We start from the raw sequence: 109757 nt of genomic DNA, 5'->3' as shown, positions 1-109757 counted from the left end.
TCAATCCCTCCCAGGAAGACGTGCGGCGCTTCTTCTGCGACGTTTTCGCGAAGCAGCGGCAGGGCCTGCCGATGGAAGCACTCGAGACGCTCGCGGCCGGCTGGATCGAGGCCCATCCCGAGTACCACGACGACCTGGCCGATGCCGATGCCGCGGTGGCGCGCGTGTACGACGGCGCGTCGGGCCGCGAGAACCCGTTCCTGCACCTGTCGATGCACCTGTCGATCAGCGAGCAATGCTCGATCGACCAGCCGCGCGGCATCCGCCAGGCGGTCGAACTGCTGGCCGCGCGCCGGGGCTCGCTGCTCGATGCGCACCACGAGGCGATGGAATGCCTGGGCCAGATGATGTGGGAGAGCCAGCGCGCCGCCCGCCCGCCCGACGGCAACGGCTACGTGGATTGCGTGCAGCGCCGCGCAACGCGCGACTAGACGCGAACGGAGGGCTTCTTCCGGGACCGGGCCAGCGGCGCACCCTGCTCCCGGGCCGCCTCGCGCAGCAGCGCGGCCATGGCGGCGCGGGGCAGCGAGGGCTCGGCATCGCTGCGCAGCAGCAGGCCCACGGGTTCGTCGGTGCCCGTGGTGTCGATGCGCAGGCGCACGAGGCGCTGGTCGGCCAGCTCGCCGCGGGCGGCGCCAAGCGGCGTGATCCAGACCGCGTCGGACACCGCGACGAGCCCGCGCGCCAGGGCCACGTCGAGCGTCTGCAGCGCATCGGGCGGCAGCGCCAGGCCGCGCGCCTGCAGGAAACTTTCGGTATGGTGGCGCGGGACCGTGCCCTCGCCGTACACCACCAGCGGATAGCCGAGCACCGCCTGCACCGACACCGCCCGCGCCGAGGAGCGCGCGAGCAGCGGATGGCCCGCACGCACCGCGAACACCAGCGGCTCGGTGTAGAGCAGCTCGAAGCTGAGTCCGCCGATGAGCCGCGGGTCGCTCATGCGGCCGACCACGAGGTCGAGCTCGCCGGCGCGCAGCTCGTCGAGCAGCACCGGATTTGCGGCGCTCTTCACCAGCATCTGCACCGCGGGCCAGCGCTCGCGAAAGCGCGCGATCGGCCCCGGCAGCAGTGCCGGCGCCACGCTCGGGAGCGCCCCGATGCGCAGCCGCTCGACGCGCTCACCCGAGGCCGGTGCCACCGCCTGCGCGCTGGCGTCGAGCGCCTCGAGCACGCGCAGCGCATGCGCGAGCAACTGCTCGCCGGCGGGCGTGAGGCCCTGCACGCCACGCCGACCCGCCCTGCTGCGCTCGACCAGTCGCGTGCCGACGATGGCTTCGAGCTCCGACAGCGTCTTCGACACCGCGGGCTGGCTCAGCGCGAGCCGCTCGGCCGCGCGCGCCAAGTGACGCTCCTGCGCCACCGCGACCAGGCAGCGCAAATGGCGCAACTGCACGTTGCGCAAAAAATCCTGGCGGAGATCGGCGGAGTCTTTCAATTACCTGTGGTTATTCAAATGAGACCAATCTTCAATTTACATCATCGGACCGGCCTTCTAGAGTTCGATGTTCGGACAAGACCCCCGCCCCACCCAGGAGACGACATCCCATGTTGACCAAAACCCAGGCCATCGAGGCCGCCCCCGCCGCCGTGCTCACGCCGCGCGACTGGCAGGCCCATCCCTCGTACATCTATCCCGGCTACAAGTCGACGATGAAGCGCGGCCCGCAGAAGCCGCTGGTGCCGCTGAAGGCGGCGCTCGGCGAGCTGCAGCAGCCGGTCTACGGGCACGACAGCATCGGCGCGCTCGACCACGACCTGACGCGCAACGCGTGCAAGAACGGCGAGCCGCTCGGCGAACGCATGATCCTCACCGGCCGTGTGCTCGACGAGCGCCGCCGCCCCGTCGCCAACACGCTGGTCGAGCTGTGGCAGGCCAATGCCTCGGGCCGCTACGTGCACAAGGTCGACCAGCACGATGCGCCGCTCGACCCCAACTTCCTCGGTGCGGGCCGCTGCCTCACCGACAGCGAAGGCCGCTACCGTTTCCTGACCATCAAGCCCGGCGCCTACCCCTGGGGCAACCATCCGAACGCCTGGCGCCCGCAGCACATCCACCTGTCGCTGTTCGGCCAGAGCTTTGCGAGCCGGCTGGTCACGCAGATGTACTTTCCCGGCGACCCGCTGCTGCAGTACGACCCGATGATCACCGGCACGCCCGAGCGCTACCGCAACCGGCTGATCGCCGACTTCAGCCTCGACATCACCGAGGAAGGCTACGCGCTCGGCTACCAGTTCGACATCGTGCTGCGCGGCGCCGACGAGACCCCCTTCGAGAACCGCTGAGCCAGGAGACGCACGACATGGACAAAAGCAACAACCAGCTCATGACCGCCCAGCAGGCCGACTTCGGCCAGACCCCGTCGCAGACGGTGGGCCCCTACTTCGCCTACGGCCTCACGGCCACGCAGTACGGCTACGACTTCGACCAGCCCTTCGATGCCGCCGTGGCGCTCGACGACGCCGCGGGCGAGCGCATCCGCCTCGAGGGCCGCGTGATCGACGGCGACGGCAACCCGATCAACGACGCGATGGTCGAGATCAGCCAGGCCGACGGCCAGGGCCGCTATCCGCAGACGCCGGCCGAGGCGCGCGAGATCGGCTTTCGCGCCTTCGGCCGCGTCGGCACCGGCACCGACGCGCAGAAACGCTTCGTGTTCCACACCGTGAAGCCGGGCGCCGAGTCGCCCGGCGAGGCACCGCACATCAACGTGATCGTGCTCATGCGCGGCCTGCTGCTGCACACGTTCACGCGCATCTACTTCAGCGACGAGGCCGAGGCCAATGCGCGCGACGCGGTGCTCGCGAGCGTGCCGGCGGAGCGGCGGCACACGCTGATTGCCGAGCGCTTCGAGCAAGGCGGCGCGGTCGGCTACCGCTTCGACATCCGCATGCAGGGCGCCGACGAGACGGTGTTCTTCGACGTCTGAGCCACGGCCACGGTGCCACGAAAAAAGCCCGCGAAAGCGGGCTTTTTACTTGGTTGCGTGGGCGGCAATGCGGGCTGCCGCCCCGGGGCTCACTGGCCGCCGCTGTGGTGCAGGCGCGAGTCCGGCACCGTCTTGAGTTCGCCGGGCAGCGAGGCGATGTAGTTCGAGAGCGTCTTGAGTTCGGCGTTGGTGAACTTCTTGGGCTCGACCTGCTGCGCCATCACCGCGTTCGAGCGGCCCAGGTGCAGGTTGTTCTTGACGCGGTACGACTTGAGCGCGACGAACAGGTAGTCGGCATGCTGGCCGGCCAGCTTGGGCACCGTGCCGTCGTTCGGCGTGTTGAAGTTGGCACCGTGGCACTTGGTGCAGCTGTTGTCCTTGTCACGCGAAACCAGCGCCTGGATGTTCTCGGGCATCGGCTTGGCCGGCGTGGCCGGGGGCGCATCGCCCTCCTTCAGGCCGAGCTGGCTGTAGTAGGCCGAGATGTCGGCGATGTCCTGCTCGGTCAGCGAGTCGGCGATCGCGCGCATGGTGGGGTGCTTGCGGTCGCCGCCCTTGTAGGCGGTGAGCGCGGCGCTGATGTAGCTGGCGCTCTGGCCAGCGATCATCGGCACCTTGTGGATCTCGGGAAAACTCGCCTGGTAGCCGATGATGCCGTGGCAACCCACGCACATGGCGACCTTCTTGGCGCCATCCTGGGCCTTGCCAGTGACTTGCTGGGCTTGCGCCGAGACCGTCACGCAAGCGACAGCGAAGGCAAACATCGTGGTCAACAACTTGTTCATTTTGCGCGCACAATCTCGTGGAAATACAGTTTTTCGAATCAACATTCGATTATATGCAAGGGTCTTCGAAGACCCCATGCAGGCCGCTCAAGAGCTTGCGTCAAGCGGATCGAGTGTGTTCTTTTCTCCACCCCGCCTTTCCTCCAACCTGCTCGCTCGCCTCCACTCATGAAATTCAAGGGCTCTGACAACTACGTCGCCACCCAGGACCTGATGCTGGCGGTCAACGCCGCCATCACGCTCAAGCGCCCGCTGCTCGTCAAGGGCGAGCCCGGCACCGGCAAGACCATGCTGGCCGAAGAGGTGGCCGAATCGCTCGGCCTGCCGCTCTTGCAGTGGCACATCAAGTCGACCACCAAGGCCCAGCAGGGCCTGTACGAATACGACGCCGTGAGCCGGCTGCGCGATTCGCAGCTGGCCGACGTCGACGGCGGCGAGCGCGTCAAGAACATCCACAACTACATCGTGAAGGGCGTGCTCTGGCAGGCCTTCACGGCCGACGAGCCGGTGGCACTTCTGATCGACGAGATCGACAAGGCCGACATCGAGTTTCCGAACGACCTGCTGCGCGAGATCGACCGCATGGAGTTCTACTGCTACGAGACGCGCGAGCTGATCCGCGCCAAGCACCGGCCGGTGGTGTTCATCACCTCGAACAACGAGAAGGAGCTGCCCGACGCCTTCCTGCGCCGCTGCTTCTTCCACTACATCAAGTTCCCCGACGCCGAGACCATGAAGCAGATCGTGGCGGTGCACTTCCCGGGCCTCAAGCAGGAGCTGCTCACGGCCGCGATGAAGACCTTCTACGACGTGCGCAACCTGCCCGGCCTGAAGAAGAAGCCCTCGACCTCCGAACTGCTCGACTGGCTCAAGTTGCTGATGGCCGAAGACATCCCGCTCGACGCGCTGCAGAGCAAGGACGACAAGGTCGCGGTGCCGCCGCTGGTGGGCGCGCTGCTCAAGAACGAGCAGGACGTCACGCTGTTCGAGAAGCTCGTCTTCATGCAGCGCAACAACCGATGACCCGGCCCACCGCGCCGCATCCCGTCGGGCAGTTGCTCAAGCTCGGCCTGGCGCAGGCCGTGCTGTTCGTGCTCGGTGCGCTGCTCGGGCGCTGGGTCGGGCTGCAGTTCGGGCTCGATGCGTTCGGCGCCGGCGGCTGGGGCAACAGCGAGATCTTCGGCATCCTGCTGATCGGCCTGGGCGGCGGCGCCGGCGTGCAGCTCGCACGGGCCTGGTACGACCGCAAGTACGGCAAGCCCCCGCGCTGAGCCCCTCCCCTTTCTCGAAAGTAGCTCGAACATGGCGTTCGTCGAACCTGTCACGCTGAAGGCCCGCGACCTCGCGCTGGTGCCGCTCTCGCTCGACCACGAAGAAGGCCTGCGCACGGCCGCGGCCGACGGCGAGCTCTGGAAGCTGCGCGTCACCTCGGTGCCCGAGCCCGATGAAACGCGTGCCTACATCGAGGCCGCGCTGCAGGGCCGCGAGGCCGGCCACCGCTTCGCTTTCGCCGTGACCGAGGCCGCAACCGGCGCCGTGCTCGGCAGCACCAGCTTTCACGATATCCTGCCCGCGGTAAAGCGCGTGGAGATCGGCTACACCTGGTATGCCAGGCGCTGCCAGCGCACGCACGTCAACACCACCTGCAAGCTGCTGATGCTGAGCCACGCCTTCGATGCCCTCGGCTGCAACGTGGTGGGCTGGCGTACCGACAATTTCAACTTCGCCTCGCAGGCCGCCATCGAGCGGCTCGGCGCAAAGAAGGACGGCGTGATCCGCGGCCATGCGATGCGCCGCGACGGCACCGTCCGCGACACCGTGATGTACAGCCTGCGCGCAGGCGAGTGGCCCGAGGTCAAGGCCCAGTTGCTCTACCTGCTCGACAAGCCGCGAAGCTGAAGGAGGCCCGCCGCCATGCTGATCGATTTCTTCTACACGCTGCGCTCGGCCAAGCTGCCGGTCTCGGTCAAGGAATACCTCACGCTGCTCGAAGCGCTGCAGGCCGACGTGGTCGGGCCCAATTCCGACGGCGCCTTCGGCATGGACGACTTCTACTATCTCTCGCGCACCGCGCTCGTGAAGGACGAGAAGCACTACGACAAGTTCGACCGCGCCTTCGCCGCCTACTTCAAGGGCGTCGAAATGCTGGCCGACTTCACCAAGGAAGTGCCGCTCGACTGGCTGCGCAAGACGCTGGAGCGCGAATTCACGGCCGAGGAAAAGGCCAAGATCGAGAAGATGGGCTGGGACGAGCTCATGGAAACGCTCAAGAAGCGCTTCGAGGAACAGAAAGAGCGCCACGAGGGCGGCAACAAGTGGATCGGCACCGGCGGCACCTCGCCGTTCGGCCATGGCGGCTACAACCCGCAGGGCATCCGCATCGGCGGTGCCGGCAAGAACAAGAGCGCGGTCAAGGTCTGGGACCAGCGCGCCTACAAGGACTACGACGACAGCCAGGAGCTCGGCACACGCAACATCAAGGTGGCGCTGCGCCGGCTGCGCAAGTTCGCGCGCGAAGGCCACGAGGACGAGCTCGACCTTGACGAGACCATCCACAAGACGGCCGCCAACGCCGGCCTGCTCGACATCAAGATGCGCCCGGAGCGCCACAACAACGTCAAGGTGCTGCTGCTGATGGACGTGGGCGGCACGATGGACGAGCACATCCAGCGCGTGGAAGAGCTGTTCTCGGCCGTGAAGACCGAGTTCAAGCACCTGGAGTTCTATTACTTCCACAACTGCGTCTACGACTTCATGTGGAAGAACAACAAGCGCCGCTTCTCCGAGAAGTTCGCGACCTGGGACATCCTGCGCAAGTACAACAAGGACTACAAGCTCATCTTCGTCGGCGACGCGACCATGAGCCCCTACGAGATCCTGCAGCCCGGCGGCAGTGTCGAATACAACAACGAAGAGGCCGGCGCCGAGTGGATCCAGCGGCTCACCCACGCCTTTCCGAAGTTCGCCTGGATCAACCCCGAACCGCAAGGTGTGTGGCAGTACCGCCAGAGCATCGCGGTGATGCAGCAGCTGATGTCCAACCGCATGTACCCGCTGACGCTGCGCGGCCTCGAGGAAGCGATGCGAATGCTTTCGAAGTAATACCGCACACTCAGGACACATGTGTGTACGTGCGTCCTACGGGAATTGCGTGCAGTTGCTGTCAAAATGGCCCGATGTTCAGGGTGGTTCCAGCTTTTTCGCCGGCGTGGCTGCCGGCTTTGCTTTTTGTGGGCGCCCTGCTTCTGCAGGGATGCAGCTTGCTGCCGAAGAAGGACGCTGCGAACGACAAGGGCGCATCCCCGCCGGTGCTGGTCCAGAACGGAGACACCGCAACCGGCAAGAAGAGCGACGACAAGGACGCCTTCACCGTCGAGGTTCGCGGCCCCGAGGCGGTGCGTGAGTACCTCACGCTGCACCTCGAGCTCCAGCGCTACCGCACGCTCGACGACCTCGGCGCGACCGAGATCTCGCGGCTCATGGTGGCGGCCGAAGCCAACGCACGCGAGCTGCTCGCCACACTCGGCTACTTCACGCCCACGCTGACGCTCGAACTCAACGAGACGCCCGCCAGCACGCGCGCCCCGCGCGAGATCATCATCACCGTGGTGCCGGGCGAGCCCACGCAGGTCAGCACGGTGCAGATCGACTACGAAGGCGCGATCGCCACCGACCCCACGGCCGAGGCGCAGCGCGACGCGATTCGCACCGCCTGGACCCTGCGCGCAGGCCAGCCTTTCACGCAGCAGGGCTGGGACGATGCCAAGGCCATAGCCCTGCGCCGCCTCACGGCCAGGCGCTTCCCCACCGGCAGCATCGGCATGAGCCGCGCCGAAGTCGACGCCGACCGCCAGGAGGCCCGGCTCAGCGTCACCTACCAGTCCGGGCCGGCCTACCGCTTCGGGCCGCTGGTGCTGCGCGGCGTCGAACGCTACGACGCCGACGGCGTGCGCCGCATCGCGCAGCTTCCCACCGGCACCGACTACGACCAGCAGAAGCTGCTCGACGCGCAGCAGCGCCTGGCGAGCAGCGGCTACTACGACTCGGTGTTCCTCACGCTCGACACCGAGAGCGGCACGCCACTGGCCGCACCCGTGATCGCGCAGCTGCGCGAGGCGCCGCTGCAGAAGGTGGTGCTCGGCGCCGGCTTCACGACCGACAGCGGACCCCGCCTGTCGGTCGACCACATCCACAACAAGCTGCCGCTGCTCGGCTGGCGCGCGGTGTCGCGCCTGTCGGTCGACCGCGAAACCAAGTCGCTGGGCACCAACTGGCAGGCGATCCCCGACGAACGCGGCTGGCGCTGGCTGGCCGGCGCCGAACTCAAGAGCGAAACCTCGGGCAGCTACGTGGTCGACAGCGGCCGGCTGCGCAGCGGGCGCAGCAAGTCGAGCGGCCACATCGACCGCACCTATTTCCTGCAGTACGACTACGCGCAGAACCGCGGCATCGACGCGCCGCCCTCGGCCTCGGCCCTCACCGCCAACTGGGGCTGGACGGGCCGCTACTTCGACGACAACGCCGCGCCGACGCGCGGCTTCGGCCTGGCGCTCGAACTCGGCGCCGGCTACACCCTCACCGGCGAGCGCCTGCCCTTCACACGCACCTATGCACGCTGGCTCGGCGTGCTGCCGCTGGGCTTTGCCAACGGCCGCGACGCCGCCACGCTGGCACGCCGCAGCCGGCTGCAACTGCGCGCCGAGGCTGGCGCGGTGGCCGCCAAGGAGAGCGCGCAGATCCCGTCCACGCTGATGTTCCTGACCGGCGGCGACACCACGGTGCGCGGCTACAGCTACCGCCAGATCGGCACCGAGCGCGCCGACGGCCAGATCGTCGCGGGCCGCTACCTCGGCGTGATGAGCCTCGAATGGCAGCGCCCGTTCGTCTACAAGGGCAAGCTCACCGAGTGGGAGAGCACGGTCTTCGTCGATGCGGGCGCAGTGGCCGACAAGCCGGGCGAGCTCAAGCCCAAGGTCGGCGTGGGCGTGGGCGCGCGCTGGCGCAGCCCCGTGGGGCCGGTGCAGGCCGACATCGCCTACGGCGTGGACACCAAGAAGTTCCGCCTTCACCTCCGCCTCGGCTTCACCTTCTGATCGATGCAGACAGACCCGTCCAATCCCACGCCCACGCCCGCCGCACCGCGACCGCCGCGCACGCGCGCGCGCCGCGTCCTGCGCGCGCTGGCATGGACCGTGGCGGGCCTGCTCGCGCTGGTGCTCGTGCTCGGCGCGGCTGCATGGTGGTGGGTCGGGTCGAACCAGTCGCTGGCCTTCGCACTGGCCCAGGCCGCGCGCTACATGCCCGCAGGCCAGACACTCGAAAGCCGCGAGGTCAGCGGCTCGCTGCGCACGGGCGGGCGCATCGGCTGGCTGCGCTGGCAGAGCGAGAGCCTCGCGGTCGAGGTGCACGAGGCCGACATCGGCTGGCAGCTCGCGCCGCTGTTCCAGCGCAAGCTGCAGCTCGGCGAAGTGCATGCGAAGGAACTGCTGATCGAGCGCCGCGGCCCACCGAGCGACACGCCCACCGAACCGCTCGAGCAGATCACGCTGCCGATCGAAGTCGACCTGCCGTTCCGCATCGACGCGCTGCGCTGGGCCGGCCCGCCCGCGCTCGAGGCGCTGCAGCTCGCAGGCCACTACCGCTACACGGGCGCGCAGCATGAACTGGAGATCGACGGCGTCGACATTGCCGACGGCCACTACAGTGCCCGCGTGAAGCTGCAGGGCGCCGCGCCGATGGCGATCGAGGCTGCGCTCGAAGGCCGCGTGAAAGCGCCACTCGCCGAGGACCGCAGCATCGAGGTGCTGGCCAAGGCCCGCATCGAGGGCACGCTGGCGGGCACCGATGCGCGCCTGCAGGTGGCCGCCGAGCTGAAGCCGGCCGAGCCCGACGCCGAGGCGCCGATGGAAGCCAAGCTGCAGGCCCGGATCGCGCCCTGGCTGCCGCAGCCGGTGATCGATGCCAACGCGGACTTGCGCAACGTCGATGCGGCCAGCCTCTGGCCCGGCGCGCCGCGCACGCGCCTGTCGGGCACCGTCGCGCTCGAGCCTGATGCGGCCACGGGCCCGGACGCCTGGCAGGCCACGGCCGACCTGCAGAACGCGCTGCCCGGGCCCTGGGACAAGGGCGCGCTGCCGCTCGAAAAGCTCGAGGCCCGCGTCGGCTTCGACGGCACCAACTGGAACATTCCTGCGGCCACGCTGCGCGCGGGCGGCGGCCGCATCGAGGCCGAGGGCCGCTGGAGCCCCGCGCCCGCGCCCTGGGAGGCGCGCGCCACCGTGCGCGGCGTGCGCCCGGGCCTGCTGCACAGTGAACTCTCCGGCGCGCCGGTCAACGGCACCGCGACGGCGCGGCAGCGCGACGATGCGATCGGTTTCGAGCTGGCGCTGCGCGCCGAGGGCGGTGCCGGCAGCGCGGCATTGCCCGGCTTCGGCCTGGAGCGCATCGCCGCCACGGGCCAATGGAAAGAACAGGTGCTCGACCTGCGCAGCCTGCGCGTCGAAGCCGAGCGTGCGAGTGTCGAGGGCCGCATGCAGGTGCGCGTGGCCGAGCAGGCCGCGAGCGGCAAGCTCGCGCTCGCATTGCCGGGCGGCAGCGCCCAGTTCGAAGGCCGTATCGCGCAGTCGGTGGGCAGCGGCGATGTGCAGGCACGCATCGACGATGCCGAAGCCGTGCAGCGCTGGATCGAAGGCCTGCCCGAGCTTTCGGGGCTGTTCGCAGGCAGCAGCGCGAAGGGCTCGGCGCGTCTCGATGCGAGCTGGCAGGGCGGTTGGCAGACGATCCAGCGCCGTATCGAAAATCCCGGCGCACCGCCCCAGCGCGGCGCGGCCGAGCCCAGCCTCAAGGCGTCGCTCGCCGTGCCACGGCTCGAGGTACGCATGCCCGCCGCGCAGGCGGCCAATGGCGGCAGTGGCACGACCGGTACGAATGGCGCCACCACCGTCCGGTTGAACGACGTGCAGGCAGACCTCGCCGGCACCCTGGCCGACGCCACGCTCGCGCTCAAGGGCGAAGCCACGTCCGGCACGCAGAAGCTCACACTCGATGCCCGCGCCAATGGCGGCCGCACGGGTGCCGACCAATGGCGCGCGGTGCTCGCAAGCCTGCGGCTGCAGGCGCGGGACAGCGCGCGCCCCGGCCCCGGCGGGCCATCGGCCGCACCCTGGACGCTGGAGCTCGGCCGCGAAGTCACCGCCTCGGTCAAGACCGGTGGCAGCGGCGCCACGCGCCGCCTCGAACTCGAAGCCTCGGCCGCCAACGCCACGCTGCGCGGGCCGGTGCCCGGCACGGTGCGCATCGAATGGGAGCCGCTGCGCTTCACGCGCAGCGGCGCGGCGCCCAACCAGGCCTTCCGCGTTCAGTCCAAAGGCAGGCTGCAAGGCCTGCCGATGGCGTGGGCCGAGGCCTTCGGTGCCAGCGCCACCTTCGACGAGATCGGCGTGACCGGCGACCTGCTGTTCGACGGCGAGTGGGACATCGATGCGGGCGACACGCTGCGCGCCCGCGCGCGGCTCGCGCGCCAGAGCGGCGACATCCGCGTGCAGGCCGGCGAAGCGGCGCTGGTCACGCGCATCCACAGTTACGGCACCGGCACCGCGAGCGAGCGCACGATGAATTCCGCGAGCGCCGACGGCACCACCGCGCCGAGCACGCCCGCGGGGCTCAGGCAGGCCGAGCTGCGGCTCGATGCCGACGGCGAGGCGGTGCGCGCCACGCTGGCCTGGGACAGCGAGCGCGCCGGCAAGATCGACGCCGAGCTGGCCACGCGCATGCAGCAGCGGGCCGACGGCTGGGTGTGGGCCCCCGATGCGCCGCTCGCGGGCAAGGTCAAGGCCACGCTGCCGAACCTCGGCGTCTGGTCGATGCTGGCACCGCCCGGCTGGCGCATCGCGGGCACGCTCGACGCCGACGCGGTGCTCGCAGGCAACCGCGCCGCACCGCGCTGGAACGGCACGCTGGGGGCCGACCGGCTCGCGCTGCGCGCGCCGGTCGAAGGGCTCGACCTGCGCGATGGCCGGCTGCGCGCCACGCTCACGGGCGATCGCCTCGAGATCAACGAGTTCACGCTTCAGGGCGGTGCGGGCACCTCGGCGCGCATCGCGGGCCAGAGCGGCAACCGCAGCACCACCGCCAGCGAGGCGGCCGCGGGCGGTGGCTCGCTCACTGCGCGCGGCGATATCTTTTGGGGTGCCGCCGGCGCCTCGGCCAGCGGCATCCGCATGGCGCTGAATGCCGAGCTGCGCGCGCTGCGCGTGCTGGTGCGCACCGACCGCCAGGTCACGCTGTCGGGCAACCTTCAGGCGCGGCTCGAGGGCGGGCAGTTCAGCGTGCGCGGCAGGCTGCGCACCGACCGCGCCGTGATCATCCTGCCCGACGAGACGGCACCGAGCCTCGGCACCGACGTGGTCGTGCGCTCCGCCGCCAAGGACCGCGAGGCGGCCGAGAAGGCCCGGCGCGAGGTGGCGCGCAGCGAGGCGCAGGCCGCAAAGCCGCAGACCGCGAAGCCGCCCGACATCGTCGTGACCTTCGACCTCGGCGACGACTTCGCGGTGCAGGGCCGCGGCATCACGACGCGGCTCGAAGGCGAACTCGAGATCCGCAGCAACCGGCTCGATGCGCCGCCGCGCATCGTCGGCGAAGTGCGCACCGTCAAGGGCCAGTACCGCGCCTACGGCCAGCAGCTCGACGTGGAGACGGGCCTTGCGCGCTTCAACGGGCCGTTCGACAACCCGTCGCTCGACATCCTCGCGATCCGGCCCAACATTGCGCAGCGCGCGGGCGTGCAGATCACCGGCACTGCGCAATCGCCGCGCGTCAAGCTCTATTCCGAGCCCGTGCTGTCCGACGCCGAAACGCTGTCGTGGGTGGTGCTCGGCCGCGCCTCGGCCACCAGCGGCGGCGAATCGGTGCTGCTGCAGCAGGCCGCGCTGGCGCTGCTCGGCCGCGTCAGCAAGGGCGCGAGCGGCGGCAGCCTCGCCAGCCGCTTCGGCCTCGACGAGCTCGGCTTCAAGGGCCCGGGCAACGGCGGCGACCTGCGCGAATCGGCCGTCACCTTCGGCAAGCGGCTCTCGAAGGATTTCTATCTCACCTACGAACGCAGCCTCGGTGGCACCTTCGGCACCATCTTCATCTTCTATGACCTGACCAAGCGCCTTACGCTGCGCGGCCAGGCCGGGCAGACCAGCGGCGTCGACCTGATCTACACCGTCAAATACGACTGACGCCCCCTCCGGGTCTGCCGCATTGACCGGCCTCGTTTGTCGAGCTAACAATGGTTAGCGCCCCGACAAAAGAGGAACGACGATGCACGATGATGGAGACAAGGGCGAGTGTTCAATGCTGGATCGTCAGAAGTACGACCCTCCTGGGTACTCGCGGACCACGTTCTTGCATCACGCACTGCTGTGCGTGATGGCCGTCATTGCCGCTGGCGCCGCAGTGGCGTCGATCCCCTACTGGGGCGGCGGCGACTTTCCGTTGATGAGCCTGATCATCTACGTGGCCGGCATGGTGTTCGTCGCCATGCCGCTGTGCCTGTACTACGAAGCGCGGCTGCAGTCGCACCAGGAACGCGTGGCGCACGCACGGCACATGATCGTCAACTGAGCGTTTCGCCGGCAGCCGGCCCGGTGGTGCCGACCACCACCTGCCGCAGCCCCTCGAGCGCCGGCTCGACGATCGCGCGATCGGCGCCCACGGCATACACGGCATAGGCCGGATACAGGAACTCGGGCGTGCCGGGCACGCGCCGCAGCCGGCCCGATTCGAGATGGCTGCGCACCACGTCGTGGCGGAAATAGCCCGTGCCGCCCGCGGCCAGCAGGTATTCGCGGCCCAGCGGGCCCAGCGCCGAACTCACCGCCGCATGCGACAGCTCGGGGAACGCGAGGCCGTGCTGCGCCGCGAACTCGGGGCCCCAGTCGACGTACACGTAGTCGGCCGGCTGCGGCACCTTCGGGCGCTTCGCGGTCGTCACCATCACGAGCTTTTCCTCGATCAGCAGTTCGACGCGCAGGCCCGGGCGCTGCTGCGGCGCATAGGCGATCGCGATGTCGAGCACGCCCGCGGCCACCTTGTCGAGCAGGTCGTGCGGAAAACCGACTTCGGTGCGCAGCGCGAGCTGCGGCGCCGCGGTGCGCATCCACAAGAGCCATTGCAGCAGCAGCGGGTCCCAGAGGCTGATCTCGCAGCCGATCGCGAGCACCGCGCGGCTGCCGGGCGGCACCGCCACCTGGTGGCGCGCGCGCTCCCACACCTGCACCAGCGTGGTGGCATGCGGCAAGAACTGCTCGCCGGCCGTCGTGAGCACCGCGCCGGCCTTGTTGCGCACGAAGAGCGGCCGGCCCAGCAGTTCCTCGAGCGAGCGCACGCGGGCGCTCACCGAGGTCTGCGTGACGTGCAGCCGCTCGGACGCGCGCTGGAAGCTGCGGGTCTCGACGATCGCGAGGAAGGTGCGGGCCAGGTTGATGTCCATCTGCGGACTCCAGCTATTTCAATGCATTATTTTTGCATTGAACTCCCAATTAATATCGTTTTACTTGCGATCAACATGGGCAGAAGATGAAGGCATCCCAAGCAACCAAGGAGCCACCCCATGACCACACTTCACCAGCCTCCTTTCCATGCCAGCGCCACCGAGACCTTTGCCGATGCGCTCAAGGCCATCGTCGACGAAGTCCTGATGCTGGCCGAGGCCTTGCTGAGCCCCAACCGGATCATCGGCGAGGTCGAGCAGATGCGCGCGCTGCAGGTGGCAGCCGACAACATCGAGGCCGAAGACCCGGCGCGCGCCCAGGCGCTGCGCACGCAGGCCTCGCGCATCGGCCTGCGCTGAAGCGCGGCGCGCGCCGCCCGCGCCCTCAGGCCGCCGCCTCGAACGGCACGATCTGCGAGATCAGCGCCGAGCCGTCGGCAAGCAGGAAGTCCTTGAAGGCCTGCGCAACCGGCGGCAGGCGCTTGGTGCGCCGATGCACCACGTACCAGTTGAGCATCAGTGGAAAGCCATCGACGTCGAGCACGCGCAGGCTGCCCGCGCGCACCTCCTGGCTCACGGTGTGGGCCGACATGAAGCTCACGCCCATGCCCGCGATCACCGCCTGCTTGATGGTCTCGGTGCTGCGGATCTCCATCGCGATGTTGATGCCGCGGAGGTCGCCACCGAAACCGTCCTGCATCGAATGCCAGGTGTCCGAGGCCTTCTCGCGCACCACGAAGGGCTCGCGCATCAGCCGCGCGAGCGGGATCTTCTGCACGCCCACGAGCGGATGGCCCGGCGCCGCGACGATCACGTAGGGGTGCGGCGCAAAGGCCTGGTTCTGCGTGTCGAGGTCGGTCGGCGGACGCACCATGATCGCGAGGTCGGTGAGGTTCTCGGCGATGTGCGTCATGAGCTCCGCCCGGTTGTGCACGGTGAAGTTCAGCGTCACGCCGCGGTGCCGGCTCGCAAACTCCACCAGCAGGCGCGGAAAGAAGTAGTCGCCCGCGCTGATGACGCCCACGTTGAGCTTGCCGCCCGAGACGCCGTTGAACTGCAGCATCGCGTTCTCGGCCGCCTCGAACTGCTGGATGATCGCGCGGCTGATCTGCAGCAGCTCGGTGCCTGCGGGCGTGAGGTAGATCTTCTTGCCGAACTGCTCGAACAGCGCATTGCCCGCATGCTCCTCGAGCTTGCGCACCTGGGTGGAAACGGCTGGCTGCGTGAGGTGCAGCTCCTCGGCGGCGCGCGAGAAGCTCAGAAGCCGCGCCACCGCCTCGAAGACCTTCAACTGGCGCAGGGTGGCGTGCTTCATTCGGCGTGGCGCGGGTGGTGGCTGCGGACCGGGCTATGGTATTCGTGCGACGTGCAGCAGGTTGGTGGTGCCCGAGAGCCCGAACGGCAGGCCCGCGACCACCACGATGTCGTCGCCCGAGGCCGCGAAGCCTTCGGCGCAGGCGGTGCGGCAGGCGCACTCGATCATCTCGGCCACGTCGTGCACGTCTTCCACGGGCACCGCATGCACGCCCCACACCATCGCCATGCGGCGCGCGGTGGCGATGTCGGGCGTGAGGCTCAGGATCGGCACCGCAGGCCGCTCGCGCGCGGCGCGCAGGCTGGTGAAGCCCGAGGAGGTGTAGGTCACGGTGGCGGCGGGCGCGAGCAGCCCGGCCACCTGGCGCATCGAGGCGCAGACCGCGTCGGCCGTGGTCGACAGCGCTGCATCGTGCGTGGCATCGATGCCCGTGCGGTAGGTGACGTCGGCTTCCACGCGCAAGATGATGCGCTCCATCATCGAGACCGCCTCCAGCGGGTACTTGCCCGAGGCCGATTCGGCCGAGAGCATCACCGCGTCGACGCCGTCGTACACCGCGGTGGCCACGTCGGACACTTCGGCGCGCGTGGGCACCGGCGCGGCGATCATCGATTCGAGCATCTGCGTGGCCACCACCACCGGCTTGCCGCCCTTGCGGCAGGCTCGCACGATGAGCCGCTGCAGCTCGGGCACGCGCTCGGGCGGCAGCTCGACGCCGAGGTCGCCGCGCGCCACCATCACGCCGTCGCACAGCGCGACGATGGCGTCGAGGTGCTCGATGGCTGCTGGCTTTTCGAGCTTGGCCATGATCCATGCGCGCGTGCCGATCAGCGCGCGCGCCTCCTCGATGTCTTCCGGGCGCTGCACGAACGACAGCGCCACCCAGTCCACACCCATCGCCAGGCCGCAGGCGAGGTCGTCGCGGTCCTTCGGCGTGAGCGGCGAAATCGGCAGCACCACGCTCGGCACGTTGACGCCCTTGCGGTCAGAGATCGGCCCGCCGACCAGCACCGTGGTCTCGGCAAAGTCGGCACCGTGGCTGTCGACGCGCAGCCTGAGCTTGCCGTCGTCGAGCAGCAGTTCGGTGCCCACCTGTAGCGCCGCGAAGATCTCGGGATGCAGCAGCGGCGCACGGCGCGCATCGCCGCTCGCGGGATTCATGTCGAGGCGAAAGCGCGCGCCGGCATCGAGCTGCGCGCGGCCGCCCTCGAAAGTGCCGAGTCGCAGCTTCGGGCCCTGCAGGTCGAGCAGCACGCCGATGGGCCGGCCGAACTCGGTCTCGAGCCGGCGGATGGTCTCGAGCCGGCGCGCATGGTCGTGCTGCGTGCCATGGCTGAAGTTGAGCCGGAACACGTCGACGCCGCGCTCGAACAGCGCCCGGATCGCGGGCTCGTCGGTGGTGGAGGGGCCCAGCGTGGCCACGATCTTCGCGCTGCGTGTACGTCGCATCATTCGGTTCCGTTCTTTCTTTCAGGCCGCCGCAAGGCAGACGCGGCCCCGCTCGGCTTCCATCGTACGCGCGAGCAGCTTGACCAGCGCATACACGGTGTCGATGTGTGGCGTGGGCGTGTCGGTGAGCCGCGCGAGTTCGACCACCGCGCCCACCAGCGCGTCGATCTCGGGCGCGCGGCCCGCCTCCACGTCCTGCAACATCGAGGTCTTGTGCTTGCCGACCTTTTCCGCGCCGGCAATGCGCTTGTCGAGCGTCACGCGGAAACCGATGTCGAGCTTGTGCGCCACGGCCTCGGCCTCGCGCATCATCGCGGCCGCGAGTTCGCGCGTCAGCGGGTACTGGCAGATGTCCACCAGGGTCGAGTGCGACAGGCTGCTGATCGGGTTGAAGGTGAGATTGCCCCAGAGCTTGAGCCAGATCTCGGCACGGATGTTGTCGAGCACCGGCGCCTTGAAGCCCGCTGCGCTCAGCGCCGCCGAGACACCGTTCACGCGCTCGCTCGAGGAGCCGTCGAGCTCGCCGACCGGAAAGCGGTCGCCTTCGATGTGCTTCACCACGCCCGGCGCGATGAGCTCCGACGCGGGATACACCACGCAGCCGATGACGCGCTCGGCCGGGATCTTGTCGGCGACGAGGCCGGTCGGGTCGACGCTGCGCACCGGTGTGCCCGCGAGCGCGCCGCCATGGTTGTGGAAGTACCAGAACGGGATGCCGTTCTGCATCGTCACCACCACCGTCTCGGGGCCGAAGAGCTTCGGCACGTCGTTCGCCACCGCCTCGACCTGGTGCGCCTTCATCGCGAGGATCACGACGTCTTGCGGGCCCGCCTGCTCGTAGCGGTCGGTGGCCTTGACGTCGAACGCCACCTGCTCCTCCCCGTCGGCACCGATGAGCTTGAATCCGTTGGTGGCAATGGCGTCGAGGTTCTTTCCTCGCACGATGAACGTGACGTCCTCGCCGGCCAGCGCGAGCTTTGCGCCCACGAGGCCGCCGATGGCGCCTGCGCCGATGACTGCAATCTTCATGTCGATCCCCAAGTTGTTGATTCTGTGTGGCCGCCGCGCGCGGGGCGCGAAGGCGCTAGCCGTAGCGGTTGCCGAGCGTGCCGATGCCGCCGATCTCGACCTCGACCTCGCTGCCGGGCTTCATCGAGCCGACGCCGATGGAGGTGCCGCAGAGGATCACGTCACCGGGGTACAGGGTCATGTCGAAGGAGATCAGGCTCACGAGCTGCTGCACCGAGAAGCGCATGTCGCTGATGGGATAGTTCTGCCGCACCTCGCCATTGAGCCGTGTGGTCACGCTGAGCGTGGCGGGGTCGAGACCGGTGGCCACGGAAGGGCCCATCGGGCAGAAGGTGTCGAAGCCCTTGGCGCGCACCCACTGCGCGAACGAGGCGTCGCGGTTCAGGATGTCGGCCACCGTCACGTCGTTGGCGCAGGTGTAGCCGAACACATGGCCGAGCGCCTCGGCCTCGGGCACGGCCGTGGCCGTCTTGCCGATGACGATGCCGAGCTCGCCCTCGAACACCACCTTGCCGTCGCACAGCGGCTGTCGGATCGGCGCGCCGGGCGCGAGGTAGCTGTTGGGCGCCTTCAGCAGGTAGAGCGGCTCGGCCGGCACCGGCAGGTTCAGCTTCGCGCCAAGCGCATGGAAGTTGTTCCACAGCGCGAGGACCTTGGTCGGCTCGGTCGGCGTGAGCAGCCGCACGCCCGACAGCACGAACACGCGGTCCGTCGGCTCGGGACGGTCGAACATGTTGCCGCTGTGCTCGCGCACCGTGCCGTCGCCCTCGAGCGTGCCGAAGCCGACCTCGCCACCGTGTTCGAAACGGACCCATTGCTGTTGTTGCATGCCTTGCTCCTTGGCGCGTCGTTTGTTGGAATGGTTTTGACCTGAGCCCGGTGCTCAGTCGAAAGGCAGGTAGTCGGGCACGACCAGCGAGGCGAGCAGCTTCCCGATCTCGGCGGGGTTCTCGGTCACGTGGATGCCGCACGCCTTCATCACCGCGAGCTTGCGCTGCGCGCTGCCCTGCCCGTTGGGCTCGCTGGCCCCGGCGATGAAGCCGACCACCGGCTTTCGCATGTGTTCGGCGATCCACTCGGCGCAGGCTTCCTCGTCGCTGCCGCCGATCTCGCCGACCATGATCACCGCGTCGGTGAGCGGGTCGTCGTTGAAGCGCTTCAGCACGTCGATGTAGCGCAGCCCGCAGACGGCATCGCTGCCGATGCCGACCACGGTCGATTGCCCGATGCCGAAGCGCCCGAGCTGGCTCGCGGCCTCGTAGCCGAGCGTGCCCGAGCGCGACACCACGCCGATGCGGCCCCGCTGGTGAATGTGGCCCGGCATGATGCCGATCTTGATTTCGTCGGGCGTGATCAGGCCCGGGCAGTTGGGGCCGAGCAGCAGCGTGCGGCTGCCTTCCATGCGGTGGCGCGTGCGGACCATGTCGCGCACCGGAATGCCTTCGGTGATGCACACCACGAGCTCGAGCCCCGCGTCCACGGCCTCGTCGATGGCCGCGGCCGCGAACGGCGGCGGCACGTAGATCACCGACACGGTGGCACCGGTCTCGGCCTTGGCTTCGGCCACGGTGCCGTACACGGGGATGCCGTCGAAGGACTTGCCGGCCTTGTGCGGGTTGACGCCCGCGACGAAGCACTTGCGTCCGTTGGCATAGTCGCGGCACATCGCGGTGTGGAACTGGCCGGCCTTGCCGGTGATGCCCTGCGTGATGACGCGCGTGTGCTTGTTGACGAGGATCGACATCTCAGTGGGCCCTCCGCGGCGTGGACAGTGCGGCCGCAACCGCGAAGCCGGCCGCTTCGTCGATGTCGTCCGCGTGGATGATCGAAAGGCCCGACTGCGCGAGCAGGGTCCGGCCCAGCGTTTCGTTGGTGCCCTTCAGGCGCACCACCAGCGGCACCGTGAGCTCGACCTCGCGCAGCGCCGCCAAGAGGCCGCGCGCGACCACGTCGCACTTCAACAGGCCGCCGAAGATGTTGACCAGCACGGCACGCAGCCGCGGCGTGCGCAGCATCAGCCGAAGGGCCTCGGCCACCTTCTCGGCGCTGGCGCCGCCGCCCACGTCGAGCACGTCGGCCGGCGCACCGCCGTGGAGGCGGATCGCGTCCATCGTCGCCATCGCGAGGCCTGCGCCATTCACCAGGCCGCCAATCTCGCCGTCGCGCGCCAGGCACGAGAAGCCGTGCCCCGAGGCCTGCGACTGGGCGGAGTCTTCCTCGTCGAGGTCGCGCATCGCCGCGATGGCCGGCTGGCGGAAGAGCGCATGCGGATCGAAGGCAAAGCGCGCACCGAGCGCGATGACGCGGCCGTCGGGCGTGAGCACCAGCGGATCGATCTCGGCCAGCGAGGCGTCGCAGGCATCGAAGGCCTGGTAAAGGTTCTGCACCAGCGTGCGCACCTGCGGCAGCAGCTTGCCCGAGAAGCCGATGTCGCGCGCAAGGCCGTCGGCCTCGGCGGCCCGCACGCCGGCGGCGGGATCGATCAGCAGCCTGCGGACCTTCTGCGGCGCACGCGCTGCCGGGTCGCCGGGCGCAGCACCGCCCTCACCTTCGCCCGCGGTGAGCACCACGCGGCGCGCCTCGCGGTCGAGCGCCAGGCGGAGATGGAAGGTCTGCGTGACCTCGAGGCTCTCCTCGACCAGCAACCGGCGCACGACGCGGCTGGCGCAACCCGGACGGGGCGCTTCGAGCGCCGTGCCCAGCAGCCCCGCCGCATGGCGCCGCACCTCGTCGGGCGACCACGCGCGCCGCGCGACGGCATCGTTGTTGCCGCGCGCGCCCCCATGCACCTGCGGCTTGACCAGCCAGGCCCGGCCGCCGACCCGCGCGGCGGCGTCCACCGCCTCGTCGGGCGAAAAGCATGCATGGCCACGCGGCACGGGCACGCCGTATTTGCGCAATACGTCCTTGCCTTGGTATTCGTGGATATGCATGGTCGAGGCTTTATTCAGGCGCCGAGTTCGGTGCCGCGGCTTTCGGCCCAGTTGAAATAGCGGCCGCGGATGGCGCCGACTTCCAATTCGCGTTTCTGGTGCTCTTCCTTCTTCTGCTCGATCACTTCCGCCAGAAATTTGGCATCGTAGGCACGCAGAAGATGCGGCTGGTGCGTATTCAGGTAGTAGCAGATGCGCTCGATGCCGTCCTGGGCCTGGCGCAGCAGCTGGCAATAGATTTCGCGGTCCCAATGCCAGCGGAATCCCAATTCATAGAACGCCGCGTTGTAGGCATTGCGTTCGGTTTCGCTGTTCCAGTATTGCTGAGGCAAATTGTCGATCATGGAATTTCTCCTAGAAATTGAATGCCGGGCGACAAGTGGATGACGGATCGGCATGATCAAAATGTAGGTTTTATGATCGATAAATAATAGTTAAACTATTTTATTGAATGTATTTGCAAAGAGTTATACATGAATAGCCACAATTCCCCTGGGCACCTAAAAACACGGCGCAATCGGCGACTATGCGGGGCGAGCCGTCCGGCGCTTCTTCAAATGACGCCTTCGGCCCGCAGCGCCGCGATGTCGCCCTCGGCATAGCCGAGCTGGCTCAGCACCTCGTCGGTGTGCTCGCCGAGCAGCGGCGAGCGCGTGACGTCGGTCGGGCTGTCGGACATCTTGATCGGGTTGCCCACGGTCAGGTACTTGCCCCGCGCGGGATGGTCGACCTCGACGATGGTGCCGGTCTCGCGCAGCGACTCGTCGGCGGCGATCTCCTTCATCGAGAGGATCGGACCGCACGGGATGTCGTACTGGTTGAGGATGTCCATGGCCTCGAACTTGTCCTTGGTCATGGTCCACTGCTCGATGCGCGCGAAGATCGGCTTCAGGTGCAGCAGGCGCGCGGCCGGCGTGGCATAGGCCTCGTCGTCGATCCAGCTCTCCTCGCCGATCACCTTGCACACCGCGGGCCACACGGCCGCCTGCGTGATGAAGTAGATGTAGGCGTTGGGGTCGGTCTCCCAGCCCTTGCACTTGAGGATCGAGCCCGGCTGGCCGCCGCCCGAGGCGTTGCCCGCGCGCGGCACCGCGTCGCCGAACTTGCCGTCGGGGTACTGCGGGTATTCGTGCATCGTGCCGGTGCGCTCCAGGCGCTGCTGGTCGCGCATCTTCACGCGGCAGAGGTTCAGCACCGCGTCCTGCATGGGCGCGAGCACCTTCTGGCCACGGCCGCTGTGGGTGCGCTGGTAGAGCGCGGCCACGATGCCCAGCGCCAGGTGCAGCCCGGTGCCGCTGTCGCCGATCTGCGCGCCGCTGACGACCGGCGGGCCGTCCTCGAAACCCGTGGTCGACGCCGCACCGCCGGCGCATTGCGCCACGTTCTCGTAGACCTTGCAATGCTCGTACTTGCCGGGGCCGAAGCCCTTGACCGAAGCCACGATCATGCGGGGATTGATCTCCTGGATGTGTTCCCAGGTGATGCCCATGCGCTCGAGCGCGCCCGGGGCGAAATTCTCGACCATCACGTCGCAGGTGCGGATCAGCGCGTCGAGCACCTTCTTGCCCTTGGGCTTCTTGGTGTCGAGCGTGATCGAGCGTTTGTTGTGGTTCAGCATCGTGAAGTAGAGGCTGTCCACACCAGGAATGTCGCGCAGTTGCGCGCGCGTGGCGTCGCCTTCGCCGGCGCGTTCCACCTTGATGACATCGGCGCCGAACCACGCCAGCAGCTGCGTGCAGGTGGGTCCCGACTGCACGTGCGTGAAGTCGAGGATGCGAACGCCTTCGAGTGCCTTGCTGCCCATTTCAGTTGTCTCCGGTCTTGATCTTGGCTTCGAGTTCTACCAGACGCGCACGCAGCTTGCGGTCTTCGGCAAAACGCGCACTTTCGTCGCGCACGATGGCCACGATGCCCGAGACCTTGCCGTCATCGCCGAGCAGCAGCGACACGGTGAAGGCGATCGACAGGGTGTGGCCGTCCTTGTGCAGGGCCGGCACCTTCAGCAGGTCCGCGCCGTAGCGCGTCACCGCAGTTTCCATGGTCTTGTTGTAGCCGTCCCAGTGGCGCTGCCGCTGGCGCTCGGGGATGATCAGGTCCAGCGACTTGCCCAGCGCCTCGGCCGGCGAGAAGCCGAAGATGCGCTCGCAAGCCTTGTTCCACAGCACGATGGCGCCCTCGGCGTCGCAAACGACGATGGCATCGCCGGCACCTTCCACCAGTTGCTTCAGGTCAATGTTCGAAGAAGCCAAAACTCGGGTCCCCGCATACCAAAAAGAAATTCGTTCGATCCAGAAACCAGGGCCCGCTTTCGCGGGCCCGGTGCAGGTCAGACTACCTTGCCTTCATGCAAGGCCGCGATCTGTTGCTGGGTGTAGCCCAGCTCGGCCAGCACGTCGTCGGTGTGCTCGCCCAGGAGCGGCGAGGCCGTGACCTCGGGCTTGAGGTCCGAGAACTTGATCGGGCTGCCGATGGTCCAGTAGCTGCCGCGCTCCTTGTGCGGCACTTCGACGATGGAGCCGCTCTTGCGCAGCGACTCGTCGTGCAGCAGTTCCTTCATCGAGAGCACCGGCGCGCACGGGATGTCGTGCTTGCGGAAGATGTCGACGGCCTCGAACTTGGTCTTGTCCTTGATGAAGTCCTCGATGGTCGCGAAGATCTGCTCGATGTGCGGCTGGCGGGCCTTGGCGGTCATGTAGTCCGGGTCGGTCTTCCATTCGGGCTTGCCGAGCGCTTCGCAGATCGGGTCCCAGGCATGGCCCTGCACGGTGAAGTAGATGTACGCGTTGGGGTCGGTTTCCCAGCCCTTGCACTTCAGGATCCAGCCCGGCTGGCCGCCGCCGCCGGCATTGCCGCCGCGCGGCACCACCTTGTCCTTGAAGGCGTCCATCTCGTGCGGGTACTGCGGGTACTCCTCGAGGTAGCCGATCTTGTCGAGGCGCTGCTGGTCGCGCATCTTCACGCGGCACAGGTTGAGCACCGCGTCCTGCATCGAGCAGGCCACCTTCTGGCCCTTGCCGGTCTGCTGGCGCCCGATGATGGCCGTCAGGATGCCGATCGCCAGGTGCATGCCGGTGTTCGAATCGCCGAGCGCGGCGGCCGAGATCGTGGGCGCCGAGTTCTCGCCCTTCCACCAGCCGGTGGTCGAGGCGGCGCCGCCGGCGCACTGCGCCACGTTCTCGTAGACCTTCAGGTCCTCGTAGTGGTGGCCTTCGCTGAAGCCCTTGACCGAGGCATGGATCAGCTTCGGGTTGAGTTCCTGGATGCGTTCCCACGAGAAGCCCATGCGGTCGAGCGCGCCAGGGCCGAAGTTTTCCACCAGCACGTCGGACTCGCGCACCAGCTGCTCGAGCACGGCCTTGCCTTCGGGCTTCTTGGTGTCGAGCGTGATCGAGCGCTTGTTGCTGTTGAGCATCGTGAAGTACAGCGCGTCGACGTCCGGGATGTCGCGCAGCTGGCTGCGGGTGACGTCGCCGGCGCCCGGGCGCTCGACCTTGATCACGTCGGCGCCGAACCAGGCCAGCAGCTGCGTGCACGCGGGGCCCGCCTGCACGTGGGTGAAGTCGATGATCTTGATGCCGGCGAGGGGTTTGTTGTTGCTGCTCATCTTGCGTATCTCCTTGGATGAATGAACGAATTACTTCTTCTTGGCCGTGGCCGGGTTGAGACTGGTGATGCGGCCGCTTTCGGTGCCCGCGGTCTCGTCGATGACGGCGTTGATCAGCGTGGGGCGGCGCGAGGCGACGGCTTCGGCCAGCGCCTTCTGCAGTTCGTCGGCGGTGGTGGCGTTGACGCCCACGCCGCCGAAGGCTTCCATGAGCTTGTCGTAGCGGGCGTTCTTCACGAACACGGTGGGCGCGACGTCGGGCGTGCCGCTGGCGTTCACGTCGGTGCCGCGGTAGACGCCGTTGTTGTTGAAGACGATGATGCAGATCGGCAGGTTGTAGCGGCAGATGGTCTCCACCTCCATGCCGCTGAAGCCGAAGGCGCTGTCGCCCTCGATGGCGATCACCGGCTTGTCGGTGACCACCGCCGCGGCCACGGCAAAGCCCATGCCGATGCCCATGATCCCCCAGGTGCCCACGTCGAGGCGCTTGCGCGGCTCGTACATGTCGACGATGCTGCGCGCGAAGTCGAGCGTGTTGGCGCCCTCGTTCACCACGATCGCATCGGGGCGCGCCTTGACCTGGTCGCGGATCACGCTGAGCGCGCTGTGGAAGTTCATCGGCGACGGGCGCTCGGCGAGCGTGGCGGCCATCTTCGACAGGTTCTTGTCCTTGCGCTCGGCGATTGCGCCGGTCCAGTCGGCCGGAGGCTTGGCCCATTGGCCGTCGATGCCCGCGAGCAGCGCCGCCACGCACGAGCCGATGTCGCCGATCACCGGCGCCGCGATGGCCACGTTGCTGTCGATCTCGGTCGGTGCAATGTCGATCTGGATGAACTTCTTGGCGCCCTTGTCCTGCGCCCAGGTCTTGCCCTTGCCGTGCGAGAGCAGCCAGTTCAGGCGCGCGCCGACCAGCATCACCACGTCGGCTTCCTGCAGCACGTACGAGCGCGCCGCGGCGGCCGACTGCGCATGCGTGTCGGGCAAGAGGCCCTTGGCCATCGACATCGGCAGGTACGGAATGCCGGTCTTCTCGACCAGTGCGCGGATGTCTGCATCGGCCTGCGCGTAGGCCGCGCCCTTGCCGAGCAGGATCAGCGGCTTCTTGGCGCCCTTGAGCAGGTCGAGCGCGCGCTGCACCGCGTCGGGCGCCGGGATCTGGCGCGGCGCGGGATCGACCACCTTGATCAGCGAGTTGCGGCCCTTGACCGCGTCCATGGTCTGCGCGAACAGCTTGGCCGGCAGGTCGAGGTACACGCCGCCCGGGCGACCCGACACTGCCGAGCGGATGGCGCGCGCAATGCCCACGCCGATGTCTTCGGCATGCAGCACGCGGAACGCGGCCTTGCACAGCGGCTTGGCAATGGCCAGTTGGTCCATCTCTTCATAGTCGCCCTGCTGCAGGTCGACGATCTCGCGCTCGCTCGAGCCGCTGATGAGAATCATCGGGAAGCAGTTGGTCGTAGCATTGGCCAGCGCCGTCAGGCCGTTCAGGAAGCCTGGCGCCGACACCGTCAGGCAGATGCCGGGCTTCTGCGTGAGAAAGCCGGCCGCCGCGGCCGCGTTGCCCGCATGCTGCTCGTGGCGGAACGAGATGACGCGCATGCCTTCGGCCTGCGCCATGCGCGTGAGGTCGGTGATGGGGATGCCCGGCAGCCCGAAGATCGTGTCGATGTCGTTCAGCTTCAGCGCATCGATGACCAGGTGGAAGCCGTCGGTGGTCTCCGCCTCTTGTTGCTCGGCACCGGGCTGCTTGAGCGCGTGCACGACCGAATCGCCTTCGGTGGCCCGGGGCTTGGGCTTGAGGGCGTCGTCCAGGGTCGTGGATGCCTCTTTGTCCGTTCTTACTGAAGACATGTCTCTCCTTCTTGCTTGGGTGAATGGCCGAGGCCCGAGCCGGGACTATGATTCGGGGGCATGCTTTCGAACGTTGACCGCGGTCAACTTTCGCGAAAACGGCCAGCGGCCAGACGAACCAGATGTGAAGTTGCGAATTCGAGCAAGACGGGACCCATGACGTTGTTGGAAAACCACCCGGAGAAAAACATCATTCGCGCACAGCTCCGGCAGAACATCCTTCTCAAGGACCTGAGCGAAAGCGATCGCGCCGAGCTGGAAACCCATCTCGTCATCGTGGACGGCAACAAGGGCGACTTTTTGCTGCACCAGGGCGTGCGCGAGATGGAGCAGTACTTCATCCTCGACGGCATCCTCAAGCGGGTGGTGAGCAACCCCGAGGGCAAGGAAATGATCCTGCGCTTCGCCGACGCCCACGACATGGAGACCAGCTACGCCGCGCTGCGCCTGGGCACGCCCACGCCCTACGGCATCGTCTGCGTCACCAAGGCCCGCGTGGCGAGCCTGCCGCTGAAGGAATGGATCGCCTTCCTGGACCGGCATGCCGAGACCAAGGAACTGTTCGAATACTGCGTGATGCGCGGCATGAGCGAAATCATGGCCCACACCATCACGCTGCACCTGCTCGATGCGCCCGGCCGCGTGCACCGCTTCATGCGAAAACATCCCGAGCTCGAGGACCGCATTCCGAGCAAGGAACTGGCCTCGTACCTCAACCTCTCCGCAGAAACCCTGAGCCGCTTGCGCAAGCGCGGAAAAATTTAGCTCGCCCCCAGGCTGCGCGCCGAGTCAGGTCTGTTTGGAAGACGCAAAACGCCGCGGCACGGTCATCAGCCGCAGCGCGTTGTCGACGCCGCGCACGCCGTCGACCTTGGCGGCCACTTCCTGCGTGAGCGTGCGCTCTTCCTCATTGAGCACGATGCCGCGCAGCGTGACCTGTCCCTGGTCGGCCTCGACCGTCACGCGGATGTCGGCGGTCGCCTCGTTGTCCTTCAGCGCCGATTTCACGCGGGCCGCCAGCGCCATGTTGCCCAGCAGCGCGCGCGAAGCCGGGGTTTCGGCGAACTCGGGGCGCTGGACCAGCGCCGCGATCTGCGCCACGCAGCTGTCGACCGAGAGCCGGTCGGTGTTGAGCACCAGGTCGTAGAGCACCGGGTCGCCCCAGGTCACGCCGAACTGCGCATGCATGCGCGCCGCATGCGCGTCGTCGCTGCGCCGGATCTCGGCCTCGGCGAACTCGGCGTCGTCGGTTTCGAGGTGCGCCATCAGCCATTCGACGCGCTTCTTCATCGAGCGCGTGATGCGCACGCACACCACGTGCGGCACCGGCCGCAGCAGGCAGGTCGCGCCCCAGCCGCGCAGCACCACGTTGCCGCGGTCGGCCAGCGCGAAAAGCTCTTCGGCCGTGTAGAGCGCCAGGCTGCGCCGGTCGGCCGTGAAGCGTTCGACGAAACCGGCCTTGCCGCCGCGCAAGCGGCCGATCAGGCTGGTCGGCACCTGCATGCGGTCGGCCACGCGCTCGATCGTCTCGTGGCGCATGATCTCGAGGCCGAGCTGCTCGGCCAGGCGCTGCGACACGTCCTTGGCGAGCGAGCCCATCTCCTGGGTGAGTGCGATGACTGGCATGGTGTGTGTGCTCCGTTCGATCGGTCAGTCCACCGGGCGCTCGACGGCGAACTCGTCCGGCTTCTTCGGCTTGATATACGACATCACCTTGGAGATCAGCGGCCAGAACAGCAGCACGAGCGCCAGGGAGGTGATGCCGCCGACCAGCGGGTTCGAGAACATGATCATCACGTCACCCTGCGAGACCAGCATGGCCTGGCGGAACGAGTCTTCGGCCTTGTCGCCGAGCACCAGCGCCAGCACCAGCGGCGCGAGCGGATAGTCGAGCTTCTTGAACAGGTAGCCCATCACGCCGAACCCGAGCATGAACCAGATGTCGAGCATCGCGTTGTGCACCGTGTAGGCGCCGATGGCGCAGATCACGATGATCACCGGCGCGATGATCGAGAACGGAATGCGCAGGATCGACGCGAACAGCGGCACCGTGCTCAGCACCACGATCAGGCCCACCACGTTGCCGAGGTACATGCTCGCGATCAGGCCCCAGACGAAGTCCTTCTGCTCGACGAACAGCAGCGGTCCGGGCTGCAGGCCCCAGATCAAGAGGCCACCCAGCAGCACCGCGGCCGTGGGCGAGCCCGGGATGCCGAGCGCCAGCATCGGCAGCAGCGCGCTGGTGCCGGCCGCGTGCGCCGCGGTCTCGGGCGCCACGATGCCTTCCATCTGGCCGGTGCCGAACTTGGAGCCGCGCTTGGACATCTTCTTGGCCAGGCCGTAGGCCATGAACGAGGCCGGCGTTGCGCCGCCCGGGGTGATGCCCATCCAGATGCCGACCAGCGAGCTGCGCAGCGAGGTCACCCAGTATTGCGGCAGCTGCTTCCAGGTCTGCAGCACGATCTTGGGATCGATCTTGGCGCTCTTGCCCGAGAACTTCAGGCCCTCTTCCATCGACAGCAGGATCTCGCCGATGCCGAACAGGCCGATCACCGCGATCAGGAAGTCGAAGCCGCGCATCAGCTCGGCCTGGCCGAAGGTGAGCCGCAGCTGGCCCGTGACCGTGTCCATGCCCACGCTCCCCAATGCGAAGCCGAGCGCCATCGACGCCAGGATCTTGAAGGGCGAGCCCTTGCCCATGCCGACGAAGCTGCAGAAGGTGAGCAGGTACACCGCGAAGAATTCGGGCGAACCGAACTTGAGCGCGAACCGGGCCACCAGCGGCGCAAGGAAGGTGATCATGATCACCGCCAGCAGCGCCCCGATGAACGACGAAGTGAAGGCCGTGGTGAGCGCCGCGCCTGCATTGCCCTGCTGCGCCATCGGGTAGCCGTCGAAGGTGGTGGCCACCGACCATGGCTCGCCCGGGATGTTGAACAGGATCGAGGTGATGGCCCCGCCGAACAACGCGCCCCAGTAGATGCACGACAGCATGATGATCGCCGAGGTCGGCGACATCGTGAAGGTGAGCGGCAGCAGGATCGCCACGCCGTTGGCGCCGCCCAGTCCGGGCAGCACACCGATCAACACGCCCAGGATGATGCCGAGGAACATCAGGCCGATGTTCGTCGGCGTGAGGATCACCGAGAAGCCCTGAAGGAGGGCACTGATTTCTTCCATTTCGCCTGTGCTCCGTGAGATTCAATAACCGAGAAAGGCGAGGGGATCCAGCGTGCCCTTGAACAGCGGCACCTTGAACCAGACCTCGAACATGAAGAAGAACAGCGTGTTGACTGCGAGCGCCGCGATAGCGCTCTTGATCCACGAGTACTTGCCCAGGAGCACCATGAACAGCGCGATGTACACCGCCGAGGCGACATACAGGCCGAACAGCCAGATGGCGAACACGTAGACCATCGCCGGCAGGAGCACGGAGAGCACCCGCTTGAGCTGCACCGAATCGACGAACACCTCGGTGTTGCGGTCCTTGCCGAGCAGCGCCTGGTACAGGATGCCGGCCGCGGAAATGGTGACGATCACGCCGATGTAGAACGGGAAATATCCCGAACCGGGCCCATCGCTGGTCCAGCCCGAGCCGAGGCGCTGGCTTTCGTAGATCACCACCAGTCCCACCACCAGCAGGATCGCCGCCACCACCGCCTCGACCACGTTGGTCGCTACGCCCGTGCGCGGGCCTTCCGAAATCTCATCGTGCTCCATGGAATCCCCATCGTTCGTGTGTGTGTCTGCTGCAAAGCCGGAATGCAGCGGCCCGCCCGCCGTCCCGCAGGACGACGGCCGCCATCAGGAGCGTGCGCCGCGCACGCCCGGCCGCTTACTTACTTGCTGCTCGCGGCGAGGAAGCCCGCTTCGCTCATCAGCGTGCGGTGCGTGGCTTCGGCCTGCGTGAGCCACTTGGTGAACGCGTCACCCGTCATGAAGGTCGGGTTGAAGGCACCCTTCTCCATGTATTCCTTCCAGTCGGGCGTGGCCGTGATCTTGGTCAACAGGTCGACGTAGAAGGCCAGTTGCTCGGGCTTCACGCCGGCCGGCATGAAGATGCCGCGCAGCATCGTGTAGTTGGTCGGCACGCCGGCTTCCTTGCACGTGGGGATGTCGTTCCACGACTGCGTGTCGGTCACCTTGGTCTTGAAGGCCATGCGCTCGTCGTCGAACACGCACAGCGCGCGCAGTTTGCCTGCACGCCATTGGGCCACCGCCTCGATCGGGTTGTTGACCGTCGACTGCACATGGCCGCCCACCAGTTGCACCGCCACTTCGCCGCCGCCCTTGTACGGCACGTAAATGAACTTGGTGCCCGTGGCCTTCTCGAGCGCCACCGTGATGATCTGGTCTTCCTGCTTGGAGCCGGTGCCGGCCATCTTGAACTTGCTCGGGCCCGCCGCCTTGGCCGCTGCGATGAACTCGGCGGCCGTCTTGTAGGGCTGCTCGGCGTTGGTCCACAGCACGAACTGGTCGAGCGCGAGCATCGCGACCGGGGTCATGTCCTTCCAGTTGAACGGCACGCCCGTGGCCATCGGCGTGGTGAACAGGTTCGACAGCGAGATGATGATCTTGTGCGGATCGCCCTTCGCATCCTTCACCGCGAGGAAGCCTTCGGCGCCCGCGCCGCCCGACTTGTTCACGACGATCAACGGCTCCTTCATCAGCTTGTGCTTGATGACGATGCCTTGCAGCAGCCGCGCCATCTGGTCGGCGCCGCCGCCGGTGCCTGCGGGGATCACGAACTCCACCGGTTTGGTGGGTTCCCATGCTGCGGCGGGGGTGGCCACCGCGAGCGCCATGACGGCTGCGGTGAGGACGTTGGTCCGGCAGGTGCGGACACGCGAAAGGAAGTTCTTCATCATTTGTCTCCTGTGTAAGGTGCGCTCTTTTTTTCTGAATCCGAGCTGAGATGCGAACAGGGCAGATGGTGCGCGCTGGAAGAACTCGGCGGCTTGACCATGGTCAACTTTTCGGAGAATTGTGTCTCGGGGTATGCCCGCGCCGCTTGACGCGTGCGGGGACTCTTATGCAACCGCGAGCCCTTGCGATGGGGCCGCTCTCAGTCCGCTCTAAGGCCTTGTTTTCCTTGGTTTTCGGTCGGTTTCGGGTAAACCCTAAAATACGGGTATTCCCTTAACTTTCCGCAACCAGGAGATTCCCATGCCCACCCTTGACCGTTCGACCGGCGCAAGCGCCATCGGCAGCGGCTTTGCTGGCGCGCTCAAGGCGCTGGCCATCGAGGCCGGCGTGCTCATCGGCGCCCTGCTGAGCCCGCGCAAGATCATCGAGGAAGTCGAGCAAATGCGCGCCCTGCACAAGCGTGCGGACCGCATCGAGGCGTCCGACCCCGCGCGTGCTGCCGCGCTGCGCTGGCAGGCCTCGCGCATCGGGCTGCGCTGAGCGAGCTACGGGCGGTGCCGGTGGTAAAGTCCGGGCCGCTGCCGTCTTCGTAGTTCAATGGATAGAACGGGGTCCTCCTAAGACTCAGATACAGGTTCGATTCCTGTCGAAGGCACCAAGGACCCGGCTCACGGCGTCTCACCCCACATCAGAAACCCGCACGCCCCAAGGCGTAGCGGGTTTTTCTTTGCCTCATCCCGTCTCACAGCGACGCATCCCATGTCGGTACTTTATCGATATCTCTGTCGGTATCAGCCAGATATCGACGCCTCAAGTACCGACAGATCGGAACAGCGATGGCACTCACGGACACATTCGTCAGGCAGGTAAAGCACAACGGCGCCGAGATCGGCGAGCGATACGCTGATGGCGGCGGTATATATCTGCGGGTCAAGGCGGCAGGCAAGTACTGGCGGTTGGACTACCGCATCGACGGGAAGCCCAAGACCATGGGGCTGGGCGTCTATCCCGATGTCTCGCTTCTCCAGGCGCGCGAGCGCCGGGACGCCGCCCGAAAATTACTCGCCAGCGGCATCGACCCCAGCGCAGCCAAGCGGGAGGAAAAGAAAGCCAGAGCCGAAGCCGCGTCACACACATTCGAGGCGGTGGCGCGCGAATGGTTCGCAAAGACGGCGGCAAGGCGAGCGAGTGGGACGCAGCTCAAGGTCCAGACCTGGCTGGAGAAGGACGTGTTCCCCTTCATCGGCAAGATGCCCATGTCCTCCATCGGCCCACGGGACATCCTGGAGCGGGTTGTGCGCAAGCTGGAGGCACGAGGGGCGATCGATACCGCCCATCGCGTCAAACAACTCTGCGGACAGGTCTTTCGCTTCGCGGTGGTTTCCGGACTGGCAGAACGCGACGTGACTGCCGATCTGAGCGAAGCCTTGGCATCCAAGTCGAGCAGGCACTTCGCTGCCATTTCTCCTCTGCTATTCGTCCGGCCTGGGGAGTTGCGCGCCGCAGAATGGGCCGAGATCGACCTCCACGCGGCTGAATGGCGCGTTGCCGGAGCGAAGATGAAGATGAAGGTCGATCACATAGTTCCGCTGGCGACGCAGGCGGTAGCGATCCTGCGGAACCTCGACCCGATCACAGGCCACGGACGCTACGTCTTTCCCAGCATACGGACGGGTGAACGCCCCATGAGCGAGACACGATCAATGCCGCCCTGCGCGGGATGGGCTACAGCGCCGAGGTCCATACGGCTCACGGCTTCAGGGCAACCGCGCGAACGATCATGGATGAGGTGCTCGGCGAGCGTGTGGACTTTATCGAGCATCAGCTCGCTCACATGGTCAAGGATGCGAATGGTCGCGCGTACAACCGCACAGCCCACTTACCCGCGCGGCGGGAAATGATGCAGCGGTGGGCCGACTACTTGGACAGGCTGACCTCGGGCGCGGAGGTCCTGAAGTTGAGGGCGGCCTGACGGCAGGCTAAAAAAGAGCGGCGCGCGGCCCTCGGCGCCAGCGCCTGTGATACTCTCGCGCGCAGAATCGTCCCAGCCCGTAGACTGCGGAAAAAATGGAAAATATAGGCCTTCCTGTAAAGCTCTCGAAGGAACCGCTCATCGATGCAGTGTTCGAGTTGCGCTTTACGAGCAATGTGGCTGCATCAAGCGTGCTGCCCGGAATCTTGTTTTCAAAACTGCAAGGTGTCACAGATATAGAGGCCATGCCAGCCTCTCAAGTGCCAGCCCAAATTCGAGCCATTGACGCTCAGTTCCGATTTGCACCCTTGACAAGGGCGCGTTGGAAGGAGTTCTTCATCTTGTTCGGCGACAACATGCTGGCAGTTGCTTGCATCTTGCCCTACCCGGGCTGGCAGGTTTTCAAAGAAGGGCTAGGAGAAATTTTCTCCGTTTTCAAATCAACCGATTTCGTCAGCACGGCTGATCGATGGTCCATAAAATACACTGACATTTTTGACGCCGCCGACGGGGCAACGCCAATCGATCAATTCAACATTGGACTAAAACTTGGAACGCAAGAAGTCATGGACCAGAACTTCCAGCTTCGGGTAGAGATTCCACGCAGCGGGTACTTGCACGCGGTCCAGGTCATCTCCTCTGCAACTGTCCAATTGGTCAATGGCGCGAACAAAAACGGAACCCTGCTCGAGGTTGACACAATAAGAAGCGGGACTCCGCTCCCGATTTCCGAATTTCTTGGCAACTTCTTTACGCTCGCGGACGATTTGCATAGTGCCAATAAGACATTTTTCTTCGAGTGTTTAAGCGAAGAAGGACTCCAGAACTTAGGGCCAGTGTATGCTTGAAGAACTGTCAGCCAAACATTCTGCCGCTACGCTCAGCGTTGCAGCAGCCCTTCTTTCGCCATTCGGCGCTGCTTCTGCGGAAGCGCTTTCCCCCGCCCCCACTAGGAATATTCTTGGTGGAATGATTTCTTCGATAAGGCCAAACGAGCAGCGCACGACAAGCAACGTCATCGTGCGCAGCCTACGTCACGATAGTGCTTTCGGTGAATTTTCGCATGAGCGCCCGGTCACTAGAGCAGAGGACGCGGTACTTAGGAAGGCTGCGTTTCGATCCAGTCGCCTCATATCGAAGGGTCGACTGGTAGCGAAATGACCAGCGACGACGCCTACAGCATCCTAAGCAAGAATGCCATTCTGGATGTTGGACGCTTCTATGGCTCGCGTTCTGACTTAAGCCTAGGTGCGGGCTTGCTGTACGAAGGCGTGCGCTGTCCACTCTTCAATATGGAGGATGGGCTTTTCGATACTGTCGAGAGCACCAGCTACGTTCTAACACACGAGTGCGATGTAGACGCCGCAAATGAACGAAGTTTCAATGATTTCGTTCTAGTTAGCCCGATCATTCCTGTTAGCGACTTCGTTGCTGAGCATCTCGAGAATTTTGGTTCCGCCGAAATGCTCGGAAATTTTCTAGCTCAGGTGGCGAAGCGTCTTGTCAGCCGGGTGGTGTATCTGCCTCCGATTGCTGGCCTCGATCAAGGCGGCTTGCTTTATCTAAACAATCTCGCAAGCACTCACATATCTTCATTTGCCGACCTGAAGCCTTTCGCCAGCGTTTCTGCTTACGGCCTACATCAAATTGACCAAGCAGTGACAAATCACCTCCTGCGGCCCAAAGCAGATCGGCTCAGCTTCGATACAGCATGGGGTCTCTATTCAGCGCACTGAGCGCCCACTAAGCCGCCCTTGAGGCGTTTTTTCATTGGGTGCTGCCAATGCGCCGAAAGCCATAACTGTTGATTGCCACCGAAAATTGACCCGGCTAACGCACTAATTTCCGGCTAAGACTGACCAACGTAAAACTCTACCTGCTCATTTTTAAGGCAAGGGATCCTAGGAGTGATAGACGTGGCGACATTGAATGTCATCAGACGCTGGGGCCTGCGCGAGCAGATGTCCATCCGCGAGATAGCCAGCGTACAGGCCTGTCTCGCAACACCGTAAAGAAGTACCTGCGAGCGGGCGAAGAAGCGCCGCGCTCGCCAAGTGGGCGAGCTCGAGCAAGCTCGACCCCTATGCCGACAAGCTCGCGACCTAGCTCGCGATCGAGGCCACCAAATCGCGGAAACAGCGGCGCAATTTGCGGCAGATCCACACAACCCTCAGTTCAATCGATGACAACTGCCATCTCTGCTTCATCACTAGACATCGACGGACGACACGTTTTTCCCTATTCGCTCCGATACAAATTGCGACAGAATGACCACAGTAGATTTCAAACGGACGGGAGAAGTTATGGAAGTGGTGATCGGGATCATCGTTATCGTCGTAGCGGCAGCCATTTGGTCAAGCATTCAAAAGCAGAAGGCCTTGGAACGCGCCAAAAAGGCGTACCTGGAAGCCTTGGCGCAACTGAAAGATTCGCCTACCAATGCCGACCTGAAACAACACACGCTCGCGCTTGGGCGTGCGTATTCGCACCTAACGCGCGACAAGAAGGGCGTCTCTCTCTTCGACGAAGTGGCCCTGATGAACGACATCAACGCGGCTTGTGCTGCGGCAAGCGTCGTATCGGCGAAGTCCGGCGAGCGCAGTGCGGGGCCATCAATCGAAGCTCGCCTGCGCACGCTCACCGAGCTGAAAGACAAGGGGCTCGTAGCACCAGCCGAGTACGAGTCGCGCCGCAACGAGATCCTGGGCAGTATCTGAGCTGATCGCGCCCGCCCCACAGCGACGATGCAGCGTTTTGCGCTGACACTCTGAGATTTCTCGTACTTTTGGCGGTATCTTTGAGACGAATAATCAGGATACTTAGCGCCCATGCGCCCTACAGCCTGATTTTCGATTCCTGTCGACTCGGTTCACGGCGCCTCATCCACATCAGAAAACCCGCACGCTTTAAGGCGTAGCGGGTTTCTCTTTGCGCCAGCCTCTCACGGCAGCATCCCATCTCGCAGGAATACCGTTACCTTTTTCGATATCCCGCATAGGTTCGGGTCCTTGCCAAGCGTCAGGGCACGCGCGATATGGTGCCCCACCTTGCTCCGGACTTTGAGTCCTTGACTCCCATGATCATGGAGGAGGGCTCGCAAACGCTTGCATTACAGAATGTTGACGGGATCAAACTTCGGCCTCCATCACAAGAGGAGAAGCCATGAAGAAGATCGCGGTAGTGCTAGCTGCACTCTGCTTGGGCTGCAGTGCACTCGCGCACTCAGGATGGCTGCCATCAGGACCACAAAAACGGCGGGCGTCATTGCCACTGATTGACGCGCAAAAATGAAACGATCAGCGTCTTCGCGAGGTTTTGGCACCGCGCCACTGCAAGGTTTTCCGAGCGGCAATCTTGGCTTATAGCGGCCCTTCTACCTAGCTACTGAGTTGCATCCCGTCCTGACGAGGCTACGGCGCGTCCGCAAAACGAAAGAGGCCGCCCACGGGCGGCCTCTTTCATCTTGACTGAGGTATTACGGATTAGCAGCGGGGGCCGTGCCCGGACAGCCCGTCGGTGCATACTTCGGAAGCGCGGTGGTGGCGCAGGTCCAGCTTCCTTCGGCCGTGCGAGTCCAAGTGATAGTCTTGGTGAGCAGCGGTGCCGATGCAGAGCCAGCAAATGTGCCGGCAATGGTGCCAGTAGTCGTCAATGCCGTCGCGTTGACGGTGTTAGCTGCGGCGATCGCGGTGCCAGCAGTCGAGGTGAGCGGGCTGGTATAGCTCAGAATCGTCGAACTCGTCGCTCCAAGATCACAGGCGCCGACAGCAAGCTTTCCATCGTTGAGACAGCTTTCATAGGCCGTTTTCAGAGCGCCAGTTTCGCCCATAGCCCGAGCCACTTGCGACTTCGCAACATAGGTCTGGTACTGGGGAATAGCGATAGCGGCCAGGATGCCGATGATCGCCACAACGATCATCAGTTCGATCAGCGTAAAGCCTGCTTGTGCGCGGCGCGCGAGCGTGCGGTGGTTCATAGAACAAATCCTTGGAGAGGGTTGGGGAAAAATCTCCGGAGGAACACCCCCGGGGCCCACTCTCCATCGCAGGTCGCATGCCAACCTGTAAACGCCGCTTGATGTCCTTCAAAAGTGTTCATCAACGACCCAGACGTGGCACAAAGACGACAATACTTGTTAGCGAAAGCGACAAACTCCGCATTCGACTTACAAAATTGTCAACTCAAGTGACATTTAGAGCGTCCCGCAGACTGCGAGTCGCAGCGCGGTCCGCTCGCTACAGGTGCTGCGTCAGCAGCACCACCGCGCCTGCGAGCGAAATGGCACCGCCCAGCACCTTGCGCAATCTCTTCAGCGTCATGGTCCGGCTCCTTTGTGTTTTTCGAGCCTCGATGATGCGGCGCACCCAGCCTTCGCGGGTTTGGCAATCTTCATCGCCACCATAGCTGTGGCAGATGTAGGCACTCGCCCACGTTCACGGACTGACTTCTCCCGCAAGCGCGCGTTCGCGCCGCGCTCACTCTCGGACAGCGTCCAGACCACGGTATGTCCGGACGGTCCATTTCCTCCTCACGGCGCATTCGTGCGTCGTTCAGCGCTCCCTCGGGAGCGCTTTTTTTTGGATGCGGGGTCCGAAAGCCGCCGCCGTCAGTGAGTTTCACGCCGCAGCTGCTGCACATCCGCGTGCAGCGACTGCGCCCATTCGCGGCGGGCGCGGCCATGGGAATCCTGCGGTTCGCCGAAGCGCACGATTGCCAGCAAGGGCGGCGCGCGCAGGGTGTTCCAGAGCGAAGTGAGCAGGTTGTCGTCGCCGATGTAGCGCGGCGCCTGGCTGGTTTCGCGGGTGGCGGCATCGGCAAAACGCAGCGCCGCCGGAACGATGGGCGCGCCCGACGAGATGGCGGCCTGGAGCAGGTTGGCGTGAAAGGGCAGCAGCCCGCGTCCGTCGCTGGTGGTGCCTTCGGGGAACACGCCGATCATGTCGCCGTTGCGCAGCGCCTCGGTCATGTGGTGCACCACGCGCAGCGCGTCGCGCTGACGCTCGCGCTCGATGTAGAGCGAACCGGCGCCGGACGCGAGCGTGCCGATCACCGGCCAGTGCCGGACGCCGGCCTTGGAGACGAAGCGCAGATGGCAGGCGGCATGGATGCTGCTGATGTCGAGCCACGAGAGGTGGTTGCAGATGACCAGCACCGGCCCGTGGGCCGGCGGCGTGCCCTGCACCTCGAGCGTCACGCCCATGATCTGGAGCAGGCGCAGCGACCACGCCTGCACGCGCGCGTTGCGCTCGGCCGGCGTGAGGCGCGGAAAGGTGAAGCGGATCGTCCACCAGCCGCCGAGCACATGCACCACCGCATGCAGCAGGCGCCGGCAAGCCTTCAGCGAATGCAGCATTTCAGCCGTGGACGACGCGGCCCGCGACCAGCGTGTGTCGCACGCGCCCCTGCATCGGGTAGCCGGCGAACGGCGTGTGCTTGCCCTGGCTGCGGAGCGCCTCGGGCTGCACCTGCCATTCGAGCGCCGGATCGACGACGCAGAGGTCGGCCACGCCGCCGACCGACAGCCGTCCGATGCCGCTGGCCGCATCGGCGGGGGCGAGCAGCCGTGCGGGCGCGGCGGTGATCGCCTCGATGGCGCGCGCGAGGCCGGTGCCGCTGCGCTCGGCCCATTGCAGCGCGAGCGGCAGCAGCAACTCGAGGCCGGTGGCGCCGGGTTCGGCTTCGGCAAAGGGCAGCGTCTTGGCGTCGGCCTCGACGGGCGTGTGGTCGGACACCAGCGCGTCGATGGTGCCGTCGGCCAGGGCGGCTGAGAGCGCATCGCGGTCGCCCTGCTGGCGCAGCGGCGGGTTGAGGCGCGCGCGGCTGTCGAAGAAGCCGATGTCGGTGTCGGCGAGGTGCAGCGAATTGATGCTGACGTCGCAGGTGAGCGGCAGCCCGCGCGCCTTGGCCTCGCGCACCAGCGCGACGCCGGCGGCGCTGGAGATGCGGCACAGGTGCACGCGCGCGCCGGTGCTCTTCATGAGCTCGACGATGGTGAAGATCGCGATGGTCTCGGCCGACACGGGCACGCCCGAGAGCCCGAGCCGCGTGGCGAGCGGGCCGCTGGCGGCCACGCCCTTGCCGAGGTCGCGGTCCTGCGGGCGCAGCCACACGGTGTAGCCGAAGGTGCTGGCATAGAGCAACGCGCGCTGCAGCACCTGGGTGTCGGCCAGCGGCACGTCGGCCTGGCTGAAGCCGATGCAGCCGGCCTCGGTGAGTTCGGCCATCTCGGTCAGCACGCCGCCGGCAAGGCCGCGCGTGAGCGCGCCGAGCGGGAACAGGCGCGCGCCCTGCAGCTTCTCGGCGCGGAACTTGAGCATTTCGACGAGGCCGGGCTCGTCGAGCACGGGGTCGGTGTCGGGCGGGCACACGAGGCTGGTCACGCCGCCCGCGACAGCCGCAGCCATTTCGCTCTCGAGCATGCCCTCGTGCTCGTAGCCGGGCTCGCGCAGCCGCGCGGCGAGGTCGACGAGGCCGGGGGCCACGATGCAGCCCGCGGCATCGATGGTGCGCTCGGCCTTGAAGCCGGCGGGCACGCTGCCGATGCCGGCGATGCGGCCATCGGCGACGGCGATGTCGGCCTGCTTGTCGGTGCCCGAGGCGGGGTCGACGACACGCCCATTGGTGATGTGGATGTTCATGCGTCTCTACTTCCGGTGGCTGTCATGGCCTTCTCGAGGAACACCGTGGAACCGGCTTCGCCGGGCCACTGGTGTTGCCCCCGGTAGGGGGTTGGCGAAGCGACACGAAGTGCGCGAAGACTGGGGGCGAGCAACATTTTTATGCTTCGTTACCTGCAACGATGCTCATCACGGCCATGCGCACCGCGATGCCGAAAGTGACCTGCGGCAGGATCACGCTCTGCTTGCCATCGACCACGGCCGAGTCGATCTCGACGCCGCGGTTGATCGGCCCCGGGTGCATGACGATCGCGTCGGGCTTGGCGAGCTGCAGCTTCTCGGGCGTGAGGCCGAAGGTCTTGAAGAACTCCTGCGACGACGGCAGCAGCGCACCGCTCATGCGCTCGTTCTGCAGCCGCAGCATGATGATGACGTCGCAATCGCGGATGCCCTCTTCGAGCGTGTGGCACACGCGCACGCCCATGCCGGCCATGTCGGTGGGCACCAGGGTCTTGGGGCCGACCACGCGCACCTCGGCGCAGCCCAGCGTGGTGAGCGCGTGGATGTCGGAGCGCGCCACGCGCGAATGCAGCACGTCGCCGACGATCGCGACCGTGAGGTTCGAAAAGTCTTTCTTGTAGTGGCGGATCGTGTACATGTCGAGCAGCCCCTGCGTGGGGTGCGCATGGCGGCCGTCGCCGGCGTTCACCACGTGCACGTGCGGCGCGACATGCTGCGCGATCAGGTACGGCGCGCCCGACTCGCTGTGGCGCACCACGAACAGGTCGGCCGCCATGGCGCTCAGGTTGGCGATGGTGTCGAGCAGCGATTCGCCCTTGGTGGCCGACGAACGCGCGATGTCGAGGTTGATGACGTCGGCCGACAGCCGCTTGGCCGCGATCTCGAAGGTGGTGCGGGTGCGCGTGGAGTTCTCGAAGAACAGGTTGAACACGCTCTTGCCCCGCAAGAGCGGCACCTTCTTGACCTCGCGGTCGCTCACGCTCGTGAAGTTGGCCGCGGTGTCGAGGATGTGCGTGACGATGTCCTTGGGCAGGCCCTCGATCGACAGCAGGTGGATGAGCTCGCCGTTCTTGTTGAGCTGGGGGTTTCGCTTGTAGAGCATGGGGTCGTCCGCCTAGTTGCTTTCCTCGACCTTGAGGCTGAAGGCGCCGTCGTCGGCGCGTGCCAGGGCCAGCAGCTGCGAGGCCGGCAGCGTGAGCCGGGCGGCCGCGAAATCGGCCGCCACCGGCAGCTCGCGCCCGCCACGGTCGACCAGCACGGCCAGCCGCACGCAACCCGGCCGGCCGAAGTCGAACAGCTCGTTGAGCACGGCGCGGATGGTGCGGCCGGTGTAGAGCACGTCGTCGAGCAGCAGCACGTCGGCGCCGTTCACGTCGAACGGCAGCGCGGTCTGCGCGCTGGCCGAGAGGCCGCGGCGCGCGAAGTCGTCGCGGTGCATGGCCGACGAGATGACGCCGGGCGCGCCGGTGAGGCCGAGGTCTTTCTGCAGCCGCTCCACGAGCCAGGCGCCGCCGGAGGTGATGCCGACCAGCCGGGTGTCGGCGCGCATCAGCGACTTCACGCCGGCGAGCAGCTGGGTATAGAGCGCTTCTGCGTCGGGAATGGCGGGATTGGAACTCACGGAAGACTCCTCAGGAATTGCTCCAGGATGATGCAGGCCGAGGCCGCGTCGGCGTCGCGCGCGCCCGAGGCCAGCGCCTCGGTCGTGCTGTAGCGCTCGTCGACCTCGAACACCTGCAGATTGAACCGCCCGCGCAGCTGGCGCGCGAACTTCTGCGCGCGGCGGGTGTTCTCATGCGGGGCGCCGTCGGGGTGCCAGGGCACGCCGACCACCAGCGCATCGGGCTGCCATTCGCGGATGCGGGCCTCGACCTGCGCGAAGCGGGCATCGGCGCCCTCGGCCTTGATCGTGGCCTGCGGCGTGGCGGTGCCGAGCAGCCGGTTGCCGCTGGCCACGCCGGTGCGCTTGGCGCCGAAATCGAAGGCCAGGAAGCTCTGAAAGTGGGCGGGAACGGAAACGGCGGAAGTAGAAGAAGGAGCGTCCGTCATGGCGGCAGCCATCACGCGTGCCCCGCTTCCGGGGACAGCTTCCAGGCCTCGAGCCCGAGCAGCAGCAGCGCCTTGTCGTAGCGCTGCTCGATCGGCGTGTCGAAGATCACGGCCGGATCGGCGCTCACGGTGAGCCAGCTGTTCTCGGCCAGTTCCGACTCGAGCTGCCCCTCGCCCCAGGCCGAATAGCCGAGCGAGACCAGCACCTTGCGCGGGCCGGCGCCGGTGGCCAGGGCCTCGAGCACATCCTTCGAGGTGGTCATCTCGAGCCCGCCGGGAATGGTCATGGTCGAGGCGTAGACCGATTCGTCGGGCTTTTCGCCGTGCGAGAACACCGGCTCGTGCAGCACGAAGCCGCGCTCGGTCTGGACCGGTCCGCCCTGGAACACGGGGGCGTCGCCGAGCTCGGGGCGCGACAGGTGGAGCTCGATCTTCTCGAACAGCACCTTGAGGTTGATGTCGCTGGGCTTGTTGATCACGAGCCCGAGGGCGCCGCGCTCGCTGTGCTCGCAAAGGTAGACGACGCTGCGGTTGAAAGTTTTATCTTCCATCCCCGGCATCGCGATCAGAAAGTGATGCGTGAGGTTCATCGGGGCAGAATCGGCAGCCATATGCCCCCGATTTTACTGGCCGTCGACAAGCCCTATCCAAAAGGGCTCATGTGGTTTCGCCGCGACCTGCGCGTGGACGACAACGCAGCGCTCTACCACGCGCTGCGCAGCTGCCGCCAGCTGCTGTGCGTTTTCGTCTTCGACCGGCCGATTCTCGACCCGCTGCCGCCGGCCGACCGGCGGGTCGAATTCATCCGCGAATCGCTCGAGGCGCTCGACGCCGACCTGCAGGCCCTCGGCGGCGGGCTGATCGTGCGGCATGCCGCCGCGGTCGACGAGGTGCCGGCGCTGGCCCACGAGATGGACGTGCAGGCGGTCTTCGCCAACCGCGACGACGAGCCCGACGCGCTGGCGCGCGACGCCCAGGTGCTCGGCGCGCTGGCCAATGCGGGCGTGAGCTTTCACACCTACAAGGACACGAACGTGTTCGACCGCGACGAGGTTCTGACCAAGGTGGGCCAGCCCTACACGGTCTTCACGCCCTACAAGCGCGCCTGGCTCGCGAAGGTGGACGACTTCTTCCTCAAGCCCTACCCGGTGCGGGCCTATGCCGAAGCGCTGGCGCCGCCGCCCGAGGCGCACCGCGCGCCGGTGCCTGCGCTGGGCGACATCGGCTTTGCCGCCACCAACCTGGCCGAGCTCGGCATTCCGCCCGGCAGCGCGGGGGCGGCGGCGCTGTTCGAAGACTTCTTCCAGCGCATCGACCGCTACGACGCTGCGCGCAACTTTCCGGCGGTGCGCGGGCCGAGCTACCTGGGCGTGCACCTGCGCTTCGGCACGGTGTCGATCCGCCAGGTGGCGGGCGTGGCGCACCAGCTGTCGCTGGGCGGCAACCCGGGCGCATCGACCTGGCTCAGCGAGCTGATCTGGCGCGACTTCTACTTCCAGATCCTGGCGCACTTCCCGCACGTGCACGCGAACGGCGAGTCGAAGAGCTTCCGCCCCGAGTACGACAAGATCCAGTGGCACCACGGCAAGCACGCCGACCAGCTGTTCGAAGCCTGGTGCCAGGGCCACACCGGCTATCCGCTGGTGGATGCGGCCATGCGCCAGATCAACCAGAGCGGCTACATGCACAACCGGCTGCGCATGGTGGTGGCGAGCTTCCTCTGCAAGGACCTGGGGCTGGACTGGCGGCGCGGCGAGCGCTACTTTGCGCTGCACCTCAACGACTTCGAGCTCGCCTCCAACAACGGCGGCTGGCAGTGGGCCAGCTCAAGCGGTTGCGACGCGCAGCCCTACTTCCGGATCTTCAACCCCGTCACGCAGAGCGAGCGCTTCGACCCCGAAGGCAAGTTCATCCGGCGCTACCTGCCGGAGCTGGCGGGCCTGTCGAATGCCGCGATCCACGCGCCGTGGGCCGCGTCGCCGGTCGAGCTCGAGGCCGCCGGCATCACGCTCGGCGAGACCTATCCGAAGCCGGTGGTGGACCATGCCGAGGCGCGCGCGCAGACGCTGCACCGCTACGGCGCCGCGCGCGGCGCGGACAACAAGCCCGCGCGTCGAAGCGGCCCTTGAGCGTGCCCGCGCTCAGGTCGCCGCCAGGGCCGCGGGCTCGCTCGTGTAGGCGCGCACCAAACGCAGCAGCTCGTCTTCGGAATAGGGCTTGCCGAGGTAGTGGTTCACACCGAGCGTGCGCGCATAGTCGCGGTGCTTCTCGGCGATGCGCGAGGTGATCATGATGATCGGCAAGCCGGCCATCGCGCTGTCGGCGCGGATGTTGCGCGCCAGGTCGAAACCGTCCATGCGCGGCATCTCGATGTCCGACAGCACCACGGCCGGGCGCTCCTGCTGCAGCCGCTCGAGCGCCTGCAGGCCATCGGCCGCGAGCGACACACGGTAGCCTTCGCGCTGCAGCAGGCGCTGCGTGACGCGGCGCACGGTGATGGAGTCGTCGACCACCAGCACCAGCGGGATCTGCGCCACCGGCGGGGCGAGCGGTGTATCCGACGCGCCGTTTTCGCCGGCTGCATCGGCCGCCTGCGCAGGCGCGGCCAGCGCCGCGGCCTGGCGCCTGCGCGCCTGCTCGCCGTGCACGGCCGCGAGCGCCACCGGGTTGTAGATCAGCGCCACCGCGCCCGAGGCGAGCACCGAGATGCCCGCGAGTCCCGGCAGGCGTGCCAGCTGCGGGCCGAGGTTCTTGACCACGACTTCCTGGTTGCCCAGCACTTCGTCGACGTGCAGCGCCACGCGCTGTGCCGCGCTGCGCACGATCACCACGGTGTTGTTCTTGCCCGCGAACTGTTCGCTGCGCGCCGAGGCCTGCAGCAATGCGCCCGCCCAGTAGAAAGGTACCTGCTCGCTGCCGAAACGGTGGCTGTCCTGCCGGTACGCGGCCTCGAGATCGGCAGCGCCCACGCGCTGCACCAACTCCACCAGGTTCGACGGCACGCCGATCGACACCTCGCCTGCACGCAGCATCACCACGTGGGTGACGGCGGTGGTGAGCGGCAGCACCAACTTGAAGGTGGTGCCCTGCCCCGGGGTGCTGTGCGTCTCGATGCGGCCGCCGAGCGCGGCGATCTGCGCGCGCACCACGTCCATGCCGATGCCGCGGCCGGCCAGTTCCGAGACCTGCCCCGCGGTGGAGAAGCCGGGCTTGAAGATCAGCTCGGTCGCCTCTTCGAGCGACAGTTCCTGGCCCGGCGCGAGCAGGCCGAGCGTGCGCGCACGTTCGGCGATGCGGCCATGGTCGAGGCCGGCGCCGTCGTCGCGGAAGCTCACCGACACGTCGTTGCCTTCGTGGTGCAGCTCGATCGCGATCAGTCCGCTCGGCTCCTTGCCGGCCTGTGCGCGCGCGTCGGCCGTTTCGATGCCGTGCGCCACGCAGTTGCGCAGCAGGTGCTCGAAGGCCGGCGTCATGCGGTCGAGCACGCCACGGTCCATTTCGATGGAGCCGCCGACGATGTCGAGGCGCACCTGCTTGGCGGTGTCCTTCGAGGCCTGGCGCACCACGCGGTAGAGGCGCTCGGAAATTCCCTCGAACTCCACCATGCGCGTGCGCAGCAGGCCGCGCTGCAGTTCGCGCGTCTGGCGCGCCTGCACGCTGAGGTCGTCTTCGGTGGCCTGCACCGTCTTCTGCAGCGTGCGCTGGACCGTGGCCACGTCGTTGACCGACTCGGCCATCATGCGCGTGAGCTCCTGCACCCGCGTGAAGCGGTCGAACTCGAGCGGATCGAAGCTCTGCTGCGAATCCTTGGCCTGCGCGAGGCGCGACTGCATCTGGCTTTCGGCCTGCACCTCGATGTCGCGCAGCTGCTGGCGCAGGCGGTCGAGGTTGCCCGTGAGGTCGGCGAGCGAGGCGCGCAGCTGGCCGAGTTCGGCCTCGAGGCGCGAGCGCGTGATGATGACCTCGCCGGTCTGCGCCACGAGGCGGTCTAGCAGCTGGGTGCGGATGCGCACCGCCTGGCCCGAGGCCGGGCGCAGCGGCATGAGCAGCGCGGGCGCGGAACGCGGCAGCAGCGCAGCGGCAGCGGGCACGGCCGCGGTCGGGTCCTCGGATGCGGCGCCGGCTTCGTCCTCGTCGTTCGCGGCGGCCGGGCTGTCTTGATCGCCGGCGGCAGCGGCCGATTCGGCGGCCACCTGCACCAGCTGGACGCCGGGCGATGTGGCAGAGGCCGAGGTCATGCGCTCGGCCACTTCGGCCTGGGTGGCATCGTCGGCGGCGCGCAGTGCGTCGAAGGTGGCCTGCAGCGCATCGAGGCGCGAAAGCAGCTTCTCGATCTCGCCGCGGTCGGCCGCCCCCTGGGTGCCGAGCAACTCGATCTCGGACTCCATGCGGTGCGCCCGCTCGCCGAGGCGCATCGCGCCGGCCAGCCGGGCGCTGCCCTTGAGCGTGTGCAGCGTGCGCAGCACCGAGGCGCGCGGCGCGCTGTCGTCGGGATGGTGCGCCCATTGGCGCAGTGCCTGGGCGAGCTGTGGCAGCAGTTCCGCCGCCTCTTCCTCGAAGATCGGAAACAGGTCGACGTCGACCGCGTCGCTCACGTCGAGGGCGTCTTCGGAATCGTCCAGCGCCACGTCGGCGATGCCCCCCGGTGCCGGCATCGGGACCGGGCGCGGTTCCATGCGGAAGGCGGCCTCGGCAGGCATGGGCGCGGCGGCGATGTCGCGCAGCGCCTGGAGCGTGCCTTCGGACGGCTCGCGCAGCAAGCCGGCGGCAAACTGGTGCAGCAGGCGGCGAAGCTCGTCGGCGGCGGCTACCAGCACCACGCCCTGCTCGCGCGTGCCGCTGCCCTGCATCTGCAGATGCTGCAGCGCGGCCTCGAACAGCCGGGCCATGCCCGACAGGCTGTGGAAGCCGACCGTGGCCGAACTGCCGGCAAGCGAATGCGCGAGGGCGATGGTCGAGTCGGGCAGGCGCTCGTGCGTTTCGAGCGCCCATTCGCCGACGTCGGTGGCGAGCTGACGCGACCACTCGTCGGCCTCGTTCAGGTAGACGTTGTAGAGCGCGATGCCGATGCGCAGCGGACCGATGACCTTGACCTGGTCTTCCGCGCTGGTGGTGCCGGCTGGCTCGGCAGGCGGCTCGGGCTCGAGCTGCGCCGGGGTTTCGGCGGCTTCGGGCTCGGGCTCGGGTTCGGCTTCGGGCTCGGGTTCTGCGACAGGCTCCGCAGCCGCTTCGATGGCGGGCAGTTGCACTTCGAGCGCGGCAGGTGCTTCGTCCACGGCGGGCGGGGCAGATGCCTCCTCGGGCTGCAGCAGCAGGGCCGCGGCGGCGACGGGCTCTTCCTCGGGCGGCGCTTCGATTGCCCACTCGAGATCGGGCAGCGCCTCGAGGGGCGGTACCTCCGGCGCGGCCGGCGCGGCCGGCGCAAGCGCCTCGGCCTGCTGCTGCGGCTTCGCGGGCATCGAGAAGTCGAAATCCTCGTCGGTCAGGGTTTCGAAGGTTTCGATCCCGGATTCGGGCTTGGCGTCGAAGTCGAGGAAGTCGGTCGAGGCGAAATCGTCGTCGCGCTCCGACCGATCGAACGGTTGCGGCACTTCGGCCGGAAACTCGAAACCGGCGTCGCGCGGCAGTTCCCGCGACAGTGTCAGGTCGGGCAGGTCCGGAAGCTGCGGCATCGCAAGCGGTGCCACTGCGGGTGCGGGTGCGGGCGCGGGTGCAAGCGCCGGCGGCTCGGCCGCGATCTGCCGGGCCGCGACCGCGAGCGCATCGGCACCGGTGGCCCAGGTCGGCGCCGCCGGCACCGCTTCACCTGCAAGCAGGGCATTCGCCACGCGGCTGAAGTGTCCGGCCTGCCAGCCGTGCGGCGTGCCCGAGGCGATGGCCTCGACCCACTGGCTGAATTCCTCGAGCGCCTTGCGGGTGCCTGACAGCAGCTCGGGCGTGGCGGCGCGCTGGTCGGCGAGCCAGGTGTTGAGCACCTGCTCGAACGACCAGGCGGCGTCGCCGAAATCGGTCAGGCCGACCATGCGCGAGCTGCCCTTGAGCGTGTGGAACGCGCGCCGCAGGATCGTGAGTTCCTCGGTATCGTCCGGATGGCTGCCGAGCTCGTCGATCGCAGCCAGGCCGTTCTGCACCACCTCGCGCGCTTCCTCGAGAAAGATGTTCTGCAGGTCGTCTTCTTCGAGTTCGGTGACCTCGGTGTCGGGCAGCGCGCCAGGGCCGGCGATCTTCTGGGTCCAGCTGTCGGCCTTGCGGCTGAATTCCTCGATCGGCGATGCCTTGGCCTTGCGGCCGGGCGCGGCGAGCGCCGCGAGCTTCGAGGCGATCTGGGCATCGACCTCCTCGATGCTCAGCACCGGGTCGGCGCCCACGGCCAGGCCGGGCGCGGGCGCTTCGGCCGCCGCATGGTCGCCATGGCGGCCCATCAAGGGCTTGAGTTCGCCGGCTTCGGCGTCGAACACGAACAACCGCTTCGCAAGCGCCGGCTGGTAGCCGAGCATGTCGATCAGGAAGCCGAGCGCTCCCAGGTTGTTGCCGAGCGCGTCGAAGCTCTGCATTTCCTCGACCGGCGAGGCACTGCCGACCAGCATCTGCTCCACGTCGTCGCGCATGCGCTGCACGGTCTCCGCGGCCTGCTCGAGGCCGAGCACCGAGAACACGCCGCGCATCTGCAGCAGCTGGCTCGGCACAGTGCGCAGCAGCGCCTTCTCGCTCGGGCGGCGGAAGTACTGGTCGAGCGACTTCTCGAGTTCGCCCATGTGGCTGCGCAGCTCGTCGACCACGGTGCCCATGGTCTGGCGGTCGCTGACGCGGCGGTACAGGTCCTCCATCCAGGGCTCGAGCGGCTCCGAATGGCCGCCTTCGCGCACGCGCTCGATGCGCCCCGCGAGCTGCAGCGTGCGCGCGGTGAGCTGCGGATCGCTGGGGTCGAGGTCTTCGAGCGCGGCCTCGAGGTAGAGCACCGAGGTGGCGACTTCCATCGCGAGCTCGGTGTCGGGCGGCTGGCCAGAGCGCACCGAGGCGTCGACCGCATGCGTCAGCGCCTCGACCATCGGCAGGCTCGGCGGATGCAGCTTCTGCAGCGACTCGCCGAGTTGCGCAAAGGTGTCGGCCACCTGGCGCGTGCGCGTGATGTCACCGCCCGAAAGCGCCGACCACATTTCCTTGGCGGTCTCGATGCGCTTGCGCGCCTGCGCAAGCACCAGCGGATCGAAACGGCCGAACTGCTCGACCGCATAGTCGATGTACGGCTCGCCGGCCACGCCCCAGGCGGCGCGCACGGTGCGCAGCGTGGCGGCTTCCTGCTGGGCAGTGGGCACGGCCTGGGCACAGAAGAACAGCAGGTCCTGGCCGAGCCGGTCGGACACGGCGCTGTCGCCGCGCGCGAGCGTGGCGTATTGCAGCAGCACGCGCGAGGCGGCGCGCTTGACGTAGGTGTCGGCAGGAATCAGCGCCAGCGCCAGCCCCTCGAAGAAGCCCGCGGCCAGGGTCCAGAAGCTCGCGACGCGCGGCAGCAGCGCGCCGCGCCCGAGGCCGAGGCACAGCGCATGCAGGTGACGGGCGGCCTGCGGATCGCCGGTCTTCACGAGCTGCAGCACCTCGCGGTCGAGCCGCGAGCGAACGCCGGGATCGGCCGCCAGCGCGGCCTGGGTCAGCGCGGGACGCACCTCGACCCAGCGCCACGCCACGCTCCAGAGATCGGCCGGATGCACGCGCTCGTTGCCCACCAGTTCGAGCACGTCGCGGTATTGCGGGAACAGGCCGATGGTCGAGACCGGCTTGCCGGCCAGCACCGCCTGCAGGAAATCGATGACGGCAAAGCCGGCGCGCTCGATCTTCTGGACGGCGCTGTCGGTGCAGCGCTGCGGTTCGGCGATGAAGCCCTGCACCGCGAATTCGACGGCGCCGAGCACCAGCGCCGGGGCCGGATTGCCCACCATCTGCAGCGCACCGACCGACTGGTGCAGCTGCTGGCGGGCCATCTGCAGCGGGCCGCTTTCATGTTCGGCAGCGCTGCCCGTGTCACGCACGAAGCGCCGCAGCGACTTGCCGACGTTGTCGATGGATTTCTGGACCTCGCCCAGGACCCAGGCCAGCGGCCCGAGGTCTTCGTTGGCCGGCATTTTGCCGGCGAGGGGGGCCGTGGCAGGGGTTGGAGTCGACACGTTGGGTGCTCGCCGTTCTTTGATCTGTCAGTTTTCCAGTGGGCGCCGCGCGGCGAGCTTCATCAGGCGATCTTGAAACGGGCGACCGATCGGCGCAGTTCTTCCGCCATCTGCGAGAGCTCGCGCACCTGCTGGGCCGTGGTGCGGGTGCCTTCCCCGGTTTGCTCGGTCACCGCGAAGATGTGCTGGATGTTGGCCGCCACGACGTTGGCCGAATCGGCCTCGCGCGACGCCGACTGCGAGATCTGCTCGATGAGATCGGCCAGGCGGCGCGACACGCGGTCGATCTCGGACAGCGCGGTGCCCGCGTTGTCGGACAGCTTGGCCCCTTCGACCACACCCTGCGTGGAGCGCTCCATGGCGCCCACGGCGTCCTGCGTGTCGGTCTGAATGGCCTTCACGAGCGCCGAGATCTGGCGCGTCGCGTCGGCCGAGCGTTCGGCCAGCCGCTGCACTTCCTCGGCCACCACCGAGAAGCCCCGGCCCGCTTCACCGGCCGATGCGGCCTGGATGGCGGCGTTCAGCGCCAGCACGTTGGTCTGCTCGGTAATGTCCGAGATCAGTTCGGTGATTTCGCCGATCTCCTGCGACGATTCGCCGAGCCGCTTGATCCGCTTGGAGGTTTCCTGGATCTGGTCGCGGATGGCGTTCATGCCGCCGATGGCGTTCTGCACGGCCTGCAGGCCCGACGAAGCGGCCTGCAGCGACTGGCGCGCAACCAGCGCGGATTCCTGCGCCTGCGACGACACGCCGTTGATTCGCTCGGCCATGACGAGCACCGACTGGCCGGTTTCGCGGATCTCGCGCAGCTGCTCGGTCGACGCCGCCAGCAGTTCGGTCGAGGTGCTTTCCACCTGCGACGTGGTCTGTGCCACGCGCGTGGCCGTGTTCTGCACGTTGCCCACCAGCAGGCGCAGTTCTTCCACGGTGTAGTTCACCGAGTCGGCGATGGCGCCCGTGATGTCCTCGGTCACGGTGGCTTCCTGCGTCAGATCGCCCTCGGCCACCGTCTGCAGTTCGTTCATGAGCCGAAGAATGGCGGCCTGGTTGGCGTTGTTGACGCGGCCGGCCTCTTCGCTGGCCTGCTCGGCCGCGAGACGCTCGCGATCGGCGACGGCGGCGCGTTCGCGGCCCTCGCGCACCTGCACGTAGCCGATGGCGCCGGCAAGCGCCAGGGCGGCCAGCGAGAGCACGAACAGCATCACGATCGTGCCGGCGCCGAGGCCGGTGCGGGCGGAGAGCTTGTCCTGCAGCTCGCCGAGCGCCTTGCGAAGCGGTTCGCTGTCGGTCAGGATGCTGGCCTGCGCTTCGCGCGCGGCCACCAGGCCCTGCAGGTTGCCGAGAATGGCCGAGGCCTGCGTGCGCATCTGCTCGTAGGTCTTGAGGATGACTTCGAGCTGCTCGCGGGTCTGCGGATCGCGCGAACCGGGGAAGCGCTGCTGCGCATTGCCTTCGAGCAGGCCACGCGCGGTTTCCTGGAAGGTGTTCAGGTCCTTGCCGAGCAGGAACACGGCGTCGGGGTTCACGCCCTCGACCGTGAAGAACTCGTTGGTCGATTTGCCGATGCGCTGGGTCAGCATGACGAGCTGGCCGGCCGCGGCGATCTCGGGCAGCGTGGCGTTCTGCTGCATCTTGAGCGAGGCCACCGTCTCGGTCATTTCGAGCAGCGCGGACGACTGCTGGTTGATGTCGCGCAAGGCAGCGCCCACCTGCGTCAGGATCTGCCGCTGGCCCAGCACGACCTTCGCGCTGGCGTCGGCACGCGTCACCAGCGGGGTGATCTTGGCCATGTCCTCGTCGTACTGGTTGCCTACGCGCTCCAGGCGCAGCGCGTCGTCGCCGCTGGTCAGGCCCTGCACGCGGCGCGTGAGGTCGTCGGCGGCATCCTTCACTTCGACGAAGGCGGGGCCGCTGCCCACGAGGGCCTGCGAGATCGACTTGGCGAGGCGCTGCGACTGCATCAGCGACTGGCCGGTGGCCGCCACCTGCTGCGCAAGGCGCTCGGCGCGAAGAATGGCAGAGCCGGCCACCAGCAACAGCAGCAGCACCACGAGCGCGAGCATGATCGCGAGGATCCGCTGCTGGCGCGCCGGGCTCGAGTCCTTGCGGCCCGCCGCCAGCGCCTCGGCCGCCTCGTCCGACGCGGCATCGGCCTCGTTGGCGGCCTCGTTGCCGATCCGTGCCGGGCCATCGCCGAAGCCGGTGGGCGCCGCGATCGCCGCCGCACCGGCGCTGCCGCCGCTGCGGTCGAGGCGGACGGTTTTCTCGTCCATCCCCTGCACCGTGTCGGCGTCGTCGAGCGACAAGGTGGAACCGGAGCCGTCGACGCGGGCCTTGTCGTTGCCGCTGGTCGCGGGCAGTAATTTCTTGAACTTGTCGGCGATCGAGCTCACGGTCGGTCCTTCGGTGGTTGTCTGCGGGGCGCGTGCCTGGGCACTAGGCGCCGATACTCAAAAACTGGGGTTGCTGCGACAACGCCTGCAGGTTGATCTCCTGCCAGCGCTCGCCTGCCGCGTCGGTGTACAGATGCCCGAGCCACGCGGGTGCGTCGTCGGCCGGGGCTTCCGCGGCCGAAAAGGCGTCGACGCCGCGCAGTCCCGCCAGGCGGTCGACCAGCAGGGCGCAGTTGACTTCGAGCAGCTCGTTCAGGGCAACGAACCGCGACTGCATGCGCACCGCCTCGCTCGCGGTCGCCGCGCTCGGCGCGCCAGCGGCGAAGGCCGAGAGGTGCACCACGCCGTACAGGCCGCCGCGCAAGTTCGCGACGCCCAGGAACCAGGGCGCCGTGTAGGGCACCGGCTGCGGCGGCGTCCACGGGAAGATCTCGCCGGCATGGCCGAGCGGAAACAGGTACTTGCCCTCGCCAGCCTCGACCGCGAGCCACGTGGCCGCGATGCCGGTGGTGCGGGCAGCCTGCAGGCGGCTCGCCAGCCGGGACTGGAAGGCGCGGAGCGCGTCGCGGTTCGCCATGGCCTCTGCGGGTTCCCGCTCAGGCCAGCGCGCTGATCTTGGACATCAGCTCGGTCGCGTTGACCGGCTTCACGATGTAGTCGCGCGCGCCCTGGCGCATGCCCCAGACGCGGTCGGTCTCCTGGTTCTTGCTGGTGCAAAGAATGATCGGGATCGCGGCGTACTGCGGGTTGCGGGCGATGGCGCGCGTGAGCTGGAAACCGTTCTGGCCGGGCATCACGACGTCCATGAGGATCAGGTCGGGCTGGTCTTCCTCGATACGGCGCATCGCGTCTTCGGCGTTTTCGGCGGTCTTGACGGCAAAACCGTTCTTGTGGAGCAGGTCGGAGAGGAACACCAGCTCCGTCTTGGAGTCGTCGACGACGAGGATTTTTCGAATGGGCATCACTGCACTTCCTGTGGAACATGGCCGAACTGCTGCACGGCCTGCAGCAGCTGGTCCTTGGTAAAGGGTTTGGTCAGGTAGTCCTGCGAACCGACCATGCGGCCGCGCGCCTTGTCGAAGACGCCGTCCTTCGAGGACAGCATGACGACAGGGACGTTCGAGAAACGGGCGTTGCGCTTGATGATGGCGCAGGTCTGATAGCCGTCGAGGCGCGGCATCAGGATGTCGCAGAAAATCAGGTGCGGCTTGTGGTCGTTGACCTTGGAGAGGGCATCGAAACCGTCTTCCGCGAGAAGAACCTCATGCCCGCCCTGCTTCAGAAATATTTCGGCACTGCGCCGGATCGTATTGCTGTCGTCGATGACGAGCACCTTGTAACCTGATCCATTCGGCCCCATTGCACACGCTCCTGCTGATGAGACTTGGATGCCCGCCGCGCCGTACATCGGCGCAGACCGCGTAGCCTATGCCATGCTCTAGATTTCAACCATTTCGAAGTCTTCCTTGCGTGCACCGCACTCAGGACATGTCCAGTTCATCGGCACGTCGGCCCAGGCCGTGCCTGCCGCGATGCCATCTTCCGGTACACCAACCGCTTCGTCATAGATCCACCCACAAATCAGGCACATCCAAGTTTTCGTATTCATCGGAGCTTAAAGTCCTTGTTCATTAAATGCAACGAGTGTATCTATGCGTATCTCACTGGCGGACTGTAAACGTCGCGCTTATGCCACCATCCAGGAGATCCCCGTCCGGCGTATGACCATTCACTTACATCCAGCAGATGACGCTCGCCATCCGGGCGATCTTAACGACCCCTCGGAGGGGCCCGACGAGATCGCCGAAAGCGATCTGAACCCGCCCTGCGTGCTGGTCTTCAACGCCAGCGACCCGAGCGGGGCCGGCGGTCTGGGGGCCGACGCGCTGGCCATGGCCTCGGTCGGCGCGCATGTGCTGCCGGTGGTTACCGGGGCCTACGCGCGCGACACGGCCGAGATCTTCGACCACTTTCCGTTCGAAGAAGAAGCCATTGCCGAGCAGGCGCGCGCCATCCTCGAGGATGTCGAGGTGCAGCTCATCAAGGTGGGCTTCGTCGGCACGCCCGACGCGCTGAGCACCATCGCCGAGACCGCCTCCGACTACCCCGAGGTGCCGGTGGTGGCGTACATGCCCAACCTCTCCTGGTGGGACGAGGACCTGATCGAGGGCTATCTCGATGCCTTCCGCGAGCTGCTGCTGCCCCAGGCCACGGTGCTGGTGGGCAATCACAGCACGCTCTGGCGCTGGCTGCTGCCCGACTGGAGCGGCGAGCGGCCGCCAAGCGCGCGCGACATCGCCAAGGCCGCGGGCGAATTCGGCGTGTCGTACACGCTGGTCACCGGCATCATGCTGCCCGACCAGTTCATCGACAATGTGCTCGCGTCGCCACAGTCAGTGCTCACTAGCGAAAAGTACGAACGGCTCGAAGCGGTGTTCTCCGGTGCCGGCGACACGCTGTCGGCCGCGCTGGCCGCGCTGCTCGCGAGCGGCACCGATCTGGTCGCGGCCACCACCGAAGCGCTGGCCTACATGGACCGCTGCCTCGACGCGGGCTTCCGCCCCGGCATGGGCCATGTGCTGCCCGACCGGCTGTTCTGGGCCGAGCCCGAAGACGACGAGGACGACGACGGCCCCGGCGACGGGCCGCCCGACTTCGCGCTCCCTCCCCACGACACCCGTCACTGAATTCAACGACCGTTTCGAGCCCCTGATGCCCCATCCCGACCAGAACGACATCCTTTTCGACCGCGCCCGTGCGGTCATCCCCGGCGGGGTCAACTCGCCCGTGCGCGCCTTCAAGGCGGTGGGCGGCACGCCGCGCTTCATCCGCCGCGCCGAGGGCGCCTATTTCTGGGACGCCAACGACAAGCGCTACATCGACTACATCGGCTCCTGGGGCCCGATGATCCTGGGCCACGGCCACCCCGCGGTGGTCGAAGCCGTGCAGAAGGCCGTGCTCGAAGGCTTCTCGTACGGGGCCCCGACCGAGCGCGAGATCGAACTCGCCGAGGCCATCCTCGCGCTGGTGCCGTCGATGGAGATGGTGCGGCTCGTGAGCTCGGGCACCGAGGCCGCGATGAGCGCGCTGCGGCTGGCGCGCGGCGCCACCGGCCGCAAGCACATCATCAAGTTCGAAGGCTGCTACCACGGCCATGCCGACGCGCTGCTGGTGAAGGCCGGCTCCGGCCTCGCGACCTTCGGGCACCCGACCTCGGCCGGCGTGCCGCCCGAGGTCACGCAGCACACGCTGGTGCTCGAGTACAACAACATCGCCCAGCTCGAGGAGGCCTTCTCGCTGCATGGCAACGACATCGCCTGCCTGATGATCGAGGCGATCGCCGGCAACATGAACTTCGTGCGCGCCACGCCCGCGTTCGCCCGCCGCTGCCGCGAGCTGTGCACGCAGCATGGCGCGCTGCTGATCTTCGACGAGGTGATGACCGGCTTTCGCGTCGGCCTGCACGGTGCACAGGGCGTGCTGGGCATCACGCCCGACCTCACGGTGCTCGGCAAGGTGATCGGCGGCGGCATGCCGCTCGCGGCCTTCGGCGGACCGCGCGCCATCATGGAGCAGCTCGCGCCGCTCGGGCCGGTCTACCAGGCCGGCACGCTCTCGGGCAACCCGGTCGCCACGGCCTGCGGCCTCGCCACGCTGAAGGAGATCGCGAAGCCCGGCTTCTACGAAGCGCTCTCGAACAAGACGCGCGCGCTGGTCGACGGCCTCAAGGCCGCCGCGGCGTCCGCCGGCCGGCCCTTCAGCGTCGACAGCGAGGGCGGCATGTTCGGCTTCTTCCTCATGAACGAACTGCCGCAGAACTACGCCACCGTCATGACCACCGACAACGCGCAGTTCAATGCGCTGTTCCACGGCCTGCTCGACCGCGGCGTGTACATCGCGCCGGCGCTCTACGAAGCGGGCTTCGTGAGCGCGGCGCACAGCGACGACGACATCGCCGCCACCATCGAGGCCGCGCGGCAGATCTTCAGCGGGTCGTGAGCTTCACGAGCCCGGTCACGGGCTTGCCGTTCACCATCACCGGCCGGTGATGGTCGTCGGCCAGCAGCACGCCGATCACGTGGCTGCCCGTCGGCGAGGGGCACGGCCCGAAGCGGGCCTTGACCAGGTCGCCGCCGAAATCGCTGTTCATGCTGTTGTAGGGGCGCCCAGGGAGGTTGCAGCTGTCGCCTTCCGGATCGATCTTCATGTGGACATGGCCGCAGCGCGGATCGCTACCGCACCGGCCAGCCGGCAGCAGCTTGAAGTTGCTCTGCACCACCACGCCGATCGACCGCTCGGCATCCGCGCCCAGCGGGACCACCGCGCCTTCGGGCGGCCAGACGATCCGGAGCGTGGCGGCGGAATCGTCGGCCTGGGCTGTGCATGCCAGGGTGAGGGCGGCAAGGAACAAGAGGGCACGGATGCGCATGGAAGACTCCGATCGAAAAAACAGAGCGACAGGTAGAAAGGCAAGACGCCGCCGCTCATGTAATCAGCGCATACATGAGCAGCGGTCGCAGTCTAGCGCAAAATAATCACCGATTACATCAATGGATTCAAACTCGCCCCGCATGACTGCCCGCGTCCCACGCCCCGCTACCGCCGACACGCCACAGCCGCGCGCCGCCTACCACCACGGCAACCTGCGCGAAGCGCTGGTCCAGGCGGCGGTCGAGCTGATCGAGCGCGATGGGCTCGACAAGCTCAGCGTGCGCGAAGCGGCCAAGCGCGCGGGTGTCTCGCCGGGCGCGCCGTTCCGCCACTTCGCCACCAAGACCGCGCTGCTGACGGCGGTGGCCGAGCAGGCGACCGAGCGGCTGCGCTTGCATGTGGAGCAGGCGCTCGAGGCCGCCGCCGGCGCACCGGCGCTGGTGCGCTTCGGTGCCATCGGCCATGCCTACATCGAATGGGCGCGCAAGAATCCCACGCACTTCCGCGTGATCAGCGAACGCGCATTGATCGACTACGACAGCTCGGCCAGCCTGCGCAGCGACAACGAATCGATCCGCACGCGGATGCAGGCCTTGTTCGACGAGGCCTTCGCGCACGGCGGCAGCGCCGCCAGCGCGGACGCAGCCCATGCGCAGATCGCCGCGCGCGCACTGGTCTACGGACTGGCGCGCATGGCGGTGGACGGGCACTTTCCCGAATGGAGCCTCTCGCGCGAATCGACCGCGAAGACCATGGCCGGCACGCTCGACTTCTTCATGTCGCTGCTCGCCGCGGCCGCGCCCGCCAAGGAAGCCCCGTCCGCAAGCAAGAAAGCCGGACGGCCGCCAGCGAAACGCTAGCGACCGTCCGGCTTCGCCTTGGCGGCGGAAGGGCTCAGTGCCTGAAGTGGCGCACGCCCGAAAGCACCATCACCACGCCGCGTTCGTCGGCGGCGTCGATCACTTCCTGGTCGCGCATCGAACCGCCGGGCTGGATCACGCAGCTCGCGCCCGCATCGACCACCACGTCGAGCCCGTCGCGGAACGGGAAGAAGGCATCGCTCGCCACCGCCGTGCCCTGCAGCGAGAGGCCCGCATGCTCGGCCTTGATGCTGGCGATGCGCGCGGAATCGAGGCGGCTCATCTGGCCCGCGCCGACGCCCATGGTCATGCCGTCGGCACAGAACACAATGGCGTTGCTCTTCACGTACTTGGCGACCTTCCAGGCAAACAGCAGGTCCTGCAATTGCTCGGCCGTGGGCTGCTTCTTGCTGACCACCTTGAGGTCGCTGGCCGCGAGCTCGTGGTTGTCGGCGGTCTGGATCAGCAGGCCCGAACCGACGCGCTTGACGTCCATGAGGTTGCGGCCGTTGTCCCAGTCGGACTTGCCGCCCGGCGGCAGCGCGATCTCGAGCACGCGCACGTTCTGCTTGGCCTTGGTGGCCTGGAACACCTCGAGCGCCTCGGGCGTGTAGCCCGGCGCCATCAGCACCTCGACGAACTGCTTGTTCACGGCCTGCGCGGTCGCGAGGTCCACCGGGCGGTTGAAGGCGATGATGCCGCCGAAGGCCGAGGTCGGGTCGGTCTTGAAGGCCTTGGCATAGGCCTCGGCCGCGTCCTTGCCCACGGCCACGCCGCAGGGATTGGCGTGCTTCACGATAACGCAGGCCGGCACGTCGAAGCTCTTCACGCATTCCCACGCAGCGTCGGCATCGGCGATGTTGTTGTAGCTCAGCTCCTTGCCCTGCAGCTGCTTCGCCGACACGAGCGAACCGGGCGCGGGATGCAGGTCGCGATAGAACGCGGCCTGCTGGTGCGGGTTCTCGCCGTAGCGCAGGTCCTGCACCTTGACGAAGCGGCCGTTGCTCTGGGCCGGGAACAGCGAGCGTGTGGGCGTCGGCTGGCCGATGCTCGCGTCGAAGTCGATGGCCGAGAGGTAGTCGCTGATCGCGCCGTCGTAGTCGGCGATGCGGTTGAACGCGGCCACCGAGAACCCGAACTTCGTCTTGTCGCTGAGCTTGCCCGCCGCCCGGAGTTCGGCCAGCGCCACCGCGTACTGCGACGCGTCGGTCAGCACCCCTACGTCCTTCCAGTTCTTGGCCGCGCTGCGCACCATGGCCGGGCCGCCGATGTCGATGTTCTCGATCGCGTCCTCGAGCGTGCAGCCGGCCTTGGCCACCGTGGCTTCGAACGGATAGAGATTGACCACGAGCAGGTCGATGGTGTCGATGCCGTGCTGCTCGATCGCCGCCATGTGCGCCGGCAGGTCGCGCCGCGCGAGCAGGCCGCCGTGGATCTTGGGATGCAGCGTCTTCACGCGGCCGTCGAGCATCTCCGGAAAGCCGGTGTGGTCGGCCACCTCGGTGACCGGCAGGCCGGCATCGGCGAGGAGCTTGGCGGTGCCGCCGGTGGACAGCAGCTTGACGCCGAGCGCATGCAGCGCCTGCGCGAATTCGAGGATACCGGTCTTGTCGGAAACGGAGATGAGTGCAGTCTGGGCCATGGAATATGCCGTGGTTATTTCAAAAGTTTGTGCTCGACGAGCTTCTTGCGGAGGGTGTTGCGGTTCAGGCCCAACCATTGCGCGGCCTTCGACTGGTTGCCCTCGGCGCGCGTCATGACGACGTCGAGCAAGGGTTTCTCGACCACGCGCACGAGCATCTCGTACATGCCGTCGGGTTCGGTGCCGCGCAGATCGCGAAAGTAGCTGTCCAGACTGGTGCGCACGCAGTCCTCGATGTGTTTCTTGCTCATGGTTTTTTTCTTCTCTCTCTCAATCGGTGGCGCAGGCCGCCTCCTCTTCACCTGGCAGCTCTTCGGCCGCCTCGTATTCGGGCATGCGGTCCATGCGGTCCGCCAACCCGTCGAAATAGTCGCCCACCACGCGCAACTGCGCGGGAGCATCCTCGATGCCGTTCATCTGCGCTCGGAAGGCCTCGCCGTCGGGCAGCATGCGCACGTACCAGCCGATGTGCTTGCGCGCGCTGCGCACGCCGCTCCATTCGCCATAGAGCGCGTAGTGCGCCTCGAGGTGGTCGAGCAGCAGGCGGCGCACTTCGGCCACCAGCGGCGGCGCAAGGTGCATGCCCGTGGCCAGGAAGTGCGCGATCTCGCGAAAGATCCACGGCCGGCCCTGGGCCGCGCGGCCGATCATCACGGCGTCGGCACCGGTGGCCGCGAGCACGTCGCGCGCCTTTTCGGGTGAGCGGATGTCGCCGTTCGCCACCACGGGGATGCGCACGGCCGCCTTCACCGCGGCGATGGTGTCGTACTCGGCGTGGCCCTTGTAGCCCTGCTCGCGCGTGCGGCCATGCACCGTGAGCATCTGCACGCCGGCCGATTCGAACTCGCGCGCGAGCCTCACCGCATTGCGCTGCTCCTGGCTCCAGCCGGTGCGCATCTTCAGCGTCACCGGCACGCCGAAGGGCTGCGCCGCATCGACCACGGCCTGCACGATCTCGCGCGCGAGCGGCTCGTCGCGCATCAGCGCCGAGCCAGCCCACTTGTTGCAGACCTTCTTGGCCGGGCAGCCCATGTTGATGTCGATGATCTGCGCGCCGCGCTCGATGTTGTAGACCGCGGCCTCGGCCATCATGGCCGCGTCGGTGCCCGCGATCTGCACGGAGATGGGGCCCGGCTCGCCCTCGTGGTTGGCGCGGCGCGAGGTCTTGAGCGTATTCCAGAGATCCTTGCGCGAGGTGACCATCTCGCTGACCGCATAGCCCGCGCCGAGTTCGCGGCACAGCATGCGGAACGGCCGGTCGGTCACGCCGGCCATGGGCGCGACGAACAGGCGGTTTTCCAGCGTGTGATTGCCGATCTGCAAGGTCATGGGGGAAGAGGCGTCGCGCGTCCGGCTGCTGCTGAAAAATGAGGCACGATTGTAGCCACGCGGCATTTCGGCCGCTGAAACGATTTGCGCATGCGATGCAGGTGCAAACACCTGTTGCGCACGGCCTTTTCTCCGACCTGCCGCAGCCGGCCGCCTGCCTATACTGCGCCGACTCATTCCACTTTATGCAAGCTTGGCTCGACGCTCTCCTCGCGCTTCTCGCGCTGCCGCAATACGGACTCTCCACGCTGTTCATCGCGGCGTTCGTCTCGGCCACGCTGCTGCCCGTGGGGTCGGAGCCGGTTCTCTTCGGCCTGCTGAAGCTCAACCCCGACATGTTCTGGCCGGCCGTGCTGGTGGCCACCGCCGGCAACACGCTGGGCGGCGCCGTGGACTGGTGGCTCGGCTACGGCGCGCACAAGGTCGCCGACAAATATTCGCATTCGAAACACCATGTGCGGGTGCTGGGCTGGCTCGAGCGGCTCGGCCCCAAGGCCTGCCTGCTGAGCTGGCTGCCGATCGTCGGTGATCCGCTCTGCGCGGTGGCAGGCTGGCTCAAGCTGCCGTTCTGGCCCTGCCTCGGCTACATGGCTATCGGGAAATTCCTGCGCTACGTCTGCATGACGGTGGCGCTGCTCTACATCTTCCCGTCATGAGCAAAGAGCGCTGCGCGATGAGCGCAGCGTGAGTGAGCGCGCGCCTCGTCAGCGCAGCTTGAACGGGCCGCCGCGCGCCAACGCACGCTGGTAGGCCGGCCGCGCATGGATGCGCGCCAGATAGTCCATGAGGCGCGGGCGCTTCGCATCGAGGCCGCCACGCGCCTGCGCGGCTTCCACCGGAAAGCTCATCTGGATGTCGGCCGCGGTGAACGCGCTGCCGACAAACCATTCGCTCTTGCCGAGCTCGGCTTCCATGAAGTCGAGATGGCTCTCGATGTTCGGAAGAATGAACGCCGCCTTGGCCTTGGCCGAGATCATCTTCGCGATCGGCTTCACGAAGAACGGCATCTTGCTGCCTTCGATCCGGTCGAACACCAGCTTGAGCAGCAGCGGCGACATCGCCGTGCCTTCCGCGAAGTGCATCCAGTAGCGATAGCGCAAGGCCTCGGGCGAGCCGGGCGCGGGCACCAGCGCGCCGCCGCCGTGGCGTTCGACCAGCGTCTCGAGGATCGCGCCCGACTCGGCGAGCACCTCGCCGTCGTCGGTCGTCACCACGGGCGACTTGCCGAGCGGATGCACGGCACGCAGCGAAGCGGGCGCCAGCATGGTCTGCGGATCGCGCTGGTAGCGGACGATCTCGTAGGGAAGCGCGAGCTCTTCGAGCAGCCAGAGCACGCGCTGCGAGCGCGAGTTTTCGAGGTGGTGGACGGTGAGCATGCGAGGCTTCAGGAACTGAACAGGAAGTTCATCACGTCGCCATCCTTGACGACGTATTCCTTGCCTTCCGAGCGCATCTTCCCCGCGTCTTTCGCGCCCTGCTCGCCCTTGTAGGCGATGTAATCGTCGAAGGCGATGGTCTGGGCGCGGATGTAGCCCTTCTCGAAGTCGCCGTGGATCACGCCGGCGGCCTGCGGGCCGGTGTCGCCGATGTGGATGGTCCAGGCGCGCACTTCCTTCACGCCGGCCGTGAAGTAGGTCTGCAGGCCGAGCAGCTTGTAGGCCGCGCGGATCAGGCGGTTGAGGCCGGGCTCATCCTGGCCGATCTCGGCCAGGAACATCGTCTTGTCCTCGTCGTCCATCTCGGCGAGTTCGGCTTCGATCTTGGCGCAGATGGCAACCACCGGCGCACCCTGCTTCGCCGCGTACTCGCGCAGGCGGTCGAGGTACGGGTTGTTCTCGAAGCCGTCTTCCGCCACGTTGCCCACGAACATGGCGGGCTTGGCGGTGATCAGCGTGAAGCTCTTCACCAGCGGCATTTCTTCCTTGGTGAATTCGAGCGCGCGCACCGGCGTGTTCTCGTTCAGCGCGGCCTGGCAGCGTTCGAGCAGGCCGACGAGCTTCTGCGCATCCTTGTCGCCCGAGCGTGCGACCTTGGTGTGGCGGTGCAGCGCCTTCTCGACCGTGGCCAGGTCGGCCAGGCACAGCTCGGTCTGGATCACTTCGATGTCGGAGATCGGATCGACCTTGCCGGCCACGTGGATCACGTTCTCGTCGTCGAAGCAGCGCACCACGTTCACCGTGGCGTCGGTCTCGCGGATGTGGGCGAGAAACTTGTTGCCCAGGCCCTCGCCGGTGCTGGCGCCGGCCACGAGGCCGGCGATGTCGACGAACTCTACGATGGCGGGCACCACGCGTTCGGGCTTGACGATCTCGCTGAGCTGCGCGAGCCGCGGATCGGGCACTTCCACCACGCCCACGTTCGGCTCGATGGTGCAGAACGGATAGTTCTCCGCCGCGATGCCAGCCTTGGTCAGCGCATTGAAAAGGGTGGATTTACCGACGTTGGGCAGGCCGACGATGCCGCATTGCAAACTCATGGGGGGTCCTCTTGGGTAACCGCGGATTTTAAGTCGGCCCGGCGCGCCCTCCGGTCGACACGCCTTTGCGTCGCTCCCAGCGGTCGCTCCCCTCAGGGTTAAACCCGATCAAAAACCAAATAGCAAACGTTTGCGCAAACGTTTTCCTTCGGTAATATCGGCACCCCCGGCACAGACCGGCGCCCGATCATCCCTCCCTGGAGACACACCATGAAGTTCACCCGCCGCACCCTGCAAAGCGCCGCCGCCCTGGCCCTCCTGGGCAGCCTCTGCGCGCCCGCCGCCTTCGCGCAGGAGAAACCCAAGGTCGCGCTGGTCATGAAGTCGCTCGCCAACGAGTTCTTCCGCACCATGGAAGACGGCGCCAAGGCGCACCAGAAGGCCAATGCGGCGCAGTACACGCTGGTGGCCAACGGCATCAAGGATGAGACCGACACGGCCGCCCAGATCAAGATGGTCGAGCAGATGATGGCGCAGAAGATCAATGCGCTGGTCATCGCCCCGGCCGACTCCAAGGCCCTGGTACCGGTGATCAAGACCGCCATCGACCGCGGCATTCTCGTGGTCAACATCGACAACCAGCTCGATGCCGCGGCGCTGAAGGAAAAGGGTATCCAGGTGCCCTTCGTCGGCCCCGACAACCGCGCAGGCGCCAAGCTGGTGGGCGACGAGCTCGCGAAGAGCCTGAAGGCCGGCGACAAGGTCGGCATCATCGAAGGCGTATCGACCACCTTCAATGCGCAGCAGCGCACCCTCGGCTACCAGGATGCGATGAAGGCAGCCGGCGCCACCGTGGTGGGCGTGCAGTCGGGCCAGTGGGAAATCGACAAGGGCAACACCGTCGCGGCCGGCATGATGCGCGAGCATCCCGACCTGAAGGCACTGCTCGCCGGCAACGACAGCATGGCGCTGGGCGCGGTCGCCGCGGTCAAGGCCGCCGGCAAGACCGGCAAGGTGCTGGTGGTGGGCTACGACAACATCGGCGCCATCAAGCCGATGCTGGCGGACGGCCGGGTGCTCGCCACGGCCGACCAGTTCGCCGCGAAGCAGGCGGTGTTCGGCATCGAGACCGCGCTCAAGGCGCTGGCCGACAAGAAGAAGCAGTCCGAGATGCCCGCGGCGGTGAAGACCGACGTGGTGCTGGTGACGAAATCGTCGCCGGCCAAGTAAAGCGCAGCACCGCCCCGCAGCACCGCCGCGAAAGCCGATCGTGAACGCATCCGCCGCCGCCATCGAGGCCGTGCCCGTGCTGTCCGCCAGCGGGCTCGGCAAGGACTACGCGGCGCCGGTGCTCGACGGCGTTTCGCTCGACCTGAATGCGGGCGAGGTGCTGGCGCTCACCGGCGAGAACGGCGCCGGCAAGAGCACGCTGTCGAAGATCGTCTGCGGGCTGGTGCAGCCCACGCGCGGGCGCATGCTGCTCGATGGCGCGGCCTTCGCCCCGGCCTCGCGCCGCGATGCCGAGCGCCTGGGCGTGCGCATGGTCATGCAGGAGCTCGGCCTGGTCACCACGCTGTCGGTGGCCGAGAACCTGCTGCTCGACCGGCTGCCGCACACGACCGGCTGGATCCGCCGCGGCCAGCTGCACGAACTGGCCGCGCGCCAGCTCGCCAAGATCGGCATGCAGAACATCGACCCGGCCATGCCGGTCGCGCGGCTCGGCATCGGCCAGCAGCAGATGGTGGAGATCGCGCGCAACCTGCAGGACGACACGCGCGTGCTGGTGCTCGACGAGCCCACCGCCATGCTCACGCCGCGCGAGACCGCGCACCTGTTCGAGCAGATCGCGCTGCTCAAGGCACGTGGCGTGGCGATCGTCTATGTCTCGCACCGGCTCGAGGAACTGCAGCGCATTGCAGACCGGGTGGCGGTGCTGCGCGACGGCCGCCTGGTGGACGTGCGGCCGATGGCCGGCGTGCGGGAATCCGAGCTGGTGCAGCGCATGGTCGGCCGCGCGGTGCACGAGCACGAGGGCCGCCCGCGCCGCGTGGCCGGGCCGGTGCTGCTGAGCGCGCGCGGCCTGGGCCGGGCCGAGGCGGTGCGCGACGTCGACATCGCGCTGCATGCCGGCGAGGTCATGGGCCTCGCGGGCCTGGTCGGCTCGGGCCGCACCGAGCTCGTGCGGCTGCTGTTCGGCGCCGACCGCGCGGACCGCGGCGAGATCGTTCTGCACGACGCCGGGGGCCAGCCGGTGCGCCGCGTCGCCAGAGGCTGGCGCTCGCCGATGCAGGCGATCCGCGCCGGCATCGGCCTCGTCACCGAAGACCGCAAGTCGCAAGGCCTGCTGCTCGCGCAGTCGATCCGCGTCAATGCCACGCTGAGCGATCTGGGTGCGGTCTCGCGCGCCGGCTGGCTGCAGCGCGCGCGCGAACGCGGCATCGCGCGGCGCCTGGCCGATCTGCTTCGCATCCGCTCGCGCAGCATCGAGCAGCCGGTGGCCACGCTGAGCGGCGGCAACCAGCAGAAGGTGGTGTTCGCGCGCTGGCTGCACCGCGAATGCAAGGTGCTGCTGCTCGACGAGCCCACGCGCGGCGTGGACGTGGGCGCGCGCGCCGACCTTTACGCGGAACTCGACCGCATGACCGACGCCGGCCGCGCGCTGCTGATGGTGTCGAGCGACCTGCGCGAACTGATGGCCATGTGCGACCGCATCGGTGTGATGAGCGCCGGGCGGCTCGTGGCGGTGTTCGAGCGCGGCGCTTGGAGCGAACAGTCGCTGCTCGCGGCCGCGTTCAGCGACGCGGCGGGCCGCCCCGCCGCCCCGAACGACCCCGACGACGCCGCCCCTTCCGAATCGACCCCCGGCCGAACGGCCCCTGCCGAGACACCATGAACGCAGCCGCCCCACCCTCTGCCGCCCCAGCCGCTTCCGCACCGTCCGCATGGCGGGGCCAGCTCGGCACCTACCTCGGCCTGACCGTCGTGCTCGTCGGCATGATTGCCCTCTTCGGCACGCTCAGCGAATACTTCCTCACGCGCGAGACCTTCGTCTCGATCGCCAACGAGATTCCCGCGCTCGCGGTCATGGCGGTCGGCATGACCTTCGTGCTGATCATCGCGGGCATCGATCTCTCCGTGGGCTCGGTGCTGGCGCTCAGCGCGGCGGTCACGGCCGCGGCGATCCTCGAATGGAAGCTCTCGGTGCCGCTCGCCGCGGCGCTGGGCCTCGCGACCGGGCTGGTCTGCGGCACCATCACCGGCGCGGTGTCGGTGGCCTGGCGGCTGCCGAGCTTCATCGTCTCGCTCGGCATGCTCGAGGCGGTGCGCGGCGGCGCCTACCTCGTGACCGACTCGCGCACACAGTACGTGGGCGACGCCGTCTCCGGCCTCGCCACGCCGTGGATCGGCGGCATCTCGGCGGCCTTCGTCATCGCGGTGGTGCTGGTGGTCGTGGGCCAGCTGGTGCTCACGCGCACCGTCTTCGGCCGCCACGTGGTGGGCATCGGCACCAACGAAGAGGCGATGCGGCTCGCGGGCATCGATCCGCGGCCGATCAGGATCATCGTGTTCGCCGCCACCGGCCTGCTGGCCGGCCTTGCCGGGCTCATGCAGTCGGCCCGGCTCGAGGCCGCCGACCCGAATGCCGGCGTCGGCATCGAGCTGCAGGTGATCGCGGCCGTTGTCATCGGCGGCACAAGCCTCATGGGCGGGCGCGGCTCGGTGGTCAACACCTTCTTCGGCGTGCTCATCATCGCGGTGCTCGAGGCCGGGTTGGCGCAGGTCGGCGCGAGCGAGCCGAGCAAGCGCATCATCACGGGTGCGGTGATCGTGGTCGCGGTGATCATCGACACCCTGCGCCAGCGCCGTGCCGAACGGCGCCTGGCCTGAAGGAAGGACGAAGCATCCATGGCCACCATCAAGGACGTCGCGCTGCGTGCGGGGGTGTCGGTCACCACCGTGTCGCACGTGGTCAACGACACGCGCCATGTGAGCGCCAAGGGCCGCGAGCGCGTGGAGCAGGCGATCCGCGAGCTGGGCTACGTGCCCAACGCGATGGCGCGCAGCCTCAAGAGCAACACCACGTCGACGCTCGGCATGCTGATTCCGAACAGCTCGAACCCGTACTTCGCCGAGATCGTGCGGATTGTCGAAGACCGCTGCTTCGGCGCCGGCTACACGCTGGTGCTGTGCAACACCGACGACGAGCCGCGCCGGCAGAGCGTATACCTGCAGGTGCTGGCCGAGCGCCGCATCGACGGGCTGATCGTGGTGTCCACCGGCGCCGGCGACGACGACTCGCTGGTCACGCAGCTGCACGGGCTGCGCATCCCGACGGTGCTGGTCGACCGCGAGATCGCCGACCCCGACTGCGACCTCGTGGAGACGGCCCACATGCAGGGCGGCCTGCTCGCGGTGCGGCACCTGCTGTCGCTCGGCCACCGGCGCATTGCCTGCATCGGCGGTCCGGTCGGCGTGATGCCGAGCGAGCAGCGCATCGAGGGCTGGCGCATGGCGCTGGCCGAAACCGGCGCCGCGCCGAATGCCGACGCGCTGCTCTGGCGCGGCGGGTTCACCAGCCAGGGCGGCTACGAGGCCATGCACGCGATCCTGCGCACCGAAGAGGCGCCTTCGGCCGTGTTCGTCTGCAACGACCTGATGGCCATCGGCGCACTGCGCGCCGCGCACGAGAGCGGCGTGCACGTGCCCGACGATCTCTCGATCGTCGGCTTCGACGACATCGAACTCTCGGCCTACACCAGCCCGCCGCTCACCACGGTGGCGCAGCCGAAGGAACGCATCGGTGCGCTGGCGGTCGACATGCTGCTCGAGCGCGTTGGCGGCAAGCGGCGCGACCCGCGCAAGGTGGTGCTGCAACCCGAACTGCGCGTGCGCGCATCGACCGCACGACATTCGAGCTCGCGCCAGGCCGCCACCCCCACGTCCGAGGCACCTGCCGCGGAGCAAAGAAAGTCCCGCACCCCGTGAGTCCGAACCCGTCTTCATTGCCCCGCATCGTGGTGCTCGGCAGCCTCAACATGGACATCGTGCTGCGCGTGCCGCAGGCGCCCGCCGCCGGCGAGACCTTGCTCGGCCGTTCGATCGACCACATTCCGGGCGGCAAGGGTGCGAACCAGGCCGTGAGCTGTGCGCGCCAAGGCGCCCGCGTCGCGATGGTCGGTTGCGTCGGCGACGATGCCCATGGCCGCGCACTGCGCGACGCGCTTGCGCGCGACGGCATCGACACCGCCGCGCTGCGCACCGCCGCCGGCGGCGAGCCCACCGGCACCGCGCTGATCCTGGTGGAAGACAGCGGCCAGAACCGCATCGTGATGGTGCCGGGCGCCAATGCGCAGGTGGCGCTCGACGAGCCCGCGCTGCGCGCGCAGCTTGCGGATGCGGCCTTTCTTGTTGCGCAGTTCGAGGTACCGATGGACCAGGTGGCGCGCGCCGTCGCGGTGGCCCACGATGCCGGCTGCAAGGTGCTGCTCAATCCGTCGCCGGTGCAACCCATCGCCGACGCGATGTGGCCGCGCATCGACACGCTGGTGGTCAACGAGATCGAGGCCGAGGCGCTGTGCGGGCTGCCGGCCGACAGCCCGCGGCAGGCGGCGCTCGCGGGCCAGGTGCTGCGCGCCAGGGGCATCGCACGCGTGGTCGTCACGCTCGGCGCGCGCGGCGCAGTGGCGGTGGACGCCGACGGCGCCCGCCACCATCCCGCGCCGAAGGTGCAGCCGGTCGACACCACCGCCGCAGGCGACACCTTTCTCGGCGCGCTGGCGGTGGCGCTCGGCGAAGGGCAATCCTTCGACACCGCGGTGCGCCTGGGCATCCGCGCCGCCGCGCTGTGCATCCAGCAGCCCGGCGCGCAACCTTCGATCCCGCAGCGCGACGCCGTGCTGCAAAGCCCCCTGCCACCCGACTGGACCGCGCTGTGAAACGCTCTGCCCTGCTGCATGCCGAACTCTCCCACGTGATCGCCGCACTCGGCCACGGCGACATGCTCGTGATCGGCGACGCCGGCCTGCCGATCCCCGACGGTCCGCGCCGCATCGACCTGGCCGTGGCGCGCGGCGTGCCGCTGCTCGCCGACGTGCTCCGGGCGGTGCTGTCGGAAATGCAGGTCGAGGCCGTCGTGATCGCCGACGAGGCGCTGAAGGACGGCAGCCGTGCCTTGCCCGACTGGTATCCCCCGTCGCTCGGCATCGCGCCGCAGACGGTGTCGCACGAGGAATTCAAGCGCCGCAGCGCCCAGGCGCGCGCCATCGTGCGCACTGGCGAATGCACGCCCTACGCCAACATCATGCTGGTGGCCGGCGTCGCGTTCTGACGTTCTGAATGCAGCAACGCCGCCGGCGCGGCGGTTCTATTCGAAGCGGTAGTTCGCACCCATGGCCTGCCCCACCCGGAGCATCTGCTCCACGCCCGACACCACGATGCAGTTCATGCCGAAGGTGATGCGCCCGTCGACCCGCGCATCGGCGCGGTAGGTGCGCAGCATGTCGCCGACCTCGGGGCTGCTGAGGCCGGTTGCCGGGTCGATGTCGGGGATCGGGCAGCGCGTGCACGGCTTGACCGGCTTCAGTTCGGCTTCGCCTTCGGCGGTGGCGATGTGCAGCGCATCAACGCGGTCCTCGTCGTGCGCCTCGATGCCGGCGAGCACGATGTTCGGGCGAAAGCGCTCGATGCCGACGGCATCGTGGCCCGCCGCGGCCAGCCGCTCGTTGAGTTCGGCGAGCGAGCCTTCGCTGGCCACCAGCAGCGGATAGCCATCGGCGAACTGGTTCGTGGCCTCGGCACCGCCGGTCCACTCGAGGTTCGACAGCCGCTTGTGCTCGGGATCGAAGCGCACCAGCCGCAGCGCCTGCGGCTTGCCCGGCTCGGAAAGGAAGTCGCTGAACCACTGCGCCGCGATGTCGCCCATGTCGTAGGCGGCAACCTCGTCGTTCCAGACCCGCACGCGCACCGGCTTCTCGACCCGGTCGAACGCCAGGTGCAGCGCCAGCATGCCCGGGGCGCGGAGCACCGCCTCGGTGTGCTTCATCTGCGGCCGGATCAGCGCCATGCGCGGGAGTTGCCGCTGCGTGACGAATTCGCCTTCGGCATCGACCACCATCCATGCCCGGTCGAACTCGAGCCCCGTCTCGGTCAGCAGCGCCTCGGGGAGCTCGACCCCCGCGCACGATTTGACGGGATAGACGAACAGGCGCGAGATGGTGGCTTGAAGGTCGAAGTCGGGCTGTGGCACGTGGGGTTCCTTGAAATTCGCGGCGATTGTCCCGCATCGGGCCGCGCCCCGGCCGGCACCGGGCATGTTCTTACAATGGCCGGATGGCCCTTCCCCCTGAAGTTTGCATACGCGGCGCCGGCATTGTCGGCCGGACGCTGGCCCTGCTGCTCGCGCGCGAACGCGTGCGGGTCGCGCTGGTGGTTCCGGCAGCGGCGGCGGGCAAGCCGGACATCCGGGCCTATGCGCTCAACACGGCGTCGAAGACGCTGCTCGAATCGCTGCGCGCCTGGCCCGATGCCGCCCATGCCACGCCGGTGCGCGAGATGCGCGTGAACGGCGACGAAGGCGGCCGCGTGCAGTTCAGCGCGGCGCGGCAGAAGGTCGACGCGCTGGCCTGGATCGTCGATGTGCCCGCGCTCGAGCAACAGCTTGCCGATGCAGTGCGCTTTCAGCCACAGGTCGAGGTGGTGGCCGAACCCGTTCCCGCGCCGCTCACCGTGGTGTGCGAAGGCAAGGCCAGCGCCACGCGCGAAGCGCTGGGCGTGAGCTACGAGGTCACGCGCTATCCCCAGCACGCGATCGCGGCGCGGCTCGAGTCGGCGCAGCCGCACGACGGCACGGCGCGCCAGTGGTTCAACGACAAGGGCGAAGTACTCGCGCTGCTGCCCATGGGCGGTGCAGAGGGGCGCTCGCTCGCGCTGGTGTGGTCGGTCGACCAGTTCCGCGCGCCCGACCTGCTCGCGCTCGGCCCGGACGAATTCAACACCGCCGTGACCGAAGCCAGCCATGGAGCCCTCGGTGCGTTGCAGCTCACGAGCGAGCGCAGCGCCTGGCCGCTCGCCCGCGCGATGGCCGACCGCTGGACCGGCACCATGCCGGCGGCGCAGGGCGCGCCGCAGTCGTGGGCGCTGGCCGGCGATGCCGCGCACACGGTGCATCCACTCGCGGGCCAGGGCCTCAATCTCGGCCTGGCCGATGCAACGATGCTGGCCGACCTGATCACGCACCGCGACTACTGGCGCAGCGTGGGCGACCCCCGCCTGCTGCGCCGCTACGAGCGCGCGCGCCGCGCCGGCGTGCTGCAGATGAGCCTCGCCACCGACGGCCTGCAGCAGCTTTTTTCGCACAGCGCCGATCCGCTGCCCGCGCTGCGCAACTGGGGCATGCGCGGCTTCGACCGCACGCGCCTTCTCAAGCAATGGATCGCCAACCAGGCGATGGGCTTGAAGGCATGAATCCATCCAAGAGAGTCCCAATGAAGACATTCGCACGCCACGTACTTCTCGCTGCCTGCCTGCTCGCATCGGCCGCCACGGCCCTGGCCGGCGAGGCCGAGATCCGCAAGAACCTGCCCGCGCGGATCCCGCAGTTCCCGACGATCGACGAAGTCACCAAGTCGCCGATGCCCGGCCTCTACGAAGTGCGCGTGAACGGCTTCCAGATCTACTACACCGACGAAATGGGCAACTTCCTGCTGCAGGGCAACCTGATCGACGTGAACGCGCGCAGGAACCTGACCGAGGAACGCGTCGAGAAGCTCAGCCAGGTGTCGTTCGACAAGCTGCCCGTGAAGGACGCGATCAAGATCGTGCGCGGCAACGGCAAGCGCAAGCTCGCGGTGTTCGAAGACCCGAACTGCGGTTATTGCAAGCGCTTCGAGAAGGACATGAAGTCGGTCGACAACATCACGATGTACCTGTTCCTGTACCCGGTGCTCGGTGCCGACTCGGCCACCAAGTCGCGCGACATCTGGTGCAGCAAGGACAAGGGCAAGGCCTGGAGCGACTGGATGGAAGCCAACGTCAAGCCCACCGCTGCAGCCGCCGGCTGCGACGTGGCCGCCCTGCAGCGCAACGTGGAGTTCGGCCGCAGATACAACATCACCGGCACGCCCACGCTGATCTTCGCCGACGGCACCCGCACGCCGGGCGCCATTCCGGCGGAGCAGGTCGAGAAGCAACTCGCCGCGTCCACCAACTGATGGCCGCGACGACCCCATCCCGGCGCGCCGGCAAGGCGGTGCCGGAGGCGGCGGTGCACTACCGCATCGAATGCGCCGACCTGCATGCGCATCTCTACGCCGTCACGCTGACCATCGCCGCGCCTGCAGCACAGCAACGCGTGTCGCTGCCGGTGTGGATTCCGGGCAGCTACCTGGTGCGCGAGTTCGCCAAGAACCTGCAGGGCCTGCGGGCCACGCAGGGGCGCCGCAAGCCCGCGCTCGTGCAGCTCGACAAATGCAGCTGGCAGATCGACTGCGCGCCGGGCCAGCCGCTGGTGCTGCACTACCAGGTGTGCGCCTACGACAACTCGGTGCGCACCGCGTGGCTCGATGCCGCGCGCGGCTTCTTCAACGGCACCAGCCTGTGCCTGCGCGTCGAGGGCCACACCGAGGCGCCGCATGCGCTCGAGGTCGTCGCACCCGCGCTGCCCACGCCCGACGCCGCGCGCTGGTCGTGCGCCACGGCGCTGCGGCCCGCCAAGATCGACAGGCAGGGCTTCGGCCGCTACCTGGCCGCCGACTACGACGAGCTGGCCGACAGCCCGGTCGAGATGGGCGCCTTCTGGAGCGCCGAGTTCGAGGCCTGCGGCGTGCCGCACCGCTTCGTGGTCGCGGGCGCCGCGGCCTCGTTCGACGGCGAGCGGCTGATGGCCGACACCCAGGCCATCTGCGAGGCCGAACTGCGCTTCTGGCACGGCGACAAGGCCGGAAAGACCGGCAAGAGGGGCGGCGGCCCGGCGCTGCCGATCGACCGCTATGTCTTCATGCTCAACGCCGTGGACGACGGCTACGGCGGGCTCGAACACCGGCATTCCACCGCGCTGATCTGCAACCGGCGCGACCTGCCGCAGCGCGGCGTGAAGAAGCAGCCCGAGGGCTACACCACGCTGATGGGCCTCATCAGCCATGAGTACTTCCATACCTGGAACGTCAAGCGCATGCGCCCGGCCGAGTTCGCGCGCTACGACTACGGCCGCGAGAACTACACGCAACTGCTGTGGTTCTTCGAAGGCTTCACGAGCTACTACGACGACCTGCTGCTGCGCCGGGCCGGGCGCATCGACAACGCCGGCTACCTGCGCCTGCTCAACAAGACCATCAACCAGGTGCTGCAGACCCCGGGCCGCCGCGTGCAGCCGGTGGCCGACGCGAGCTTCGACGCCTGGGTCAAGTACTACCGGCAGGACGAGCAGACGCCCAACAGCACGGTCAGCTACTACACCAAGGGCGCGCTGGTCGCGCTGTGCTTCGACCTCACGCTGCGCCGCGAAGGCAAGGGCACGCTCGACGAAGTGATGCGCCACCTCTGGAAGCACAGCGGCGGCGGGCCGATCGACGAAGCCGGCATTGCCGCCGCACTCGAGGCCGTGGGCGGCCGCTCGTATGCCGCGGAGTTGGCGCAATGGGTGCATTCGACCGACGAACTTCCGCTGGCCGCGCTGCTGCGCGCGCACGGCGTGGCCGCGCTCGAAGATCCCTCGCAGCAAGCCCAGGCGCTGGGCCTGCGCGTGGCCGAAAGCAACGGCAGCGTGCAGGTCAAGGTGGTGCTGCGCGGCGGCGCGGCCGAGAAGGCCGGCTTCTCCGCCAATGACGAATGGATCGGCATCGAGCTGCCCGCCACCGGCCGCAAGGGCCAACAACAGCGCGCCGGCCCGGCCTGGCGCATCGCCAAGCTCGACGATCTGGCGCTCTACCTCGGCGATGCCACGCGCTGCACCGCCATCGTCGCGCGCGATCGCAAGCTGCTCAGGTTGCCGCTCGTGCTGCCGGTCGGTGCCACCACCTGGCGGCTGTTCGCGCACGATCCGGCCAAGGTGTCGGCCTGGCTCGCGCCCAGCGAAGGCGGCTGAGCCGCACGCATCAGCATCAGCGCAGGCCGTGTGCCTGTTCTTCGGCAGCGGGGGCGTTGGCCGGCTGCTGGCGCATGAACTGCACCGGCTGCGCATCGCCCACGAGCACGCAGGGCTTGCCGGTGCGACGGCAGTGGTCCTGCACGCGCCAGTAGGCGCCGTGGCTCACGCAACCGGTCTGGCAGATCACGAGATCGGCTGCGCGCAACCCCGCTTCGAGCGCATGCGCATCGGCATCGTCGCCGCCGTGGTGCAGGTAGCGCCCGCCGGCGATCTCGACCAGTTGGCGCGCGAGCGAAGGCGCTTCGGCCTCTTCCGTGCGGCCGACGCACAGCACGGCTTTCTCGCGCAGGTCCGCAGATGGCAGCGGCAACGGCGCGCGCCGGCGCACCGGCGCCAGCAGGCCATGCAGCCGCTTCGGCAATGCACCGCCCGCGGCCGCGCGCGCCGCAAGTTCCTCGCGCACGAGTGCGATGGCCGAATCGCGCGCCACCAGCGTGCCGCGCAGCCGCACGACCTGCGCCTCGAGCCGCTCGATCCGGGCGCCCTGCTCCGCCATCAGGCGAGAGCAGCGCTCCTGGGCACGGGCATAGGCACGCAGCAGCACGGCATGTTCTTGCATGGGGGACTCCATGGCGGGCATTCTAGATGAGAATAATTCTCAAATGAAGCCTTGCCGCAGCCACGGCCGCACAGCGATGCTGGGTATAGTGAAGCGCGTTTTCTTCCCCTTTTCCGGAGACACCATGAGCTACGAAAACATCGACGTGCGGACCGAAGCAGGCAAGGTCGGCATCGTCACCCTCAACCGTCCGAAGGCGCTCAATGCGCTGAACGACGCGCTGATGACCGAGCTGGGCCACGCGCTCAAGGCCTTCGATGCCGACGACGCGATCGGCTGCATCATCATCACGGGCAGCGAGCGCGCGTTCGCGGCCGGCGCCGACATCGCGGCCATGGCCAAGTACAGCTTCATCGACACCTACAAGGGCGACTACATCACGCGCAACTGGGAAACCATCCGCTCGATCCGCAAGCCGGTGATCGCCGCGGTGAGCGGTTTCGCGCTGGGCGGCGGCTGCGAGCTCGCGATGATGTGCGACTTCATCATCGCGGCCGACAACGCCAAGTTCGGCCAGCCCGAGATCAAGATCGGCGTGATCCCCGGCGCGGGCGGCACGCAGCGCCTGCCGCGCGCAGTGGGCAAGAGCAAGGCGATGGACATGGCGCTCACCGCTCGCATGATGGACGCGGCCGAGGCCGAGCGCGCCGGGCTCGTGAGCCGTGTGGTGCCCTACGACAAGCTCGCCGACGAAGCGCTGGGCGCCGCGCTGGTCATTGCCGGCTATTCGCAGATCGCGGTGATGGCGGCCAAGGAATCGGTCAACCGCGCCTTCGAGAGCGGCCTCTCCGACGGCGTGATGTTCGAGCGCCGGCTGTTCCACGCGCTGTTCGCCACGCAGGACCAGAAGGAAGGCATGGACGCCTTCCTGGCCAAGCGCCAGCCCGACTTCAAGAACGCCTGAGCGCTGCGCGCAGCACCGCGAGCGCCGGCGCGGGCGGCGTGCCGACGAAGCTGGCGCCGCCCTGCGGGGCCGTCCAGCGCACCTGGTCGCCCGCGATCTCGAGCACCGCGAGCAGCTGCGCGTCCGCGTGCAGCTCGATCTGCGCCTCGACCGGCGCAGCCAGCGCGCTGCCCGGCAGGACGGCCGAGCGCGCGACAGCGTTCACCAGTGCCGCCAGACCTTCGGTGTCACCGCGTGCCTCTCGCACGGCCTGACCGCCGGCCATCCAGTTCAGCGAGGTCCAGCGGTCGAGCGCTGCGAACGAAGGCGCACGCGCCGGCGCGGCGGCCGGCGCTGGTGCGGCTTTGCGTGCGACCAGGGCCTGGCGCGAGGCGCCTGAAGCCTCGGCCTGCATCGCCTGTTCTGGCGCTTGCGCGCGCGCCGGGGCGGATTGCCGCGCGGGCGACGTGCTGCGCTCCGGCTCGATCGCAGCGCGGTCCGACGCTGCCGCGGAAGGTGCTGGCTCATGTGCTGGCTCGGTCCGTCGCTGCGCTGCTTCTGTTTCGAGCCGGCTGCGCGCGGCCTCCGGTGCAGGTGCAGGTGCAGGTGCAGGTGTTGGTGCCGGCGCAGGGGCCTGCGCGACACGCGCCTCCCCGTCCAGCCGCGCATCGGGCACCGGCTCGCGCTGCCAGAGCACCGTGACGAAGGTCGCCACGAGCACCGTGGCAAAGGCCGCGTTCCACGGCATGCGGTTCTTCGCGTCGCCGCCGCCACCGAGCCAGCGGCGCCACCAGGGGATGGCAGCGGCAGGCGCCGCCGATGGCGCGGACGCAGGCGCAAGGTTGTGCGCCATCTTGCGGATCGCATCGCGGGTGCGGGGGTCGGGCAATGCCTCGCGATCGGGCGCATGGTCGAGCGCGCGGCGCAACGCGGGATCGCGCAGTGCGTCGTCGTCGTCGCGGGGGCCGGCGGCGGTCATGCGCCCTGCTCCAGCACCGACAGGTAGCGCGCCATGCAGGTGCGCAGTTTCTGCAAGCCGTAGCGCAGCCGGCTGCGCACGGTCTCAAAGCCGATCTGCAGGCTGGCCGCGAGCGCTTCGACGGTCATGCCGTCCTCGTGGTGCAGCAGGAAGGCGGCGCGTTGCTCGGCCGGCAGTTCGTCGAGGCAAGCCAGCAGGCGCCGGCCCGCGGCGCGCCAGAACGCGAGCTCCTCGGCCGAGGGATGCGCCCCGGCGTGGCCGGCCGCGGCGCGCACGCCCCGGTCGAGCATCGGCACCGCGCCGTGGTCGCTGTCGTCGTCGCCACCGTGTGCATCGTCGAGCGCCACTTCGCGCCCGCTCACGCGCAGCCGGTCCATGGCAAGGTTGTGGGCAATCGTGAAGGCCCAGGTGCGCCAAGCCGCGCCCTGCGGCGAGAAGCTCTCGCGCGCGCCAATGATCCGCACCCAGGTGTCCTGGAACACCTCGTCCGCCTGCGACGCCAGCCGTGCACCGAGCAGCCGCTTGACGAAGCGGAACAGCCCGGCCTCGTGGCGCGCATAGAGCACGTCGAAGGCCGCGCCGTCGCCGCGCGCGTAGGCCAGCATCAACTGGTCGTCGGGCATGGCTTCGCGCTCGTTGGCGGCTTGGGCGGAAGGGGCGCGGGGCAGCGCGGACATGGGCGGATTGTCACCCGGGCTTGTACGGGCGGCGGCGGGCAACGGGGTTGGGCGGCTCAAAAGAACCGCGGCGCGCGGGAGGGCTTGATCAGGGGGCTGCAGCCTGCGCTATAATCTTGGGCTCGGTGCAGCACTGTGCCGAACGGCTCTTTAGCTCAGTCGGTTAGAGCGATGGAATCATAATCCACAGGTCCGCGGTTCGAATCCGTGAAGAGCCACCAACACCCAAAAGCCCTAAGTAGATCAACTACTTAGGGCTTTTTTTCATGCCCGCCGGCCGGCAGTTTTCCCCTGCTCCGCCGGCTGCCTGTTCCGCAGGCAATGTGGTGCGAACCCGCGCCAGTGCTGGCATTGGGCACCCCGTTCCTCAGACAACCCACAGAGTTGTGCACAGAAAACCGGAACAACTCATCCAAGTCGAAACCGCGGCTTCACCCGGCCTTGCGAAACGTCAAATTGATGCGCCGGCTGCCCAGCAGCGGATGCGGCCGGTCGGCCAGCGGCAGCACGCCGTGGTAGCGCAGCCGGTCGGGGCCGCCCCAGACCACCACGCCGCCGTGCGCGAGCGGAACGCGCGCGGGCTTGTCGCCGCGCGCGAGGCCGCCGAAGAGAAAAACGGCCGGCATGCCGAGCGAGACCGAGACGATGGGTGCGGCGTAGTCGCGCTCGTCCTTGTCCTGGTGCAGCGACAGCCGCGTGCCGGGTTCGTAGCGATTGACCAGGCAGGCGTCGGGCGCAAAGCCGTCGAAGCCCGCCTCGGCGGCCGCCGCGGCGGCAAGCCGCTCGAAGGGCTCGGGCATCGGCGGCCAGGGATCGCCGGTCTGCGGATCGTGCTCGCCGTAGCGGTAGCCGCGCCGGTCCGAGATCCAACCGAGCCGGCCGCAGTTGGTCATGGCCACCGACATGGTGAAGCCGCCGGGGGTCACGAGGTGGCGGAACGGGGCGCGCTGCGCGACGGCCTCCAGCGCAGGGAGCAGTTCGTCCACGAACGGCAGCGCGAACCCGCGCAGCACGAAGGCGCCGGGGCCGAGCGCCTGTTTCCCGCGCGGTGGTTCGGCTTCGGGCGCGTCGTCGAAAAGATCGCGCGTGGTCATGTCAGGGCGCCGCCTTGCCGGCGGCTTCGGCCACGAGGCGGCCGAGGGTTTGCATCGCCTTCTCGCTCTGCGCATTCCACGCATGGCCGTAGTTGAGGCGCAGGCAATGCGCGAAGCCGCGCGTGGCCGAGAAGATCGGCCCGGGCGCGACGCTGATGCCGAGCTCGAGCGCCTGCCGGTGGATCGCGAGCGCATCGACCTGGGCCGGCAGCTCGACCCACAGGAAGTAGCCGCCGAGCGGCCGCGTGGCGCGCGTGCCCGCGGGAAAGTAGCGGCCCAGCGCCTGCGAGAAGCTTGCCTGCTGCACGGCCAGCACCTGGCGGAGCTTGCGCAGGTGCTTGTCGAGGCCGCCCTTCTCGAGGTAGCCGGCCAGCGCGAGCTGCGAGGGCACCGAGGTGCTGAGCGTGGTCGTGAGCTTGAGCCGCGCCACCGCGCGCGCGAAGCGGCCGGCCGACGCCCAGCCGATGCGGTAGCCCGGTGCAAGGCATTTCGAGAACGAGCTGCAATGCAGCACCAGCCCCTCGGTGTCGAAGGCCTTGGCCGGTGGCGGGCGGCGGTCGCCGAAGTAGAGCTCGGCATAGACGTCGTCCTCGATCAGCGGCACCGCATGCCGCGCGAGCAGTTCGACCAGGGCCTTCTTCTTCGCATCGGGCATGAGGCTGCCGAGCGGATTCTGGAAGGTGGTCATGAGCCAGCAGGCGCTTGGGCGGTGCGCCGCGATGGCGAGTTCGAGCGCATCCAGGTCGATGCCCTCGCCCGGGTGCGTGGACACCTCGATCGCGCGCAGGCCCATGCGCTCGAGGGCCTGCAGCGCCGCGTAGAAGGTCGGCGATTCGACGACGACTGCATCGCCGGGCCGCGTGACGGCCGCGAGGCAGAGGTTCAGCGCCTCGAGCGCGCCGTTGGTGACGACGATCTCGTCGACCGGCACCTGCATGCCGTCGCCCAGGTAGCGCAGCGCGATCTGGCGGCGCAGGGCCGCGCTGCCGGGCGTGAGGTCGTCGACGGTGCGCCAGGGGTCGAGCGACTTGGCGCTCGCGGCCATGAACTGCCCCAGCCGCGCGAGCGGAAACAGCAGCGGGCTCGGGAACGCCGAACCGAACGGCACCACCTGGCGCGACATGCTGGCTTCGAGGATCTCGAACACCTGGTCGCTCACGTCGAGCGATCTCGGTCCGCCCGCGGGGCGCGAGGTGAGGTTGGCCTCGGGCGGGACATCGCGCCCGCCGCCGCCGGTGACGTAGTAGCCCGAGCGGTCGCGCGCACGCACGAGGCCGCGCGCCTCGAGCAGGTAATAGGCCTGGAACACGGTCGACGCGCTCACGCCGCGGCTTTCGCCGGTGTGCCGCACCGAGGGCAGGCGGTCGCCGGTCTTGAGGGTGCCGCCGCGGATCGAGGCCTCGATGTCGGCGGCAAGGGCTTCGTAGCGCTTCATGGAAAAGATGGGGCTTGGGCCACGACTTTATCTGCGCCGGTGATTTGCGCCGGATCTGCATCTGTTTTTTCACGCCGGCTTGGTGCACAGTCGATGCATGTCCTATTTCATGCGCGCGGCAAGCGCGGCTCTCGTGCTGCTGCTCGGGCATGGCAGCGCTGGCGCAGCACCCCTCGAAAGCCCCCCTCTCAACGACATGGAACGCCGCGTGGCCGCCTGCATCGCCTGCCACGGCCGCGTCGGCGCCACGAGCAACGCCGGCTACTTTCCGCGCCTGGCGGGCAAGCCCGCGGGCTACCTGTTCAACCAGCTGCGCAGCTTCCGCGACGGCCGGCGCTTCAATGCCGACATGCGCTACATGGTGCAGCACCTCACCGACGACTACCTGATGGAAATGGCGACCTACTTCGCCAACCTCGACCTGCCCTATCCGCCGGTGCCTCCGACGAGCGACGCCACGCCCGCACAGCTCGAACGCGGCCGGCAGCTGGCGCTCGAGGGCGATGCGGCGCGCCGCATCCCGGCTTGCGTGCAATGCCACGGCGCGGCGCTCACGGGCGTGCAGCCGGCCATCCCGGGCCTGCTCGGCCTGCCGCGGCTCTATGTCTCGTCGCAGCTCGGCGCCTGGCTCACGAGCGATCGGCATGCGCTCGCGCCCGACTGCATGGCAGAGATCGGCCGGCGCATGACGACGGCTGACGTCAATGCCGTCGCGAGCTGGCTCGCGGTGCAGCCCATGCCAGCCGATCCGAAGCCCGCCGCCGCGCTGCCCGCCCCGCTGCCGATGGCCTGCGGCGGTGCCGAAGCGAGGCACCCATGAAGTGGCGCCACCTGGGATGGGCGCTGCTGGTGCTGGCCTTGCTGGCCGGCGCTGCGGCCGGCGGCATCGTGGCGCTGAACCTGCGCGGCGAAGACCCGCTGCCGGCGCAGGCCGAAGAGAATTTCCAGGCGACACCGCAACGCGTGGAGCGCGGGCGCTACCTGACGCTGGCAGGCAACTGCGCCGGCTGCCACACGACGGCCGGCGGCCAGGCCTATGCGGGCGGGCTGGCGATCGAGACGCCGTTCGGCGCGATCTATTCGAGCAACCTCACGCCCGACGCCGAAGCCGGCATCGGCGGCTGGAGCAGCGCGCATTTCTGGCGCGCGATGCACAACGGCCGCAGCAAGGACGGCCGGCTGCTGTATCCCGCGTTTCCGTACCCGAACTTCACGCAGGTCACGCGCGAGGACTCGGATGCGATCTACGCCTACCTGCAGAGCCTGCCGCCCGCCGCGGTGCCGAACCGGCCCCACAGGCTGCGCTTTCCGTACGACACGCAGGCGGCGCTGGCGGTGTGGCGGGCGCTCTCGTTCAAGCCCGAGACCTTCGTGCCCGATGCGGGCAAGCCCGCCGAGTGGAACCGCGGTGCCTACCTGGTGGGCGGCCTGGGCCACTGCATCGCCTGCCACGGCCCGCGCGATTCGCTCGGCGCCACGCAGACGGCGCTGGGGCTGTCGGGCGGGCTGATCGCGGGCGAGGGCTGGTATGCGCCGTCGCTCACCGATCCGCACGAAGCCGGCGTTACCGACTGGCCGGCGGCCGACGTGGTCGCGCTGCTCAAGACCGGCGTGGCGCCGCGCGGCTCGGTGATGGGACCGATGGCCGAGGTGGTGTTCCGCAGCACGCAGCACCTGAACGATGCCGACCTGGCCGCGATGGCCAGCTACCTCAAGGACCTGCCCGGCGCGCCGGCACAGCCCGCCACCGCGCCCGCCGCAACCGCCTCCGTGCGCCGCGACGCCACGACGATGGCGCGCGGCGAGCGCATCTACGACCAGCGCTGCGCGTATTGCCACGGCGACCAGGGCCAGGGTTCGCCGGGCGCGTTTCCGGCGCTCGCAGGCAACCGCGCGGTGAACATGGCACAGCCGACGAACCTGATCCAGGTGATCGCCCATGGCGGCTACCTGCCGGCCACGACGGGCAATCCGCGCCCCTACGGCATGCCGCCGTTCGGGCAGGAACTCGATGCATCGGACGTGGCGGCGGTGCTGACCTTTATCCGCGGATCGTGGGGCAACGACAGCGCCCCAGTGACCCAGCTCGACACGATGCGACGCTGAGCGCAGCTCTTTGTTGGCTTCAGGCCACCGCCGGCTCGCGCGGTGCGCCGGCCTTCACCGGCACCGGCATGTGCTGTGCCCAGTCGATGATCTCGAGCGTGCCGTCGGCATGCTCGGCCAGTGCGGTGAGGCTCTCGACCCAGTCGCCGTCATTGCAGTAGAGGATGCCGTCGATGTCACGCATCTCGGCATGGTGGATGTGGCCGCAGACCACGCCCTGCACGCCGCGCTTGCGGGCCTCGCGCGCGACGGCGCTTTCGAAGTCGCCGACGTAGCTCACGGCGCGCTTGACCTTGCCCTTGAGGTATTTCGACAGCGACCAGTACGGCAGCCCCATTCGCGCGCGCAGCGAATTGAGATAGCGGTTGAGCTTGAGCGTGAACTCGTAGAGCGAATCGCCCACGTGCGCGAGCCACTTGGCGCACTGGATCACGCCGTCGAACAGGTCGCCGTGGATGATCCAGAGCTTGCGGCCGTCGGCGGTCTCGTGGATCCACTCCTCGGCTACGTCGATGCCGCCGAAGTTGTGGTTCAGGTACTTGCGCGCGAACTCGTCATGGTTGCCCGGAATGAAGATGACGCGCGTGCCCTTGCGCGCCTTGCGCAGGAGCTTCTGGATCACGTCGTTGTGTGCCTGCGGCCAGTACCAGTTCCGCTTGAGCTGCCAGCCGTCGATGATGTCGCCGACCAGGAACAGCGTCTCGCACTCGGTGTGCTTCAGGAAGTCGAGCAGCGCCCGGGCCTGGCAGCCGGGCGTGCCCAGGTGCAGGTCGGAGATCCAGAGCGTGCGATAGCGCAGCGGCGCCCGCGCGGGATCGTCGTCCTCCGGCTCGGGGCCCAGGGTCGCGGTGTCGCGCCATGCGCGAAGGAAAGCGTCGTCGCGTTGCATGGACGGGTAGGCTCCCACCGCGGCGTGACCGCGCGATGGCGCTGGCGTGACGTTTTGGTGACGTGTGTGCTGGCGGCAACGCCGCCGCGCTCAGCTAGCTTTTGCAGCGCTGGATCTCGACGGTGGAGTGACGGATTTCCTCGTGCATCGAGAAGCAGGCCCGCACCTCGTCGGCCGAGAGCGTGGGCGAGTGCGTCACCACGGTGAGCGCGCAGGCATAGGCCTCGCGGCCGACGCGCCAGACGTGCAGGTCGGCCACGCGGGTGTGCGAATCGGCCAGCATCGTCTCCACGCCGTCGCGGATCTCCGCGGTGACCGGATGGTCCATCTCGCGGTCGAGCAGCACCTTGCCGGTCTCCTTCAGCAGGCCCCTGGCCCAGATGGACACCAGCACCGCGCCGACGATGCCCATCAGCGGGTCGAGCCAGGACCAGCCGAAGAACCATCCGCCGAGCAGCGCCGCGATCGCCAGCACCGAGGTGGCGGCATCGGCCACCACATGCAGGTAGGCGGAGCGCAGGTTCAGGTCGTGGCCATGTTCATGGCCGTGATCGTGGCCGTGCGCATGGTCGTGGCCATGCCCGTGGTGGTGCGCCGCCCCGAGCAGCCGCGCGCAGACCAGGTTGACCACCAGCCCGAGCACCGCCACCGCCACGGCTTCGCGGTAGTGGATGACCGAAGGCGACAGCAGGCGCTCGATCGAGCCCACGACCATCAGTGCGGCCACGCCCAGCAGCATCAGCGCGCTCGCGAAGCCGCCGAGCACCTCGATCTTCCAGGTGCCGAACGCAAAGCGCGGGTCGCGGGCGTAGCGCCGCGCGGCCGCATAGGCGAACGCGCTGAGCCCGATCGCCAGCGCATGCGAGCTCATGTGCCAGCCGTCGGCCAGCAGCGCCATGGAGTTGAACCACCAGCCCGCGCCGATCTCGACCACCATGGCCGCGAAGGTGATCCACATCACGAGCCGCGTACTGCGCTCGGCCGATTCGTTGCCGGCGCCGAAATGGTGATCGTGCTGCCAGGCGCTCAGGTCATGGGTATGCATGGGGAAATCTCAGATGCCAAACAGGTCTTGCCCTTCGGCGCGGCTCGAGGGCGGGGTCACGCCGAGATGGCGGTAGGCCGCCAGCGTGGCGATGCGCCCGCGCGGCGTGCGCTGCAGGTAGCCCTGCTGGATCAGGTAGGGCTCGATCACGTCCTCGATGGTGTCGCGCTCCTCGCCGATGCTGGCCGCCACGTTGTCCAGCCCCACCGGGCCGCCGTCGAAGCGATGGATGACGGCCTCGAGCAGCTTGCGGTCCATCAGGTCGAAGCCCTGCGGATCGACGTCGAGCATGGCGAGCGCCTTGTGGGCGATGTCTTCGGTGATGCGGCCGTCGCCCTTCACCTCGGCATAGTCGCGCACGCGCCGCAGCAGGCGGTTGGCGATCCGCGGCGTGCCGCGCGAGCGGCGTGCGATCTCGAAGCCGCCCGTTTCGTCGGTCTCGACCTTGAGCAGGCTGGCGCTGCGGCGCACGATGCGCGCGAGTTCCTCGGGCGTGTAGAACTCCAGCCGCGCAACGATGCCGAAGCGGTCGCGCAGCGGGTTGGTGAGCATGCCGGCGCGCGTGGTGGCGCCCACCAGCGTGAAGGGCTGCAGGTCGAGCTTGATGCTGCGCGCCGCGGGGCCCTCGCCGATCATGATGTCGATCTGGTAGTCCTCCAGCGCGGGATAGAGGATTTCCTCGACCACGGGGCTCAGGCGGTGGATCTCGTCGATGAAGAGCACGTCGTTGGGCTCGAGGTTGGTCAAGAGGGCCGCAAGGTCCTTGGGCTTCTCGAGCACCGGGCCGGAGGTCTGGCGCAGGTTCACGCCGAGTTCGGCCGCGATGATGTGCGACAGCGTGGTCTTGCCGAGGCCGGGCGGGCCGAACAGCAGCACGTGGTCGAGCGCTTCCTTGCGCTTGCGCGCCGCGCCGATGAAGATTTCGAGCTGCTCGCGCACCTTGGCCTGGCCGACGTATTCGTCCAGCAGCTTCGGGCGCAGCGCGCGCTCGATGGCCTCTTCCTGCGGCGAAGCCGGGGCGGCGGACACCACGCGAGGCGGGGCGGGGGCGAAATCGTCGGTCTGGATGGTCATTGAATAGAGGTCTGCGAAGTCAAGTTTAGTGCCTGCCACACTGGCAGAATGCTCCGGCCACATCACAAGCGAGGAGAAGCCTGCACGTGTCGATCTACGAACTGAAGCCGCGCTTCCAGGCGCTGCTGCGGCCGCTGGTGGTACGGCTGCACGCGCTGGGCGTGACCGCCAACCAGGTCACGCTTGCGGCATGCGCGGTGTCGGTCGTGCTCGGGCTCTGGCTTTTCTTCGCGGCGACCTCGCTCGCCGCCTTCGCGCTCGTTCCGGCCTGGATGGCCGTGCGCATGGCCTTCAACGCCGTCGACGGCATGCTGGCGCGCGAGCACGGGCAGCAAAGCCGGCTCGGCGCCTTTCTCAACGAACTGACCGACGTGGTCTCCGACGCCGCGCTGTACCTGCCGTTCGCCCTGGTGGCGCCGTTCAGCCCATTCTGGGTCGGCACGGTGATCGTGCTGGCCGGGCTCAGCGAATTCGCCGGCGCGCTCGGGCCCACCGTGGGCGCCTCGCGCCGCTACGACGGCCCGCTCGGCAAGAGCGACCGCGCCTTCGTGTTCGGCGCGCTCGGGCTCTACGTCGCTCTCGGCGGGCCGCTGCCGGGCTGGACGGCCTGGCTCATGCCGGTGCTGGCGCTGCTGGTGGCCTGGACCGTGGCCAACCGCGTGCGGCGCGCCCTGGCCGAGGCCGAAACGGCCCCGTCCCCCCAAACAACAAGGAATCAATGACCGAACCCCTCCACGACACGACGCCTTTCGCCGTGACGCACCGGCCGCTGGCCGAACACCAGTTCCGCACGCACGACGGCGAGACGCTGTTCTACCGGCACTGGCCCGCCACGGGCGGCGGTGCGCGGCGCGGCGCGATCGTGCTGTTCCACCGCGGCCACGAGCACGGCGCGCGCATGGCGCACCTGGTCGACGAGCTCGACCTGCCCGACTTCGACTTCTTCGCCTGGGACGCGCGCGGCCACGGCCGCTCGCCCGGCCAGCGCGGCTACAGCCCGAGCTTCGCCACCTCGGTGCGCGACGTGCAGACCTTCGTCCAGCACATCGGACGGTCGCACGGCGTGGCCGAGGCCGACATCCATGTGGTGGCGCAGAGCGTGGGCGCGGTGCTCGTCGCCACCTGGGCCCACGACTACGCGCCCAGGGTGCGCGGGCTCACGCTGGCCTCGCCGGCCTTCAAGGTCAAGCTCTACGTGCCGTTCGCGCGGCCCGGGCTGGCGCTGATGCACAAGCTGCGCGGGCTGTTCTTCGTCAACAGCTACGTGAAGGCGAAGTTCCTCACGCACGACCCGGAGCGCATCGCGAGCTACGAGAACGATCCGCTCATCTCCAGGCCCATCGCGGTCAACATCCTGCTCGGGCTGTACGAGGCGGCCGATCGCGTGGTGGCCGACGCGCAGGCGATCACGCAGCCGGTGCAGCTGCTGATCTCGGGCGCCGACTGGGTGGTGCACCACCAACCGCAGCACCGCTTCTTCGAGCGGCTGGGCAGCGCGGTCAAGAGCAAGCTGGAACTGCCGGGCTTCTTTCACGACACGCTCGGCGAGCGCGACCGCGCGCCGGCGGTGCAGGCGATCCGCGCGTTCGTGCTGCAGCTGTTCGACGAGGCGCCGGCGCCGGTCGACCTGCGCGCCGCGCACCTCGCCGGCCCGACCGCCGACGAGTCGCGCGCGCTCGCCGAGCCGCTGCCGCCGCTCTCGCCGCGCGGGCTGTACTGGTCGCTCACGCGCGCGGGACTGCGCTTTGGCGGCAAGGTGTCCGATGGCGTGCGGCTCGGCCACGACACCGGCTTCGACTCGGGCAGCACGCTCGACTACGTCTACCGCAACCAGGCGCGCGGCAAGGGCGCGCTGGGCCGCACGATCGACCGCAACTACCTCGACGCCATCGGCTGGCGCGGCATCCGCCAGCGTAAGGTCCACGTCGAGGAGCTGCTGCGCATCGCGATGGAGCGGCTGGCCGAGATGCACCGCGAGGTGCGCCTGATGGACATCGCCGCGGGCCACGGCCGCTACGTGCTCGACGCGGTGGTGGCGAGCCCGATCAAGGCCGCGTCGGTCCTGCTGCGCGACTACAGCGAAATCAACGTACGCGACGGCCGCGCGCTGATCGCCGAGAAGGGGCTGGAGGACGTTGCGCAGTTCGTGCAGGCCGACGCCTTCGACCGCCTGAGCCTCGCGAGCGTGGTGCCGCGGCCGACGCTGGCGGTGGTGTCGGGCCTGTACGAGCTCTTTCCCGACAACGAGATGGTGCAGCGCTCGCTCGCGGGCGTGGGCGATGCGGTGGAAGACGGCGGCTACCTCGTCTACACCGGACAACCCTGGCATCCGCAGCTCGAGATGATCGCGCGCGCGCTCACGAGCCATCGCCAGGGCGAGGCCTGGGTAATGCGCCGCCGCACGCAGGCCGAGATGGACCAGCTGGTAGAAGAAGCGGGCTTCCGCAAGATCGACCAGCGCGTGGACGAGTGGGGCATCTTCACCGTCTCGCTCGCGGTGCGCACCGGCCACTGAACCCGCCATGCGCGCCTGGTTCGCCGCAAGACCGTGGAAGCGGGCCGCCGCATGGCTTGCGGTGCTGGGGCCGCTGTTCTACCTGACCTACGGCCTTGCGAACTGGTGGGCCACCACGCGCGCCCAGGTGCCGTCGGTGGTCTTCGACTGGGAGCGGCAGGTGCCGTTCTGGCCCTGGACGATCTTTCCGTACTGGACCATCAACGTCTTCTACGCGCTCTCGCTGTTTCTCGCGCGCGACCGCCACACGCTCGACCGCCATGGCGCCCGGCTCCTCACGGCCACGCTCGTGGCCTGCAGCTGCTTCGTGCTCTGGCCGCTGCACTTCAGCTTCGGGCAGCCCGCGGTAGCGGGCGCACCGGCCTTCCTGTTCGAGGCGCTGCGCGGCTTCGACCAGCCCTACAACCAGGCGCCGTCGCTGCACATTGCGCTGGCGGTGATCCTCTGGGACTGGTACCGCCAGTTCGTGCGCGCGACGTGGGCGCGGTGGGTGCTGCATCTTTGGGCCTTCGCGATCTGTGCCTCGGTGCTGACCACCTGGCAGCACCACTTCATCGACATTCCGACGGGCGCGCTGCTCGGCCTGTTCTGCATCTGGCTGTGGCCGCTTTCGCGCACGGTGTCGATGCCGCGCGCCTGGCGCCTCGCACGCGATCCGCAGCGCTGGAAGCTCGCGGGCTTCTATGCCGCGGGCGCACTGGCGTGCCTGGTGCTGGCACTGTGGCTCGGCGGCTTCGGGCTGTGGCTGGCGTGGCCGGCTGCTTCGCTCGCGCTGGTGGCGCTCAACTACGCCGGGTTCGGCGCGCGCGGGTTCCAGATCGACGGCCGTGGGCGCATGGGCTGGGCCGCACGCTGGCTGTTCGCGCCCTACCGGCTCGGCGCGGCCGTCAACGCCTGGCTCTGGACGCGCAGGCTGCCCGCCGCGGCGGAGGTGGTGCCGGGACTCTGGCTGGGCCGCGTGCCATCGCCGGACGAATGGGAAGCCGCCGGCCGCCCGCGGCTCGTGAGCCTGTGCGCCGAGCTGCAACTGCCACCGGCGCTGCCGCATGCGCGCTGCGTGCCGATGCTCGACCTCGTCGCGCCGCCCACGGCGCGGCTGCGGCGTGCGGCGGCCGTCATCGAGGGGCAGCGGCGTGCGGAGCCGGGCGCACCGGTGTGGGTCTGCTGCGCCCTCGGCTTTTCGCGCAGCGCGGCCGCGGTGATCGCCTGGCTCGGCGGCCATGGCGACGCGGGCGGCATGGCGCAGGCCGAGGCCGCGGTGCGCCGCGCGCGGCCGCAGATCGTGCTGCGGCCGGCCTGGTTCGTGGCGCTCGCGCCGCTCGACGCGGCGCCCGTCACCCTCACCGCCCCGGGCGCACCGCCCCATGAATGACGCCGACCGCGCCACCTGCAGCGCGCTCGCGGGCCTGCTGCGCGCGGGCGGCGTGCTCGCGGCATGGGGTTTTGCACTGACCGCGATCTCGGCCCTGGTGCTCGCGCTCACGCTGCGCTCGCTGCCTGCCACGCCGGGCTTGGCCTTCGGGGCCGTGGCGATCCTCGGCGCGCTCGAGCGTTATTTCGCGTTCCGGCTGCGGCTCGACCGTGCGCTGTTCGACGACCTCGCGCGCGGCGCCATCGCATCGCTCGACGCGCTCGACCAGGCCCTCGACCGGCTTGGCCTGCGCACCGCCAGCGCTACCACCACCGCGCGGCCGCTGGGCGACCGCGTGCTGGGCACCCGCCAGCTGCTGCAGCGCCACGCCATCGTGGTGGCCTGCCAGAGCGCGCTGTTCCTGCTCGCCCTCCTGACACAGGACTTCACTTGAACGACGACGCAATCCCCTCCCCTTCTTCCTCCGCGGGCGGCATCGTGCGCCGCGCGCTCGCGCTGGTGGCCGGCAAGCTGATCATCGGCGCGGCGGGCCTCTTGACCGGCGTGCGCGCGATCTGGTCGGGCACGAGCCCCAGGGCCGAGCAGACGCTCTACTTCGCCAACCACACGAGCCACGGCGACTTCGTGCTGCTGTGGGCAACGCTGCCGCCGGACCTGCGCGCGCTCACGCGGCCGGTGGCGGGCCTCGACTACTGGATGGCCTCGAAGCTGCGGCAGTTCATCGGCCGCGACGTGTTCAACGCGCTGATGATCCGGCGCGACGGCACGGGCCAGGGCGAGAACCCGGTCGAGCAGATGAAGGCCGCGCTCGATGCCGGCGATTCGCTCATCATGTTTCCCGAGGGCACGCGCAACACCGGCGACGAGATCCTGCTGCCGCTCAAGAGCGGCCTCTACCACCTGGCGCGCGCCTGCCCCGATGTGCGGCTCGTGCCGGTCTGGATCGAGAACCTGAAGCGCGTGTTGCCCAAGGGCACGCTGGTGCCGATCCCGCTGGCCTGCACCGTGCGCTACGGTGCACCCCTCGTGCTGGGCGAGGACGAGGACAAGGCGAGCTTTCTCACGCGCGCCCGCGCCGCGATGCTCGACCTGCAGCCCGAATACGACCGGACCGACAGCAGCACCACGGAAAACGCCACCGGGAGCGCCGCATGATCGACCTCCCGCCCTTCGCGCAGACCACGATGCAACTCTTCGGCGGCGTGCTCGGCGTGCTGCTGCTTGCCTCGGCCATCGGCGCCGCGCTGAAATGGCGCGTGGCGCACGGCCAGCCCCATTCGGTGATCGACAACCTCAATGCGCGCGTCAACGCCTGGTGGGTGATGGTCGCGGCGATCGGGCTGGCGTTCGCCTTCGGCAAGGGCGGCGTGATCGTGTTGTTCTACCTGATCTCGTTCTATGCGCTGCGCGAGTTCATCAGCCTGGCCTACACGCGCCGCGGCGACCACCATGCGATCGCGGCGGCGTTCTACATCGGCCTGCCGGTGCAGTATTTCCTGGTGTGGATCGAGTGGTACGGCCTCTATTCGATCTTCATTCCGGTGTATGCCTTCCTGGTGCTGCCGATCCTCGCTGCGGTGGGCGGCGACACGCAGCGCTTTCTCGAACGCACCTCGAAGATCCAGTGGGGCCTGATGGTGTGCGTGTTCTGCATCAGCCACGTGCCCGCGCTGCTCACGTTGCAGATTCCGGGCTTCGAGGGCCGCAACCTGCTCTTGATCGCCTTCCTCGTGATCGTGGTGCAGGGCAGCGACGTGCTGCAGTACGTGTGGGGCAAGCTCTTCGGCAAGCGCAAGGTCGCGCCCGAGTTGTCGCCGTCCAAGACCTGGGAGGGCCTGGTCGGCGGCGTCGCGAGCGCCACCGCGCTCGGCGCCGCGCTCTCGTGGGCCACGCCGTTCAATCCCTGGCAGGCGGCGCTGATGGCGCTGATCGTCTGCCTCATGGGCTTCTTCGGCGGCCTGGTCATGTCGGCCATCAAGCGCGACCGCGGCGTGAAGGACTGGGGATCGATGATCGAGGGCCATGGCGGCATGCTCGACCGGCTCGATTCGGTGATCTTCGCGGCGCCGGTGTACTTTCATGCGCTGCGCTACTGGTGGGTGCCTTGAAGGCTTCAAAGCCTATTTGGCAAGCGCCTTCAGCGCGAGCTTGATGCCTTCGCTCACGCTCGCGTCCTTGGGCAGCGCCTTGAGCGCCAGCGCCGCCTCCTTGTCGCTGTAGCCGAGCGCGATCAGCGCCTGCAGGATGTCGGCCTGCGCATCGCTCGCCGCGTGGGCCGGCAGGCCGATGTCGGCGCCGAGCTTGCCCTTGAGCTCGAGCAGCAGCCGCTCGGCGGTCTTCTTGCCGATGCCCGGGATCTTCACGAGCCGGCCGAGCTCCTGCGTGGTGATGGCCTGCGACAGCTCGCCCACGCTCATGCCGGAGAGCACGCCGAGCGCGGTGCGCGGGCCCACGCCCGTGATCTTGATGAGTTGCCGAAACGCCGCACGCTCCTCGGCGCTGCCGAAACCGTAGAGAATCTGCGCGTCCTCGCGCACCACGAAATGCGTGAGCAGCGACACCTTCGTGCCGACGTTCGGCAGGTTGTAGAACGTGCTCATCGGCACGTCGACCTCGTAGCCGACGCCGTTGCAGTCCACGACCACCTGGGGCGGATTACGCTCCGCCAGGATGCCGGTGAGTTTGCCTATCATGGGAGCCCTTTTTCCTTGAAATGTCCGGCGTGATTCTGCGACACACCTTCTCCCCGCCCAACAACACGCGCCTCGGCCACCTCTGCGGCCCGCTCGACGCGCACCTGCGCCGCATCGAGGAAGCCTTGGGCGTGAAGATCGCGCACCGCCACGAGCAGTTCAAGATCGACGGCCCCAAGGCGGCCGCGCAGCGTGCGATGGACGTGCTGCAGGCGCTCTACGAGATCGCCCAGCGCCCGATCGACCCCGCCGTGGTGCAGCTCACGCTGGCCGGCGACGGCTCGATGACGGGTGGCAACGAAGACGCGGCGATGCTCGTGACCCGGCGTACCGACCTGCGCGCACGCACGCCCACGCAGGCGCTGTACCTCGACAACATCGCCAAGCACGACATCACCTTCGGCATCGGTCCGGCCGGCACCGGCAAGACCTACCTCGCGGTGGCCTGCGCAGTCGATGCGCTGGAGCGCGCCGCGGTACAGCGCATCGTGCTCACGCGCCCGGCGGTGGAGGCCGGCGAGCGGCTCGGCTTCCTGCCCGGCGACCTGACGCAGAAGGTCGATCCCTACCTGCGCCCGCTGTACGACGCGCTCTACGACCTGATGGGCTTCGAGAAGGTGCAGAAGGCCTTCGAGCGCAACGCGCTCGAGATCGCGCCGCTGGCCTTCATGCGCGGGCGCACGCTCAACAACGCCTTCGTGATCCTCGACGAGGCGCAGAACACCACGCCCGAGCAGATGAAGATGTTCCTGACCCGCATCGGCTTCGGCGCCAAGGCCGTGGTCACGGGCGACGTGAGCCAGATCGACCTGCCCAAGCAACAGCTGAGCGGCCTGATCGACGCCGAGCGCGTGCTCAAGCGCGTCAACGGCATCGCGATCACGCATTTCACGAGCGTCGACGTGGTACGGCATCCGCTGGTGGCCAAGATCGTCGACGCCTACGACGGCCAGCGCAAGCGCGCGGGCGGCTGACATGGCGCTTCCCGCACTGTCGCTGTCACTGCAGTTCGGCCGCTTCCAGGGTGTCGAACGGCACCGCGCCGCATTGCCGCGCCATGCGGTGACACGCTGGATCCGACACGCGCTCGAGACCGACGGCGAGATCACGGTCCGCGTCGTCGATGCCGACGAGGGCCAGCGCCTGAACCGCGAGTTTCGCGGCAAGGACTACGCCACCAACGTGCTGACCTTCGACTACACCCAGCGCCCCCTGGTGATGGCCGATCTGGTGCTGTGCGCGCCGGTGGTCGCCGCCGAGGCGAAGGCCGAACGCAAGACGCTCGCCGCGCACTATGCGCACCTGCTCGTGCACGGCACGCTGCATGCGCAAGGCTGGGACCACGAGACCGGCGAGGCCGATGCCGAGGCCATGGAAGCACGCGAGATCGAGATCCTCGCGGGGCTGGGCATCCGCAATCCCTACCGCGGCGGGCGCTGAGCATGCTGCAGGGCACGCCCGACGACTGGCTGCCGCGCTGGCTGCCGCTGCTGCAGACGAGCGTGCAGGCCGCGGGCGGCGCGCCCGTGCTCGAACTCGGCTGCGGCACCGGGCGCGACACCGAGGTGCTGGCGGCGGCCGGACTGCCCGTGGTGGCGATCGAACTGCTGCCCACGCAGATCGACCAGGCGCGCGAACGCGTGCCGGCCGGCGCGGCTTTCCATCTGCAGGACCTGCGCGCGCCCTTCCCCGTAGGCGAACGCGCCCCGGGCGAGGTCGGTGCCGTGCTCGCAAGCCTGTCGCTGCACTATTTCAGCTGGCCCGAGACGCTCGCGCTCGCCGCGCGCATCCGCCAGGTACTCAGGCCGGGCGGGCTGCTGCTGTGTCGCCTGAATTCGGTGCAGGACGTGCACCATGGCGCCGGCGGCGACCATCCACGCATCGACCCGCAAGACCCGCATTTCCTGCGCGTCGACGGCTGGGACAAGCGCTTCTTCGATCGCGACGCCGTGGAACGGATGTTCGCCTCGGGATGGGAATGGATTGGGCTCGAGGAGCGCACCGTCATGCGCTACGAATTCCCCAAGGTGCTCTGGGAAGCGGCGCTGCGGCGCGCACCGGAACCCGCCTGACACCGGCCCGGCCGGCGCCTCAGTTCATCTGGATCGGGATCGTCACCGGTCCGTCGTTGACCAGGTGCACCTGCATGTCGGCGCCGAATTCGCCCGTGGCCACCACCGGATGCGCCGCGCGGGCCTGGGCCACGAAGTACGCATAGAGCCGCCGGCCCTCGTCGGGCGCCGCCGCCTGGGTGAAGCTGGGGCGGTTGCCGCCGCTCACGTCGGCCGCCAGCGTGAACTGGCTCACCACGAGCAGGCCGCCGCCGATGTCCTGGACGCTGCGGTTCATCTTGCCGGCCTCGTCGGAGAAGATGCGCAGTTTCAGCAGCTTGGCAAGCAGCCGGTCGGCCTGCGCCTCGCCGTCGCCGCGCTCGGCACACAGCAGCACGAGCAGGCCGGCATCGATTGCACCCACGACCTCGCCGCCGACTTCCACGCGTGCGCGCGCCACGCGCTGGACCACAACCTTCATGCGTTCTTCTCCTCGAGTCGGTTGGCGCGCGCCTCCATGCCGAGCGGCAGCAGCTGGATGGTCACGCGCAGGCCCGGCACGGCATCCATCAGCGCCTGCTCGAGCTGGTCGCGCATGGCCGCGGCATGCTGCAGCGTCCACTCGCCGGGCACATGCATGTGCAGGTCGGCAAAGCGGCGCTGACCTGCCTGGCGCGTCACCATGTCGTCGAAGCGCATGCGTGCGCCTTCGGGCTGGCGTGCGGCGAACCCGCCGAGCGTGGCCTGCAGCGTGGCGATGGTGTCGGCGTCCAGCGCCTCGTCCATCAGCCCCTGCGACGATCGCCACACCAGCTTGACGCCTTCGCGCACGATGTTGAGCGCCACGCCGATCGCCAACAGCGGATCGAGCCAGAGCCAGCCGCTGAAATGCACCGCGACGAGGCCGATCAGCACCGCGGCGGAGGTCCACACGTCGGTCATCAGGTGCCGCGCATCGGCTTCGAGCGCAATCGACCGGGGGGTGCGCGCCGCGCGGAACAGTGCAAACGCCAGCGCCGCGTTGAAGAACGAGCTGAGCACCGACAGCGCCAGGCCCCATCCCAATTGCTCGAGCGGCTGCGGTGAAAGCAGCCGCTCCACCGAGACCCAGAGGATCGCGGCCGCCGCGCCGACGATCAGGATGCCCTCGAATCCCGACGAGAAGTACTCGGCCTTGTGGTGCCCGTAGGGATGGTCTTCATCGGCCGGCCGAGCGGCGACCGTCACCATCGCCAGGGCGAACATCGCGCTGGCGAGATTGACGAACGACTCCATGGCGTCCGAGATCAGGCCCATCGAGTTCGTCAGGTACCCCGCCATCCCCTTCAGCAGGATCGTGGCCAGCGCCACGGCGATGGAAACACGCAGCAGGGTCGTCGGGGCGAGGTTCATGCGGAGGCGGGAGTGAGCGAAGCCACAAAGATCAACGAAATGCGGGAAAAGATCGCCAGCCGGCGTCGGATTATGGATGGATGGCACCGCGCCCTGGGGTGGATGCGCTTAACATTCTGAAATCAAAAGAACAACCGACGACAGGAAGCGGATATGAACAAAATCGTGAACGCCCTGGGGGCCCTGGCCATGTGGGGAATCGCCGCAGTGTCGCAAGCGCAGGCCCCGTCACCTGCGGCCGTCCCCCGCCCGGAGGTGCAGGCAGGCTTCGTGAAATCGGTGCGCGGCGACGTTCAGTTGCTCGGCCCCGGTGGCGCAACCCGTGCGGCCAGCGCAGGCGATGCGCTCGCGCCGGTGGACCGGATCGTGACCGGACCCGCTTCTTCTGCTTCGGTCGTGCTGCGTGACGACACGACGCTGGTGGTCGGCCCCTCGTCCCGGCTCGACCTGAAGGAGTTCCATTTCAACGCCACCACGCACGAAGGCGGCATGCTCGTCTCGCTGCTGCGCGGCTCCATGCGAATGATCACCGGCCTGATCGGCAAGCGGAACCCCGAAGCGGTCCGGGTCGAGACGCAGACCGCGACCATCGGGATTCGCGGGACCGACTTCATCGTGCAGACCGACGCCCAGCAATGATGCGGTTCGGCGCGCGCAACGTCGTCCTTTCTTTCCTGCTGACGGCCACCGTGCTGATCGTGGGGTGTTCGACGCCGCAGACCCGGGTGCTGCTGCTGCCCCAGGCGAACGGCCAGCCTTCGGCCGTCGTGGTGCGCATGAAGGACGCAGAGCAGGTTCTTTCCGAGCCCTACCAGCGCGCAACCGCTTCGGGCGGCGCCTCGGGCGCCGTGGCTGTCGATCAGGCCGACCCCGCCAAGGTGCAGGCCCAGTACAAGCCGCTCTTCGAGATGCGGCCACCCCCGGCGCAGCACTACACGGTGTACTTCGAGCTCGGGGGCACCACGCTCACGGCCGACTCGCAGCACGTCATCAACCAAGCGCTGATCGCGGCCCAGACCCGCAGCGGAAGCGATATCGTGGTGACCGGGCACACCGACACCACCGGGCCGCTCGAACAGAACGACCTGCTCTCCCGGCGCCGTGCCCAGGAAGTGGCGCAGCTCTTCATCGAAAGGCAGTTTCCGCCCGCGCGCATCGAGGCCGTGGGCCGCGGTGAACGGCAGCTCGCCGTTCCCACGCCCGACGAGACGCACGAACTACGCAACCGGCGCGTGACGATCGAGGTTCGTTAGGAGAGGGTCACCCGCGCGAACTTGCGCTTGCCGACCTGCACGACGTAGCTGCCTGCGGGCAGCTTCAGCGCCTTGTCGCTGACCACCACCGAATCGACCCGCACGCCGCCCCCGTCGACCAGCCGGTTGCCTTCAGAGGTCGAAGGCGCGAGCCCCGCCTGCTTGAGCAGTTGCGCAATGCCGAGCGGCGCGCCCGAAAGGGCCACCTCGGGAATGTCGTCGGGCACACCGCCCTTGCTGCGGTTGATGAAATCCTGTTCCGCCGCGTCGGCTGCCGCCGCGCTGTGGAAGCGCGTGGTGATTTCCTTGGCCAGCGCCACCTTGGCGTCCTTGGGATTGCGCCCGGCCGCGACCTCGGCCTTGAGCGCCTCGATCTGCGCAAGCGACTGGAAGCTCAGCAGCAGGTACCAACGCCACATCAAGTCGTCGGAGATCGACAGCACCTTGGCGAACATGGTGTTGGCGTCTTCGCTGATACCGATGTAGTTGTTCTTGCTCTTGGACATCTTCTCGACGCCATCGAGCCCCTCCAGCAGCGGCATAGTAAGTATGCACTGCGGCTCCTGGCCGTATTCCTGCTGGAGATGCCTGCCGACCAGCAGGTTGAATTTCTGGTCGGTGCCACCGAGCTCGAGGTCGCTCTTCAGCGCCACCGAGTCGTAGCCCTGCATCAGCGGGTAGAGGAACTCGTGCACCGAGATCGACTGGCCAGCCTTGAAGCGCTTGTTGAAGTCGTCGCGCTCCATCATGCGCGCCACGGTGTACTTGGCCGCGAGCTGGATCATGCCGCGGGCGCCGAGCGGGTCGCTCCATTCGGAGTTGTAGCGGATCTCGGTCTTCTCGGGGTCCAGGACCAGGCTGGCCTGCTTGTAGTAGGTCTGGGCGTTGGCCTCGATCTGCTCTCGGGTCAGCGGGGGCCGCGTGCTGTTGCGGCCGGACGGGTCACCGATGGTGGTCGTGAAATCCCCGATCAGGAAGATCACCCGATGGCCCAGGTCCTGGAGCTGGCGCATCTTGTTGAGCACCACCGTGTGGCCGACGTGGATGTCCGGCGCGGTCGGGTCCATGCCCAGCTTGATGCGCAGCGGGGTCCCCGTGGCCTCCGAGCGCTGCAGCTTGCGCACCCACTCGTCTTGCGGCAACAACTCGTCAGCGCCCCGGAGGGAGATTTCGAGCGCTCGTCTTACACCATCAGAGAGGTCGGCGGATGTAACAGATTCGGCTTTCATAGGCTTTTTTCGCTGGTTTTCTGGCCGCCGAAGCTATACTCAGCCCGACTTACAAGCGCCGAATTCTAAGCGGCGCTGCTTTCCGCACCGTCCTGCCGCCCTGTCCGCCCTGGGCTTCTGCAGCACGGATTTGCAGAACCTGAGCTGGAATTCACAGTTTGATCAAAGGCATTCTTGCCGCCGAGGAGCTCCTGGCTTCTCGCGTGGCCTATACGTTCCGGACCTACCCCAAGCAGATCACCGCGGCCATTGCGGCGGCTTTGCTGAGCGCCGGAACCCTGGCGGTGGCCTCCCTCGGCCCCGACGCATCCGACCTTCCCGTGCAGCAAGTGCTCGAGGCGGTCTCGCCCCTGTCCTTCGCGGAACAGAGCGAGTCGCTCGAGAGCTTCAGCTTCACGCTGTTTCGCACCGACGTCACACGCTCGAGCGACACGGCCGAGGCGCTGCTGAAGCGGCTGGGCATTTCCGACCCGGCCGCCGCCGCGTTCGTTCGCAGCAGCGGCGATGCGCGCAAGGCCCTCTTCGCCCGCGCCGGACGCACCGTCACGGCCGAGGCCACGCAGGAAAACCAGCTCCAGAAGCTCAGCGCGCGCTGGATTCCCGATGGTGACGGCAGCTTCAAGCGCTTCGTCATCGAGCGCACGCCCTCCGGCTTCGTCGCGCTCACCGAAAACGACGAGCTGACCCCGGGCTCGCGCCTCGCGAGCGGCACGATCCGCACCTCGCTGTTCGCGGCCACCGACGATGCGCGCATTCCCGATAACGTGGCAAGCCAGCTGGCCGACATCTTCGCGGGCGACGTCGACGTGCGCGCGCTGCGCAAGGGCGACCGCTTTGCCGTGGTCTACGAGACCTTCGAAGCCGACGGTCAGGCGCTGCGCAGCGGCCGCGTGCTCTCGGCCGAGTTCGAGAACAACGGCAAGGTCCACCAGGCCGTCTGGTTCCAGCCCCCGGGTCAGAAGGGCAGCTACTACCGCCCGAACGGCGACAGCCTGCGCAAGGCCTACCTGAGCTCGCCGGTCGAGTTCACGCGGGTGTCGAGCGGCTTTGCGATGCGCATGCATCCGATCCTGAACAGCTGGCGCCAGCACAACGGCGTCGACTACGCCGCCCCGACCGGCACCGCGGTGCGCAGCGTCGGCGACGGCACGGTCGATTTCGCGGGCACGCAGAGCGGCTACGGCAACATCGTCATCATCAAGCACCGCAACAACCAGCAGACGGCCTACGCCCACCTGAGCCGGATCGAGGTCAAGACCGGCGAGAGCATCAGCCAGGGCCAGAAGATCGGCGCCGTGGGCTCCACCGGCTGGGCGACGGGCCCCCATCTGCATTTCGAGTTCCGCGTGAACGGCGAATACCAGAACCCCGCGTCGATCGCCCAGGAAGGCGGCGCGCCGATCACCGCCGCCATGCGTCCGGCATTCGAGCGCGTGGCCGTCGGTGCCCGCACCGAACTGGCCGCCGCGTTCTCGGTCGTCCAGGCCAGCGCCGACTGAACGCCGGCGCCAAGGCTGCGGCGCCTCGCACTGCCGAAGCCTCACCGCGAGACATGCCCGCCGAACTGTTCATCGGCCTGATGTCGGGCACGTCGCTCGACGGGGTCGACGGCGTCCTGGCGGACTTCTCGAACGCAGGCATGGCCGTGCAGGCCTACGCCACGGCTTCTTTTCCTGCCGACCTGCGCGCCGAACTGATGGCGCTCAACACCCCCGGTGACAACGAACTCCATCGCGCCGCGCTCGCCGGCAGCGGCCTGGCGCGCATTTACGCCGAAGTCGTCGACCGGCTGCTCGCGGACAGCGCAACGCCCGCCAGCGCCGTCGTTGCTGTCGGTGCCCACGGACAGACCGTGCGTCACCGGCCGACCGAGTTCGACGGCGTAGGCTACACGCTGCAGATCAACAACCCCTCGCTTCTGGCCGAGCTGACCGGCATCGACGTGGTCGCGGACTTTCGCAGCCGCGACCTCGCGGCCGGCGGGCAAGGCGCGCCCCTTGTGCCGGCGTTCCACCGCGCGCTGTTCGGTCGCGCCGACGAAGCGGTCGCGGTGCTCAACATCGGCGGCATCTCGAACCTGAGCCTGCTGCCGGCGAGCCGTGCGGCAGCGGCCGGCCCTGCGGTGCTCGGCTTCGATTGCGGCCCCGGCAATGCCCTGATGGACCACTGGTGCCAGCGCCATACAGGCGAGGCTTTCGATCGCGCCGGCCACTGGGCGGCGAGCGGACGGCTGCTGCCGGACTTGCTCGCACGCCTGCAAACGGACCCTTATTTCGCCAAGCCGCCGCCCAAGAGCACCGGTCGCGACCTGTTCAACCCCACCTGGCTCGCCGCGGCCCTCGGCGATGCCGCCGCGGACGCTGCCCCGGCCGACGTGCAGGCCACGCTCGCGGCGTTCACCGCGAGCGCCTGCGCCGCCGACCTGCTTCGCCACGCCAGTGGCACCAGATTGCTGATCGTCTGCGGCGGCGGCGCGTTGAACGATCATCTGCTGGCACGGCTGCGCGGCCTGCTGCCGGCGGTGACGATCGACACCTCCGCCGCGCACGGCCTGCCGCCGCTGCAGGTCGAAGCCGCGGCTTTCGCCTGGCTCGCGCGCTGCACGCTGCGGCGGGAGCCCGGCAACCTGGCGAGCGTGACCGGCGCGCGCGGCCCGCGCGTGCTCGGCGCGGTCTATCCGGCGGCCTGAGCCGCGCGGGCACTCAGCCCCGGCCTGACACAGGCCGCGCAGCAAAAAGCCGCCCGAAGGCGGCTTCGAAAGGCGGCGGAAGGCCGATCAGGCCGAGAAACTCGAGCCGCAGCCGCAGGTGCTGGTGGCGTTCGGATTCTTGATCACGAACTGGGCGCCCTGCAGGTCTTCCTTGTAGTCGATCTCGGCGCCGAGCAGGTACTGGTAGCTCATGGCGTCGATCAACAGCGACACGCCGTTCTTGGTCATGGTCGTGTCGTCTTCGTTGGTGATTTCATCGAAGGTGAAACCGTACTGGAAGCCCGAGCAGCCTCCACCCTGCACGAACACGCGCAGCTTGAGCTCGGGATTGCCCTCTTCGGCGATCAGGTCGGCCACCTTGGCGGCCGCGCTGTCGGTGAAGACGATCGGCTCGGGCATTTGGGTCTGGATGTTTTCGGCAACAGCGCTCATGGGGGTAACTCCTTGGGGGCCGTACATGCGGCCAATGAACCAATGCTACTGCAATGCCGCATTCCTGGGTGGACGGCGGCACCGAGCACCCATTGGAAGTGGGGTCGAACGCCGCCGGACCAAGGCGCGGTAGAAAAAGAAAAGCCGCCCGGAGGCGGCTCGTTCTTGTTCGCAGCGAACAGAATCAGCGCTTGCTGAACTGCTTGCGGCGGCGTGCAGAGTGCAGGCCGACCTTCTTACGCTCGACTTCACGTGCATCGCGCGTGACGTAGCCGGCCTGGCTCAGCACCGGCTTGAGGCTTGCGTCGTAGTCGATCAGCGCACGGGTGATGCCGTGGCGCGTGGCGCCGGCCTGGCCCGATTCGCCGCCGCCCGCCACGTTGACCATGACGTCGAACGCTTCGGTGTTGTTGGTCAGCACCAGGGGCTGCTTGGCAATCATGATCGAGGTTTCGCGGCCGAAGAACTCTTGGATGTCCTTGCCGTTGACCGTGATCTTGCCGGTGCCCTTCTTCAGAAACACACGGGCGACGCTCGATTTGCGACGGCCGGTGCCATTGTTCCATTCACCAATCATTCTCAAGGCTCCTTACAGTTCCAGCACTTTGGGCTGTTGGGCGGTATGCGGGTGCTCTGCACCACCGTACACCTTGAGTTTCTTGATCATCGCGTAGCCAAGCGGACCCTTGGGCAGCATGCCCTTGACGGCCTTTTCCAGGGCGCGGCCCGGGAATTTGGATTGCATGTCGCGGAAGTTGGTGGCACTGATGCCGCCCGGGTAGCCCGAGTGACGGTAGTACACCTTGTCGATGGACTTGGCGCCGGTGACGCGCAGTTGCGCGGCGTTGATGATGACGATGAAGTCACCGGTATCGACGTGAGGCGTGTAAATGGCCTTGTGTTTGCCGCGCAAACGGAGAGCAACTTCGCTGGCTACTCGTCCGAGGACCTTGTCGGTCGCGTCAATCACAAACCACTCGTGCGTCACGTCAGCGGGCTTGGCGCTGAACGTTTTGGTCATGAGTTTTCTCTTGAAAAGAGGGTTTGGCGAGCCCTTTTCCACGGTCGGCGTTCCTCTGATGGGAATCTCTTAGGTGGGTTGCACAATGCCCGCAGAGCGGAGAATGCGTCTTCGCCGCGGGACTGCTGAAACGCTGCGAAGCCTGCCATTATACGAAGAACCGGCCAATGCGGGCAAATACCTGCCCTGCGACCGCCTTGCCGTTACCATCGACCCATGTTCAGTTACCGCCACGCCTTCCATGCCGGCAACCACGCCGACGTGCTCAAGCACACGGTGCTGATTGCCACGCTCGAGCACCTGCTCGAGAAAGAGACCGCGCTCACCGTGGTCGACACCCATGCCGGCGCCGGCCTGTACCGGCTCGACGGCGACTACGCCGGCACCAGCGGCGAGGCGGCCGAAGGCATCCTGCGGCTGGTGCCGAACGACAAGCCGGCGGCCGCGCCTGCGGCGGAGGCCAAAAAGAAGCCGGCCGCCGCGGCCGAAGCCCCGCTCGCCGATGCGATCGCGCGCTACCTCGGCGTGATCCACGACTTCAACCCCAAGGGCGGCGCGCGCGTCTACCCCGGCTCGCCGTTCATCGTGCAGCACCTGCTGCGCGACCACGACCGGCTCAAGCTGTTCGAACTGCATCCGACCGATGCCCGCACGCTCGACGCCAACATCGCGCAGCTCGAGGCGGGCCGGCAGATCGCGGTGCTGCCCGAAGACGGCTTCGGCAGCGCCACCAAGTTCCTGCCGCCGCCGTCGCGCCGCGCGCTGGTGCTGATGGACCCGAGCTACGAGATGAAGACCGACTACGGTCGCGTGCTCGACTTCACGGCCGAGGCGCTCAAGCGCTTCGCGACGGGAACTTACGCGATCTGGTATCCGATCATTCCGCGCCCCGAGGCGCACGATCTGCCGCGCCGGCTCAAGACCCTGGCAACCAAGGCCGGCAAGCCGTGGCTGCACGCCACGCTCACGGTCAAGTCGAGCAAGCTGAGCGTCACGCCCACGGGCGAGACCCAACGCCCTGGGCTGCCTGCCAGCGGCATGTTCCTGATCAACCCGCCGTACACGCTGAAACCGCAGCTGGCCGCTGCCCTGCCGCAGCTCGCGGAACGGCTCGCGCAGGACCGAAACGCGGGGTTCTCGCTCGACGCGGGCGGCTGAGGCACCGCTCGCAGCCCCTTACGGGCGGCGGCGTTTCTGCGCGCTCACCTTGCGGCGCGCCGGCTTGGCCGGCGCTTCAGCATCGGTTCCTGGCGCCTGCGCCATCGTGGTCTCCCCCGGCTCCACCGACTCGCCGCCGCAGCGCATGCCGTCCTGGTCGATGATGGTCAGCGCCACCTGCTTGATGCCGAGGCTGATCAGGTCGATGCGCTCGGCGGCCGCGCGGCTCAGGTCGATGATGCGTCCCTGGGTGAAGGGCCCGCGGTCGGTGATGCGCACCAGCACCTCGCTGCCATTGACGAGGCTGCGCACGCAGACGCGGGTGTTGAACGGCAGCGTCTTGTGCGCCGCCGTCATGGCGCCCATGTCGAAGAGTTCGCCGCTGGCCGTCTTGCGCCGATGGAACTGAATGCCGTACCACGAGGCTCCGCCGCGCTCGAAGATCTTGCGCGGCGCGCTGTCGCCCGGCACGCCGTCGTCCTCGGGCCCGTCCATCTCGGACACCGCCAGGTCGTACCGAACCGACGGCACGTTCGAGCGCGGCGCGGCGCCCGCCGGGACCGACAGCTTGCGCTGGAGCGGCAGCAGGCGGACTTCGCTTTCACTCTTTTCGCCCGTCGTTGCCGCGCCTTCTGTCGCAGGCGGCATGGCGCAGCCGGCCAGCGCGCAGGTCACGGCGACGAGCGCGACGCGCAACGGGTTTCCCGATCGCACGCCCCACGCCATCAGTCGAGGCGCTCCAGCACGGCCAGCGTCGCCGCCGACTGGTTCATCGTGTAGAAGTGCAGCGCCGGCGCGCCGGCATCGCGCAGGCGCGCGCAGAGTTCGGTCACCACATCGAGGCCGAAGGCCTTGATCGATGCGGTGTCGTCGCCGAAGCCTTGCAGCCGCAAGCGGATCCAGCGCGGGATCTCGGCGCCGCAGGCATCGGAAAAACGCATGAGCTGCGTCGAGCTGGTGATCGGCATGATGCCGGGCACGATCGGCGTATCGAGACCGAACTTGCGCACGTCGTCGACGAAGCGGAAGTACGCCTCGGGGCTGAAGAAGTACTGCGTGATCGCCGAATCGGCGCCGGCCTTCACCTTGGCGGCGAAGGCTTGAAGGTCGGCTTCGGGCGAGCGCGCCTGCGGATGCACTTCGGGGTAGCAGGCCACCTCGATGTGGAAGTCGCGGTCGGTCTCCTCGCGGATGAAGGCCACGAGGTCGCTCGCGTACATGAACTCGCCGCCGACGCCGTAGCCGCTCGGCAGGTCGCCGCGCAGCGCCACGAGGCGCTTGACGCCCATGGCCTTGAGCTCGGCCAGCTGCTCGCGCACGGTGGCGCGCGTGGCGCCGATGCACGAGAAATGGCTGGCGGCGTCGACGCCTTCGGACAGGATCTCCTGCACCGCACCGAAGGTGCCCTGGTGCGTGGAGCCGCCGGCGCCGTAGGTCACCGAGCAGAACTCGGGCTTGCGCGCATAGAGCTGCTGGCGCACCGCGCGCAGCTTGACCGCGCCCTCGGGCGTCTTGGTCGGAAAGAATTCGAAACTCAGCGGAAGGCGCACAGGCGTCCCCTCAGGCGCCGTCCGCAGGGACGGCATGGATGAAAAACTCGCGGTTGCCGTCGCCACCGGCGATCGGGCTCTCGAACCACTGCACCACGCGCAGGCCGAGCGCCTCGCAGGCGTCGCGCAGGCGCTTCTCGACGATCTCGTACATCGCCGGATCGCGCACGATACCGCCCTTGCCGACCTGCCCGGGCTGCAGCTCGAACTGCGGCTTGACGAGCATCAGCAGGCGGCCGTCTGCGGCCAGGAACTGCACCACGGCCGGCAGCACCAGCGTGAGCGAGATGAAGGACAGGTCGCCGACGATCAGGTCGAAGCGCGGTTCGGCTGGCGCGTCGGTCTCTGCGGCGCCCTCTTCCTCATCCTCGCCCTCGTCCTGCAGGTCCTCCGCCGACAGCGCACGCGCATTGACACCCTCGATGGCGAGCACGCGCTCGTCCTCGCGCAGCTTCGCATGCAGCTGCCCGTGGCCGACATCGACGCCCACCACCCGGGCCGCGCCGCGCTGCAGCAGGCAGTCGGTAAAACCGCCGGTCGACTGGCCGACGTCGAGGCACAGCAGGCCGGCCGGGTCCACCCCGCTCACGGCCAGTGCGCCTTCGAGCTTGAGCCCGCCGCGCGAGACGTAGCGCGCCTCGGCCGCATCGTCGAGCGCGAGCTCGGCGGACTCCGGCACCTCGTCGCGGTTCTTCACGACGGTGCGCCATGCGTCGGCCGTGCCCGCATCGCGCCAGCGCATGCCGCCGGCAATGAGCCGCACGGCCTGCGAGCGCGAGGCGGCAAGGCCGCGTTCCACCAGCAGCTGGTCGGCGCGCATCAGTAGCGGTACGTGTCCGGCTTGTAGGGGCCGTTCTTGTCCACGCCGATGTAGGCGGCCTGCGCGTCGGTCAGCTCGGTGAGCATGGCGCCGACCTTCTTCAGGTGCAGGCGCGCGACCTTCTCGTCGAGGTGCTTGGGCAGCACGTAGACCTTGCCGGCCTGGTAGGCGTCGGGCTTGGTGAAGAGCTCGATCTGCGCGATGGTCTGGTTGGCGAACGACGACGACATCACGAAGCTCGGGTGGCCCGTGCCGCAGCCCAGGTTCACGAGCCGGCCCTTGGCCAAGAGGATGATCTTCTTGCCGTCGGGGAAGGTGATGTGGTCGACCTGCGGCTTGATCTCTTCCCACTCGTACTTCTCGATCGACGCGACATCGATTTCGTTGTCGAAGTGGCCGATGTTGCAGACGATGGCCTGGTCCTTCATCTTCACCATCGTGTCGTGCGTGATGACGTCCTTGTTGCCCGTGGTCGTCACGAATATGTCGGCCTTGTCGGCGGCATATTCCATGGTGACGACCTTGTAGCCTTCCATCGCGGCTTGCAGGGCGTTGATCGGGTCGATCTCGGTCACCCACACCTGGGCGCTCAGCGCGCGCAGTGCCTGGGCCGAGCCCTTGCCCACGTCGCCGTAGCCGGCCACGCAGGCGACCTTGCCGGCGATCATCACGTCGGTCGCGCGCTTGATGCCGTCGACCAGCGACTCGCGGCAGCCGTACAGGTTGTCGAACTTGCTCTTGGTGACCGAGTCGTTCACGTTGATGGCGCGGAACAGCAGCGTGCCCTTGGCGCTCATCTCGTTGAGGCGGTGCACGCCGGTGGTGGTTTCCTCGGTCACGCCGATGATCTCTGCCGACTTGCGCGTGTACCAGGTCGCATCGACCGCGAGCTTGGCCTTGATGGCCGCGTAGAGGATGCGCTCTTCCTCGCTGCCCGGGTTGGCGAGCACGCCGAGATCCTTCTCGGCGCGCTGGCCCAGGTGCATCAGCAGCGTGGCGTCGCCGCCGTCGTCGAGGATCATGTTCGGGCCTTCGCCCTTCGAGCCCTTGGGACCGAAGTCGAAGATCGCGTGGGTGTAGTCCCAGTAGTCCTTCAGCGACTCGCCCTTGATCGCGAACACCGGCGTGCCTGCGGCGGCGATCGCGGCGGCGGCATGGTCCTGCGTCGAGAAGATGTTGCACGAGGCCCAGCGCACCTCGGCACCGAGCGCCTGCAGCGTCTCGATCAGCACCGCGGTCTGGATCGTCATGTGCAGCGAGCCCGTGATGCGCGCACCCTTGAGCGGCTGCGCCTTCGAGAACTCCTCGCGGATGGCCATCAGGCCGGGCATTTCGGTTTCGGCGATCCTGATTTCCTTGCGGCCCCAGGCAGCGAGCGAGAGGTCGGCGATTGCCTGGTCGGCGGAGGAGACGGGGGTGGGCTTGAGAACAGCGCTCATGAGAACTCCAACAAAGCTGGTTTGAAAGATGCCACTGCGTTCGGGGAAAAAAGACTCACCGCGAGAACAGCGGATGAGCGTGGTTGCGATGTGGTCCGAGCCTCACGCCTGATGGCGCTGCAACGCTCCTCGGAATCGGGGATTGTAAGCGTGAGGCCTTCCGGGGCCAATCGGCGGGACTTCCCACATTGAGAAAAACGGGCAGCCGGCGTATCGTGGCGGCGGCACTTCGCCGCCCGGGCGGCCAAGCCTTTCTCTCTCTTCCTCACACGACGCAACAGGAGATGTCACCATGGCCACTGCCAGGAAAGCCGCCCCCCGCAAGACCACCGCGAGCAGCAACGCAAGCGCCACCGACACGAAGAAGACGCCCCCCGGCGCCGCGGAGATGTTCAACCCCCTCAAGGCCATGGCCGACCGCCTGCAGGACCTCGACCTCACGGGCGGTGCCGGCAAGGTGCTGGAAAGCAGCCGCAAGGACCTGCAGGCGCTGATGCAGGCCAACGAGAAGTCGTTCCAGGGCCTGCAGACGGTGGTGCAGCGGCAGACCGAGATGATCAAGCAGGCCATCGGCGAATGGCAGACCGCGGCCAAGGGCATGCCCGGCAAGGATGCGAAGGAGAATCTCGCCAAGCTCGACGAGCTCGGTCGGCAGTCGTTTCAGCGCGCGGTGGACGACATCCAGGAACTCGCCGGCCTCGCCGCCAAGTCGCAGGCCGACGCGTTCGAGGTTGTGCGCCAGCGCATCCAGGCCAACGTCGACGAAGTGACGCAGATGCTCAAGCGCAAGTAGGCGCTTGGGCGCCGCTCAGTCGATCAGCGCGCGCCGGACGTCTTCCTGGAGGCTGCGCAGGTGCTCGCGCATGGCCGTGCGGGCACTTTCAGCGTTGCGGGTGCGCAGCGCGCCCACGATCTCGCGGTGCTCGTCGTGGTTTTCGCTGTGGCGGTGCAGCGGGCTGTGAAGCCGGAACAGGCGCGCGTTGACCCGCAGCTCTTCCACCAGCCGCGGAAACACCACGTTGCCGCTGGCGTTGGCGATCAGCAGGTGGAAGCGGTCGTCGAAATGCCAGTGCTCCGTCTCGCTGTGCTCGCCCTCGCCCAGTGCGTGGATCTCGGCTTCGAGCGTTTCGATCTCGGCGTCGGTGATCTTGCCGACTGCAAGCGCGATGGCCTCGCATCGATCACCTCGCGTGCGCGCATGCAGTCGAAGTACTCCTTGGTGCCGAGCGCCCGCACCGCATACGAGCGCGCATCGCGCCGCACCAGCAGGCCTTCGCCCGCGAGCCGCACCAGCGCCTCGCGCATGGGCGTGCGCGAAATGCGCAGGTCTTCGGCCAGCCTGGCCTCCTGCAGTGGGCTGCCCGGAGAGATCTGGCGGTCGAGGATCAGCATGCGCAGCCGTTCGTAGGCCTGCTCCGCGAGGCTGGCGGAGCGCACCTCTGGCCGTCTCGGGCACCGCGCTGGCCGGCGCGGTCGAGTTGCACCTGACCTACGACGAGGAAACCGGCGGCATGACCGGCCCCGGCTGGATCCTGTCGAAAGGCCTGAGCCGGCCCGACTACGTGCTGTCGGCCGCCTTCTCGCACCACGTGGTGGTGGCGCACAACGGCTGCCTGCACCTCGAGGTGACGCTGCGCGGCACCTCGGCGCATGCCGCGCGGCCCGACACCGGCCATGACGCGATCGAAGCCGCGGCCACGCTGCTGCCCGCGCTCTACCGCTACCGCGACGGCCTCGCCGCACACCCCTCGCGCACGCCCGGCATCGGCCATCCCACGATGGTGGTCGGCCTGATCGAGGGCGGCATCAACACCAACGTGGTGGCCGACAAGCTGAGCCTGCGCATCGACCGCCGCATCGTTCCGGAGGAATCGCCCGAGGCCGTCGAGGCCGCGCTGCGTGAGGTGATCGAGGTCGCCTGCCGCGGCCTGCCCGGCATCTCGGTGGAGATCCGCCAGATCCTGCTGGCGCGGCCGTTCGCGCCCGCGCCTGGCGCCGACGCTTTTGCCGCGTTGGTGTGCCGCGAGGCCAGCGAGGTGATGGGCAAGCCGGTCACGCCGATCGGCGTGCCGCTCTACACCGACGCGCGCCTCTACAGCGAGGCCGGCATCCCGACCGTGATGTACGGCGCCGGCCCCGAGTCGCTGCTCGAGGCCAACGGCCACCGTGCCGACGAGCGCGTGCCGCTCGACGACCTGCGCCGCGCCACCTGCGTGGTCGCCAACGTTCTCCATCAACTGCTCGCGCGCTGAAGCACTGCGCAGGAACCCGCCATGATCGACATCAGCCACGTCAACAAGCACTACGGCGCCTTCCAGGTGCTGACCGACTGCACCACCCAGGTCCGCAAGGGCGAAGTGGTGGTGGTCTGCGGGCCTTCGGGCTCGGGCAAGTCCACGCTCATCAAATGCGTCAACGCGCTGGAGCCGTTCCAGAGCGGCAGCATCACCGTCGACGGCGTCTCGGTGGGCCACCCCAAGACCGACCTCAACAAGCTGCGCGCGCGCGTGGGCATGGTGTTCCAGCACTTCGAGCTCTTTCCGCACCTGTCGATCGAGGAGAACCTCTCGATCGCGCAGCAGAAGGTGCTGAAGCGCTCGGCCGGCGAGGCGCGCACCGCCACCATGGCGCTGCTCGAGCGCGTCGGCATGCGCGCCCATGCGCACAAATACCCCGGCCAGCTCTCCGGCGGCCAGCAGCAGCGCGTGGCCATTGCGCGCGCGCTTGCGATGAACCCGGTCGCGATGCTGTTCGACGAGCCCACCTCGGCGCTCGACCCGGAAATGGTCAACGAGGTGCTCGACGTCATGGTCGAGCTCGCGCGCGAGGGCATGACGATGATGTGCGTCACCCACGAGATGGGCTTCGCGCGCAAGGTCGCGCACCGCGTGATCTTCATGGACCAGGGCCACATCGTGGAGGACTGCCCGAAGGAGGAGTTCTTCGGCAACCCGGCGGCGCGGTCGGACCGGGCGCAGCAGTTCCTGTCGAAGATCCTGCAGCGTTGAAGCGGGCGCTGCGCCGATGGCCTAACAGGCTGTTGAATTTCGGCCTTGGACGCCGATGCTGGTACTGGCGACGTGGTTCGTGGGGATGTTTACCGGCTGTTT

110 protein-coding genes, 2 tRNA genes, 3 pseudogenes and 1 riboswitch (1 of these 116 running past the window's edge) are annotated in these 109757 nt (G+C 68.0%); of the genes and pseudogenes, 55 read left to right on the top strand and 60 right to left on the bottom strand.

The window, feature by feature from the left end:
* Positions 1–431 carry the 3' portion of a DUF1841 family protein gene (locus AC3A6R_RS18305; protein ID WP_487865140.1) on the top strand. Its footprint begins 4 nt before the window's first position, so only the last 431 of its 435 coding nucleotides appear in the window; its start codon lies off the left edge, out of view; it ends in the stop codon at positions 429–431.
* Here AC3A6R_RS18305 and AC3A6R_RS18300 read toward each other — a convergent pair.
* Positions 428–1435, bottom strand: a complete 1008-nt coding sequence (locus AC3A6R_RS18300; RefSeq protein WP_487865139.1) for a LysR substrate-binding domain-containing protein — start codon at positions 1433–1435, stop codon at positions 428–430. The two genes, AC3A6R_RS18305 and AC3A6R_RS18300, sit on opposite strands and share 4 nt — an antisense overlap.
* A gap of 110 nt (positions 1436–1545) precedes the next feature.
* On the opposite strand from AC3A6R_RS18300, the gene pcaH reads away from it, so the two are divergent.
* Entirely contained in the window at positions 1546–2283 is a 738-nt protein-coding gene (gene pcaH / locus AC3A6R_RS18295) for a protocatechuate 3,4-dioxygenase subunit beta (RefSeq protein ID WP_487862750.1), read from the top strand.
* A 17-nt stretch (positions 2284–2300) separates the two neighbouring features.
* A complete protein-coding gene (pcaG, locus tag AC3A6R_RS18290) occupies positions 2301–2927 on the top strand; it encodes a protocatechuate 3,4-dioxygenase subunit alpha (protein ID WP_487865138.1) in 627 nt (208 codons plus the stop codon).
* Between the two features lie 89 nt (positions 2928–3016).
* On the opposite strand, the gene AC3A6R_RS18285 is transcribed toward pcaG, so the two are convergent.
* The gene (locus AC3A6R_RS18285) at positions 3017–3712 is read right to left on the bottom strand and encodes a c-type cytochrome (protein ID WP_487863113.1); all 696 of its coding nucleotides are present in this window, start codon (positions 3710–3712) and stop codon (positions 3017–3019) included.
* 168 nt (positions 3713–3880) lie between these two features.
* Here AC3A6R_RS18285 and AC3A6R_RS18280 point away from each other — a divergent pair, with 168 nt between their 5' ends.
* The 7 genes from AC3A6R_RS18280 (at position 3881) to AC3A6R_RS18250 (ending at position 13318) form a co-directional block, all read left to right on the top strand.
* Positions 3881–4735 (top strand): AAA family ATPase, encoded by an 855-nt coding sequence (locus AC3A6R_RS18280; RefSeq protein ID WP_487863114.1) that lies wholly within the window; start codon positions 3881–3883, stop codon positions 4733–4735.
* Positions 4732–4983, top strand: a complete 252-nt coding sequence (locus tag AC3A6R_RS18275; protein ID WP_487863115.1) for a hypothetical protein — start codon at positions 4732–4734, stop codon at positions 4981–4983. Before AC3A6R_RS18280 ends, AC3A6R_RS18275 begins: the two co-directional genes overlap by 4 nt.
* A 31-nt stretch (positions 4984–5014) precedes the next feature.
* The gene (locus AC3A6R_RS18270) at positions 5015–5611 is read left to right on the top strand and encodes a GNAT family N-acetyltransferase (RefSeq protein WP_487865137.1); all 597 of its coding nucleotides are present in this window, start codon (positions 5015–5017) and stop codon (positions 5609–5611) included.
* Positions 5612–5626: 15 nt separating this feature from the next.
* A complete protein-coding gene (locus AC3A6R_RS18265; protein WP_487865136.1) occupies positions 5627–6814 on the top strand; it encodes a vWA domain-containing protein in 1188 nt (395 codons plus the stop codon).
* A gap of 74 nt (positions 6815–6888) precedes the next feature.
* Positions 6889–8805 (top strand): autotransporter assembly complex protein TamA, encoded by a 1917-nt coding sequence (locus AC3A6R_RS18260; RefSeq protein ID WP_487865135.1) that lies wholly within the window; start codon positions 6889–6891, stop codon positions 8803–8805.
* Between the two features lie 3 nt (positions 8806–8808).
* A complete protein-coding gene (locus AC3A6R_RS18255; RefSeq protein ID WP_487865134.1) occupies positions 8809–12933 on the top strand; it encodes a translocation/assembly module TamB domain-containing protein in 4125 nt (1374 codons plus the stop codon).
* 166 nt (positions 12934–13099) lie between these two features.
* Positions 13100–13318, top strand: a complete 219-nt coding sequence (locus tag AC3A6R_RS18250; RefSeq protein ID WP_487863120.1) for a hypothetical protein — start codon at positions 13100–13102, stop codon at positions 13316–13318.
* On the opposite strand, the gene AC3A6R_RS18245 is transcribed toward AC3A6R_RS18250, so the two are convergent.
* On the bottom strand, positions 13311–14186 hold the full coding sequence (locus AC3A6R_RS18245) for a LysR family transcriptional regulator (RefSeq protein ID WP_487865133.1): 876 nt from the start codon (positions 14184–14186) through the stop codon (positions 13311–13313). The genes AC3A6R_RS18250 and AC3A6R_RS18245 overlap by 8 nt on opposite strands.
* 120 nt (positions 14187–14306) lie before the next feature.
* Here AC3A6R_RS18245 and AC3A6R_RS18240 point away from each other — a divergent pair, with 120 nt between their 5' ends.
* Complete coding sequence (locus tag AC3A6R_RS18240; RefSeq protein WP_487863122.1) at positions 14307–14546, top strand: hypothetical protein; 240 nt, start codon at positions 14307–14309, stop codon at positions 14544–14546.
* A gap of 25 nt (positions 14547–14571) precedes the next feature.
* On the opposite strand, the gene AC3A6R_RS18235 is transcribed toward AC3A6R_RS18240, so the two are convergent.
* The 11 genes from AC3A6R_RS18235 to oxc form a co-directional block, all read right to left on the bottom strand.
* The gene (locus AC3A6R_RS18235; protein WP_487865132.1) at positions 14572–15501 is read right to left on the bottom strand and encodes a LysR family transcriptional regulator; all 930 of its coding nucleotides are present in this window, start codon (positions 15499–15501) and stop codon (positions 14572–14574) included.
* 33 nt (positions 15502–15534) lie between these two features.
* Positions 15535–16950, bottom strand: a complete 1416-nt coding sequence (pyk, locus tag AC3A6R_RS18230; RefSeq protein WP_487865131.1) for a pyruvate kinase — start codon at positions 16948–16950, stop codon at positions 15535–15537.
* Positions 16951–16971: 21 nt separating this feature from the next.
* Positions 16972–17979, bottom strand: coding sequence for a 2-dehydropantoate 2-reductase (locus AC3A6R_RS18225; protein ID WP_487865130.1), 1008 nt, complete (start codon positions 17977–17979; stop codon positions 16972–16974).
* A gap of 55 nt (positions 17980–18034) precedes the next feature.
* Positions 18035–18808, bottom strand: coding sequence for a fumarylacetoacetate hydrolase family protein (locus tag AC3A6R_RS18220; RefSeq protein WP_487865129.1), 774 nt, complete (start codon positions 18806–18808; stop codon positions 18035–18037).
* Between the two features lie 54 nt (positions 18809–18862).
* Positions 18863–19723 carry a succinate--CoA ligase subunit alpha gene (sucD, locus tag AC3A6R_RS18215; protein WP_487863127.1) on the bottom strand — a complete coding sequence of 287 codons (861 nt, stop codon included), beginning with the start codon at positions 19721–19723 and terminating at the stop codon, positions 18863–18865.
* A 1-nt stretch (position 19724) separates the two neighbouring features.
* Entirely contained in the window at positions 19725–20912 is a 1188-nt protein-coding gene (gene sucC / locus AC3A6R_RS18210) for an ADP-forming succinate--CoA ligase subunit beta (protein ID WP_487863128.1), read from the bottom strand.
* Positions 20913–20926: 14 nt separating this feature from the next.
* Positions 20927–21256: an HAD family hydrolase gene (locus tag AC3A6R_RS18205; protein WP_487863129.1), complete on the bottom strand. Its 330-nt coding sequence runs from the start codon at positions 21254–21256 to the stop codon at positions 20927–20929.
* 209 nt (positions 21257–21465) lie between these two features.
* Positions 21466–22716 carry a formyl-CoA transferase gene (gene frc, locus AC3A6R_RS18200; protein WP_487865128.1) on the bottom strand — a complete coding sequence of 417 codons (1251 nt, stop codon included), beginning with the start codon at positions 22714–22716 and terminating at the stop codon, positions 21466–21468.
* A 1-nt stretch (position 22717) separates the two neighbouring features.
* Positions 22718–23161, bottom strand: coding sequence for a PAS domain-containing protein (locus AC3A6R_RS18195; RefSeq protein ID WP_487865127.1), 444 nt, complete (start codon positions 23159–23161; stop codon positions 22718–22720).
* A 77-nt stretch (positions 23162–23238) separates the two neighbouring features.
* Complete coding sequence (gene frc, locus AC3A6R_RS18190; protein WP_487865126.1) at positions 23239–24516, bottom strand: formyl-CoA transferase; 1278 nt, start codon at positions 24514–24516, stop codon at positions 23239–23241.
* A gap of 30 nt (positions 24517–24546) precedes the next feature.
* Positions 24547–26370: an oxalyl-CoA decarboxylase gene (oxc, locus tag AC3A6R_RS18185; RefSeq protein WP_487865125.1), complete on the bottom strand. Its 1824-nt coding sequence runs from the start codon at positions 26368–26370 to the stop codon at positions 24547–24549.
* Positions 26371–26526: 156 nt separating this feature from the next.
* Between oxc and AC3A6R_RS18180 the strand changes: the two genes are divergently transcribed.
* On the top strand, positions 26527–27135 hold the full coding sequence (locus AC3A6R_RS18180; RefSeq protein ID WP_487863134.1) for a Crp/Fnr family transcriptional regulator: 609 nt from the start codon (positions 26527–26529) through the stop codon (positions 27133–27135).
* A gap of 24 nt (positions 27136–27159) precedes the next feature.
* Here AC3A6R_RS18180 and AC3A6R_RS18175 read toward each other — a convergent pair whose 3' ends face one another.
* The 4 genes from AC3A6R_RS18175 to AC3A6R_RS18160 all read right to left on the bottom strand — a co-directional run bounded on the left by AC3A6R_RS18175 (position 27160) and on the right by AC3A6R_RS18160 (position 31238).
* Entirely contained in the window at positions 27160–27996 is an 837-nt protein-coding gene (locus AC3A6R_RS18175) for a cytidylate kinase family protein (RefSeq protein WP_487865124.1), read from the bottom strand.
* Positions 27997–28020: 24 nt separating this feature from the next.
* Positions 28021–29550 (bottom strand): tripartite tricarboxylate transporter permease, encoded by a 1530-nt coding sequence (locus tag AC3A6R_RS18170; protein WP_487865123.1) that lies wholly within the window; start codon positions 29548–29550, stop codon positions 28021–28023.
* Between the two features lie 21 nt (positions 29551–29571).
* The gene (locus tag AC3A6R_RS18165) at positions 29572–30090 is read right to left on the bottom strand and encodes a tripartite tricarboxylate transporter TctB family protein (protein ID WP_487865122.1); all 519 of its coding nucleotides are present in this window, start codon (positions 30088–30090) and stop codon (positions 29572–29574) included.
* Between the two features lie 119 nt (positions 30091–30209).
* Positions 30210–31238, bottom strand: a complete 1029-nt coding sequence (locus AC3A6R_RS18160) for a Bug family tripartite tricarboxylate transporter substrate binding protein (RefSeq protein WP_487865121.1) — start codon at positions 31236–31238, stop codon at positions 30210–30212.
* A gap of 298 nt (positions 31239–31536) precedes the next feature.
* Here AC3A6R_RS18160 and AC3A6R_RS18155 point away from each other — a divergent pair, with 298 nt between their 5' ends.
* From AC3A6R_RS18155 to AC3A6R_RS18120, 8 genes and pseudogenes are all read left to right on the top strand, one after another.
* On the top strand, positions 31537–31776 hold the full coding sequence (locus AC3A6R_RS18155; RefSeq protein ID WP_487865120.1) for a hypothetical protein: 240 nt from the start codon (positions 31537–31539) through the stop codon (positions 31774–31776).
* A gap of 43 nt (positions 31777–31819) precedes the next feature.
* A tRNA-Arg gene (locus AC3A6R_RS18150) sits at positions 31820–31894 on the top strand.
* Positions 31895–32072: 178 nt separating this feature from the next.
* Positions 32073–33208: pseudogene (locus tag AC3A6R_RS18145) on the top strand (tyrosine-type recombinase/integrase).
* Between the two features lie 95 nt (positions 33209–33303).
* The gene (locus AC3A6R_RS18140) at positions 33304–34056 is read left to right on the top strand and encodes a TIGR04255 family protein (RefSeq protein ID WP_487865119.1); all 753 of its coding nucleotides are present in this window, start codon (positions 33304–33306) and stop codon (positions 34054–34056) included.
* A gap of 309 nt (positions 34057–34365) precedes the next feature.
* Positions 34366–34944: a hypothetical protein gene (locus AC3A6R_RS18135; RefSeq protein ID WP_487865118.1), complete on the top strand. Its 579-nt coding sequence runs from the start codon at positions 34366–34368 to the stop codon at positions 34942–34944.
* Positions 34945–35115: 171 nt separating this feature from the next.
* Positions 35116–35389 (top strand): annotated as a pseudogene (locus AC3A6R_RS18130) (helix-turn-helix domain-containing protein); the annotation flags it as partial.
* Between the two features lie 122 nt (positions 35390–35511).
* Positions 35512–35925 carry a hypothetical protein gene (locus tag AC3A6R_RS18125; RefSeq protein ID WP_487865117.1) on the top strand — a complete coding sequence of 138 codons (414 nt, stop codon included), beginning with the start codon at positions 35512–35514 and terminating at the stop codon, positions 35923–35925.
* A gap of 445 nt (positions 35926–36370) precedes the next feature.
* Positions 36371–36499: a hypothetical protein gene (locus AC3A6R_RS18120; protein WP_487865116.1), complete on the top strand. Its 129-nt coding sequence runs from the start codon at positions 36371–36373 to the stop codon at positions 36497–36499.
* Positions 36500–36683: 184 nt separating this feature from the next.
* Here AC3A6R_RS18120 and AC3A6R_RS18115 read toward each other — a convergent pair whose 3' ends face one another.
* The 8 genes from AC3A6R_RS18115 to AC3A6R_RS18080 all read right to left on the bottom strand — a co-directional run bounded on the left by AC3A6R_RS18115 (position 36684) and on the right by AC3A6R_RS18080 (position 42506).
* Positions 36684–37184, bottom strand: a complete 501-nt coding sequence (locus AC3A6R_RS18115; protein ID WP_487865115.1) for a pilin — start codon at positions 37182–37184, stop codon at positions 36684–36686.
* A 259-nt stretch (positions 37185–37443) separates the two neighbouring features.
* A complete protein-coding gene (locus AC3A6R_RS18110) occupies positions 37444–37572 on the bottom strand; it encodes a hypothetical protein (protein WP_487865114.1) in 129 nt (42 codons plus the stop codon).
* Positions 37573–37814: 242 nt separating this feature from the next.
* A complete protein-coding gene (locus AC3A6R_RS18105) occupies positions 37815–38561 on the bottom strand; it encodes a lysophospholipid acyltransferase family protein (protein ID WP_487863148.1) in 747 nt (248 codons plus the stop codon).
* A 1-nt stretch (position 38562) separates the two neighbouring features.
* On the bottom strand, positions 38563–39846 hold the full coding sequence (locus AC3A6R_RS18100) for a dihydroorotase (RefSeq protein ID WP_487865113.1): 1284 nt from the start codon (positions 39844–39846) through the stop codon (positions 38563–38565).
* 139 nt (positions 39847–39985) lie between these two features.
* A complete protein-coding gene (locus tag AC3A6R_RS18095) occupies positions 39986–40948 on the bottom strand; it encodes an aspartate carbamoyltransferase catalytic subunit (protein ID WP_487865112.1) in 963 nt (320 codons plus the stop codon).
* 12 nt (positions 40949–40960) lie between these two features.
* A complete protein-coding gene (gene pyrR, locus AC3A6R_RS18090; protein ID WP_487865111.1) occupies positions 40961–41467 on the bottom strand; it encodes a bifunctional pyr operon transcriptional regulator/uracil phosphoribosyltransferase PyrR in 507 nt (168 codons plus the stop codon).
* Entirely contained in the window at positions 41464–41907 is a 444-nt protein-coding gene (gene ruvX, locus AC3A6R_RS18085) for a Holliday junction resolvase RuvX (RefSeq protein ID WP_487863170.1), read from the bottom strand. Before ruvX ends, pyrR begins: the two co-directional genes overlap by 4 nt.
* Positions 41907–42506, bottom strand: coding sequence for a YqgE/AlgH family protein (locus AC3A6R_RS18080; protein ID WP_487865110.1), 600 nt, complete (start codon positions 42504–42506; stop codon positions 41907–41909). The genes ruvX and AC3A6R_RS18080 overlap by 1 nt, the downstream gene beginning before the upstream one ends.
* On the opposite strand from AC3A6R_RS18080, the gene AC3A6R_RS18075 reads away from it, so the two are divergent.
* Positions 42507–44024, top strand: a complete 1518-nt coding sequence (locus tag AC3A6R_RS18075; RefSeq protein WP_487865109.1) for a cryptochrome/photolyase family protein — start codon at positions 42507–42509, stop codon at positions 44022–44024. It abuts the gene before it with no gap.
* Between the two features lie 12 nt (positions 44025–44036).
* Here the strand turns inward: AC3A6R_RS18075 and AC3A6R_RS18070 are convergent, their stop codons facing one another.
* The 6 genes from AC3A6R_RS18070 to AC3A6R_RS18045 form a co-directional block, all read right to left on the bottom strand.
* The gene (locus AC3A6R_RS18070) at positions 44037–50057 is read right to left on the bottom strand and encodes a hybrid sensor histidine kinase/response regulator (protein WP_487865108.1); all 6021 of its coding nucleotides are present in this window, start codon (positions 50055–50057) and stop codon (positions 44037–44039) included.
* A gap of 62 nt (positions 50058–50119) precedes the next feature.
* Entirely contained in the window at positions 50120–52450 is a 2331-nt protein-coding gene (locus tag AC3A6R_RS18065) for a methyl-accepting chemotaxis protein (protein WP_487865107.1), read from the bottom strand.
* A gap of 43 nt (positions 52451–52493) precedes the next feature.
* Complete coding sequence (locus AC3A6R_RS18060; protein WP_487865106.1) at positions 52494–53027, bottom strand: chemotaxis protein CheW; 534 nt, start codon at positions 53025–53027, stop codon at positions 52494–52496.
* Positions 53028–53046: 19 nt separating this feature from the next.
* Positions 53047–53412: a response regulator gene (locus tag AC3A6R_RS18055; protein WP_487863157.1), complete on the bottom strand. Its 366-nt coding sequence runs from the start codon at positions 53410–53412 to the stop codon at positions 53047–53049.
* Positions 53412–53810, bottom strand: coding sequence for a response regulator (locus AC3A6R_RS18050; RefSeq protein WP_487863158.1), 399 nt, complete (start codon positions 53808–53810; stop codon positions 53412–53414). Before AC3A6R_RS18050 ends, AC3A6R_RS18055 begins: the two co-directional genes overlap by 1 nt.
* A gap of 78 nt (positions 53811–53888) precedes the next feature.
* Positions 53889–54059 (bottom strand): rubredoxin, encoded by a 171-nt coding sequence (locus AC3A6R_RS18045; RefSeq protein WP_007838397.1) that lies wholly within the window; start codon positions 54057–54059, stop codon positions 53889–53891.
* Between the two features lie 112 nt (positions 54060–54171).
* Here AC3A6R_RS18045 and thiD point away from each other — a divergent pair, with 112 nt between their 5' ends.
* Together thiD and hemL are read left to right on the top strand one after the other, a co-directional pair.
* Complete coding sequence (thiD, locus tag AC3A6R_RS18040; RefSeq protein WP_487865105.1) at positions 54172–55137, top strand: bifunctional hydroxymethylpyrimidine kinase/phosphomethylpyrimidine kinase; 966 nt, start codon at positions 54172–54174, stop codon at positions 55135–55137.
* Between the two features lie 25 nt (positions 55138–55162).
* A complete protein-coding gene (hemL, locus tag AC3A6R_RS18035) occupies positions 55163–56449 on the top strand; it encodes a glutamate-1-semialdehyde 2,1-aminomutase (RefSeq protein ID WP_487865104.1) in 1287 nt (428 codons plus the stop codon).
* On the opposite strand, the gene AC3A6R_RS18030 is transcribed toward hemL, so the two are convergent.
* Positions 56436–56879 carry a hypothetical protein gene (locus tag AC3A6R_RS18030; protein WP_487865103.1) on the bottom strand — a complete coding sequence of 148 codons (444 nt, stop codon included), beginning with the start codon at positions 56877–56879 and terminating at the stop codon, positions 56436–56438. The genes hemL and AC3A6R_RS18030 overlap by 14 nt on opposite strands.
* 142 nt (positions 56880–57021) lie before the next feature.
* Here AC3A6R_RS18030 and AC3A6R_RS18025 point away from each other — a divergent pair, with 142 nt between their 5' ends.
* On the top strand, positions 57022–57741 hold the full coding sequence (locus tag AC3A6R_RS18025; protein ID WP_487865102.1) for a TetR/AcrR family transcriptional regulator: 720 nt from the start codon (positions 57022–57024) through the stop codon (positions 57739–57741).
* Between the two features lie 34 nt (positions 57742–57775).
* Here the strand turns inward: AC3A6R_RS18025 and purH are convergent, their stop codons facing one another.
* The 3 genes from purH to dusB are packed head-to-tail and all read right to left on the bottom strand — an operon-like array spanning position 57776 to position 60712.
* Complete coding sequence (gene purH / locus AC3A6R_RS18020; RefSeq protein ID WP_487865101.1) at positions 57776–59383, bottom strand: bifunctional phosphoribosylaminoimidazolecarboxamide formyltransferase/IMP cyclohydrolase; 1608 nt, start codon at positions 59381–59383, stop codon at positions 57776–57778.
* Between the two features lie 14 nt (positions 59384–59397).
* Positions 59398–59634: a Fis family transcriptional regulator gene (locus AC3A6R_RS18015; protein WP_007838304.1), complete on the bottom strand. Its 237-nt coding sequence runs from the start codon at positions 59632–59634 to the stop codon at positions 59398–59400.
* Positions 59635–59653: 19 nt separating this feature from the next.
* The gene (dusB, locus tag AC3A6R_RS18010; protein WP_487865100.1) at positions 59654–60712 is read right to left on the bottom strand and encodes a tRNA dihydrouridine synthase DusB; all 1059 of its coding nucleotides are present in this window, start codon (positions 60710–60712) and stop codon (positions 59654–59656) included.
* 185 nt (positions 60713–60897) lie between these two features.
* On the opposite strand from dusB, the gene AC3A6R_RS18005 reads away from it, so the two are divergent.
* On the top strand, positions 60898–61368 hold the full coding sequence (locus tag AC3A6R_RS18005) for a YqaA family protein (protein ID WP_487863165.1): 471 nt from the start codon (positions 60898–60900) through the stop codon (positions 61366–61368).
* Positions 61369–61416: 48 nt separating this feature from the next.
* Here the strand turns inward: AC3A6R_RS18005 and AC3A6R_RS18000 are convergent, their stop codons facing one another.
* Both AC3A6R_RS18000 and ychF read right to left on the bottom strand, forming a co-directional pair.
* Complete coding sequence (locus AC3A6R_RS18000) at positions 61417–62088, bottom strand: glutathione S-transferase (protein WP_487865099.1); 672 nt, start codon at positions 62086–62088, stop codon at positions 61417–61419.
* Positions 62089–62096: 8 nt separating this feature from the next.
* Complete coding sequence (ychF, locus tag AC3A6R_RS17995; protein WP_487863167.1) at positions 62097–63188, bottom strand: redox-regulated ATPase YchF; 1092 nt, start codon at positions 63186–63188, stop codon at positions 62097–62099.
* 210 nt (positions 63189–63398) lie between these two features.
* On the opposite strand from ychF, the gene AC3A6R_RS17990 reads away from it, so the two are divergent.
* The 6 genes from AC3A6R_RS17990 to rbsD are packed head-to-tail and all read left to right on the top strand — an operon-like array spanning position 63399 to position 69456.
* The gene (locus AC3A6R_RS17990) at positions 63399–64358 is read left to right on the top strand and encodes a substrate-binding domain-containing protein (protein WP_487862439.1); all 960 of its coding nucleotides are present in this window, start codon (positions 63399–63401) and stop codon (positions 64356–64358) included.
* Positions 64359–64398: 40 nt separating this feature from the next.
* Positions 64399–66021 (top strand): sugar ABC transporter ATP-binding protein, encoded by a 1623-nt coding sequence (locus AC3A6R_RS17985; protein ID WP_487865098.1) that lies wholly within the window; start codon positions 64399–64401, stop codon positions 66019–66021.
* Positions 66018–67016 carry an ABC transporter permease gene (locus AC3A6R_RS17980; protein WP_487865097.1) on the top strand — a complete coding sequence of 333 codons (999 nt, stop codon included), beginning with the start codon at positions 66018–66020 and terminating at the stop codon, positions 67014–67016. The genes AC3A6R_RS17985 and AC3A6R_RS17980 overlap by 4 nt, the downstream gene beginning before the upstream one ends.
* 18 nt (positions 67017–67034) lie before the next feature.
* The gene (locus tag AC3A6R_RS17975; protein ID WP_487865096.1) at positions 67035–68114 is read left to right on the top strand and encodes a LacI family DNA-binding transcriptional regulator; all 1080 of its coding nucleotides are present in this window, start codon (positions 67035–67037) and stop codon (positions 68112–68114) included.
* The gene (gene rbsK, locus AC3A6R_RS17970) at positions 68111–69064 is read left to right on the top strand and encodes a ribokinase (RefSeq protein WP_487865095.1); all 954 of its coding nucleotides are present in this window, start codon (positions 68111–68113) and stop codon (positions 69062–69064) included. The genes AC3A6R_RS17975 and rbsK overlap by 4 nt, the downstream gene beginning before the upstream one ends.
* On the top strand, positions 69061–69456 hold the full coding sequence (gene rbsD / locus AC3A6R_RS17965) for a D-ribose pyranase (RefSeq protein ID WP_487865094.1): 396 nt from the start codon (positions 69061–69063) through the stop codon (positions 69454–69456). Before rbsK ends, rbsD begins: the two co-directional genes overlap by 4 nt.
* Positions 69457–69492: 36 nt before the next feature.
* Here rbsD and AC3A6R_RS17960 read toward each other — a convergent pair whose 3' ends face one another.
* Positions 69493–70374 carry an MOSC domain-containing protein gene (locus AC3A6R_RS17960; RefSeq protein ID WP_487865093.1) on the bottom strand — a complete coding sequence of 294 codons (882 nt, stop codon included), beginning with the start codon at positions 70372–70374 and terminating at the stop codon, positions 69493–69495.
* A gap of 83 nt (positions 70375–70457) precedes the next feature.
* Here AC3A6R_RS17960 and AC3A6R_RS17955 point away from each other — a divergent pair, with 83 nt between their 5' ends.
* From AC3A6R_RS17955 to AC3A6R_RS17945, 3 genes are read left to right on the top strand one after another with little or no spacing between them, the layout of a single operon-like run.
* Positions 70458–71591, top strand: a complete 1134-nt coding sequence (locus AC3A6R_RS17955) for an FAD-dependent monooxygenase (RefSeq protein WP_487865092.1) — start codon at positions 70458–70460, stop codon at positions 71589–71591.
* A gap of 20 nt (positions 71592–71611) precedes the next feature.
* Positions 71612–72337, top strand: a complete 726-nt coding sequence (locus tag AC3A6R_RS17950) for a DsbC family protein (protein WP_487865091.1) — start codon at positions 71612–71614, stop codon at positions 72335–72337.
* Positions 72337–74208 carry a M61 family metallopeptidase gene (locus tag AC3A6R_RS17945; RefSeq protein ID WP_487865090.1) on the top strand — a complete coding sequence of 624 codons (1872 nt, stop codon included), beginning with the start codon at positions 72337–72339 and terminating at the stop codon, positions 74206–74208. Before AC3A6R_RS17950 ends, AC3A6R_RS17945 begins: the two co-directional genes overlap by 1 nt.
* A 16-nt stretch (positions 74209–74224) precedes the next feature.
* Here the strand turns inward: AC3A6R_RS17945 and AC3A6R_RS17940 are convergent, their stop codons facing one another.
* Positions 74225–74830 (bottom strand): DUF2325 domain-containing protein, encoded by a 606-nt coding sequence (locus AC3A6R_RS17940; RefSeq protein ID WP_487865089.1) that lies wholly within the window; start codon positions 74828–74830, stop codon positions 74225–74227.
* 124 nt (positions 74831–74954) lie between these two features.
* On the opposite strand from AC3A6R_RS17940, the gene AC3A6R_RS17935 reads away from it, so the two are divergent.
* A complete protein-coding gene (locus tag AC3A6R_RS17935) occupies positions 74955–75734 on the top strand; it encodes an enoyl-CoA hydratase (protein WP_487862428.1) in 780 nt (259 codons plus the stop codon).
* On the opposite strand, the gene AC3A6R_RS17930 is transcribed toward AC3A6R_RS17935, so the two are convergent.
* Both AC3A6R_RS17930 and AC3A6R_RS17925 read right to left on the bottom strand, forming a co-directional pair.
* Positions 75721–76692, bottom strand: coding sequence for a hypothetical protein (locus AC3A6R_RS17930; protein ID WP_487865088.1), 972 nt, complete (start codon positions 76690–76692; stop codon positions 75721–75723). The two genes, AC3A6R_RS17935 and AC3A6R_RS17930, sit on opposite strands and share 14 nt — an antisense overlap.
* The gene (locus AC3A6R_RS17925; protein WP_487865087.1) at positions 76689–77369 is read right to left on the bottom strand and encodes a sigma-70 family RNA polymerase sigma factor; all 681 of its coding nucleotides are present in this window, start codon (positions 77367–77369) and stop codon (positions 76689–76691) included. The genes AC3A6R_RS17930 and AC3A6R_RS17925 overlap by 4 nt, the downstream gene beginning before the upstream one ends.
* Before the next feature lie 144 nt (positions 77370–77513).
* On the opposite strand from AC3A6R_RS17925, the gene AC3A6R_RS17920 reads away from it, so the two are divergent.
* Positions 77514–77590, top strand: a tRNA-Met gene (locus tag AC3A6R_RS17920).
* A gap of 210 nt (positions 77591–77800) precedes the next feature.
* Here the strand turns inward: AC3A6R_RS17920 and alkB are convergent.
* Both alkB and AC3A6R_RS17910 read right to left on the bottom strand, forming a co-directional pair.
* The gene (gene alkB, locus AC3A6R_RS17915) at positions 77801–78463 is read right to left on the bottom strand and encodes a DNA oxidative demethylase AlkB (RefSeq protein WP_487865086.1); all 663 of its coding nucleotides are present in this window, start codon (positions 78461–78463) and stop codon (positions 77801–77803) included.
* 1 nt (position 78464) lies between these two features.
* Positions 78465–79898: an aminotransferase-like domain-containing protein gene (locus AC3A6R_RS17910; protein ID WP_487865085.1), complete on the bottom strand. Its 1434-nt coding sequence runs from the start codon at positions 79896–79898 to the stop codon at positions 78465–78467.
* A gap of 97 nt (positions 79899–79995) precedes the next feature.
* On the opposite strand from AC3A6R_RS17910, the gene AC3A6R_RS17905 reads away from it, so the two are divergent.
* Positions 79996–80718, top strand: coding sequence for a c-type cytochrome (locus AC3A6R_RS17905; protein ID WP_487862423.1), 723 nt, complete (start codon positions 79996–79998; stop codon positions 80716–80718).
* A complete protein-coding gene (locus AC3A6R_RS17900) occupies positions 80715–82004 on the top strand; it encodes a c-type cytochrome (protein ID WP_487862422.1) in 1290 nt (429 codons plus the stop codon). Before AC3A6R_RS17905 ends, AC3A6R_RS17900 begins: the two co-directional genes overlap by 4 nt.
* Positions 82005–82023: 19 nt before the next feature.
* Here AC3A6R_RS17900 and AC3A6R_RS17895 read toward each other — a convergent pair whose 3' ends face one another.
* The 3 genes from AC3A6R_RS17895 to ruvB all read right to left on the bottom strand — a co-directional run bounded on the left by AC3A6R_RS17895 (position 82024) and on the right by ruvB (position 85012).
* Positions 82024–82893 (bottom strand): UDP-2,3-diacylglucosamine diphosphatase, encoded by an 870-nt coding sequence (locus tag AC3A6R_RS17895; protein WP_487862421.1) that lies wholly within the window; start codon positions 82891–82893, stop codon positions 82024–82026.
* A 94-nt stretch (positions 82894–82987) separates the two neighbouring features.
* Positions 82988–83938, bottom strand: a complete 951-nt coding sequence (gene dmeF, locus AC3A6R_RS17890; RefSeq protein ID WP_487862420.1) for a CDF family Co(II)/Ni(II) efflux transporter DmeF — start codon at positions 83936–83938, stop codon at positions 82988–82990.
* 9 nt (positions 83939–83947) lie between these two features.
* On the bottom strand, positions 83948–85012 hold the full coding sequence (gene ruvB, locus AC3A6R_RS17885) for a Holliday junction branch migration DNA helicase RuvB (RefSeq protein WP_487862419.1): 1065 nt from the start codon (positions 85010–85012) through the stop codon (positions 83948–83950).
* Between the two features lie 86 nt (positions 85013–85098).
* Here ruvB and AC3A6R_RS17880 point away from each other — a divergent pair, with 86 nt between their 5' ends.
* Genes AC3A6R_RS17880 through AC3A6R_RS17855 form a run of 6 tightly spaced genes read left to right on the top strand, consistent with a single transcriptional unit; the run spans position 85099 to position 91007 of the window.
* The gene (locus AC3A6R_RS17880; RefSeq protein ID WP_487865084.1) at positions 85099–85734 is read left to right on the top strand and encodes a CDP-alcohol phosphatidyltransferase family protein; all 636 of its coding nucleotides are present in this window, start codon (positions 85099–85101) and stop codon (positions 85732–85734) included.
* Positions 85731–87527, top strand: coding sequence for a bifunctional alpha/beta hydrolase/class I SAM-dependent methyltransferase (locus tag AC3A6R_RS17875; protein WP_487865083.1), 1797 nt, complete (start codon positions 85731–85733; stop codon positions 87525–87527). The genes AC3A6R_RS17880 and AC3A6R_RS17875 overlap by 4 nt, the downstream gene beginning before the upstream one ends.
* Positions 87528–87534: 7 nt before the next feature.
* Positions 87535–88899 (top strand): phosphatase PAP2/dual specificity phosphatase family protein, encoded by a 1365-nt coding sequence (locus tag AC3A6R_RS17870; RefSeq protein WP_487865082.1) that lies wholly within the window; start codon positions 87535–87537, stop codon positions 88897–88899.
* Complete coding sequence (locus AC3A6R_RS17865; RefSeq protein ID WP_487865081.1) at positions 88892–89332, top strand: hypothetical protein; 441 nt, start codon at positions 88892–88894, stop codon at positions 89330–89332. Before AC3A6R_RS17870 ends, AC3A6R_RS17865 begins: the two co-directional genes overlap by 8 nt.
* Positions 89329–90054 carry a lysophospholipid acyltransferase family protein gene (locus AC3A6R_RS17860; RefSeq protein WP_487865080.1) on the top strand — a complete coding sequence of 242 codons (726 nt, stop codon included), beginning with the start codon at positions 89329–89331 and terminating at the stop codon, positions 90052–90054. Before AC3A6R_RS17865 ends, AC3A6R_RS17860 begins: the two co-directional genes overlap by 4 nt.
* Complete coding sequence (locus tag AC3A6R_RS17855; RefSeq protein ID WP_487865079.1) at positions 90051–91007, top strand: phosphatidate cytidylyltransferase; 957 nt, start codon at positions 90051–90053, stop codon at positions 91005–91007. Before AC3A6R_RS17860 ends, AC3A6R_RS17855 begins: the two co-directional genes overlap by 4 nt.
* Positions 91008–91019: 12 nt before the next feature.
* On the opposite strand, the gene ruvA is transcribed toward AC3A6R_RS17855, so the two are convergent.
* Positions 91020–91592 (bottom strand): Holliday junction branch migration protein RuvA, encoded by a 573-nt coding sequence (gene ruvA / locus AC3A6R_RS17850; RefSeq protein ID WP_487862412.1) that lies wholly within the window; start codon positions 91590–91592, stop codon positions 91020–91022.
* A gap of 20 nt (positions 91593–91612) precedes the next feature.
* On the opposite strand from ruvA, the gene AC3A6R_RS17845 reads away from it, so the two are divergent.
* Genes AC3A6R_RS17845 through AC3A6R_RS17835 form a run of 3 tightly spaced genes read left to right on the top strand, consistent with a single transcriptional unit; the run spans position 91613 to position 93664 of the window.
* Entirely contained in the window at positions 91613–92566 is a 954-nt protein-coding gene (locus AC3A6R_RS17845) for a PhoH family protein (protein ID WP_487865078.1), read from the top strand.
* A gap of 1 nt (position 92567) precedes the next feature.
* Entirely contained in the window at positions 92568–93032 is a 465-nt protein-coding gene (gene ybeY / locus AC3A6R_RS17840; RefSeq protein ID WP_487862410.1) for an rRNA maturation RNase YbeY, read from the top strand.
* A gap of 2 nt (positions 93033–93034) precedes the next feature.
* Positions 93035–93664: a class I SAM-dependent methyltransferase gene (locus AC3A6R_RS17835; protein WP_487865077.1), complete on the top strand. Its 630-nt coding sequence runs from the start codon at positions 93035–93037 to the stop codon at positions 93662–93664.
* Positions 93665–93683: 19 nt separating this feature from the next.
* Here the strand turns inward: AC3A6R_RS17835 and dtd are convergent, their stop codons facing one another.
* Both dtd and AC3A6R_RS17825 read right to left on the bottom strand, forming a co-directional pair.
* Positions 93684–94124 carry a D-aminoacyl-tRNA deacylase gene (gene dtd / locus AC3A6R_RS17830; RefSeq protein ID WP_487865076.1) on the bottom strand — a complete coding sequence of 147 codons (441 nt, stop codon included), beginning with the start codon at positions 94122–94124 and terminating at the stop codon, positions 93684–93686.
* A complete protein-coding gene (locus tag AC3A6R_RS17825) occupies positions 94121–95035 on the bottom strand; it encodes a cation diffusion facilitator family transporter (protein ID WP_487865075.1) in 915 nt (304 codons plus the stop codon). The genes dtd and AC3A6R_RS17825 overlap by 4 nt, the downstream gene beginning before the upstream one ends.
* A gap of 153 nt (positions 95036–95188) precedes the next feature.
* Here AC3A6R_RS17825 and AC3A6R_RS17820 point away from each other — a divergent pair, with 153 nt between their 5' ends.
* Entirely contained in the window at positions 95189–95674 is a 486-nt protein-coding gene (locus AC3A6R_RS17820; RefSeq protein ID WP_487865074.1) for a FecR family protein, read from the top strand.
* Positions 95671–96288 (top strand): OmpA family protein, encoded by a 618-nt coding sequence (locus tag AC3A6R_RS17815; RefSeq protein ID WP_487865073.1) that lies wholly within the window; start codon positions 95671–95673, stop codon positions 96286–96288. Before AC3A6R_RS17820 ends, AC3A6R_RS17815 begins: the two co-directional genes overlap by 4 nt.
* On the opposite strand, the gene tyrS is transcribed toward AC3A6R_RS17815, so the two are convergent.
* Positions 96285–97517, bottom strand: a complete 1233-nt coding sequence (gene tyrS, locus AC3A6R_RS17810; RefSeq protein ID WP_487865072.1) for a tyrosine--tRNA ligase — start codon at positions 97515–97517, stop codon at positions 96285–96287. The genes AC3A6R_RS17815 and tyrS overlap by 4 nt on opposite strands.
* A 158-nt stretch (positions 97518–97675) precedes the next feature.
* On the opposite strand from tyrS, the gene AC3A6R_RS17805 reads away from it, so the two are divergent.
* Together AC3A6R_RS17805 and AC3A6R_RS17800 are read left to right on the top strand one after the other, a co-directional pair.
* On the top strand, positions 97676–99016 hold the full coding sequence (locus tag AC3A6R_RS17805; RefSeq protein WP_487865071.1) for a peptidoglycan DD-metalloendopeptidase family protein: 1341 nt from the start codon (positions 97676–97678) through the stop codon (positions 99014–99016).
* A gap of 53 nt (positions 99017–99069) precedes the next feature.
* Positions 99070–100206 carry an anhydro-N-acetylmuramic acid kinase gene (locus AC3A6R_RS17800; RefSeq protein ID WP_487865070.1) on the top strand — a complete coding sequence of 379 codons (1137 nt, stop codon included), beginning with the start codon at positions 99070–99072 and terminating at the stop codon, positions 100204–100206.
* A gap of 87 nt (positions 100207–100293) precedes the next feature.
* Here AC3A6R_RS17800 and erpA read toward each other — a convergent pair whose 3' ends face one another.
* The 3 genes from erpA to rplM form a co-directional block, all read right to left on the bottom strand.
* Positions 100294–100659 carry an iron-sulfur cluster insertion protein ErpA gene (gene erpA / locus AC3A6R_RS17795; protein WP_487862401.1) on the bottom strand — a complete coding sequence of 122 codons (366 nt, stop codon included), beginning with the start codon at positions 100657–100659 and terminating at the stop codon, positions 100294–100296.
* Positions 100660–100843: 184 nt separating this feature from the next.
* Positions 100844–101236 carry a 30S ribosomal protein S9 gene (gene rpsI / locus AC3A6R_RS17790; protein ID WP_021012545.1) on the bottom strand — a complete coding sequence of 131 codons (393 nt, stop codon included), beginning with the start codon at positions 101234–101236 and terminating at the stop codon, positions 100844–100846.
* A gap of 12 nt (positions 101237–101248) precedes the next feature.
* Positions 101249–101680, bottom strand: a complete 432-nt coding sequence (rplM, locus tag AC3A6R_RS17785) for a 50S ribosomal protein L13 (RefSeq protein WP_013543664.1) — start codon at positions 101678–101680, stop codon at positions 101249–101251.
* A gap of 216 nt (positions 101681–101896) precedes the next feature.
* On the opposite strand from rplM, the gene AC3A6R_RS17780 reads away from it, so the two are divergent.
* The gene (locus AC3A6R_RS17780) at positions 101897–102838 is read left to right on the top strand and encodes a 23S rRNA (adenine(2030)-N(6))-methyltransferase RlmJ (protein WP_487862400.1); all 942 of its coding nucleotides are present in this window, start codon (positions 101897–101899) and stop codon (positions 102836–102838) included.
* Between the two features lie 18 nt (positions 102839–102856).
* Here AC3A6R_RS17780 and AC3A6R_RS17775 read toward each other — a convergent pair whose 3' ends face one another.
* Genes AC3A6R_RS17775 through ahcY form a run of 4 tightly spaced genes read right to left on the bottom strand, consistent with a single transcriptional unit; the run spans position 102857 to position 106647 of the window.
* A complete protein-coding gene (locus AC3A6R_RS17775; protein WP_487865069.1) occupies positions 102857–103552 on the bottom strand; it encodes a septal ring lytic transglycosylase RlpA family protein in 696 nt (231 codons plus the stop codon).
* Between the two features lie 11 nt (positions 103553–103563).
* Positions 103564–104388: a methylenetetrahydrofolate reductase [NAD(P)H] gene (gene metF / locus AC3A6R_RS17770; RefSeq protein ID WP_487865068.1), complete on the bottom strand. Its 825-nt coding sequence runs from the start codon at positions 104386–104388 to the stop codon at positions 103564–103566.
* A gap of 10 nt (positions 104389–104398) precedes the next feature.
* Positions 104399–105208, bottom strand: coding sequence for a TlyA family RNA methyltransferase (locus AC3A6R_RS17765; RefSeq protein WP_487865067.1), 810 nt, complete (start codon positions 105206–105208; stop codon positions 104399–104401).
* Complete coding sequence (gene ahcY / locus AC3A6R_RS17760) at positions 105208–106647, bottom strand: adenosylhomocysteinase (protein WP_487862396.1); 1440 nt, start codon at positions 106645–106647, stop codon at positions 105208–105210. The genes AC3A6R_RS17765 and ahcY overlap by 1 nt, the downstream gene beginning before the upstream one ends.
* A gap of 68 nt (positions 106648–106715) precedes the next feature.
* Positions 106716–106784, bottom strand: a riboswitch (S-adenosyl-L-homocysteine riboswitch).
* 155 nt (positions 106785–106939) lie between these two features.
* On the opposite strand from ahcY, the gene phaP reads away from it, so the two are divergent.
* Positions 106940–107440, top strand: coding sequence for a TIGR01841 family phasin (gene phaP / locus AC3A6R_RS17755; RefSeq protein WP_487862395.1), 501 nt, complete (start codon positions 106940–106942; stop codon positions 107438–107440).
* 15 nt (positions 107441–107455) lie between these two features.
* On the opposite strand, the gene AC3A6R_RS17750 is transcribed toward phaP, so the two are convergent.
* Together AC3A6R_RS17750 and AC3A6R_RS17745 are read right to left on the bottom strand one after the other, a co-directional pair.
* Positions 107456–107779: a FadR/GntR family transcriptional regulator gene (locus tag AC3A6R_RS17750; protein WP_487862449.1), complete on the bottom strand. Its 324-nt coding sequence runs from the start codon at positions 107777–107779 to the stop codon at positions 107456–107458.
* Positions 107686–108084, bottom strand: coding sequence for a GntR family transcriptional regulator (locus AC3A6R_RS17745; RefSeq protein WP_487862394.1), 399 nt, complete (start codon positions 108082–108084; stop codon positions 107686–107688). Before AC3A6R_RS17745 ends, AC3A6R_RS17750 begins: the two co-directional genes overlap by 94 nt.
* Before the next feature lie 2 nt (positions 108085–108086).
* Between AC3A6R_RS17745 and AC3A6R_RS17740 the strand changes: the two are divergent.
* Together AC3A6R_RS17740 and AC3A6R_RS17735 are read left to right on the top strand one after the other, a co-directional pair.
* Positions 108087–108899: pseudogene (locus AC3A6R_RS17740) on the top strand (M20/M25/M40 family metallo-hydrolase); the annotation flags it as partial.
* A 21-nt stretch (positions 108900–108920) separates the two neighbouring features.
* Entirely contained in the window at positions 108921–109655 is a 735-nt protein-coding gene (locus AC3A6R_RS17735) for an amino acid ABC transporter ATP-binding protein (protein ID WP_487865066.1), read from the top strand.
* Positions 109656–109757: the final 102 nt, after the last annotated feature.

The organism is Variovorax sp. Soil_C_19 (assembly GCF_057657255.1).
This window is presented reverse-complemented; position numbering and strand designations above follow the sequence as displayed.

Excerpts from the sequence above, each read along its gene's own strand:
- pcaH (WP_487862750.1), top strand. The coding sequence starts at position 1,546 with ATGTTGACCAAAACCCAGGCCATCGAGGCCGCCCCCGCCGCCGTGCTC.
- AC3A6R_RS17855 (WP_487865079.1), top strand. The coding sequence starts at position 90,051 with ATGATCGACCTCCCGCCCTTCGCGCAGACCACGATGCAACTCTTCGGC.
- AC3A6R_RS18115 (WP_487865115.1), bottom strand. The coding sequence starts at position 37,184 with ATGAACCACCGCACGCTCGCGCGCCGCGCACAAGCAGGCTTTACGCTG.
- AC3A6R_RS18220 (WP_487865129.1), bottom strand. The coding sequence starts at position 18,808 with ATGCAACAACAGCAATGGGTCCGTTTCGAACACGGTGGCGAGGTCGGC.
- AC3A6R_RS18275 (WP_487863115.1), top strand. The coding sequence starts at position 4,732 with ATGACCCGGCCCACCGCGCCGCATCCCGTCGGGCAGTTGCTCAAGCTC.
- AC3A6R_RS17815 (WP_487865073.1), top strand. The coding sequence starts at position 95,671 with ATGATGCGGTTCGGCGCGCGCAACGTCGTCCTTTCTTTCCTGCTGACG.
- AC3A6R_RS17895 (WP_487862421.1), bottom strand. The coding sequence starts at position 82,893 with ATGCAACGCGACGACGCTTTCCTTCGCGCATGGCGCGACACCGCGACC.
- ruvA (WP_487862412.1), bottom strand. The coding sequence starts at position 91,592 with ATGATAGGCAAACTCACCGGCATCCTGGCGGAGCGTAATCCGCCCCAG.
- AC3A6R_RS17980 (WP_487865097.1), top strand. The coding sequence starts at position 66,018 with ATGAACGCAGCCGCCCCACCCTCTGCCGCCCCAGCCGCTTCCGCACCG.
- AC3A6R_RS17940 (WP_487865089.1), bottom strand. The coding sequence starts at position 74,830 with ATGCAAGAACATGCCGTGCTGCTGCGTGCCTATGCCCGTGCCCAGGAG.
- AC3A6R_RS17765 (WP_487865067.1), bottom strand. The coding sequence starts at position 105,208 with ATGCGCGCCGACCAGCTGCTGGTGGAACGCGGCCTTGCCGCCTCGCGC.
- oxc (WP_487865125.1), bottom strand. The coding sequence starts at position 26,370 with ATGTCTTCAGTAAGAACGGACAAAGAGGCATCCACGACCCTGGACGAC.
- rpsI (WP_021012545.1), bottom strand. The coding sequence starts at position 101,236 with ATGATTGGTGAATGGAACAATGGCACCGGCCGTCGCAAATCGAGCGTC.
- AC3A6R_RS17905 (WP_487862423.1), top strand. The coding sequence starts at position 79,996 with ATGTCCTATTTCATGCGCGCGGCAAGCGCGGCTCTCGTGCTGCTGCTC.
- AC3A6R_RS18095 (WP_487865112.1), bottom strand. The coding sequence starts at position 40,948 with ATGCTCTACAAGCGAAACCCCCAGCTCAACAAGAACGGCGAGCTCATC.
- alkB (WP_487865086.1), bottom strand. The coding sequence starts at position 78,463 with ATGACCACGCGCGATCTTTTCGACGACGCGCCCGAAGCCGAACCACCG.
- AC3A6R_RS18260 (WP_487865135.1), top strand. The coding sequence starts at position 6,889 with ATGTTCAGGGTGGTTCCAGCTTTTTCGCCGGCGTGGCTGCCGGCTTTG.
- AC3A6R_RS18170 (WP_487865123.1), bottom strand. The coding sequence starts at position 29,550 with ATGGAAGAAATCAGTGCCCTCCTTCAGGGCTTCTCGGTGATCCTCACG.
- AC3A6R_RS18205 (WP_487863129.1), bottom strand. The coding sequence starts at position 21,256 with ATGATCGACAATTTGCCTCAGCAATACTGGAACAGCGAAACCGAACGC.
- AC3A6R_RS18135 (WP_487865118.1), top strand. The coding sequence starts at position 34,366 with ATGACCAGCGACGACGCCTACAGCATCCTAAGCAAGAATGCCATTCTG.
- AC3A6R_RS18255 (WP_487865134.1), top strand. The coding sequence starts at position 8,809 with ATGCAGACAGACCCGTCCAATCCCACGCCCACGCCCGCCGCACCGCGA.
- AC3A6R_RS18030 (WP_487865103.1), bottom strand. The coding sequence starts at position 56,879 with ATGCGCATCCGTGCCCTCTTGTTCCTTGCCGCCCTCACCCTGGCATGC.
- AC3A6R_RS18225 (WP_487865130.1), bottom strand. The coding sequence starts at position 17,979 with ATGAAGATTGCAGTCATCGGCGCAGGCGCCATCGGCGGCCTCGTGGGC.
- AC3A6R_RS18175 (WP_487865124.1), bottom strand. The coding sequence starts at position 27,996 with ATGCCAGTCATCGCACTCACCCAGGAGATGGGCTCGCTCGCCAAGGAC.
- frc (WP_487865128.1), bottom strand. The coding sequence starts at position 22,716 with ATGGGCAGCAAGGCACTCGAAGGCGTTCGCATCCTCGACTTCACGCAC.
- AC3A6R_RS18165 (WP_487865122.1), bottom strand. The coding sequence starts at position 30,090 with ATGGAGCACGATGAGATTTCGGAAGGCCCGCGCACGGGCGTAGCGACC.
- sucC (WP_487863128.1), bottom strand. The coding sequence starts at position 20,912 with ATGCATATCCACGAATACCAAGGCAAGGACGTATTGCGCAAATACGGC.
- AC3A6R_RS18045 (WP_007838397.1), bottom strand. The coding sequence starts at position 54,059 with ATGAATACGAAAACTTGGATGTGCCTGATTTGTGGGTGGATCTATGAC.
- AC3A6R_RS18100 (WP_487865113.1), bottom strand. The coding sequence starts at position 39,846 with ATGAACATCCACATCACCAATGGGCGTGTCGTCGACCCCGCCTCGGGC.
- AC3A6R_RS17900 (WP_487862422.1), top strand. The coding sequence starts at position 80,715 with ATGAAGTGGCGCCACCTGGGATGGGCGCTGCTGGTGCTGGCCTTGCTG.
- ybeY (WP_487862410.1), top strand. The coding sequence starts at position 92,568 with ATGGCGCTTCCCGCACTGTCGCTGTCACTGCAGTTCGGCCGCTTCCAG.
- AC3A6R_RS17925 (WP_487865087.1), bottom strand. The coding sequence starts at position 77,369 with ATGTCCGCGCTGCCCCGCGCCCCTTCCGCCCAAGCCGCCAACGAGCGC.
- pyk (WP_487865131.1), bottom strand. The coding sequence starts at position 16,950 with ATGCGACGTACACGCAGCGCGAAGATCGTGGCCACGCTGGGCCCCTCC.
- AC3A6R_RS18125 (WP_487865117.1), top strand. The coding sequence starts at position 35,512 with ATGGAAGTGGTGATCGGGATCATCGTTATCGTCGTAGCGGCAGCCATT.
- AC3A6R_RS17820 (WP_487865074.1), top strand. The coding sequence starts at position 95,189 with ATGAACAAAATCGTGAACGCCCTGGGGGCCCTGGCCATGTGGGGAATC.
- frc (WP_487865126.1), bottom strand. The coding sequence starts at position 24,516 with ATGAGCAGCAACAACAAACCCCTCGCCGGCATCAAGATCATCGACTTC.
- AC3A6R_RS18240 (WP_487863122.1), top strand. The coding sequence starts at position 14,307 with ATGACCACACTTCACCAGCCTCCTTTCCATGCCAGCGCCACCGAGACC.
- AC3A6R_RS18180 (WP_487863134.1), top strand. The coding sequence starts at position 26,527 with ATGACGTTGTTGGAAAACCACCCGGAGAAAAACATCATTCGCGCACAG.
- AC3A6R_RS17875 (WP_487865083.1), top strand. The coding sequence starts at position 85,731 with ATGACCGAACCCCTCCACGACACGACGCCTTTCGCCGTGACGCACCGG.
- AC3A6R_RS17800 (WP_487865070.1), top strand. The coding sequence starts at position 99,070 with ATGCCCGCCGAACTGTTCATCGGCCTGATGTCGGGCACGTCGCTCGAC.
- AC3A6R_RS18245 (WP_487865133.1), bottom strand. The coding sequence starts at position 14,186 with ATGGACATCAACCTGGCCCGCACCTTCCTCGCGATCGTCGAGACCCGC.
- AC3A6R_RS18140 (WP_487865119.1), top strand. The coding sequence starts at position 33,304 with ATGGAAAATATAGGCCTTCCTGTAAAGCTCTCGAAGGAACCGCTCATC.
- sucD (WP_487863127.1), bottom strand. The coding sequence starts at position 19,723 with ATGTCGATCCTCGTCAACAAGCACACGCGCGTCATCACGCAGGGCATC.
- erpA (WP_487862401.1), bottom strand. The coding sequence starts at position 100,659 with ATGAGCGCTGTTGCCGAAAACATCCAGACCCAAATGCCCGAGCCGATC.
- AC3A6R_RS17845 (WP_487865078.1), top strand. The coding sequence starts at position 91,613 with ATGTCCGGCGTGATTCTGCGACACACCTTCTCCCCGCCCAACAACACG.
- AC3A6R_RS18075 (WP_487865109.1), top strand. The coding sequence starts at position 42,507 with ATGCCCCCGATTTTACTGGCCGTCGACAAGCCCTATCCAAAAGGGCTC.
- ahcY (WP_487862396.1), bottom strand. The coding sequence starts at position 106,647 with ATGAGCGCTGTTCTCAAGCCCACCCCCGTCTCCTCCGCCGACCAGGCA.
- dmeF (WP_487862420.1), bottom strand. The coding sequence starts at position 83,938 with ATGCATACCCATGACCTGAGCGCCTGGCAGCACGATCACCATTTCGGC.
- AC3A6R_RS18265 (WP_487865136.1), top strand. The coding sequence starts at position 5,627 with ATGCTGATCGATTTCTTCTACACGCTGCGCTCGGCCAAGCTGCCGGTC.
- AC3A6R_RS18280 (WP_487863114.1), top strand. The coding sequence starts at position 3,881 with ATGAAATTCAAGGGCTCTGACAACTACGTCGCCACCCAGGACCTGATG.
- ychF (WP_487863167.1), bottom strand. The coding sequence starts at position 63,188 with ATGAGTTTGCAATGCGGCATCGTCGGCCTGCCCAACGTCGGTAAATCC.
- ruvX (WP_487863170.1), bottom strand. The coding sequence starts at position 41,907 with ATGGCTGCCGCCATGACGGACGCTCCTTCTTCTACTTCCGCCGTTTCC.
- AC3A6R_RS18080 (WP_487865110.1), bottom strand. The coding sequence starts at position 42,506 with ATGGCTGCCGATTCTGCCCCGATGAACCTCACGCATCACTTTCTGATC.
- AC3A6R_RS17935 (WP_487862428.1), top strand. The coding sequence starts at position 74,955 with ATGAGCTACGAAAACATCGACGTGCGGACCGAAGCAGGCAAGGTCGGC.
- AC3A6R_RS17955 (WP_487865092.1), top strand. The coding sequence starts at position 70,458 with ATGGCCCTTCCCCCTGAAGTTTGCATACGCGGCGCCGGCATTGTCGGC.
- AC3A6R_RS17835 (WP_487865077.1), top strand. The coding sequence starts at position 93,035 with ATGCTGCAGGGCACGCCCGACGACTGGCTGCCGCGCTGGCTGCCGCTG.
- AC3A6R_RS18050 (WP_487863158.1), bottom strand. The coding sequence starts at position 53,810 with ATGGGGCCGAATGGATCAGGTTACAAGGTGCTCGTCATCGACGACAGC.
- AC3A6R_RS17865 (WP_487865081.1), top strand. The coding sequence starts at position 88,892 with ATGAATGACGCCGACCGCGCCACCTGCAGCGCGCTCGCGGGCCTGCTG.
- AC3A6R_RS17950 (WP_487865091.1), top strand. The coding sequence starts at position 71,612 with ATGAAGACATTCGCACGCCACGTACTTCTCGCTGCCTGCCTGCTCGCA.
- AC3A6R_RS18235 (WP_487865132.1), bottom strand. The coding sequence starts at position 15,501 with ATGAAGCACGCCACCCTGCGCCAGTTGAAGGTCTTCGAGGCGGTGGCG.
- AC3A6R_RS17870 (WP_487865082.1), top strand. The coding sequence starts at position 87,535 with ATGCGCGCCTGGTTCGCCGCAAGACCGTGGAAGCGGGCCGCCGCATGG.
- dtd (WP_487865076.1), bottom strand. The coding sequence starts at position 94,124 with ATGAAGGTTGTGGTCCAGCGCGTGGCGCGCGCACGCGTGGAAGTCGGC.
- pcaG (WP_487865138.1), top strand. The coding sequence starts at position 2,301 with ATGGACAAAAGCAACAACCAGCTCATGACCGCCCAGCAGGCCGACTTC.
- AC3A6R_RS18160 (WP_487865121.1), bottom strand. The coding sequence starts at position 31,238 with ATGATGAAGAACTTCCTTTCGCGTGTCCGCACCTGCCGGACCAACGTC.
- AC3A6R_RS17825 (WP_487865075.1), bottom strand. The coding sequence starts at position 95,035 with ATGAACCTCGCCCCGACGACCCTGCTGCGTGTTTCCATCGCCGTGGCG.
- AC3A6R_RS18005 (WP_487863165.1), top strand. The coding sequence starts at position 60,898 with ATGCAAGCTTGGCTCGACGCTCTCCTCGCGCTTCTCGCGCTGCCGCAA.
- AC3A6R_RS18270 (WP_487865137.1), top strand. The coding sequence starts at position 5,015 with ATGGCGTTCGTCGAACCTGTCACGCTGAAGGCCCGCGACCTCGCGCTG.
- AC3A6R_RS18285 (WP_487863113.1), bottom strand. The coding sequence starts at position 3,712 with ATGAACAAGTTGTTGACCACGATGTTTGCCTTCGCTGTCGCTTGCGTG.
- tyrS (WP_487865072.1), bottom strand. The coding sequence starts at position 97,517 with ATGAAAGCCGAATCTGTTACATCCGCCGACCTCTCTGATGGTGTAAGA.
- AC3A6R_RS17945 (WP_487865090.1), top strand. The coding sequence starts at position 72,337 with ATGGCCGCGACGACCCCATCCCGGCGCGCCGGCAAGGCGGTGCCGGAG.
- AC3A6R_RS18120 (WP_487865116.1), top strand. The coding sequence starts at position 36,371 with ATGAAGAAGATCGCGGTAGTGCTAGCTGCACTCTGCTTGGGCTGCAGT.
- hemL (WP_487865104.1), top strand. The coding sequence starts at position 55,163 with ATGCCCCATCCCGACCAGAACGACATCCTTTTCGACCGCGCCCGTGCG.
- AC3A6R_RS18105 (WP_487863148.1), bottom strand. The coding sequence starts at position 38,561 with ATGCTGCATTCGCTGAAGGCTTGCCGGCGCCTGCTGCATGCGGTGGTG.
- thiD (WP_487865105.1), top strand. The coding sequence starts at position 54,172 with ATGACCATTCACTTACATCCAGCAGATGACGCTCGCCATCCGGGCGAT.
- AC3A6R_RS17735 (WP_487865066.1), top strand. The coding sequence starts at position 108,921 with ATGATCGACATCAGCCACGTCAACAAGCACTACGGCGCCTTCCAGGTG.
- AC3A6R_RS17780 (WP_487862400.1), top strand. The coding sequence starts at position 101,897 with ATGTTCAGTTACCGCCACGCCTTCCATGCCGGCAACCACGCCGACGTG.
- purH (WP_487865101.1), bottom strand. The coding sequence starts at position 59,383 with ATGGCCCAGACTGCACTCATCTCCGTTTCCGACAAGACCGGTATCCTC.
- AC3A6R_RS18000 (WP_487865099.1), bottom strand. The coding sequence starts at position 62,088 with ATGCTCACCGTCCACCACCTCGAAAACTCGCGCTCGCAGCGCGTGCTC.
- AC3A6R_RS17910 (WP_487865085.1), bottom strand. The coding sequence starts at position 79,898 with ATGAAGCGCTACGAAGCCCTTGCCGCCGACATCGAGGCCTCGATCCGC.
- AC3A6R_RS18025 (WP_487865102.1), top strand. The coding sequence starts at position 57,022 with ATGACTGCCCGCGTCCCACGCCCCGCTACCGCCGACACGCCACAGCCG.
- dusB (WP_487865100.1), bottom strand. The coding sequence starts at position 60,712 with ATGACCTTGCAGATCGGCAATCACACGCTGGAAAACCGCCTGTTCGTC.
- rplM (WP_013543664.1), bottom strand. The coding sequence starts at position 101,680 with ATGACCAAAACGTTCAGCGCCAAGCCCGCTGACGTGACGCACGAGTGG.
- AC3A6R_RS17975 (WP_487865096.1), top strand. The coding sequence starts at position 67,035 with ATGGCCACCATCAAGGACGTCGCGCTGCGTGCGGGGGTGTCGGTCACC.
- ruvB (WP_487862419.1), bottom strand. The coding sequence starts at position 85,012 with ATGACCATCCAGACCGACGATTTCGCCCCCGCCCCGCCTCGCGTGGTG.
- AC3A6R_RS18055 (WP_487863157.1), bottom strand. The coding sequence starts at position 53,412 with ATGCCCATTCGAAAAATCCTCGTCGTCGACGACTCCAAGACGGAGCTG.
- AC3A6R_RS18060 (WP_487865106.1), bottom strand. The coding sequence starts at position 53,027 with ATGGCGAACCGCGACGCGCTCCGCGCCTTCCAGTCCCGGCTGGCGAGC.
- AC3A6R_RS17990 (WP_487862439.1), top strand. The coding sequence starts at position 63,399 with ATGAAGTTCACCCGCCGCACCCTGCAAAGCGCCGCCGCCCTGGCCCTC.
- AC3A6R_RS18155 (WP_487865120.1), top strand. The coding sequence starts at position 31,537 with ATGCCCACCCTTGACCGTTCGACCGGCGCAAGCGCCATCGGCAGCGGC.
- AC3A6R_RS18015 (WP_007838304.1), bottom strand. The coding sequence starts at position 59,634 with ATGAGCAAGAAACACATCGAGGACTGCGTGCGCACCAGTCTGGACAGC.
- AC3A6R_RS17930 (WP_487865088.1), bottom strand. The coding sequence starts at position 76,692 with ATGACCGCCGCCGGCCCCCGCGACGACGACGACGCACTGCGCGATCCC.
- phaP (WP_487862395.1), top strand. The coding sequence starts at position 106,940 with ATGGCCACTGCCAGGAAAGCCGCCCCCCGCAAGACCACCGCGAGCAGC.